Genomic DNA, 113,310 nt, shown 5'->3' with positions numbered 1-113,310 from the left:
CCCAGATGGCCGAGGGCGCCTTCATCTTCGCGATGGCCAACCCGAACCCGGAGATCCACCCGGACGTCGCCCGCAAGTACGCGTCCGTGGTCGCCACGGGGCGCAGCGACTACCCGAACCAGATCAACAACGTCCTCGCGTTCCCCGGCGTCTTCGCGGGCGCGCTCCAGGTGCGTGCGACGGACATCACGGAGGGCATGAAGCTCGCCGCGGCCAACGCGTTGGCCGCGGTCGTCGCGGACGAGCTCTCCGCGGACCGGGTCATCCCCTCGCCCTTCGACGAGAGGGTGGCCCCGGCGGTCACCGCCGCCGTCGCCAAGGCGGCCCGCACCGAGGGCGTCGCCCGCCGCTAGTCCCCTCCGGGGCACCCCGAGTGCAAGCCCGCACCCGGGGTGCCCCGCCCCCTGCCGGAGCAGGCCTTTGCTTCTCCCTGCCACCCCAATGTGCTTGGGAAGTCTGCGCTTCTCCCTCCGCCCCTCTGCGCTTGGGAAGTCTGCGCAAGGCGCAGGGTTGGCAAGCGCAGCCCCCCACGCCGGGTGCTCCGGTAAATGAGCCGGGTTCGGGTTGCCCCGGGCTGTGCTTCGCGGGGCGCGCCCGCGTCGGGGCTGGGCGCGCAGTTCCCCGCGCCCCTTCACGGGCAAGCCCAGAAGTCTTGAACCGGTCGCGCCCCGCGGCGGAGTCGCGTGTCAGGGAGTTTGGGGTCAGCGGAGGCCCAGGACCAGGCCGTCTGTGGGGGAGCACCAGACCGTCGTGGACTCGGCGAAGCCGACCTCGCGCATGGTGGCGGCATGCCAAGAGGGCGGCTGGAACTCCTCGTCGTTGTGGTCGTTGGCCACGACGGCAGGGTTGCCGAAGAGGGCGAACCGCTCCTCGACCACGTCCCGCAGCGCCGGCTCCCCCGCGAGCGCGGTCCACCACGAGCCCCAGTCCAGCTCGCCCTCCCGCCGCACCCGTTCCTGACGGGCCCTCTCGAAGGCCCGCACGGCGGCATGGACGCGCGGGGCCGACTCGTCCGGCATGTGGTCCGCGTTCATGAAGACGCCGCCCTCGCGCACGAGGCCCGCGACCTGCCCGTAGAGACCGCGCAGCGGCTCGGTGAGCATCCAGTGCAGCGCGGTCGCGGTGAGGACCGCGTCGAACGGGCCGCCCGGAAGCGGAAGCGCGTCGCTCCACGCCGGATCGCTCAGGTCCGCGCTGACGAACTCCGCCCGCGCGTCCCCCGCGAAGTGCCCGCGCGCCAGCGCGAGCAGCGCGGGGTCACGGTCGACGCCGACGGTCCGCGCCTTCGGCAGCCGACGCAGGACGCGGTCCGAGATACTGCCCGTACCGCAGGCGAGATCCAGCACCCTTGGCTCGGGGCCCACCAGCGCCTCGACCATGTCGAGCATCACCCGGAAGCGCTCCTCCCTGTCGGGGAGGTACCACTCCTGCTGCCGGTCCCAACTGTCCTGCCAGGCCTGCCAGTCCACCGTGGGCGCACCCATGACCGCACCTCCGCGTATACGTAATACCCTCGAAGCGATTCATCTGTTACCAAGGTACCGACGACTGCGACCCTAGACCGCCGCCGTAAGGATCACAAGTGGAACTCAACTATTACTCGGAGCTGGCCGTACGCCTCGTGAACACCGAGCGTCCCGAGCGCGGCGAGGACTCGCTCACCTCGGTCGAGGCGGTCCGCGAGATGTGCGGCCCCGACTCCATGACGGCGCGGCGCGCGACGGAGGCGGACGTGACGCGCCTGCGCGCCGTACGGACGCGGCTGCGCGCCGTCTTCACGGCGGCGGCGGAGGGCGACGAGGTGCGCGCGGTCGATCTGCTCAATTCGCTGCTGATGGAGTTCCCGACCAGCCCGCAGATCTCCGGGCACGAGTATCTGGACGGCGAGGGGCGCCCGCGCTGGCACATGCATCTGGCCGAGCACCCGGCCAACGCCACGGCGGGATACGCGGCGACGGCCTGCATGGGCCTCGCCTTCCACCTCACCGACCTCGGCGTGGACCGGCTCGGCGTCTGCCAGGCCGACCCGTGCCGGAACGCCTATCTCGACACGTCGACGAATCGTTCCCGCCGCTACTGCTCCGACCGCTGCGCCACCCGTGCCAACGTCGCGGCCTACCGCGCGCGCAAGCGCCGGAAGAGCGAGCTGGAGAGCGAGGACGGCGCGGCCCCGGCGGGCCGCGGGCGGACGGGGCCGACGAGCGGCCGTACCGCGCCCGCCGTCCAGCGCGCCACGGAGGACACCGACGCGTGAACCCCGCGCGGGGAGCGCAGCCTCAGCCACGCCCGCGCGACCATCAGTTCGTCGGGAACGGTGCCGAACTCCCGGCTGTCGTTCCGCACCCGCGGATTGTCGCCCCGCACCCACCAGCCGCCCTCGCGGCGCTCGACCGCGCGCTTGACGATGAGCAGGTCGTGCTGGAAGGGGTGTCTGAGCAGCACGATGTCCCCGGGGCGCACCCCCGCGCCGTACGCGACCACGAGTTGGTCCCCCGGACGGAGCGTCGGCTCCATCGACGGGTTGTAGACCTCCGCCAGTCCGATCCGCTTCAGCAGCCCGCCGATGCCCTGCCCGGTCCGGTTCCGGCTGTGCTCACGCGTCCGCTCCGGCATCTCTTCCGCCTCCGGTCCTCCAGGACCGTGCCTCGGTCCGTTGCTCCAGCAGGTCCAGCCTGACACTGGACTTTTGTCCTAAGCCCGTGGGGGCACACGCGAAAAGGCTTCCCACACGGAGTAATCTCGCACGTGAGAAGACGATCACGAGGAAGGACGGCTTTATGCTCTCCCGCCTGTTCGCCCCCAAGGTGCAGGTCAGCGCCCACTGCGACCTGCCCTGTGGTGTGTACGACCCGGCCCAGGCCCGTATCGAGGCCGAGTCCGTCAAGGCCATTCAGGAGAAGTACCAGGCCAACGAGGACCCGCACTTCCGGACGCGCGCCACCGTCATCAAGGAAGAGCGGGCCGAGATGGCCAAGCACCACATCTCCGTGCTGTGGAGCGACTACTTCAAGCCCCCGCACTTCGAGAAGTACCCGGAGCTGCACCAGTTGGTGAACGACACCCTGAAGGCGCTCAGCGCCGCCAAGGGCTCGACCGACCCGGCCACCGGGCAGAAGGCGCTGGACTACATCGCCCAGGTCGACAAGATCTTCTGGGAGACCAAGAAGGGCTGATGCCCGGTCTTCCGACCGCACCCGGTCCGCGGGGCGCCGAGCACGGCGTTCCTGACGGGCCGGGTGCGTTTTCCTTTCCGGCGGCGCGGATTGGCGGATCGGGGGGGGGGGATCGGGGGTCACGCCTCGCCGCGGGCGAGCGCGCTCCAGCCGTGCTCCAGCAGGTCGAAGGCCCGGGTGACGGCCTCGCGGGGATTCTCCTGACCGACGGCCACGCGCGGGGCCCCCAGGGCGAAGTGGGCCAGGGCCGTGCAGGCGGAGTCGTCCGCGGCGAGGCCGCTCTCCTCGGCGATGACCCGGGCCAGCTCGGCCGTATGACGCAGCCACATGTTCTGGGCGTAGTCGCGCAGCGCGGGTGTACCGGCCACGAGCCCGGCGAACGCGGCGAAGTCGGCGTCGCCCTCCGCACCGCCCCCTCCCGCCATCCGCAGGGTCAGGGCGTGCTCCCGCAGCGCGGCGGGAATGGACTGCCCCTCCTCCCGCTCGCGGACGGCGGCGAGCAGACGCTCCCCCTGGTCGGCCTCCTCGTCGAAGACCAGGGCCTCCTTGACCCGGAAGTGCTTGAACAGCGTGGTGGTCGAGACGTCGGCGGCGTCGGCGATCTCGCGGATGCCCACCTCGTCGTACCCCCGCTCCAGGAAGAGGCGCAGCGCGGCATCGGCGATGGCCTGGCGGGTGGCCGCCTTCTTCCGCTCGCGGCGCCCCATGGGCGCGGGACTGGTCATGATCACATCCTAGCCCCCATGGTTGAACTGAGCAAAAAGTTGTGTCGTTGCACTTTTTTAGTCGTTGTGTTTTTGTGGGCTCCATGAACACCGTCAAGAGCCCCGACGCGCCCCGCGTCGCCGTCATCGGCGCGGGCCCCGGCGGGCTGACCTGCGCCCGCATCCTGCAGCGGCACGGCATAGCCGTCACCGTCCACGAGCGCGACCCCGGCCCGGACGCGCGCGACCAGGGCGGCACCCTCGACCTGCACGCCGACAACGGCCAGATCGCCCTGCGCGAGGCGGGCCTCCTGGAGGAGTTCTTCCGGCTCTCCCGCCCCGAGGGGCAGGAGATGCGCCAGCTGGACCCGTCCGGCGCGACGCTCTTCCACCACCTTCCCGAGGAGGACGAGCGGTTCAGCCCGGAGATCGACCGGGGAGTGCTGCGCGGCCTCCTGCTCGACTCCCTGCGGCCGGGGACCGTGCACTGGGGCCGCGCCCTGCGGTCCCTCGACGGCCCCGCCGGGGAATCCGCCGGAGGACCGCGGAAGCTCCGCTTCGCCGACGGCAGCACCGCCGAGGCCGACCTCGTCGTCGGGGCCGACGGCGCCTGGTCCCGGGTCCGTTCCGCCCTCTCCCCCGCCGTCCCCGCGTACAGCGGCGTCAGCTTCCTGGAGGCCTGGTTCCACGACGTCGGGACCCGGCACCCCGAGATCGCCGGGCTCGTCGGGCAGGGCAGCGCCGCTGCGGCCGACGGCGAGCGGGGCCTCTTCGCCCAGCGCAACGGCGGCGACCACATCCGCGTCTACCTCATCCAGCGCGTCCCGGCCGACTGGATCACCGCGGCGGGCCTGGCCCCCGGGGACACCGACGGCGTCCGCGCCCTCCTCCTGGAGCGCTACCGCGACTGGTCGCCCCGCCTGCGCCGGATGATCGCCGACAACGACGGCCCCTACGTGAACCGCCCGATCTTCGCCCTGCCCGTCCCGCACACCTGGGAGCACGACCCCGCCGTCACCCTGCTCGGCGACGCCGCCCACCTCATGCCCCCGCTCGGCGTCGGCGTCAACCTCGCCATGGTGGACGCCTGCGAACTCGCCCTCGCCGTCCGGGACCACGCCACCGTCGAGGACGCCGTCCGCGCCTACGAGAAGACGATGCTGCCCCGCTCGGCGGAGACGGCCCGGCTCCTGGACGGCGCCGCGGAACAGCTCCTCTCCACCGAACTGCCCGACTTCGCCACCGAGGACAGCCCCTCAGCTCGCCGGGGGTGAGGACGGGGGGCCGCTCAAGACCGCCTCCCGAACTCCCTTGCGGAGGCCGCGTAATTGAGTAATTTGACTTACATGACTACACGCAGCGAGGAAGAGAAGGAGCTGCGCGGCTGGCTGGCCGGGCGGTTACCGGAGGATCTGTACGAGGGAACGCCGGAGGTGACCGTGGACCGCGAGGAGATCACGGTCGTCGGCGCCATCCCCGAGCCCGCACTCGAAGCGGACGCCCCCGAGGCGGAGCGCACCGCGGCCCAGGAGGGCCGCATCGCCGAATTCCGGGAGCGCACGCGCGGGGAGCGGATGCGGGTCGCCGCCGAGACCGAGCGGCGCTACGGGCGCAAGGTGTCCTGGGGAGCCGAATGCGGCGGCGCCCACGCGCTGTTCACCCATGTCGCGGCCCCCGTCATGACGCGGCTGCGCCAGCCGCAGCGCCAGGTGCTGGACACGCTCATCGCGGGCGGCGTGGCCCGCAGCCGCAGCGAGGCCCTGGCCTGGTGCGTCCGCCTCGTCGAGCGGCACACGGACGACTGGCTGACCGAACTGCGCGACTCGCTGGCCCACGTGGAACGCGTACGGGCACAGGGCCCCGACGCCTCATGACGCCCCCGCCGTCCACGCACATGTGACCGAGCCCGGGCCGTGTCCGGCGGATCAGGGCTGGGCAGGGGCTGCCCCGTGACCTGCCTTGCAGGCTGCGGCCGTCGTCGTGGCTTGTCGCGCAGTTCCCCGCGCCCCTGAGGCCTCAGGGGCGCGGGGAACTGCGCGCGCAACCACCCACCACCCGCGGTCTGCGAGGGACAGGCAGGGGCAGCCCCTGCCCAGCCCTGAGACGGGGGGCACGGCTAGCGCGCGGTGAGCCGCCAGAGGGAGGTGACCTCGCGGGAGCGGGCCGCGTGCAGCGGGTCGTCGGCGTCCGAGGCACGCCCGTGCCGGGGCCGGACGTCCTCGCGACCAGCGACCCGCAGCCCCGCGTCCGCGATCCAGCCGAGCAGCTCCTCGCGGCCGCGCAGCCCGAGGTGTTCGGCCAGGTCGGAGAGGATCAGCCAGCCCTCGCCGCCGGGGGCGAGGCGGGGGGCGAGCCCGGCGAGGAAGCCGCGGAGCATCCGGCTGCCGGGGTCGTAGACGGCGTGTTCGAGGGGCGAGGCGGGCTTGGCGGGCAGCCAGGGCGGGTTGCAGACGACGAGCGCGGCGGGCCCCTCCCCCAGGGGCGGGAAGAGGTCGGCCCGTACGACCTCGACCGCGTCGGCGACCTCCAGCCGCCGCACGTTCTCCGCCGCGCAAGCCAGCGCCCGCGGGTCCTGGTCGGTGGCGACGATCCGCCCGACCCCGCGCCGGGCCAGCACGGCGCTGAGCACGCCCGTGCCCGTACCGATGTCGAAGGCGGGGCCGCCGGGGGACGGCAGCGGCGTACGGGCGACGAGGTCGACGTACTCGCCGCGTACCGGCGAGAAGACGCCGTAGGAGGGGTGGATCCGGTCGCCGTCGAGCGCCGGGACCGGCACACCCTTGCGGTGCCACTCGTGGGCGCCGATGACGCCCTGGAGTTCGCGGAGCGAGACGAGGGAGGCGCCGGGCGCTTCCGCCGCCGGGCCGTACGCCTCGGCGCACGCCCCGTCGACGCCGGGCGCGCGGCGCAGCGGCACGGCGTACCCCTCGGGCCCGGCGTCCAGCGGCACCAGCAGCATGCCGAGCACCCGGGAGCGCCGGGAGCGGGCCTGCCTGTAGAGGTGGAAGCTCTCCAGCGGCGTCGCCCCCGGCTTCGGCGGCTTGCGGTCCACGCGCCGGGCCATCGCGGCGAGCAGCTGCCGGGCCCCGTGGAAGTCGCCGCGCCACAGCAGCGCGGTGCCCTCGCACGCCTGCTTGTACGCGGCGTCGGCGGTCGTACGGTCGTCGGCCACGGCCACCCGGCGCGGCGCCTTCGCCCCGCTCTCGGATCGCCACCGCGCCTCGCGCTCCGCGCCGTCCTCGACCCACTGGACCCCGCCGGCTGTCTCGTTCACCTCTCGATCTTAGGGCGGGCCCCCGCGCCGGTGCGGACCGCGCCCATGCTGGCCGCGACGACGAGGGCGATGGCGGCGAGCTGGAGCGGGCCCAGGTTCTGGCCGAGGACGACGAAGCCCGCCGCGGTCGCCGCGACCGGCATCAGGCTCATCAGCACCGCGAACGTCGCGGCGGGCAGCCGGCGCAGCGCGAAGAGCTCCAGGGTGTACGGCAGCCCGGAGGAGAGCACCGCCACGGCGGCCCCCAGCCCCAGCACGACCGGGTCCAGCAGCGCCGAGCCCGCGCTCACCACGCCCAGCGGCGCGCTGACGACGGCGGCGACGCCCATCGCGAGGGCCAGCCCGTCGGCCTTGGGGAAGCGGGCGCCGGTACGGGCGTTGAAGACTATGTACGCGGTCCAGGTCGCCCCTGCCGCGAGCGCGAAGGCGCAGCCCGCGACGTTGAGGTTCTCGAAGTCGCTGGCGCCGAGGAGGTAGACGCCGCCCAGCGCCAGCACGGCCCACAGCAGGCTGAGGAGGCGGCGCGAGGTGACGACGGAGAAGATGAGCGGGCCGAGCAGTTCGAGGGTGACGGTCGCGCCGAGCGGGATCCGGTCGATGGCCTGGTAGAAGAGGCTGTTCATGGTGCCGAGCGCGATCCCGAGCCCGGCGACGGCCGCCCAGTCCTTACGGGCGTAGCCGCGGATCCGGGGGCGGCACACGGCGAGCATCAGCACCGCCGAGAAGATCAGCCGCAGCGCCACCACGCCCAGCGCGCCCGCGCGCGGGAAGATCAGCGCCGCCAGCGCCGAGCCGAACTGGAGCGACATCGCGCTCCCGATGACCATCCCGACGGCGCCGGTACGGGCCCGGCGCACGGCGCCCGTACCGGAGGGGGCGGCGGGGGTTCCGGGCTCGGCCGGGGCAGTCCCGGCGACGGGGTCGGCAACGGGCTCGGCAGCGCTCATACCCGCCACGCTAGGCGCGCGGCGCCGCCACGTGAAATGCCGTTTTCCCTGTGGGTATGCTCCGGACGCATGACCGCGGAGCTGCGCCACCTGAGGGCTTTCCTGGCCATCGCCGAGGAGGGCAGCGTCACGCGTGCCGCGGCCCGGCTCCGGATCAGTCAGCCCGCGCTCTCACGCACCCTGCGCCAGCTCGAACAGCATCTGGGCGTGCGCCTCGCCGACCGTTCCACGCACCATCTGGAGCTGACGCCCGAGGGCCGCGTCTTCCGCGACCGGGCCAGGGCCGCGGTCGCCGCCGTCGACGAGGCGCTCGACCCGGCCGGGCCGCGCGTCTGGCCGCTGCGCCTGGGCCACCCCTGGTCCGCGCTCGGCCGCTCCACCACTCCCCTGCTGCGCCGCTGGCGCGAGGAGCACCCGGACACGCCGCTGGAGCTGCGCCGGGTGGACGACCGTACGGCGGGGCTGCTGCGCGGCGAGGTGGACGTGGCGCTGCTCCGCGGCGAGCTGCCGCCCGAGGTCGCGACCGGCGAGCTGCGCTGCCGGTGGCTGCTGGACGAGCCGCGCATCGCCGCGCTCCCGGCGGACAGCGAACTGGCCGTCCGCGAGGGCCCGGTGACCCTCGCCGAGCTGGCCCGCCACCCGATCGTGATCAACACGGTCTCGGGGCTCACCTCGCTCTCCCTGTGGCCCGAGGAGATCCGGCCCGACCCGGCCTCGACCGTACGGGTCGCGAACACCGACGACTGGCTGTTCGCGATCGCGGCGGGCGGCGCGGTGGGTGCCTCGGTCGCCTCGACGGCCGACATGCACGTCCACCCGGGCGTCGTCTACCGCCCGCTGGCGGACGCCGCCGACGCCGCCGTCCATCTGCTGTGGCGCGCGGCCCCCGGCCACCCGCTCATCCCCGACCTCGTGCGCACGGCACGCCAGGTGCTGAGTGCCCCGGGAACGGACTGATCACGGCATACGTTGACGGCGGACAGGGGCACACGCCCCGTTCCGCACCGTCAGCACCGGGAGGCAGGACCATGGCAGGGTTTCTCGACCGCGCCAAGGAGCAGGCACAGCAGGCGCTGTCCCAAGGCAAGGAGAAGGTGGAGGACGTCCAGGCCCAGCGCGCGGGGAACGACCTCCTGAAGAAGCTCGGCGCGGCGTACTACGCGGAGCAGCGCGGCAGCGGCTCCCCCCAGGACGTCCAGCAGGCACTCGCGGCCCTGGAGCAGCACATCGCCCAGCACGGCGACGGCTTCCTCCGCAGCTGACCCACAAGCCCCTGAAGGGACACCCCGCCAGGGGCGCCCCGTCAGGGGCCCCGCCAGGGGCGCGGGGAACTGCGCGCCCGGCCACAGCGACGGCCGCACCCGGCACAGCACGCCAAGGGGCACCCCGTGCGCCGCGCATTTCACCGAGCCCGGCGCCGGGGCACCCAGGGAGAGGGCCCGGCCCCTGAAAGAGGGGCCGGGCCCTTGCCCGGTCAGCCGAAGCGCAAGCGATGGAGCATCAGCAGCGCCGCCGCCGTATTGGCGGCAGGGACTTCGCCGCGAGCGACAAGGTCCGGCGTCTCCTTCAGCGGCACCCACTCGCGCTTGTCGGACTCGAAGTCGTCCTGGGGATGCCCGAGGTACGTCGCGTCCTGCGCCCAGTAGATGTGGTGCCGGGCGTCCGTCAGCCCGTTCGCGGGCTCGACGGTCATCAGATGCTCCAGGGGCCCGGGACGGTACCCGGTCTCCTCCTCCATCTCGCGGGCCGCCGCGGCGGCGAGCTCCTCGCCGTCCTCGACCACACCGGCCGCGATCTCCCACCCCCAGCTGTCGGTGATGAAGCGGTGCCGCCACAGCAGCAGCACCTCGTTGCGCTCGTTGACGGCCGTGGCCATCGCCACGGGCCGGAGCCGGATCAGATAGTGATCGAGATGTCTCCCGTTCGGTAGCTCTACATCCGCCAGATTCACCCGAAGCCACTGGTTTTCGTACACAGTGTGTTCACCCAGGTTCTTCCATTGCACGTATGTGCCCCCTTCCTGACGGAGGTTGGGCACATCCCAGCATGTTGTGCGCTCCCACTGACAGAGGCACTCCGGGGACCCGAACGAGCCCCGGCGCTGCTCCGGCTCAGAGGGGAACGCTCAGGGCGTCCTCGATGAGCCTCGCCGCCTCGGCCGCCGGAGTCCCGGGATGCTGGGCCAGGCGGTGCTTGACCCTGCGCATCCGGCCCCGCAGCCGCTGCGACTCGATCCCCTGCGCCGTACCGACCATTTCGGCGGCCGTCGCCGCCGCGCGCTCGGCCTCTCCGCTGTGCAGCTCGACGTCGGTGAGGGTCGCCAGCCGGTTGACCCGGCCCCGGACGTGCGCCGGCGCACGGGCCGCCTCGCGCGCGTACCGTCCGGCCTCCTCCACCTCTCCCAGGAGCAGCAGCGCCTCGGCCAACCGGACCTCGACCAGGCCCGGCTGGACGTAGTTGGTCTCCTCGGGCTCCTCCTCGGGGCGGATACGGCCGGAGTACGACTCGGCACGCCGCATGCAGACGTACGCGCCGCGCCGGTCACCGATCCTGGCGTACGCCTTCGCCTGCATCGCGTACAGATCCGTGGCGAGCGCGGGGCTCGCGTGCGGGCCCGCGGTGCGCAGGACCGCCTCGGCGCAGGCGATCGCGTGCCTGCTGTCGCCCAGGAAGAGCGCCTGGTTGACGAGGAGCGCGACCACGTAGCCCCCGAAGACCAGGTCGCCCGACGCCTTGCCGAGGCGCAGGGCCTGGTGGAAGTAGCGCTGGGCGAGCCCCTGCGCGTCCGTGTCGTACGCGCAGATGCCGCTGACGGCGGCCAGCGCGCCGGCGGCGCGGAAGAGTTCGCGCCCGGTGCCGTCGTCGTACCCACCGCGCAGCAGCGGCGCGACCTCCCCGGTGAGGAAGCCGACGACGCGGGGGCGCGTCGCGACGCCTCCCGCGTTCCGGTACAGGTGCTCGTAGTGGCCGCGCGCCGCGTGCAGCACCGCGACGTCGGCCTGCTCCACGCGTCTCTCCCCGGCGCGCGAGACGTCGAGGTCCCGCGGCGGGTTCTCCCACTCCCACACGGGCGCGACGGCGGCGGCGCCCGTGAGGAGCGAGGGGCCGGGCCAGTCGTCGTGCACCTGGTCCGAACGCCAGAGGGAGGCGGCACGCTCCACGAAGCGGCCGAGCCCGCCGTCGTCCTGGCGCGGACCCGTCGCGGCCGCGCCAGGACGCACGGCCGGAGCGGCCATGCCGATGTCGTCGAGGGTGAGGGTGCGGGTCAGCCGCCCGCCGAGGATCTCGCAGATCAACTCGGGCACCCGGCCGCGCGGACGCTGTCCCTTGAGCCAGCGCGCGACGGCCGTGTGATCGTAACGCAGGGTGATTCCTGCTTCGTTTCCTAATCGATTGATTCGTGCCGCGAGACCGGAGCGGGACATTCCCGCCTGGTCAAGCAGCGCGTCCAGTTGACTGTTGGGCTCCATGCCGCCCTCCGGTCGTCCGTCGTGTTGTTTCGCAGAGTAACGGACCTGGTTTCACACGGGGTGTGAATGCACCACGTAGGCGTGCGCTCGGCACATGCTCCCGTCGAGGTTCCGTATGCGCTTGCCTAGGGGGTGGCGCGTACGGATCGCCACGTACGGCACTCGAAGAGACACGCAGAGAGAGGACAACCCGTGAACGACCCCATCCAACTCCGGCTCGGTGACCGCCATGTGTCCCGCTGACCTCACAGGCGCACAGGCGCACCACCGCACCCGGTCCCGCAACCGTCCCGCCAACCACACGCTGCGTGCCCTCCTGGAGGAGACCGAGTGGACGCAGGCAGCGTTCGCGCACGCCATTACTCGTGTCGGCGCCGAGGTCGGCATACATCTCCGGTACGACAGGACCTCAGTCGCGCACTGGTTACGCGGCAGCCGCCCCGATCCCCGCGTGCAGCGCCTCATCGCCGAGGCCCTCTCGCGGCGGCTCGGCCGCCCGGTCACGGTCGCCGAGCTGGGCATGCGTCCCGCGCGTACGACCGCGGGGCAGCGCGACCGGCGCGGCGAGCGCCCCCACAGGACGCCGCGCGGCGCCCCCTCGGACGACGAGGGGGCGGAGGGCGGCGAACCGTCCGGGCGCCGCGCGCCCGTCCACCCCGCCGACCGCCTCACGGCGCTCACGGCGCCCGTCGTCCCCGCGCCCCGCGCCGACTCCCCTCCCCCGGCGCCCTACCGGCTGCGGCTCCTCAGCGAGCCCGCGCAGCAGCCCCGTCCGGCCCGGTCCCCCCTCCCCAGCCGGGCCGGACGCGGGCGGGGCCAGCCCGCGGCGACCGGCGTCCCGGGGGTCCGTCCGCCGGGCGCGGGCGAGGTCGCCTCGGTCCACGAGCACGCGCGCTTCTTCGCCATCCAGGCGGACCGGCACGGCGGCGGCCACATCCGCACCTCGCTCGCCGCGTATCTCGCGAGCCTCGTGAGGACGTTGCGCACCGGCGGCGACAGCGCCCACCACCGCGGCATGCTGGCGGGCGCCGCGCGGCTGAGCTACCTGCTCGCGCGGGTCTACGCGGACGAGGGGCGGCACGGCCTGGCCCAGCGCGCGTTCCTCACCGCGGCCGAACTCGCGGCGGAGGCCGACGACCCGGAGGGCGTCGCGCTCGCGCGACGGGCGCTCAGCTCCCAGGCGCACCAGCTCGGACATCCGCGCGAGAGCCTCGCGCTGGCGGAGGCGGCGTGCGGCGCGGCGCCCGCGGGCGCCGACCCCTCGGCGCGCGCGTTCCTCTACGCGGGGCTCGCGGTGGCCCGCGCCGCCGGGGGCGACAGGGGGCAGGCGATGGACGCGCTGCGCCGGGCCGAGCACCAGCTCGCCCGCGCCCCCGCGGACCTGACGACGGGGCCGCGCAGCCCGGGCGGCGAGCCGGTCGGCTCGTACCAGGACGCGGCGCTGCTCTACCAGTCGAGCCAGGTACGCGCGGCTCTCGGCGACCGCAGCGGCGCCATCGGCGACCTTCGCTCCTCGCTGCGTTCCCGTCCCGCGGCCGAGCGCCGCTCCCGCGCGCTGTGCCAGGCCGAACTGGCCGAACTGCTGCTCGCCGTCGGGCGCCTGGAGGAGGCGTGCGGCTCGTGGAAGGGCTTTCTGGAGGACTGCGCGCTGGTGCGCTCCGGGCGCGTCCGCGAGGCCCGCGGGCGCATGCCGGTGCTGCTGCGCCCGTACGCCCGGGAGAGGTGCGTGCAGTCACTGCTCGCACACACGAACCCCCTGGCGGGCGGCGGGCGATTCGACTAAAACCGCCCCCAAGCAGGGTAAGTAAGCACCCTGCGCCGCGGAGGAACTCCGCACGCGACAGCGCGACAGCGCGACAACGGACACCACACGATACGGGGGACGAGGATGGCCACTCCCATCACCGCGACCGCCTTCGTCGCTGCTCTCAAGAAGGAGGGCGTGCGCGTCGAAGAGGTCCGCGACTGGCGGAACCACAACCGCAACCACAAGGGCCCCTGGGGCCCGGTGCACGGCGTGATGATCCACCACACCGTGACCAGCGGCTCCCAGGAGACCGTCGACCTGATCTACGACGGCCGGTCCGACCTGCCCGGGCCCCTCTCGCACGGCTGCGTCACCAAGGACGGCACGGTGCACCTGACGGGCCACGGCCGCGCCAACCACGCCGGGCTCGGGGACGACGACGTGCTGCGCGCCGTCATCGCCGAGCGCGGGCTGCCCACGCCGAACGAGCAGAACACGGACGGCAACCGGGCCTTCTACGGCTTCGAGTGCGAGAACCTCGGCGACGGCAAGGACCCCTGGCCCGAGGAGCAGCTCGACGCGATCGAGCGCGCCGCGGCGGCCCTGTGCCGTCACCACGGCTGGGGCGCGCGCTCGGTCATCGGCCACCTGGAGTGGACGAACCAGAAGTCGGACCCGCGCGGCTTCTCCATGGACGCGATGCGCGAGCGCATCGCGGACCGGCTCAAGTGACCGGCTGAAGCGACCGGTCGGGCGAGGACGGGATGGCGGACGGGGGAGCGCCCGGCCGGGCAGGTGGCCCCGGCCGGGCGCGGCCCGTGCGGCGCCGCGCACAATGGCGGGATGCTCCCGACGTACGACGCGCTCGCCGCGCGCCTCCCGTCCCCGCTCGAAGAGGCGGCGGACGCGCGCTTCGCGCGCCGGGGCGTGCGGCTGCTGCTGAAGCGGGACGACCTGATCCACCCCGATCTGGTCGAGAACAAGCCCACTGGCGTTAACACGGGCTGACGTGGGGGAACGCAACTCTGCGCCTGCCCGTTGAGACGGACAGGGGTGAACTTGAGTGACCGGCGCGACCGATCCCGCCAAGCTCTGCGATCTGTACCTACGTCGCAGCACGCTTCAGGACGACAAATCAACGCTCAAGGCACATGAGAAAGATCTACGCGAACGAGCCAAGCGTGATGGCCTGACAGTCCGAAAGGTCTGGAAGGAAGAGCTGTCCGCCTTCAAATCCGGCGTGGTCCGGGACGAGTTCGATAAGGCGATTGCCGCTGTCATCGCTGGCGAAGTTCGGCATCTCTTGGTCTGGAAGCTGAGCCGCCTTAGCCGTAGAGGCATGGGACAGGTCGGCCTAGTCCTCGACCAATTCGAGGAAAAGGGCGCCCGGCTCATCTCGCACATGGACGGGTTGGACAGCAGTGTTCCGCAGCATCGGGGGCTCTTCGCATGGCTTGCCGAACAGGCACGCTCGGAGTCCTTCAACACCTCCATGCACACGCGCGCCACGAAAGCGGAGAAGAAGCTCAAAGGCGCGTGGCCTGGCGGGCAACCTCCCTTCGGTCTGCGGGTCCGTCGGGGACGGAAGTCAACCGAGCATCACCCGAAGGAATACGAGCCTTCGCGGTTGATCGCTGACCTCCTGCTAGCGGGAAAGTCCGCCGAGAAGATCGCCGACGAGATGAATACTCGCGGCTGGCGAACAAGGCGCGGGGGCCTGTGGCGCTCCTCCTCGATCACACAGCTTGCCCATTCCCCGGCGTGGGCGGGCCTGATGCCCGTTCACGAGCGGTACACGGACAGCAAGGGGCGCGAGCGGTGGAGGAGCACAGACGAACCGCTGCGAGGCCCTGACGGCGAATACGTGCGCGTCGGCAAGAGCGTGATCACTGTGGGTGAACGGGTGCGCATCCTCGCTCAGCTCCGCTCCCGCACGTCCAACTCACTGGCCAGCGGTCGGCGCGGGAAGCCTGCCGCTCAGTCCCTCCTCTCCGGCTTCCTCAAGTGCGGCAGATGCCTGGGGCCGATGACCAAGGGAGGCAAGCAGTACCGCTGCTATCGGCGCGTCAATCTCGGCAAATCCGCATGCCAAGGAATGTCCGTGCAAGTAGTGGACATGGACCGGGTGATAGAGATCGCGTTCATCAAGCAGGTCAAGAGCCTTCCCCACAAGAAGGAAGTGTTCCAGGAACTTGCGGCGCGATGGCAGGCATACGAGGAACCGGAAAATCAGGCTCGTCGGGCGGAGTTGACGGCGTCGCTCGATGACGCCACTTCGCGCCGTAAGTCGCTGGAAAATGCCCGCTACGTGAAGGGGCAGTTCTCGGACGCAGACGGCGAGCAGCGCTACGACGAATTGCATTCGAGCGTCACGAAACAAATCAGCGATCTCAAATCGCAGATCGCGGAGATTACTTCCGTGACAGAATTCCTCGCCACGAGGGATTACGAGGATCTACGAAATGCGTGGCTTGACGCAGACCAGGAAAAGGCGCGTGAACTCCTCGGCGTCGTCATGAAGTCGGTCACGCTGCTGCCGCCGCCCAGCACGGGGCCGCGCACCCTTCACGAAGTGCTCACCCGGTCGTGCTTCCACTGGCACGGAGAGAAGCGCCAACCGCTCAAAGTCGATGGGCGCCGCACCGCAGACACAACTTGGCCGTTCGAATATCTGCCGGAGAAGTGGACCAAGGCGGCATAGCCCAAGTTCCTGATCCCGCAGACGAAAAGCGCGGGCGGTGCTGCGAGGCTTTGGACAGTAGCTGCCATGGGGCGAGAGATCAGGGGGCCATACGCTAGCCGCGAATCGGGCTGGCTCCTGGCCTGCCCGCAATAGCCCGATCCGGCCCCCTGGTCTTCGAGGCTCGCCCCATGGGAGCTGTCTAAAGCCTCGCAGTGCCGACCGCCCCGGCCAGAGCGTCAGGAAGGGTTCACATGGCGCCGCTGCCGGGAGCCGCGAGAGGCGGCGGCGGGGGCGGTGGCTCCTTCACGATCATGGGCCCTGCAAACGCGTCCGGGCGGCGTGCCGCCCGGACCGGACCGGCCGTCAGGCCGCATGCCGGGCCGGAGCGGCAGGAGCCGCCCGGACGGCGCGCCGCAGGCGCGCCCTTGAGTAAGTGAAGAAGAGTTACACCGATCGCTCCGCCGTCCCGTCTCGCATCGCTGCGCCCCGGCTAGCGCGCAACCGTGTGCACCCGCCTGGCGCTCTAACTCCGGGGCTGTCGGCTCTGCGTCCGGCCTTAGACGGCTTCCGCCCGGGGCGGCCGATTGAAGCGCATCAGGGCTCGACGGCTGGTGTCGGGCGTCTCGTAGGTCAGAGTCCAGGGGCCGCTATCGACCGTGGACGACTTGTCGAACCCCACCCACTTGCCCTCTGCCCGGCGCCCTGTCGGGTCTACAAGCAACTGCACCGCCCCGTGATAGACGGCGCCCTTGTAGTACCCCTCGGCCGCCGTGCGCTCCGTCCATGTCCCCGTGAGAGCGGGTCCGTCCCTCGTGAGGTCCAGGAAGATCGGAGAGTCGTTGGACCCCGGCAGGCTCTCGCAGTGCAGCCGGTTCCCGATCTCACGCACGACGACGTAGTGATGCCGGGAGATCTCTCCCCGCCTCGTGCTGATGTAGCTGTACTGGCTTCGCCATACGCCGGAGAGTTCACCCGTGTTCCCCGGCTGCTGGCCGCCGAGGACCTGTACGGACATCCCAAGGGCCTGCGCGATCGGCCCGAGCCAGTCACGCGGGGTCCTGGTGCCCTTCTCGTATCTGTAGATCTCTTGCCGTCCTAGAGCATCGGGGCCGACGCCTGCGACGCGGCACGCTTCGGTTGCCAATCGCGCCTGAGACCAACCGAGTTGTTCTCGCCGCTCTCGAATGCGCTCCCCGATAGTCATAGCGTCCATTGTGGCCTACAGCGGGCCTACAAAGGGGACGACAGTCGGCCGCTTCTGCCCCATTGATCAGCGGCGGAGCCTCGACACATGGCGACGACAAAGGAAACGAAGGTACGGCACCGCTTCCGCCTGCTCCCCTGGTGCACACCGGAAGGGAAGCCCTGCTATCTCGACTCGGACAGCAACAGCGGCCCCCTGGCGGAGTTGGCGGACTCGCTTGAGGCCACTCAACTCGACAACGCAACCGAGGTGCTCGAACGCACATGTGAGCTGCTCGCGACAGAAGGCGTCTCAGAGAGGGAAGTACGTTTCACGACCCAGCGCCTTTCCGAGTGCCTGCGCGACGTCCTACGCATCGTGAAGAGCCGTGAAGGCATGCGTGAGGACGAGTTGGACCAGGAGGACGACGAAGAGGGTCCCAAGTTCCCCGCTGAAGCGTTCGGCTAGATCGTCCGCAGCCAGCCCCGGCCATGTCACCCCCCGCATGGCCGGGGCTTCTGCGTCTCCTGTTGCTGCTGGTCAGAGGGGGGCTAGACAGGCACGGGAGGTCGAGTAGGCTGCCGAGTCAAGAACTGGCATACACCAGTGGGCCTGTCCTCGGTCGAGAACAAGCCCACTGGCGTTAACACGGGCTGACGTGGGGGAACGCAACTCTGCGCCTGCCCGTTGAGACGGACAGGGGTGAACTTGAGTGACCGGCGCGACCGATCCCGCCAAGCTCTGCGATCTGTACCTACGTCGCAGCACGCTTCAGGACGACAAATCAACGCTCAAGGCACATGAGAAAGATCTACGCGAACGAGCCAAGCGTGATGGCCTGACAGTCCGAAAGGTCTGGAAGGAAGAGCTGTCCGCCTTCAAATCCGGCGTGGTCCGGGACGAGTTCGATAAGGCGATTGCCGCTGTCATCGCTGGCGAAGTTCGGCATCTCTTGGTCTGGAAGCTGAGCCGCCTTAGCCGTAGAGGCATGGGACAGGTCGGCCTAGTCCTCGACCAATTCGAGGAAAAGGGCGCCCGGCTCATCTCGCACATGGACGGGTTGGACAGCAGTGTTCCGCAGCATCGGGGGCTCTTCGCATGGCTTGCCGAACAGGCACGCTCGGAGTCCTTCAACACCTCCATGCACACGCGCGCCACGAAAGCGGAGAAGAAGCTCAAAGGCGCGTGGCCTGGCGGGCAACCTCCCTTCGGTCTGCGGGTCCGTCGGGGACGGAAGTCAACCGAGCATCACCCGAAGGAATACGAGCCTTCGCGGTTGATCGCTGACCTCCTGCTAGCGGGAAAGTCCGCCGAGAAGATCGCCGACGAGATGAATACTCGCGGCTGGCGAACAAGGCGCGGGGGCCTGTGGCGCTCCTCCTCGATCACACAGCTTGCCCATTCCCCGGCGTGGGCGGGCCTGATGCCCGTTCACGAGCGGTACACGGACAGCAAGGGGCGCGAGCGGTGGAGGAGCACAGACGAACCGCTGCGAGGCCCTGACGGCGAATACGTGCGCGTCGGCAAGAGCGTGATCACTGTGGGTGAACGGGTGCGCATCCTCGCTCAGCTCCGCTCCCGCACGTCCAACTCACTGGCCAGCGGTCGGCGCGGGAAGCCTGCCGCTCAGTCCCTCCTCTCCGGCTTCCTCAAGTGCGGCAGATGCCTGGGGCCGATGACCAAGGGAGGCAAGCAGTACCGCTGCTATCGGCGCGTCAATCTCGGCAAATCCGCATGCCAAGGAATGTCCGTGCAAGTAGTGGACATGGACCGGGTGATAGAGATCGCGTTCATCAAGCAGGTCAAGAGCCTTCCCCACAAGAAGGAAGTGTTCCAGGAACTTGCGGCGCGATGGCAGGCATACGAGGAACCGGAAAATCAGGCTCGTCGGGCGGAGTTGACGGCGTCGCTCGATGACGCCACTTCGCGCCGTAAGTCGCTGGAAAATGCCCGCTACGTGAAGGGGCAGTTCTCGGACGCAGACGGCGAGCAGCGCTACGACGAATTGCATTCGAGCGTCACGAAACAAATCAGCGATCTCAAATCGCAGATCGCGGAGATTACTTCCGTGACAGAATTCCTCGCCACGAGGGATTACGAGGATCTACGAAATGCGTGGCTTGACGCAGACCAGGAAAAGGCGCGTGAACTCCTCGGCGTCGTCATGAAGTCGGTCACGCTGCTGCCGCCGCCCAGCACGGGGCCGCGCACCCTTCACGAAGTGCTCACCCGGTCGTGCTTCCACTGGCACGGAGAGAAGCGCCAACCGCTCAAAGTCGATGGGCGCCGCACCGCAGACACAACTTGGCCGTTCGAATATCTGCCGGAGAAGTGGACCAAGGCGGCATAGCCCAAGTTCCTGATCCCGCAGACGAAAAGCGCGGGCGGTGCTGCGAGGCTTTGGACAGTAGCTGCCATGGGGCGAGAGATCAGGGGGCCATACGCTAGCCGCGAATCGGGCTGGCTCCTGGCCTGCCCGCAATAGCCCGATCCGGCCCCCTGGTCTTCGAGGCTCGCCCCATGGGAGCTGTCTAAAGCCTCGCAGTGCCGACCGCCCCGGCCAGAGCGTCAGGAAGGGTTCACATGGCGCCGCTGCCGGGAGCCGCGAGAGGCGGCGGCGGGGGCGGTGGCTCCTTCACGATCATGGGCCCTGCAAACGCGTCCGGGCGGCGTGCCGCCCGGACCGGACCGGCCGTCAGGCCGCATGCCGGGCCGGAGCGGCAGGAGCCGCCCGGACGGCGCGCCGCAGGCGCGCCCTTGAGTAAGTGAAGAAGAGTTACACCGATCGCTCCGCCGTCCCGTCTCGCATCGCTGCGCCCCGGCTAGCGCGCAACCGTGTGCACCCGCCTGGCGCTCTAACTCCGGGGCTGTCGGCTCTGCGTCCGGCCTTAGACGGCTTCCGCCCGGGGCGGCCGATTGAAGCGCATCAGGGCTCGACGGCTGGTGTCGGGCGTCTCGTAGGTCAGAGTCCAGGGGCCGCTATCGACCGTGGACGACTTGTCGAACCCCACCCACTTGCCCTCTGCCCGGCGCCCTGTCGGGTCTACAAGCAACTGCACCGCCCCGTGATAGACGGCGCCCTTGTAGTACCCCTCGGCCGCCGTGCGCTCCGTCCATGTCCCCGTGAGAGCGGGTCCGTCCCTCGTGAGGTCCAGGAAGATCGGAGAGTCGTTGGACCCCGGCAGGCTCTCGCAGTGCAGCCGGTTCCCGATCTCACGCACGACGACGTAGTGATGCCGGGAGATCTCTCCCCGCCTCGTGCTGATGTAGCTGTACTGGCTTCGCCATACGCCGGAGAGTTCACCCGTGTTCCCCGGCTGCTGGCCGCCGAGGACCTGTACGGACATCCCAAGGGCCTGCGCGATCGGCCCGAGCCAGTCACGCGGGGTCCTGGTGCCCTTCTCGTATCTGTAGATCTCTTGCCGTCCTAGAGCATCGGGGCCGACGCCTGCGACGCGGCACGCTTCGGTTGCCAATCGCGCCTGAGACCAACCGAGTTGTTCTCGCCGCTCTCGAATGCGCTCCCCGATAGTCATAGCGTCCATTGTGGCCTACAGCGGGCCTACAAAGGGGACGACAGTCGGCCGCTTCTGCCCCATTGATCAGCGGCGGAGCCTCGACACATGGCGACGACAAAGGAAACGAAGGTACGGCACCGCTTCCGCCTGCTCCCCTGGTGCACACCGGAAGGGAAGCCCTGCTATCTCGACTCGGACAGCAACAGCGGCCCCCTGGCGGAGTTGGCGGACTCGCTTGAGGCCACTCAACTCGACAACGCAACCGAGGTGCTCGAACGCACATGTGAGCTGCTCGCGACAGAAGGCGTCTCAGAGAGGGAAGTACGTTTCACGACCCAGCGCCTTTCCGAGTGCCTGCGCGACGTCCTACGCATCGTGAAGAGCCGTGAAGGCATGCGTGAGGACGAGTTGGACCAGGAGGACGACGAAGAGGGTCCCAAGTTCCCCGCTGAAGCGTTCGGCTAGATCGTCCGCAGCCAGCCCCGGCCATGTCACCCCCCGCATGGCCGGGGCTTCTGCGTCTCCTGTTGCTGCTGGTCAGAGGGGGGCTAGACAGGCACGGGAGGTCGAGTAGGCTGCCGAGTCAAGAACTGGCATACACCAGTGGGCCTGTCCTCGGTCGGCAACAAGTGGCGCAAACTCGCCCCTGTCCTCCGCGAGGCCGCCGCCTCGGGCCGCACCACGCTGCTGACCTTCGGCGGCGCGTACTCGAACCATCTGCGCGCCACGGCCGCGGCCGGACGCCTGCTGGGACTGCGCACGATCGGGGTCGTACGGGGCGAGGAGCTGGCGGACCGGGAGCTGAATCCGTCGCTCGCGCGGTGCGCGGCCGACGGCATGCGCCTGCACTTCGTCACGCGCGCCGACTACCGCCGCCGCTCCGACCCCGCGTGGCGGGAGGAGCTGCGGGAGCGGTTCGGCCCCTGCCTCCTCGTCCCCGAGGGCGGCAGCGACGCGGCGGCCGTACGGCACTGCGTCCAGCTGGGCCGCGAGCTGCGCGGGCTGACGGACGTGGCGGCGGTCGCCTGCGGCACGGGCGGCACCTTCGCGGGCATGGCGGCGGGTCTTTCCCCAGGTCAGCGGGGCCTCGGCATTCCCGTGCTGAAGGGCGGCTTCCTGACCGGGGAGGTGCGGCGGCTGCAGCGCGAGGCGTTCGGCGAGGTGCGCGGCGACTGGTCGCTGGACGACCGCTTCCACCGCGGGGGATACGCGCGCACGGACCCGGAGCTGGAGGAGTTCGCGGCGGACTTCGCCCGCCGCCACGGCCTGCCGCCGCTCGACCGCGTCTACGTGGCGAAGCTGCTGCACGGCCTCACGTTCCTCGTCTCCGAGGGCGCGTTCGCGCGGGGCAGCACGGTGACCGCCGTCATCACGGGCTAGCCGACCCCCCGAAGGTGTTACATAAAGTGACGAAATTGACTACTCTCTGCCGTCATCAACTTCCGGGCCCCCTCGCGCCATTGACAGAGAGTTACGATCTTGGCCGCGCTCCCCCGCCTCAGGATCGGCTTTCGGCCCTTGTGCGATTCCGCACCGCACGGGGCCATGAACGGTTCAGGAGGCGGGTATCGAACAGACACGACCCGCCCGGCGGACCCCGGATTCCCCGCGGACACCCGGCCGTCAGCCCGGAAATCACCAACAGAGCGTAATCGCCAAGGATTTGAGGCCTCCGACCCCTAGCCACGTACAGTACCCATATGTTTACTATGGGTGACACTCACGGGATGAGGCGGCATAGATCCATGCGTGCGGCATCGTGACACGGATCGCGATAGCGTCGCTGGCGAAACGAACCAACAGCCGCTTCGGCCCACGACAGGCCCAACCGGCTCGTGTCACCTTGGAGGTGAGGGTGTCCCAGATCGCAGGCGAGCCCGCGGCGCAGGACTTCGTGGAGGTCCGGCTGCCGGCGGCGGGTGCCTATCTGTCGGTGCTGCGGACGGCCACCGCCGGTCTCGCGGCCCGCTTGGACTTCACCCTCGACGAGATCGAGGATCTGCGGATCGCCGTGGACGAGGCGTGCGCGATCCTGCTCCAGCAGGCTGTCCCCGGCTCCGTGCTCAGTTGTCTCTTCAAGCTCGTGGGCGACTCGCTCCGCGTGACCGTCTCGGCACCGACGACCGACGGCCGCGCGCCCGAGCGCGACACGTTCGCCTGGACGGTGCTCTCGGCCCTGGCGGGAGAGGTGGATTCGACGGTGTCCGACGACCGTACGGTCAGCATCAGCCTGCACAAGAAGCGCGGTGCGGGCCCCGGAGCGTCGTGACCGAGCACGAGGCGCGGGAGATGTGGGCAGGCCGCCGGAGCGCGGTCTCCCCGGGCATCCCTGAGCAGCAGGCCCGGCCGCACCCGGCCGACCCCACCAGTCAGCGACCGGAGCAGGCAGAGCGGGCGGACGCGATGGACCAGCAGCAGGAGATCCACGGGCAGGGCGGCGGCGCTCCCGGCAACCGCGGCGGGCAGTTCGACCCCCACGACCGCAGCGGCGCGCGGGCGCTCTTCATCGAGCTGCGCAAGCTGCCCGACGGCTCGACCGAGCGCGCCGAGCTGCGCAACCACCTGGTGCGGATGCACCTGCCGCTCGTGGAGCACCTGGCCCGCCGCTTCCGCAACCGCGGCGAGCCGCTGGACGACCTCACCCAGGTCGCGACGATCGGCCTGATCAAGTCCGTCGACCGCTTCGACCCCGAGCGCGGGGTGGAGTTCTCGACGTACGCGACGCCGACGGTCGTCGGGGAGATCAAGCGGCACTTCCGCGACAAGGGCTGGGCGGTGCGCGTCCCGCGCCGTCTGCAGGAGCTGCGGCTGTCGCTGACGTCGGCCACGGCGGAGCTGTCCCAGCAGCACGGCCGGGCCCCGACCGTGCACGAGTTGGCACAGCGGCTGTCGATCTCCGAGGAGGAGGTCCTGGAGGGTCTGGAGTCGGCGAACGCGTACAGCACGCTCTCGCTCGACGTCCCGGACACCGACGACGAGTCCCCGGCCGTCGCCGACACCCTCGGCGCGGAGGACGACGCGCTGGAGGGCGTCGAGTACCGCGAGTCCCTCAAGCCGCTGCTGGAGGAGCTGCCGCCGCGCGAGAAGAAGATCCTGCTGCTGCGCTTCTTCGGCAACATGACGCAGTCGCAGATCGCCCAGGAGGTCGGCATCTCCCAGATGCACGTCTCCCGGCTGCTGGCCAGAACCCTGGCCCAGCTCCGCGACCGCCTGCTCGTCGAGGAGTGACAGCGGGCCCGTGACCGTGACCGGCCCCCGGGGTCACTCCCGGGGGCCGATCCCCAGCGCCTCGGTCGCGGTCGGGTTGATCAGGCAGGCGAGGACGCCCAGCGCGGCGAGGGCGAGGACGACCGCGAGCAGCACGTAGAACGCCCCGTTCTGCGCGAACTGCCAGGCGACGGGCAGGGCGAGGAGCTGCACGATCATCGAGGGCCCGCGGCTCCACCTGCGGCACAGCCACAGCCCGCGCGCGGCGGCCAGCGGCAGCGCCGCGAGCGCGAGCACGGTCACGGCCAGCGTGACCGCCTGCGTCATGTCGTCCGGCGTGTCCGTGGCCAGCTTCACCAGCGAGACGACCCCGAAGGCCGCCACCACTGCTCCCTCGACCCCGGTCACCAGCGCCGCGGCGGTGATCCGGCGCGGTCTGGACGTCTCCCTCGCGGTACTCACAGGGGAAGCCTAGCCCCGGGCCTGTGCCACCGTACGGCCCGGTAGGTACCCTCACCCCATGCGTGCGCTCCTCGTGGTCAACCCGGCGGCAACCACCACCAGTGCGCGGACCCGTGACGTGCTCACGCACGCGCTCGCCAGCGACCTCAAGCTGGAGGTCGCCACCACGGAGTACCGCGGTCATGCCCGCGATCTCGCGCGCCGCGCCGCGGAGAGCGGCGAGACCGAGATCGTCATCGCCCTCGGCGGCGACGGCACGGTCAACGAGGTGGTGAACGGGCTGCTGCACGAGGGCCCGGCCCCGGAGTCCCTCCCCCGGCTCGCGGTCGTCCCCGGCGGCTCGACCAACGTCTTCGCACGCGCCCTCGGGCTGCCCAACGACGTCGTGGAGGCCACCGGCGCCCTGCTGGACGCGCTGGCGACCGGCAGCGAGCGCACGGTGGGCCTCGGCCTGGCGAACGGCGTGCCGGGTACGGACGACGCCACCGTCCCCTCCCGCTGGTTCACCTTCGCCGCGGGCTTCGGCTTCGACGCGGGCGTCGTGGGCCGGGTCGAGCAGCAGCGGGAGCGGGGCAAGCGTTCGACGCACGCGCTGTACGTACGACAGGTGGTCCGGCAGTTCCTCGGCGAGCAGCACCGCAGCAGGGGGACGATCACACTGAGTCGCCCCGGCGAGGAGCCGGTCGAAGATCTGGTCCTCTCCATAATCTGCAACACCGCGCCCTGGTCGTTCCTGGGCAACAAGCCCCTGTACGCGGCGCCCGAGGCGTCCTTCGACACCGCCCTCGACGTGCTGGGACTCTCCCGGATGACCCCCGCCGCCGTCAGTCGCTACGGCACCCAGCTGCTCGCCTCGTCGCCCGAGAAGGGGCCGCGCGGCAAGCACGCGGTCACCCTGCACGACCTGACGGACTTCACCTTGCAATCGCAGGTCCCACTGCCGTTTCAGATGGACGGTGACCACCTGGGGCTGCGTACAAGCGTGAACTTCACAGGCGTTCGCCGTGCACTGCGTGTGATTGTGTAAGCGGAAGGGCCTAAAGTCCTTCTACTCGAACGTTTAGACCAGGATCCACCCACTGGAATGACGGCTGTGAGCTAGTCGACACCAAGGATTCCAAAAAAACTTTCCTGAAGGGGTTGTATCCGTCGCCGAGGTTTGCGAGTCTCTTCATGGCGATCGGGACGGCCGCTCATCAGGCCCCCTTGAGAGTCCGAATCCTCCTCTAAGTTGTTCAGTGGGACCCGTCACAGTCATGGGCTCCCCCTTCCCCTGCGGATGGATTCGTGAAAGCGTTCACATTCACAAGCAACGAGCCCACACACGAGGAGAGGTAGCAGCCATGGACTGGCGTCACCACGCCGTTTGCCGCGAGGAAGACCCCGAGCTGTTCTTCCCCATCGGCAACACCGGTCCCGCGCTGCTGCAGATCGAGGAAGCCAAGGCCGTCTGCCGCCGCTGCCCCGTCATGGAGCAGTGCCTGCAGTGGGCCCTGGAGTCCGGTCAGGACTCCGGTGTCTGGGGTGGCCTCAGCGAGGACGAGCGCCGCGCGATGAAGCGCCGCGCCGCCCGCAACCGGGCGCGGAACAACGCCGCGACCGCCTGAGCGACGCTGACGCCCAGCCCCCTGTCACCTAGCTGCCCCCCGAGCCGCAGCGCGCAGTGACCCTGGCGGAGCCCCGGCCCGTGACGAGATGTCGTCCACGGGACCGGGGCTCAGCGCTGTTCGCGCCCTTCCCGCTCGCGCTTCTCCGTCTCCACCGGGAGGTCGAAGAGCACGCGCGTGCCGCCCCCGGGCGCGGGCCGCATGTCGAAGCTCCCGCCCAACTCGCCCTCCACCAGCGTCCGTACGATCTGGAGGCCGAGGTTGCCCGCGCTGTGCGGGTCGAAGCCCTCGGGCAGGCCGCGGCCGTTGTCCTGGACCGTGACGAGCAGCCGGGCCTCCTCGTGGCCCGAGCCCCCGCCCCGTACCGCGTGCACCTCGACCGCGCCCTGCTCGTCCGCGCCGAAGCCGTGCTCCATCGCGTTCTGCAGGACCTCGGTGAGCACCATCGAGAGCGGGGTGGCGATCTCGGCGCCGAGGATGCCGAAGCGGCCGGTGCGCCGGCCCGTGACGCGGCCCGGGGAGATCTCCGCGACCATCGCGAGGACGCGGTCGGCGATCTCGTCGAACTCCACGCGCTCGTCCAGGTTCTGGGAGAGCGTCTCGTGCACGATCGCGATCGAGCCGACCCTGCGCACCGCCTCGTTCAGCGCGTCCTTGCCCCGGTCGGAGTCCATCCGGCGGGCCTGGAGGCGGAGCAGCGCGGCGACCGTCTGGAGGTTGTTCTTCACCCGGTGGTGGATCTCCCGGATGGTGGCGTCCTTGGTGATCAGCTCGCGCTCACGGCGCCGCACCTCGGTGATGTCGCGCAGCAGGATCAGCGAACCGATGCGCGTGCCCTTGGGCTTGAGGGGGATCGCGCGCAACTGGACGACGCAGTCGTTCGCCTCGACCTCCGCGCCGCGCGGGGCCCAGCCGCTGGCGAGCTTGACCATGGCCTCGTCCACCGGGCCCTTGGAGGGGGAGAGCTCTGCGGTCGCCTCCCCCAGGTGCAGCCCGACGAGGTCGGTGGCGAGGCCGAGGCGGTGGTAGGCGGAGAGGGCGTTGGGGCTGGCGTACTGCACGACGCCCTCGGCGTCGAGCCGGATCAGGCCGTCGCCGACGCGCGGGACGTGGTCCATGTCGACCTGGTGCCCGTAGAACGGGAAGGAGCCCGCGGCGATCATCTGTGCGAGGTCCGAGGCGCTCTGGAGATAGGTCAGCTCCAGGCGGCTGGGCGTGCGGACGGTCAGCAGGTTGGTGTTGCGCGCGATGACGCCCAGCACCCTGCCCTCGCGCCGGACGGGGATCGACTCGACCCGTACGGGCACCTCCTCGCGCCACTCCGGGTCGCCCTCGCGCACGATGCGGCCCTCGTCGAGCGCGGCGTCGAGCAGCGGGCGGCGGCCACGCGGGACCAGGTGGCCGACCATGTCGTCCTGGTGCGAGGTGGGCCCGGTGTTGGGGCGCATCTGCGCGACGGAGACATAGCGCGTCCCGTCCAGGGTGGGGACCCACAGGACGAGGTCGGCGAAGGAGAGGTCGGCCAGCAGTTGCCACTCGGAGACGAGCAGATGCAGCCACTCCAGGTCGGTGTCCGACAGGGCGGTGTGCTGGCGTACGAGGTCGTTCATGGAGGGCACGGAGCGAGCCTACCGGCCGATTTCCGGGGCCTTCGACCGCTCCTTCGAGTACTGTCGCGCAAGGCGTAGACAGGAACCTGTGGTCTAGTCCACAATTCCTGGGACATGCTTCTGGCCTCCCCGCACAGGAGGCCGGAACGAGGCTCACGGCGCTCTCTGCCCTGACTGCGCCGGGGTCTTGAAGCTCCGGGCCGCAGCGCCGGGCGGGTTGAGGGTCCCGTCCCGGTACTGCGGCCCGTAGTGCTTCCCCGTAGTGCTTCCAGGGCTCTCCGCCGGAGCTCTCAGGCGTGCTGGATGGCCTCGTCGGCCGTCACCGGGAACGTCGTCTTCGTGTCCCCCAGCAGCAGCGCCCGGTAGGTCGCCGTCGCGGCCTCCTCCAGGTTCATCGCGCGGCGGAAGGCCATGCCGATGTCCTCCCCCAGCGCCGAGCAGCCGTGGTGGGCCATCAGCACGCAGTTGTGCTCCCTGGCCTGCTCGGCGGCGGTGTCGGCCAGCGCGTCGGAGCCGTTGGGGTGGAAGACGGTGCGGCCGACGGAGCGGACGTAGACCGCGTGGTCGAGGGTGAGCAGCCGGATCTCGTGGCCGAGCGCGTCGACGAGGACGGCGTGCTGGGGGTGGATGTGGACGATCGCGTTCACGTCGTCGCGCACGCGGTACGTGCGCTGGTGCAGCTTCCACTCGCTGGACGGCTTCGGGCTCCCGCCGACGGTCTCGCCGTCGAGGTTCATCACGGTGAAGTCCTCGGGCGTGAGCCGGTCCAGCCAGGTGCCGGAGCCGGTGACCACGTACTCGCGGGAGCCGGGCAGCCGCGCGGAGAGGTTGCCGCCGCTGGCCAGGACGAAGCCGCGCTCCACGGCCGTACGCCCGACGTCGATGAGCTGCTCTATCAGCCCGTCCGTCGTCTCAGGGTGCTTCATCAGTCACTCTCTTTCTCGTCCTGGAGCAGTGCCCGCGCCGTCTCGACGTCGGTCACCGCCATGTTCACGAGGCCGTGGCGGAGGGCCGCCCGGAGGGCGCCCACCTTCTGGGGGCCGAAGGAGATCCCCACCCGCTGCGGGATGGCGGTCAGTTCGGTGAGGGCGAGGCCGACGACGCGCTCGTCGACCTCGCCGGTGACGGAGGCGCCGTCGGGGCCGAAGAAGCGGCCCGAGATGTCGCCGACGGCGCCCGCCCCGTCCAGCTCGGCCCGCTCGTGCTCGCTGAGCCGGTCGAGCAGGAGCCCGGAGCTGCCGGTCATGCCGCCGACTCCGGCCACCAGCAGGTCGGCCTCGGCCGCCCGGCGCAGCGTCTCGCGGACCCCGGGGTCGGCGCGCAGGGCCCGGCCCATCTCGGGGGACGAAGCGAGGATCGGCGCGGGCAGGTGGTACGTCTCGGCCTCGAAGGAGGCGCCGAGCCGGAGGACCAGCTCGTGCGGGCTGATGCCCCGCGAGACCCCGCCCCAGCTCCCCGCCAGCGGAACGAAGCCGAGCCCGGGGACGGGCGCCGACCGGACGTGCGGGAGGGTGGCCGCGACCGCCGAGGAGAGGCCCACCGCGACCGTGGAGGCCCGCGGGACCAGCGCCGCGAGGGCCTCGGCCCCGGCGAGGCCCACCGCGTCGTACGTACGGTCCGCGTCGGCGAAGCTGGGGGCGACCCAGACCTGCTCCAGGCCGAACCTGGCGGCCAGCGCCGCCTCCAGGTCGCCGAACGGGGTGCTGGGGCTGTGGATGCGGATCTCGACGATCCCCGAGCGGCGGGCCTCAGCCAGCAGCCGGGTCACCTTCACGCGCGAGAGCCCCAGCAGCGCGCCGATCTCGTGGTGCGTCATCCCGTGCTGGTAGTGCAGCCGGGCGACCCTCCCCTGCAGCTCCTTGGCCTCCATGGGATGAACTTCCGTTCTCACTCGCGAGCATTCGTTCACCCATCATGCCTTCCTCGTCCTCCGGAGGACAAGCGTCGCCCTCGTCGCGTGCGCCGTCCCGCAGCAGCAGCGTGAGCCCGATGCCCGCCGCGTAGACCGCCGCGAGCAGCCACATCAGGCCGCCGACGCCGAGCGGGCCGAGGAAGACCCGGGCGAGGACGGGTCCGGCCGCGTTGCTCAGGCCCGCGCCGAGGTTGAGGATCGCGACGGCCGCGGCCTTCTGGCTGGGCGCGAGGAGCGGCACGATCGCGCTGAGCGGGACGTACGCCGCCATCGCGAGGCCGAGGACGATGGCGACGGCCATGGTCGCGGCGAAGTTCGGGCCGAGCCACTCGGGCACGTAGTACATGGCGAGCACGGCGATCACGCAGCCCACGCCGCCGATCCAGGCGACGACGTTGATCTGGCCGATCCGGTCGCCGAGGTAGCCGGAGAGGACGTTGCCGATGATGTTGGCGAAGAGCATCGTGCCCCAGATCGTCTGCCACTGGGGCAGCGAGAAGCCCACGTCGTGGACCATGTGCGAGGCGACGAAGACCGGGAACGCGTAGAAGCAGAGCGTGTTGATGATCCGGACCACGCCGCCGACGCCGACCTTGGGGTGCGTCTTCAGGACAGTGAGCCCCTTGACCACCTGGCGCAGATTGGACGCGGCGCCCGCGCCCTCTCCCCCGCCGCCGCTGCGGGCGCGGACCAGGAAGAAGAGGATGAGCCCGCCCGCGAGGATGAAGGCCAGCGAGATCCAGAGGGTGACCAGCTCGCCGACGACGGGGATGACGGCACCGGCGAAGTACGAGCTGACGACGCCGAGCCCGGCGGTGCTCGCGAACCAGTACCAGCCGACCGCGCGGCCGATGACCTCCTTGGGCGTGGCCATGGTGACCCAGACGAGGAAGCCGTAGGCGAAGAACGGGTAGCCGAGGCCGCGGATGCCGTAACTGACCAGCATGACCGCGTAGTTGCCCGCCATCACGCCCAGCGCCAGGAAGATCACCTCGAAGCCGGCCCAGATCGCGAAGCCGAGGGTCATCACCCGTCGCGGGCCCCACGCCTCGGCGAGCGCGCCCGCCAGCCAGGCGGCGACGGCCACCACGATGCCGCAGACGCTGACCAGCGTCGCGACGTCGGAGGCGGCGAAGCCGCGGGACTCCAGATAGGGCGCGAGGAAGCCCAGCTCGACGCCGTCGCCGACCATGAACAGCAGCAGCGCCAGATAGCCCCAGGCCAGGGGGCGCACGATCCCCTGGCGGGCGAGCCATACGGACATCGACGGCATGAGGGCACTCTCCTTTGAGTCCGGCCACACCTCGCAGATGAACCATTGTTCGGGCGGGTGCACTTTGGGCCGCCAAGAGTCGGCCCGGCCCGCGCGGCTGTCAAGAGTTGACCCTCGATCTCCACCGACCTACATTGCGAACGTTCGCACAGAGTTGTGCACCATTGTTCAGTCGGAGAGTGTCATGACGCCACCTGAGAGCGCGCTGATCGGGATCGACGCGGGTACCACCGCGGTGAAGACCACGGTGCTGACCGGCGAAGGGCGTGAGCTGGCCACCGCCCGCACCTCCGTCGAGGTCGGCCACCCGGAGCGCGGCCACGCCGAGCAGTCCATGGACGAGGTCTGGCACGCGGTCGTACGCACCGTCACGGGTGCCCTGGAGCAGGCACGGCAGGCCGGGCCCCTCACCGTGCGGGCGATCGGGCTCACCGGGCAGGGCGACGGCGCCTGGCTGCTCGACGAGGACCACCGGCCGGTCGGCCCGGCGGTGCTCTGGCTGGACAACCGCGCCACGGAGCGCGTACGGGCGTGGGAGGCCGACGGACGCGCCGCCGACGTCCGTGCCGTGACCGGCTCCTCGGTCTTCCCCGGCGCCCTGCCCCCGCTGCTGGAGGAGCTCGCCGAGACCCGCCCCGAGCTGCTGGAACGCGCCCGCCACCAGGCCAACTGCAAGGACTGGATCCGGCTGCGGCTGACCGGCGTGCTGGAGACCGACGCCACGGAGGCGTCCCGCACCTACCTCGACATCCGCACCGGGCGCTACGCGGACGGGCTGATCGACCGGCTGGGCCACCGGCGCTTCGCCCGCCTGCTGCCGCCCGTCGTGCCCGCCGACGCGCACCGCCCGCTGACCGCCGAAGCCGCGGCCCTGCTCGGGCTGGACGCCGGGATCCCCGTGGCCACCGGGATGATGGACACCGCCACGGCGGGCGCCGGGACCGGCGCGGTCTCCCCCGGCGAGGCGTACGCGATCATCGGCACCACCGCCTTCCTCGGCGTGACCCGCGCGAGCGCCGCCGAGCTGACGACCCCCGTCGGCATCACCCTCGCCACCGGCTTCGACGGCCAGGTCCTGGAGTGCCTCGCGCCGATGTCGGGCTCGCCGAACCTCACCTGGGCCCGCGACGCGCTGCTGTCCGGCGTCCCCGACGAGGGCGGCTGGGACGCGGTCGAGGCCGAGGCCCGTGCCGTGCCCGCCGGCTCCGGCGGCGTGCTCTACCTGCCGTACGGCGCGGAGGCGGGCGAGCGCGCCCCGTTCAGCGACGTCCACGCCTCCGCCGCCTGGCTGGGGCTCTCCAACGGGACGACCAGGGGCCAGCTCCTGCGCGCCGTCTACGAGGGGATCGCGCTCGGCCTGCGCGAGTGCCGGGACGCGCTGCGGCACACCGGCCCCCTGCGGGTCTGCGGCGGCGCGGCCGCCAGCGACCTGCTCTGCCAGATCCTCGCCGACGTCACCGGCGGCGCCGTCGAACGCCCGCTCGCCCAGGAGGTCGGCACCCGGGGCGCCGCCGCGCTCGCGCTCGCCGCGCTCGCAGGTTCCGGCGACCTCCCCGCCGCCTCCGCCGCGCTGCTCGGCGACGCCGACGTCTTCACCCCCGACCCCGCCGCCACGGCCCTCCACGACGCGCAGTACGCGACGTTCACGGCCGTACGGGACGCGCTGCGCCCCGGCTGGCCCGCCCTGCGGGAGCTGCGCCGCCTGGCGTGACCGTGCCCGCGCCCGTGCCCGTGACCGTACGAGAGAAGAGGAATCCTCCCCCATGACCGCACCGACCCCCGTCCCCGAACGCCCCCGCGTGCTGGTGACCGCCGCCTTCGACGGCGCCGTCGCGAAGGAGCTGGAGCGGGACTTCGAGGTGACCGTGACGTCGCCGTCCACGAGTGGCCGTTCGCTGGCCGAGGTGGAAGACGCGCTCGCCCTCGCCTCCGCCGACGCCGTCGTCTGCGAGCTCGACCGGCTCGACGGCGCGGCCCTCGCCGCCGCGCCCGGACTCCGCTTCGCGGTCTCGTGCCGCGCCGCGCCCGTCAACATCGACCTCGACGCCTGCACCGCGCGCGGCATCCCGGTCGCGACGACCCCGGGCCGCAACGCCGACGTCACCGCCGACCTGGCCTTCACCCTGCTGCTCTCCACGCTGCGCAACACCTCGCGCGCCGAGGCGTGGATGCGGGAGGGCAACTGGACGGAGGACGACGTCTTCGCCCCGTACCGGCTCTTCCGGGGGCGCGGGCTGAACGGGCTCACGCTCGGCATCCTCGGCGGCGGCGCCGTCGGGCGCCGCGTGCTCGCGCGGGCGCGGGCCTTCGGGATGCGGGTGGTGGTGTACGACCCGTATCTGGCGCCCGGCGCGTTCGGGGACGAGGCGCGCGTGGTGGAGCTGGACGAGTTGCTGGCGGCGGCGGACGTGGTGTCCGTGCATGTGCCGCTCGCGGAGTCGACGATCGGGCTGATCGGGGAGCGGGAGCTCGCCCGTATGCGGCCGGGCGCCTACCTGGTCAACGCGGGGCGCGCCGCCGTCGTCGAGGAGGGCCCGCTCATCGCCTCGCTGCGTTCCGGGCATCTCGCCGGTGCGGGGCTCGACGTCTTCTGGGCGGAGCCGCCGCGTCCCGACCACCCGCTCTTCTCGCTGCCGAACGTGACGATGACCCCTCATATCGGGGGTGCGTCCGATGACGTGATCGCCGTGCACTCTCGGCTGGCCGCCGAGGCGCTCCGCGCCTGGAGTGCCGGGGAACGCCCTGCCGCTGTCGCGAACCCTGGTGTCTACGCGGACCGTTGACGGTGCGCCGAGCAGAGAGTGCCCCTTGCGGTGCTTCGCGGGGCGCGGGTGCGTCGTGGTCGCTCGCGCAGTTCCCCGCGCCCCTGAAGCCGCCCTTCGGGCGTGCTTCGGGGATGCCTGCTGCCGGGCTCGCGCCCCCGAAGCCCGCCCCTCCGGGGCGGGCTTCGGGGCGGCGGCGTTAGCGGGTCTCTGTCACCTTTGCCAGGGAGCGGGGGGCGTCCGGGTCCTGGCCTCGGGCGATGGTGACCTCGTAGGCCAGCATCTGGAGGGGCATGATCTCGACGATGGGCTGGAGCTCCTCCGCCAGGCCCTCGGTGGGGAGGGCGAAGCCCGCCGAGGCGTGGTCCACCTGGTTCTGGGCGCCGATGACGACGAGGTCGGCGCCGCGGTCGCGGAGGCGGTCCAGGACGGGCTGGAGGGCCTCGCCGCCCTTGCCCTCGGTGACGACGGCGATGACCGGCGAGATGTTGTCGACCATGGCCAGCGGGCCGTGCAGCAGGTCGGCGCCCGAGTAGGAGAGGGCCGGGATGTAGCTCGTCTCCATGAGCTTGAGCGCGGCCTCCTTCGCGGTCGGGTAGCCGTAGCCGCGCGAGGTGAGGACCATGCGCTCGGCGAAGCGGTAGCGGGCGGCGAGCTGCTTGACCTCGTCCCTGCGGGCCAGGACCGACTCGGCGATCTCGGGGAGGGCCTTGGCGGCGTCCGCGCCGTTGCCCCCGCGCAGGCCCTCGACGAAGAGGTAGAGGGCGAGCAGCTCGGCCGTGTACGTCTTGGTGGCGGGCAGGGCCTTCTCGGGCCCGGCGAGGACGTCGATGTGGAACTCGCTGACCTCGGCCAGCGGCGAGTCCGCGTTGTTGGTGACGGCGAGCGTGATCGCGCCCGCCTCGCGGGCCGCCTTGGTGGAGGCCACCAGGTCGGGGCTGCCGCCTGACTGGCTGATGGTGATCACCAGGCAGTCGGTGAGGTCCGGCTTCGCGTCGTACGCCGTGGTGGTCGACATGGAGGTCAGGCCGCACGGCTTGCCGAGCAGGATCTCCAGCAGGTACTTCGCGTAGAGCGCGGCGTTGTCGGAGGTGCCGCGCGCCGTGAGGAGGACGAAGCGCGGGTTCTTCGCGGCGATCCGCTCGGCGACCTCGCGGATTCCGGCCGCCCCCTCGTCGAGGATGCGCCGCAGCACCGCGGGCTGCTCGGCCATCTCACCCGCCATGATCTGGCCGGGAACGTGCGTCGTGGACGACGGGGCGGACATGCTTGGTGCCTCCATGGAGCTGGGCGGGGTGTCGACATCGATCCTACGATCCCCCTGGAGAGAGGGCACTTTCCGTCCGATCTCTGGTCATTCCCCGGCGATGATCTCGGCCGCCGCGCGCCCGCAGACGCGCGCCGCGCCGTACGTGGCCAGGTGCAGCGCGCCCCGGGGCTCCGCCTGGGGCAGACCCATCTCGACGACGACCGTGTCCGGACGAGCGGCCACCAGGGTGTCCAGGGCCGCGCTCATCCAGGCGTGCCGGTGCGCGTCGCGGACGACGGCGACGACGCGGCGGCCGTCGGCGGCCCGCAGCACCTCGGCGCCCAGGTCGCGGCCCGCGGCCGCTCCCCCGTCGCCGTCCACCGCGTGGACGGAGCCGTCGTAGGCCGCTGTGGCGGTGCCGGGGAGCATCCGCCGCAGCTCGGCGCCGAGCCCCCAGGGCGTCTCGTCGCCGACCGCGATGTTGGCGACGGGGGTGAAGGCGGCGACGTACACCGGCCCGTCGGGGCGCTTGTACGTGTCGAGGCCTGTGGCGCGCAGCGCGCGGCGGGCCGCCTCCATGCCGATCCCGGGGTCGGGGGCGAGCGCGGGGACCGCCGCGTTGGCGGCCCCCGCGCCGCGTGCCCATTCCGCGAGGGAACGGACCCGTGCTGCGGCGTCGGCGAGCCGCTCCTCCTTCAGCTCGCCGTCGCGCACGGCCCTCACCAGCGCGTCGCGCAGCCGCAGCACGGTGTCTTCTCCGGAGAGGCCGCCACCGACGCAGATCGCGTCGGCCCCGGCGGCGACGGCCAGGACGCAGCCGCGCTCCAGGCCGTAGGTGGCGGAGATGGCCCGCATCTCCATCCCGTCGGTGACGATCAGCCCGTCGTGGCCGAGGCCGCCCTCGCTCTCCGGGGCGCGCAGCAGCCCGGTGAGCGCGGCCGGGCTGACGGTGCCCGGGTACGTGGGGTCGAGCGCGGGCAGCAGGATGTGCCCGCTCATCACGCCCTTGGTGCCCGCGGCGACCGCGGCCCGGAACGGCACCAGCTCGCGCGCCCTGAGCGTGTCGAGGTCGGCCTCGACGCGCGGCACCACGTGGTGCGAGTCCACGGCCGTGTCGCCGTGCCCGGGGAAGTGCTTGACGCAGGTCGCGACCCCGGCCGACTGCATCCCGTCGACGTACGCCACCGTGTGCCGGGCCACCAGCTCGGGGTCGCCGCCGAAGGAGCGCACGCCGATGACGGGGTTGTCCGGGTTGGAGTTGACGTCCGCCGAGGGCGCCCAGTTGAGGTTGACCCCGGCGGCGGCCAGGCGGCGGCCCAGCTCGTGGGCGACGCCCCGGGTGAGCCGGGGGTCGTCGACGGCGCCGAGCGCCGCGTTGCCGGGGAACGAGGACCCCGTACGCGCCTCCAGGCGGGTGACGTCGCCACCCTCCTCGTCGATCGCCACCAGCACATCGGGGCTGACCTCGCGCAGCTGCGCGGTGAGCGTGGCCAGTTGCTCCGCCGAGTCGATGTTGCGGCTGAACAGGCCGACCGAGGCGAGACCGTCGCCGAGGTGCCGCAGCAGCCAGGCGGGCGCCGCCGTTCCCGTGAAGCCCGGCTGGAGGACGGCCAGCGCGTCGCGGGTGAGGGTGTCGGTGCGGCGAACAGAGGATGTGGTCATCTGGCGCGTGTCCCTTCGGGGTGAGCCGGGATCAGCCCTTGACCGCACCGGAGGTGAGGCCACTGACCGCCTTGCGCTGCAGGTAGAGGAAGAGCAGCAGGATCGGGATGGCGAAGAGCGAGGCCGCCGCCATGGTGGCGCCCCAGTCGTCGCCGAACGCGGTCTGGAACTTCGACAGCCACAGGGGCAGCGTCTGCGCCTCCGCGTCCTTGTTGAGGATGAGCACCATCGGGAATTCGTTCCAGGCCGTGATGAATCCGAAGAGCGAGGTCGCCATCAGACCGGGCGCCAGCAGCGGGAAGATGACCTTCACGAACGCCTGCGTACGGGTGCAGCCGTCGACCATCGCGGACTCCTCCAGGTCCTTGGGGACGGCCGCGACGTAGTTGCGCAGGGTGATCACCGTCAGCGGCAGCACCATGACCGTGTAGAAGAGGGTCAGCGGGAGCAGGCTGTTCAGCATGTCCGCGTCGCGCACGATCATGTAGATCGCGATGACCATGACCTCCCAGGGCGCCATCTGCGCGATCATGAAGACCAGGATCACGCCCTTGCGGCCCTTGAAGCGCATCCGCGCGAGCGCGAAGGACGCGAACAGCGCGAGCAGCAGGGAGAGTCCGACGGCCACCACGGTGACGGTGACCGAGTTCCGTACGAGCGTCCAGAAGTGCTCGGCGTTCACGGCCGTCTTGAAGTGCTCGAAGGTCGGCGACGTCGGGAACCAGACGGGGTCCTCGCTGATGATGTCGCCGTTCTTCTTGAACGCCGTGTTGAACATCCAGTACACGGGGAACACGAAGCCGGCGAAGAGCACGAGCGCCGTGGCGTTGGGCCAGATCTTGCCGAGGAGTGACTTCCTCATCGGGTCTCCCCCTCTTCGTCGGCGTCTTCCTGCCGCAGCACGATGCGCAGGTAGTACGCCATCAGAGCGAGCAGGATCAGGATGGTGAGCATGGAGATGGCCGCGCCGGCCCCGTAGTGCTGGTTGCCGACGCCCTCGACGAAGGCGTAGACGGGCAGGGTCTCGGTGAGCCGGTCCGGGCCGCCCTCGTTGACCGCGAAGACGTGCGGGAACGCCTTGAAGATCCAGATCACTTCGAGGAACGTCGCGACGAGCAGGAAGGGCTTGAGGAACGGGAACGTCACGTGCTTGAAGCTCTTCCACGCGCCCGCGCCGTCGAGCGCCGCGGCCTCGTACAGCTCGCGCGAGATGGTCGTCGTCGCGGCGTAGAGGTTGATCGCGACGAACGGTATGGAGGTCCAGGTGAGCAGCAGCCCGATGACGAAGAACGTCGAGAACTGGCTGCCGGTCCAGTTGTAGTCGGCCATCCCCTCGAAGCCGAGCTTGGCCAGCACCCAGTTGACGACGCCGAAGCGCTGCGCGAACAGCCACTGGTAGACGGTGGTCGCGGCGATGATGGGCATCGCCCAGGCGAGCACCAGCCCGATCGAGAGCAGCAGCCGCATCTTGGAGCCGAGGCGGGCGAGCAGCAGGCCGACCAGGGTGCCGCCGACCATGATGGCGACGACGTTGACGGCCGTGAAGATCATCGACCGGAGCACGACGCGCCAGAACTGCTCGTTCGTCAGCGTGTCGGTGTAGTTCGACACCCCGTTCCACTCGGTGACGTGCTGGATCAGCTGCGTCATGTTGAGGTTCTGGAACGAGAGGATGCCGTTCTGCACCAGCGGATAGCCGAGGAAAATGGCGGTGGCCGCGAGAGCGGGCAGCATCAGGAGGTACGGCAGTCCCGCCCTGGGCGGCTTCTCGGGACGTACCTCGGAGGGCGCGAGCTCGCTCCCCGTCGGCTTGAACGGCACCTTGTCCTCCGGCGGCGCCTTACCGGTGTGAACAGACATCCAGACCTACGCTCCAACTCACAAAAGGGTTGCCTCTGTTGCCTCGACCGCCCCGGTCGCGGGCGGACGGCGCGGCCGAGGGAGGGGCGCCACGAGGGGCCCCTCCACCGGCCGTCGGCCACGGACTCAGCGCCGTGTCACTGCTTCTGGCTGAGCCTCTTGTTCATCTCGCCCTCGACGCCCTTGGCCGCCTCGGCGTGCGACTTCCCCTTGAGCACGGACGTCATATAGGTCTTGATCGGGTTCGGCGGGTTCTCCACCGCGCCCCACTCGGGGATGAGCGGCGTCAGGCCGCCGTCCTTGACCGCGGGCGCCGCGGCCTCGGCCGCCGGGTTGCCCTTGAGGTTGGACTGGAGCGAGTCCTTGTTCGGGATGACGCCGCCCTCCTTGGCCATGGCGCCCTCGAACTTGTCGGACATCGCGAGCTTCAGGAACTCCTTGGCCAGCTCCTGCTTCTCGCTCCCCGCCGCGACGGCGAGGTTGGAGCCGCCGAGGAAGACGCCCTCGGGCTTGTCGGCCGACTCACCCGGGATGGTGAAGTAGCCGATGTCCTTCTCGATCTTCTTGTTGGCGTCGATGGCCGTCGCCGCCTCCCAGCTCAGACCGATGAACGCGCCGGTCTTGCCCTTGGCGAAGACCTCGGCCTGCTGCGGGGTGGCCTCGTCCTTGTCCTTGGGGGCCTTGGAGTAGGAGGCGTACTTCTCGTACGTCTTCATGGCCTCGCCGACCTTGGGGTCGCCGAGGTTGGAGACCCACTTGCCGCCCTTCTTCTTCACGAGCTGCGCGTCGTTGGCGATGAGCAGGCCGTCGAAGAAGTACCAGTTCTGGCCGGGCATGTAGATCGGCTCGGCGTCGGTCTTCTTCTCGATCTTGTCGAGCGCCTCGAAGAACTCGTCACGGGTCTTGGGCGTGCCCTTGATCCCCGCCTCGGCCCAGATCTTCTTGTTGTAGATGACCGTCCGGTTGACGGCGAACCACGGCGCGGCGTACTGCTTGCCGTCGAAGACCGCGGACTTGTTGATGGAGGGGGTCCAGTCCTTGCCCACGCCCTTCTTCAGGTCGCTCAGGTCGGCGAGTCCGCCGGTCTTGGCGTAGGCGGGGGTCTGGGTGTTGCCGACCTCGATGACGTCCGGCGGGTCGGACTCGGAGAGGGCAGTGGTGATCTTCTGCTGGATGCCGTTCCACTGCTGGACTTCGAGCTTGAGCTTGGCCCCCGTCTTCTTTTCGAAGGCCTTCTTAATGTCCTTCTCCCATTTCTTGGGAGTGGACCCGTCCATCGCCCACAGGGTGAGAGTCTGGCCCTTCCAGTCGTCGGGGCCCGACCCCTTGTCGTCGCCGTCGGACCCACAGGCCGCGACGTTCACCACCAGTACCGCGACACCAGCCGCGGCTATGAGTCCACGTTTCACAGCATCCTCCCCTGCACACTGGAAGTGGTCTTTAATGGTTTAGACCAGTGTGCAGAGCTTGGCCTAGACCTTTAGGGGTGTCAACGGTGTATAAAGCTCGCTGTCGCTTCCGTTATCGGAACGACATCTGAGCTGGGAAGCGCGCCCGGGCCCGGCCCGTGCCACGATGTGAGCCGCTACGTACACGGAGGAAGCCGGTGACGGCAGCACGACACGAGTCGGGAAGGCGTGCCATGAGTTCGGACGGGGGCGCGGTCGCGCCAGCGGCGACGTCAGCCACGGCGGCGGAACCGGACGGGAGCCGCCCCTCGGGGGGCAACGGATCGGGCGCCCGCACCGCACGCGTGCCCAAGTACTACCGGCTGAAGCGGCACTTGCTGGAGATGACGGAGACGCTGCCCCCGGGCACCCCCGTCCCCCCGGAGCGCACCCTCGCCAGCGAGTTCGACACCTCCCGTACGACCGTCCGCCAGGCCCTCCAGGAACTCGTCGTCGAGGGACGGCTGGAGCGGATCCAGGGCAAGGGCACCTTCGTCGCCAAGCCCAAGGTCTCCCAGGCCCTCCAACTCACCTCGTACACCGAGGACATGAGGGCCCAGGGCCTCGAACCCACCTCGCAGCTCCTGGACATCGGCTACGTCACGGCCGACGACCGGCTCGCGGGCCTGCTCGACATCCCCGCGGGCGGACGCGTCCTGCGCATCGAGCGCCTCCGGCTGGCCAGCGGCGAGCCGATGGCCATAGAGACCACCCACCTCTCCCAGAAGCGCTTCCCGGCCCTGCGCCGCAGCCTGGTCAAGTACACCTCGCTCTACACCGCGCTGGCCGAGGTCTACGACGTCCATCTCGCCCAGGCCGAGGAGACCATCGAGACCTCGCTGGCCACCCCGCGCGAGGCCGGGCTGCTCGGCACCGACGTCGGGCTGCCGATGCTGATGCTCTCCCGGCACTCGCGCGACACGCAGGGTGAGCCGGTCGAGTGGGTCCGTTCGGTCTACCGCGGCGACCGCTACAAGTTCGTGGCCAACCTCCAGCGCCCGGCGCCCGACCAGGGCTGACCCCCTCGTCGGGGCGTTATCGCTCCGTGTCCTAACTGCCGTCAGCCACGGTGTGGCGCGGACCAACGCGCTGTTCTACGGTCCTTGCGTCGTGCAATGTTCACTGGGCCCGCAGTGGACGCTGGGGGACGAGGAGGACACTCGCGTGCGTAACGCCAGCCCGAAATCCATCGCCATCTGGTCAGCTGTCGCGCTCGTCGGCGCGGCCGGATGGGCCGTACTCGCCCTGGCGCGCGGCGAGGAGGTGTCGGCCGCCTGGATGGTCGCGGCGGCACTCGGCTCGTACGCCATCGGGTACCGCTTCTACGCGCGCTTCATCGTGACCCGCGTACTGAAGGTCGACAAGACCCGCGCCACCCCGGCCGAACGGCTCGACAACGGGATCGACTTCCACCCCACCGACCGGCGCGTGCTGCTCGGTCACCACTTCGCCGCCATCGCGGGCGCAGGGCCGCTCGTCGGGCCCGTACTGGCCGCCCAGATGGGCTATCTGCCGGGGACCATCTGGATCATCGTCGGCGTGATCTTCGCGGGCGCCGTCCAGGACATGGTCACGCTCTTCTTCTCGATGCGGCGCGACGGCAAGTCGCTGGGCCAGATGGCCCGCGAGGAGATCGGCCCGGTGGGCGGCGCCGCCGCGCTGCTGGCCGTCCTCGCGATCATGATCATCCTGCTGGCGGTGCTGGCGCTGGTCGTCGTCAACGCGCTGGCGGAGTCGCCCTGGGGCACGTTCTCCATCGGGATGACCATCCCGATCGCCCTCTTCATGGGCTTCTACCTGCGCGTCCTGCGCCCCGGCCGGGTCACCGAGGTCTCCGTCATCGGCATCGCGCTGCTGCTGCTCGCGCTGGTCTCCGGGCGCTGGGTGGCCGAGTCCTCCTGGGCCGAGGCCTTCACGCTCGCGCCGAGCACGCTGGTCATCTGGCTGCTGGTCTACAGCTTCGTCGCCTCGATCCTGCCCGTGTGGATGCTGCTGGCCCCGCGCGACTACCTCTCCACCTTCATGAAGATCGGCACCATCGGGCTGCTCGCCCTCGGCGTCATCTTCACGCTGCCGACGATGAAGATGGAGGGCGTCACGGACTTCGCCGGAGGCGGGGACGGCCCCGTCTTCGCCGGCTCGCTCTTCCCGTTCGTCTTCATCACCATCGCCTGCGGCGCGCTCTCCGGCTTCCACGCCCTCATCTCCTCGGGCACCACCCCGAAGATGATGCAGAAGGAGACCCAGGTCCGCATGATCGGCTACGGCTCCATGCTGATGGAGTCCTTCGTGGCGATCATGGCGATGGTCGCGGCCAGCATCATCGACCCCGGCCTCTACTTCGCGATGAACGCCCCGGCGGGCGTGATCGGCGACAACGTGCAGGCCGCGAGCGAGGCCGTGAAGGGCCTCGGATACACCATCACCCCCGACCAGTTGGCCGCCGCCGCCAAGGCCGTCGAGGAACAGTCGCTGCTCTCCCGTACGGGCGGCGCGCCCACGCTCGCGATCGGCGTCTCCGAGATCTTCTCCAAGGTGATCGGCGGCGCCGGGATGAAGGCGTTCTGGTACCACTTCGCGATCATGTTCGAGGCGCTCTTCATCCTGACGGCGCTGGACGCGGGTACGCGCGTGGGCCGGTTCATGCTCCAGGACATGCTGGGCAACGTCTACAAGCCGTTCCGCCGCGTCAGCTGGTGGCCCGGCCTGCTGGCCTCCAGCGCCGTGATCGTCGCCCTCTGGGGCTACTTCCTGTGGGTCGGCGTCCACGAGCCGCTCGGCGGGATCAACCAGCTCTTCCCGCTCTTCGGCATCGCCAACCAGCTCCTCGCCGCCGTAGCGCTGGCCGTCTGCACCACGCTCCTGGTCAAGTCCGGCCGCCTCAAGTGGGCCTGGGTCACGGCCGTTCCGCTCGCCTGGGACGCGGTCGTCACGCTCACCGCCAGCTGGCAGAAGGTCTTCTCCAGCGACCCGAAGGTCGGCTTCTTCGAGCAGCGCTCCGTCTACCAGGAGGCCATCGACGCGGGCAAGGTCCTTCCCCCGGCGAAGAACATGGACGACATGCACACCGTCGTCACCAACTCCACGGTGGACGGCGTCCTCTCCGCGCTCTTCGCGGTCCTCGTCATCGTGGTGCTGCTGGACGCCGGGCGCACCTGCTTCCGGGCGATCCGCAACCCGGGCACCGCGACGCTGACGGAGGTTCCGCACCAGGAATCCAAGATCGTCGCCCCGGCGGGGCTGATCCCCACGAAGGAGGAGAAGGCGGAGCTTGCCGCCGCCGGCACGTCCTCGTCCTCGTCCTCGTCCAGTGAGGAGGTCCGATGAACCCTCTCCTGAGGGCGGGGCGCTGGATCCGCTGGTACGTCCGCGAGTTCACGGACGAGAGCGCGTACGAGCGGTACGTGGCGCACGTCCGCCGGCACTCGGGGCCCTCGGCCCCGGTGCCGACCCGCCGCGACTTCGAGCGCCGCCGCACGGACGCCCGCGAGGCGGACCCCAGAGACGGCTACCGCTGCTGCTAACCCACCCCAGCCAAGCAGAGGGCACCCCCTGCTCCTCCCTCCACTGAGCTTGGGAAGTCCGCGCTTCTCCCTCCACCCCACAGCGCTTGGGAGTCCTGCGCTTCTCCCTCCGCCCCGCTGCGCTTGGCAGGCCTGCGCTTCTCCCTCCACTCCACTGCGCTCGGGAGCTCTGCGCTTCTCCCTCCGCCCCTCTGAGCTTGGGGCTGCGCCCCTGCCGGGGCGAGCCCCGCTTCTCCCTCCGCTGTGCTTGGGAAGTCTGCGCAAGGCGCAGGGTTGGCAAGCGCAGCCCCCCCACGCCGGGTACCCCGCGCACAAGAGCCGCGCCCGGGGTGCCCCGGGCTGTGCTTCGCGGGCCGCGCCCGCGTCGTGGCTTGTCGCGCAGTTCCCCGCGCCCCTTAGGGAGAAGGGGCAAGCCCAAAAGTCTTGGACCGGTCGCGCCCCGCGGCGGAGCCGCAAAACAAACACAGCCCCGCGCCCCTGAGGGAGAAGGGGCAAGCCCCGAGGTGTTGTGACCGGGCGCGCACCCGCGGCGGAGCCGCACATCAAACACAGCCCCGTGCCCCCGAAGGGGCAAGCCCCGAAGTCCTGCACCGGGCACCCCGGCACGCTCGGCCGGGAAAATTGCGGTGCTCTCTGTCAGAGGGGGCGGACATCATGGGCGGTATGGACTTTACGGTGAGGGCCGCGTACGCGGAGGAGTTCGGGGCAGTCGGGGAGCTGACCGGAGAGGTGTATCTCCGGGACGGGCTGCTGGACTTCGGGGAGTCGGACGGGTATCTGCGGACACTCCGGGACGCCGCGACCCGCGCGGCACAGGCAGAGCTCCTGGTAGCCGCCGACCAGAACGGCACACTCCTCGGCACAGTGACATACGTAGGCGACGGCGGCCCGTACGCGGAGCTGGCCGGCGAGAGCGAGGCCGAGTTCCGGATGCTCGCGGTCGACGGCGCCGCCCGCAGCCGAGGGGTCGGGGAGGCGCTCGTGAGAGCGTGCGTGGACCGTACGAGGGAGCGCGGCCGCACGGGCATAGTCATCTGCAGCCAGCCCCACATGCACGCCGCCCACCGCCTCTACACCCGGCTCGGATTCCACCGCGCGCCCGCCCGCGACTGGAACCCGATCGAGGGCGTCGACATCACGCTCCAGGCGTTCACGCTGGCTCTGTAGGGCCTTGTAGGGCCCTGCAAGGCCCTGCGGCGCGCCACCGCACTGTAAACCATCTCTTGACCCTCGACACAACATCTAGGGGCGCCTCCACCACGCACCCCAACATGTATGCTCGACCGAGCCGTTCGCCGCAGGGGAATCCGGTGTGACTCCGGAGCTGTCCCGCAGCGGTGTGCGCCGTGCTGCCTGTACGGCGCGAGCCCGAATGCCTGCCGGGCGGCATCGACGAACGTCCGGGTCTCGTGGAGTGGACCGGGGGCGGCGCCGTGGAATGCCATGCCCGTGAGGGCGCTGTTCGGCATGCCCGCGCGCCGGCGTCCCGTGCCCGCCCTCGGCCCCTGAGCGAGGGAGAGCAGAGCAGTGACCATCGCACCATCAGCTCCGTCAGTGCCGTCGGCGACGGCACCAGGACTCACGGCACCGGGACTCACGGCACCCGGAACGGAACCCGAAGCTCCGGACGACGCGCCCGCCGCCGCGCTCCTGCGCACCCTCACCGACCTCACCGCGGACCTCACCGCCGTCGCCCCCGGCAGGATCGCCGCCGCGGCCCTGCGGGGACGCCGTCGGGACTCGTCCGAGGCCGAGCTGCGGGAGCTCGCCACCGAGGCGGCGGCCGGGCTGATCGGTGAGGAGCCCGAGCACTCCCGGCTCGCGGCGCGCCTGCTCACCCTCGCGATCCGCGAGGAGGCGGCCTCCCAGGGCGCCACCTCGTTCTCCGCCTCCGTCGCCGTCGGCCACGCGCAGGGGCTGATCGCGGACGCCACGGCGGCCTTCGTCCGTACGCACGCCGCGCGGCTCGACGCGCTCGTCGAGGAGGCCCTCGCCGAGGGCGCCGACGACCGCTTCGGCTACTTCGGGCTGCGCACCGTGCACTCCCGCTACCTGCTCCGGCACCCGACGACGCGTCAGGTGATCGAGACGCCGCAGCACTTCCTGCTCCGCGTGGCCTGCGGTCTGGCCGACGGCGACTCCGAGCGCGCCGCGGACGAGATCGTGGACGAGGTCGCGGCGCTCTACGGGCTCACCAGTTCGCTCTCCTACCTGCCCTCCTCCCCCACCCTCTTCAACTCCGGCACCCGCCACCCCCAGATGTCGTCCTGCTATCTGCTCGACTCCCCCCGGGACGAGCTGGACTCGATCTACGAGCGGTACCACCAGGTCGCCCGCCTCTCGAAGCACGCGGGCGGCATCGGCCTCTCGTACGCGCGGATCCGCGCGCGGGGCTCGCTGATCCGGGGGACGAACGGGCACTCGAACGGCATCGTGCCGTTCCTCAAGACCCTGGACGCCTCGGTCGCCGCCGTGAACCAGGGTGGGCGCCGCAAGGGCGCCGCCGCCGTCTATCTGGAGACGTGGCACGCGGACATCGAGGAGTTCCTGGAGCTGCGCGACAACACCGGCGAGGACGCCCGCCGCACCCACAACCTCAATCTGGCGCACTGGATCCCCGACGAGTTCATGCGCCGCGTCGAGACCGACGCCGACTGGTCGCTCTTCTCGCCCGCGGACGCGCCCGAGCTGGTCGACCTGTGGGGCGAGGAGTTCGACGCCGCGTACCGCAGGGCCGAGGCCGAGGGGCGCGCGCTGCGGACCGTGCCCGCGCGGCAGCTCTACGGCGCGATGATGCGCACCCTCGCGCAGACCGGCAACGGCTGGATGACGTTCAAGGACACCTCCAACCGGACCGCCAACCAGACGGCGGAGCCGGGCCGTACCGTCCACTCCTCGAACCTGTGCACGGAGATCCTGGAGGTCACCGACGACGGCGAGACCGCCGTGTGCAACCTCGGGTCCGTCAACCTCGCCGCCCACCTGGGCGAGGGCGGGGACGGCCGCGAGATGGACTGGGAGCGCCTCGACGCGACCGTCCGCACCGCCGTGACGTTCCTCGACCGCGTGGTGGACATCAACTACTACCCGACCCCGCAGGCCGAGGGCTCCAACTCCCGCTGGCGGCCGGTCGGCCTGGGCGTGATGGGCCTCCAGGACGTCTTCTTCCGGCTGGGCCTGCCCTTCGACTCCGCGGAGGCCCGCGCGCTCTCCACCCGTATCGCCGAGCGGATCATGCTCGCGGCGTACGAGGCGTCCGCCGGGCTGGCCGAGCGGAACGGCCCGCTCCCGGCCTGGTCCGCGACCCGTACGGCGCGCGGCGTGCTGCACCCGGACCACTACCCGAACGCCGAGCCGCGCTGGGCGGACCGCTGGGCGGCGCTGCGCGCCCGTGTCGCGCGCACCGGGATGCGCAATTCGCTGCTGCTCGCCATCGCGCCGACCGCGACCATCGCCTCGATCGCGGGTGTCTACGAGTGCATCGAGCCGCAGGTCTCCAACCTGTTCAAGCGCGAGACGCTCAGCGGCGAGTTCCTCCAGGTCAACACCTACCTGGTGGAGGAGCTGAAGCGGCACGGCCTGTGGGACGACCGCGCCCGCGAGGCGCTGCGCGAGTCCAACGGCTCGGTCCAGGACCTGGGCTGGGTGCCCGCCGACGTCCAGGCGCTGTACCGCACGGCGTGGGAGATCCCGCAGCGCGCCCTCATCGACATGGCCGCCGACCGCACCCCGTACCTCGACCAGAGCCAGTCGCTGAACCTGTTCATGGCCTCCCCCACCATCGGGAAGCTCAGCTCGATGTACGCGTACGCCTGGAAGCGCGGCATCAAGACCACGTACTACCTGCGGTCGCGCCCCGCGACCCGCATCGCGCAGGCGGCGAGCTCGCTCCCCGCGCAGCAGGCGACGAGCGAGGAAGCGCTCGCCTGTTCCCTGGAAAACCCCGAGTCCTGCGAGGCCTGCCAGTGATGAGTGACCACAAGAACCTGCTCGACCCGGGCTTCGAGCTGACCCTGCGCCCCATGCGCTACCCGCACTTCTACGACCGCTACCGGGACGCGATCAAGAACACCTGGACCGTCGAGGAGGTCGATCTCCACTCCGACGTCGCGGACCTCGCCAAGCTCACCCCGGGCGAGCAGCACATGATCAGCCGTCTGGTGGCCTTCTTCGCCACGGGTGACTCGATCGTGGCGAACAACCTGGTGCTCACCCTCTACAAGCACATCAACTCCCCCGAGGCGCGGCTGTACCTGTCGCGGCAGCTCTTCGAGGAGGCCGTGCACGTCCAGTTCTATCTGACGCTGCTGGACACGTATCTGCCCGACCACGACGACCGCGTCGAGGCGTTCGCGGCCGTCGAGAACATCCCGTCCATCCGCGAGAAGGCGCAGTTCTGCTTCAAGTGGATGGACTCGGTGGAGAAGCTGGACCAGCTGGAGTCGCAGGCGGACCGCCGCCGCTTCCTCCTCAACCTGATCTGCTTCGCGGCGTGCATCGAGGGGCTGTTCTTCTACGGCGCCTTCGCGTACGTCTACTGGTTCCGCTCGCGCGGCCTGCTGCACGGGCTCGCGACCGGCACCAACTGGGTGTTCCGCGACGAGTCCATGCACATGTCCTTCGCCTTCGACGTGGTGGACACGGTCCGCCAGGAGGAGCCCGAGCTCTTCGACGCGGAGCTGGAGAAGCAGGTCACGGCGATGCTGGAGGAGGCCGTCGAGGCGGAGCTCCAGTTCGCGCGCGACCTGTGCGGGGAGGGGCTGCCGGGCATGAACACGGACTCCATGCGGGAGTACCTGGAGGCCGTCGCCGACCAGCGGCTGGCCCGCCTCGGCTTCCCCGTCCGCTACGGCTCCACGAACCCCTTCTCGTTCATGGAGCTGCAGAACGTCCAGGAGCTGACCAACTTCTTCGAGCGCCGCCCCTCGGCGTACCAGGTGGCGGTCGAGGGCTCGGTCAGCTTCGACGACGACTTCTGAGGCACCCGGGCGCCGGGGACGCCGTCAGTCGTTCGGCACGACCTCGTACCTCGGCTCGTTCTCCTCCATCTGGCGGAGCACGTCCTTTCGCTCGCGCTTGGAGAGCCGGTCGATGTAGAGGTACCCGTACAGGTGGTCGGTCTCGTGCTGGAGGCACCGCGCGAAGTAGCCGGTGCCCCGCACGACGACCGGCTTGCCCTCGGCATCCTGGCCCCGCACGACCGCCTGGTCGGGGCGGGCCAGCGGCGCGTAGGCGCCCGGGACGGAGAGGCAGCCCTCGCTGCCGTCGTCCAGGACCCGGTCCTCGGCGGCCAGTTGGTCGAGCACCGGGTTGCAGACGACGCCGACGTGCCGGACGCCCTCGTCGTCCATGCAGTCGTAGACGAAGACCTTCAGGTCGACGCCGATCTGGTTCGCCGCGAGGCCGACGCCCTCCGCCGCGCGCTGGCTGGCGAACATGTCGTCGACGAGCTTCGCCAGCTCGTCGTCGAAGGCCGTGACGTCCTTGCACTCGCGGTGCAGCACGGGATTGCCGACGACCGTGATGGGGCGGGCCGTGCCCCGCGCGCGGTACGCCTCCTCGCGGGCCTCGGCGTCCGTCACGTCGTCGATGAACTCGCCGTCCACCGGCCCGGTCCCGGAACCGGTTCCCTGCTGCTGCGCCATGCCCTCGTACGCCTTCCCTGCCATACCCACAAGCCGACTCTTCGGCCTACAGGGTACGGGGCGTCGGAAGGGGCCTCAGCAGACCTCCTCCAGATCCCGCCACTCACGGGTGTCAGGGCTGTCCGCGACCCAGCCGTCCAGCAGGCCCCGGACCAGGCCCGCGGGCGCGGCGAGCCCGCACTCCCGCTCGGGCACCCACAGCTCCCCCGGGCCGCCCGGCGTCATATGGCCCAGCGGTCCCGGCTGGCCTGGCGAGCTGTGGTCGTGCGGGTCCAGATGGACGCTGCCGTCGCCCTCGTCGGCGGGCATGGCGCTCTCCGAGCAGGCCCGGCAGAGCAGCCGGACGGAGGACGACCAGTCCTCGGCGGCGAAGCCCGCGTCGGCCGCGAGCCGCTCCAGCGCGTCCCTGTCGCTCTCCGTGGCCGCCTCCAGCAGCACCACCCAGGTGGGGACGGGTGAGGGCGCCCACAGCTCGATCTCGTCGAAGACGGGGTACGAGGGTCCGGCGGCGGTGGTCCGCTCCCCGTGCGGGACGCCGTCGTGCAGCACGACCTCGCCCCAGCGCCGCCCGGAGGACGGCAGCGGGATGCTCTGGACCTCCATCCGTGCCGGATCGATCCTCCGGCCCCAGACGACCTCGGCCTCGCCCTCCGGGGAGAGCCGTACGGCGGCGCTGCCCAGCTGCATCCCGGCGGGCTCCCCCGCGGCGGCGGCCGTCTGGGCCTGTCCGGGCACGCGCAGCCCGTACGCCTGCCAGGCGCGGCGGGCCAGCGGCCAGTCCTGGAGGGCCGTGGCCGCGATGCCCACGTTCCACCAGTCGGGCGCCCCCGTCTCCCGGTCGAGCAGGGCGACGGCGCGCAGACCGGCCGCGCGCGCCTGCTCCCAGTCGTGCCGGAACTTGTGGAGCAGCGCGAGGTTGAACCAGGACTCCGAGAGCCACGGCTCCAGATCGGCGGCACGGGTGAGCAGGGCTCCGGCGTCCTCGTACCGCCCGTCGCCGATAAGCGTGAACGCGCGGTCCGTCGCCTGCCGCCAAGAAGCGGAGGGACGGTGCCGCACCTTGCCGAAGATCCTCACTGATTCCGCCGTTTCCGCCTGACTTCCCGCCTGTCGTCGCGCTCCCGCGCTCTAGGTGCGCCTGCGTAGCCTGCGTGCCTTCGCGCGGTGTTACGCGTTTTCCGCGGTTCCCCTCTTCGCATCCAACCATGCCCGCTCGGGTGCCCGCTCATTACCCGTGCGTCAGGCTTCCCCGCCCCGCGTCACCACGCGCGCCAGCGCCTCCACCACACGCGGTTCGTAGTCACACGCCGTGGCCATGCGCAACCGCTCCAGCGCGTACGGCGCACGGGCCGCCGGGCGTTCGCCCTCGTCATCCCTGCCCGCGCAGAGGTCCTCGTAGGCGTTCACCGCACGGATGACACGCGCGGTGACGGGCTGGTCCCGGTACGGATCCGCCTGCCGTTCGACCACCAGGGCGACCTCGGGGGCCACGCCCGTCTGCCGTACGACCGCGCCGCCCAGCAGCGCGATACGGCGCTGCTCCTCGGGTTCCAGGGGCTCGGTGGCCCCGCCGCGCACGGGGTCGACGAGGGAGAGCTGCCCGATGTCGTGCATGAGGGCCGCGTACTCCAGCACGGTGAGTTCGGGCTCGCGCAGCCCGAGCTCACGGCCGACGGCACGGCTGAGGACGGCCACGCGGCGCGCGTGCCCGTGCCGGGTGTATCCGGCGACCTCCGTCGCCCGTGCGAGGGAGGCGATGGTCTGCCGGTAGGTCGCCCGTACGGACGCGTAGCGGCGGAAGGAGAACTGGGTGAGCAGCAGCGGCACGCAGAAGACCGGCAGCGCCCACAGCCCCGCCACCGCGACGGCGAGCGCGATCACAGCGCCCGTCGCCGCGATGGCCGGAACGATGCCGAGCCGCCCCGCCAACTCGTCGCGCAGCAGCGGCCCGAAGGGCCAGCCGGTACGCCCGGCCGCGAGCAGCGCGGTGAGCACGGCGTCGCAGAGCCCGGTCAGCAGGGTGATGGCGAGCAGGCACAGCGCGTACCCGGGCCCGCGGCCGAGCGCCTCGCCCAGGACGCCGCTGTTGTAGAGGGGTTGGAAGCAGGCGGCGGCGAAGCCGACGCCGAGCACGCCCCGCACGGTGTCGTCGAGCGGGGGCGCCGTGCCGCGCGCGACGTGCGGGACGAGGCCGCACAGCGAGGCGACGGCGGTGACGGCGACGACCTGGAGGACCCCGTGCGTGGTGGGCTCGCCCCCGGCCTCGCCCAGCAGCGCGTAGCCGAGCGCCCCGGCGATGCCGAGCGGGCCGACGGTGCGCGTACCGCCGTCGGTGTCGGGGAAGCGGACGCGCGCGAACTCGCCCACGGCGATGACGAGTCCGAAGGCGAGCGCGTTGCCGGGCTCGGCCGGGCCCCGCCACAGGGTGGAGCAGAGCGCGGCGGCGGTGAGCACGGCGGCGGCCAGGTGCAGCAGCGCGACGAGCCGCGTCACCGCACGGACTCCTGCGCCGCGCCCGCTGCCTCAGCGCCCCGCGCACGCGCGATTCCGCCGCCGTCCCGCCCCGCCGGGAGGTCCGCCGTGACGGCCGCGTGCCAGCCCGTACGGCGCAGCGCGCGGCCGAGGGCGCGGACCATCGCGGGGTCGAACTGGGTTCCGGCGCACCGCTCCAGCTCCTCCAGCGCCACGCGCACCGGGCGGGCCTTGCGGTAGCTGCGGGTGGAGGTCATGGCGTCGAAGGCGTCGGCCACGGCGACCACGCGTGCGAACTCCGGGATCTCGCCGCCGGAGAGCCCGTACGGATAGCCGCTGCCGTCCATCCGTTCGTGGTGGTGGAGGATCGCCGAGCGCGCCTCGCCCAGGAAGCCGATGCCGCGCACCATCTCGTGCCCGTACTCGGGATGCAGCTCGATCACGCGGCGCTCCTCGGGGGTGAGGGGGCCGTCCTTGCGCAACAGCCGGGTGGGGACGCCGAGTTTGCCGACGTCGTGCAGGATGCCCGCGAAGCGGAGCACCTCGGTCCTGGAGTCGTCCATGCCGAGTTCGCGGGCGATGAGGACGGAGGCGCGGCCCACGCGCTCGCTGTGGCCGCGCGTGTAGCGGTCCTTGATGTCGACGGCCTGCACGAGCGCGCGGATGGTGGCCTGGTGTGCGCCGCGCTCGCGGTGGTACTGGGCGAACACCCAGCAGCAGATGTACATCGGCAGCAGCACGAAGAGCGCCGCCACGGGCCCGTACGGGCTGCGCCACAGCACGGCCATCATCAGCCCGGCCAGCCCGTGCGCCAGATGCGGCCCGGCGGCGCGCGTGAACTGGCCCCGCCAGGCGGTGCGCGGCGCGCAGCCCTCGGCGGCGACGAGGATCCAGCCGTCGAGCGCGGTGCGCACGGCGCACAGGGCGAGCGCGGCGGCGAGCGCGGGCACCAGCGCGTACGGGAAGTCGGCCTCGGCGGCGCCCCTGTTGAGCAGCTCGTGCGTCCACCCGGCGGCGTACGCGGCGAGGGCGAGCTGTCCGGCGTGCCAGATCCGCCGGGCAGCCGCGTGGTGCTCCCGCACGCGGCCGACGAGAGCGCCGGGCACGCCGGTGAGCGCGGCGGCCTCGGGCGGCAGCAGCACGACGGCGGTGAGGAGGACGGGGAAGAACGCGCCCACGTTCCCCGGCACGCGGTGGCCGAGGAGCGGGCAGCGCGGAAGATACTCGCAGAAGGCGTAGAGCGCGGCGAGGGGCAGCAGCACGGCCCACTCGGTCTCCCGGAACCGCTCCAGCGCGGGCGCCACGCAGGCCGCGCCCGCCAGTGCCGCGCCCGCGACGGTGGCGCGGGCCGCGCGCGGCAGCCCCGCTCTCCTGGCACGCATGGTGAGCCTCCTCCCCCTGATCCCGCGGATGCGCTGGGATGGGGAGGATAGGGCGGCCAGGGCGCACGGGGGCGCCCGCACGAGGCGTTCCCCCGTACGGGACGCTGTCAGCTCACACGAAGGAGTGACAGCGGCCGGAACCGCTCGCGCGCGAGCGGCCCGGCGTGATCGGTGCCGGGCCCCGGCATGATCGGTGCTGGGCCGGGCCGGGCGGCGTCAGGCCCCGGAGGCCTCGGGCTCGGACGCCTGGGGCGCGCTCTGCGCGTGCCTGGCACTCTTCGCGCCCTTGGTGCCCGCCGGGTCGGACGACTCGGCCGACGGCTCGCCCGCCTGGCCCGCGCGGATCACGTCGATCCGGCTCATCACCTTGGCCCGCAGGTCCGTGGGCACGTCGTCCTGCCCGCAGCACCGCTTGACGAGCTTCTTGACCTCCTGCTCCAGCCCGTACTTCTCGAAGCACGGGGAGCATTCGTCGAAGTGCTCCTGGAACTTCTCGCAGTCGCTGTCGGGCATCTCGCGGTCGAGATACTCATAGAGGTGGTCCAGGACCTCAGAGCAGTCCGTCTCGTGCGGCTCTCCGCAACTCATGAGCCCGAGCCTTTCCGGTCGTGCGACCCGTCCGATACCGCACCTGCCGGGACGAGCCCGCGGTCACGCGCGTAGCCCTCCAGCATGTCGCGCAACTGGCGCCGTCCACGGTGCAGACGGGACATCACTGTGCCGATGGGTGTCCCCATGATGTCCGCGATCTCCTTGTACGCAAAGCCCTCGACATCCGCCAGATAGACGGCGATGCGGAACTCCTCGGGGATCGCCTGGAGCGCTTCCTTGACGTCGGAGTCGGGCAGGTGGTCGAGAGCCTGGGCCTCGGCCGAGCGCAGACCGGTCGACATGTGCGACTCGGCGCGCGCGAGCTGCCAGTCCTCGATCTCCTCGGCGGCGCTGCGCTGGGGCTCGCGCTGCTTCTTGCGGTAGGAGTTGATGAACGTGTTCGTGAGGATGCGGTACAGCCACGCCTTGAGGTTGGTGCCCTCGCGGAACTGGTGGAAGGAGGCATACGCCTTCGCGTAGGTCTCCTGGACCAGGTCCTCGGCGTCTGCCGGATTGCGCGTCATACGCAGCGCGGCCGAGTACATCTGGTCGAGGAAGGTGAGCGCGTCGCGCTCGAAGCGCGCACTGCGCTGCGCCTCGGTCTCCGTCCTCTCCGCAGTCTCAGCCGTCTGGGCGTCGTGCTGGGCACTTCCGCCGCCGTCGGTCCCGGTGACCGGACCCACCTCCTCCAGAGTCGTGGCGAGCCCGTACGAAGACTCGCTCGAATCGGAGAATAGACGACGATCCACCTCGCCCGCCGCTCGAATCTTCGAGCCTCCGGCCAGCGCCAGCGTGGCCCAGTCCAGGTCAACGGCCTGCGGGCGCTCGGGGCAAGCGACAGAACCCATACGGGCGGCTCCCTCTCCTCGTGACGTGAAGTGCTGCTGCACACGCGTGTCCGTACGTCCCGTGCAACCGCACCACCCCGCGGATCATTCCCGGCGGAGCCGAGGGAGTCGCCGGAGCCACTCGTCCACGGATCCGGTGATCACGGCCAGCGCCTCCTCCTGGCCGAGCTCCGCCTTCTTGGGCACCGCGAAGCCGTGGTCCCCGTACGGCACCTCGACGATCTCGGTCCCGGCAGGGAACTCCTCGGGGCGCCCGAACGGGTCCCGTCCGCCCTGCACCACCAGCACCGGCAGCCCCGCCCCCGTCAGCTCGTCGGCGCGGGACTTCTCCGGCTTGCCCGGCGGGTGCAGCGGGAAGGAGAGCGCGAGCACGGCGCGGGCGCCGAGCTCCGCGCCCGTACGGCAGACGACGCGCGCCCCCGCACTGCGCCCGCCCGCGACGACGGGGAGCCCCGGCTTCTCCAGCACGGGCCACAGGCCCCGCCAGCCCACGTCGAGGGTCTTGGGCGCCGGGGCCACCTTCTTGCCCGCGACCCGCCAGGGCTGCTCCACCAGCGCGACGGTCACCCCGCGCGCGGGCAGCGCCTCCGCGAGCGCCCGCAGGTCGCGCGCCTCGATCCCGCCGCCCGCGCCGTGCCCGAGGGCGAGCACGGTGTGCGCGTCCCGGGCGGGGTGCCAGGTGATACGGGCGGTTCCGGCGTCCGTCTCCACGGTCTCCGCAGTCACACTCATGCGCCGCATCCTGCCTCACGGCACCTCAGAAGAGCGTCTCCTCCTCCGGCGCCGCCAGCTCCTTGACCAGCTCGGCACCGTTGTTGCGCACGTTGCTGACGTCCGTGGAGACGGGGAAGGCGCGCATCAGGCCCTCCGGCGGCGGCGCCAGCAGTTCGCGCACCTCGCCCGCGTCCGTACGGGACGGGTCCAGCCAGGCGTCCCAGCGGTCCGGCGTGAGCATCAGCGGCATCCGGGGGTGGATGTCGGCGAGGGAGCCGGGGCCGCCCTCGGCGATCTCCGCGGCGTTGGCGAGCGGGGCCGTCTCGGCCTCCGTCGTCACCACCGTGCACGTCGCCCACCAGGCGAGCGGATGGTCGTCCGGCAGCGTCTTGTCCCGCCAGAACTCGTACAGCCCGGCCATGGCGAACACCGAACCGTCCGCCGGAGTCACGAAGTACGGCTGCTTACGGGGCCGCTTCTTCTTGCCCTCCTGCTCCAGCTTCAGCTCGCCCGTGGCGGTGACCCACTCGTAGTAGCCGTCGGCGGGCAGCAGGCAGCGGCGGGCGGCGAAGGGGCGGCGGTAGGCGGGCTTCTCGTGCACCGTCTCCGCGCGGGCGTTGATCATCTTCACGCCCAGGTCCGGATTCTTGGCCCAGCCCGGCACGAGCCCCCACTTGAGCACCCGGAGCTGCCGCACCGGGCGGGGGTCGTCGGACCCCTTCACGGGGCGGTCGAGCACGGCGTAGACCTGCTTCGTCGGCGCCACGTTCCAGTCGGGGGCCAGAGTCTCCTCCGGATCCCACTTCTCTATCTCGAAGAGCCCGGCCAGATCCTCGGGCGCCCGGCTCGCTGCATACCTCCCACACATGGATGCAAGACTGCCACGGCGCGCACGAGCGCCGCCGTCCGTTGGAGTGGGAAATACGGGGAGGGCCAGGGGAAGATGGGCAACACGAGCATCGCGGACGTCTGGGACAGTGTCTTCGCGACACAGCCGGACCCCGAGCAGTGGCTGGTGATCGCCGCGGGGGTGGTGGCTCTGCTGGCCGTGCTGCCGCACGGCGTGTGGCGGCTGTCGCGGAACGCGGTGACGATCGCGCACGAGGGCGGGCACGGCCTCGTGGCGCTGCTCTCCGGGCGGCAGCTGGACGGCATCAGGCTGCACTCGGACACCTCGGGGCTGACCGTCTCGCGCGGCAAGCCGACCGGGATAGGCATGGTCCTCACCGCCGCCGCCGGATACACGGCGCCCTCGCTGCTCGGCCTGGGCGGCGCCTGGCTGCTGGCCGCGAACCACATCACCATGCTCCTGTGGGGCGCCACCGCGCTGCTGGTCGCCATGCTGGTGATGATCCGCAACGCGTACGGGGTGGTGACCGTCTTCGTCGCGGGCGGCGCCTTCCTGCTCGTCTCCTGGCTGACCGACCCGGAGGTGCAGGCGGCCTTCGCGTACGGCGTGGTCTGGTTCCTGCTGCTGGGCGGGGTCCGTCCCGTCTTCGAGCTCCAGGGGAAGCGGCGCAGGGGCGGCGCCCCGGACTCGGACGCCGACCAGCTCTCCCGGCTCACCCAGATCCCCGCCGCCTTCTGGCTGCTGCTCTTCCATCTGGTCTCGCTCGCCTCGCTGCTCGCCGGGGGCCGCTGGCTGCTGTCGCTGTAGGGGGCCCCAGGGCACCCGGCGCTCTACCAGGAGCATGTTTCACCAGCATTTCTCCACATCTGGTCGGGAATCGGCGTCACCCCCACCGACTAAAGTGAGGGTCATGACCGACCAGACCGACCACCCCGCCGTTCCCGAACCGCTCTGGGCCGCGCCTACCGTGACGGGTCCGGTCGACGCGACCGTCACCGTCCCCGGCTCGAAGTCGGTCACCAACCGCGCGCTCGTCCTGGCCGCCCTCTCCTCGGAGCCCGGCTGGCTGCGCCGCCCGCTGCGCTCCCGCGACACCCAGCTGATGGCCGAGGGCCTGCGCACGATGGGCGTGCAGATCGAGGAGACGGTCTCGTCGACCACCTCGGCGCCCCGCCCGGACGGGTCGGCACCGGGCGCCGCGGTCGCGGGCGAGGCGTGGCGCGTCATCCCCACCACGCTGCACGGCCCGGCGACGGTGGACGTGGGGAACGCGGGCACGGTCATGCGCTTCCTCCCGCCCGTGGCCGCCCTCGCCGACGGCCCCGTCCGCTTCGACGGCGACCCGCGGTCGTACGAGCGCCCGTTGCACGGCGTGATCGACGGGCTCCGCGCGCTCGGCGCCCGTATCGACGACGGCAAGCGGGGCGCGCTCCCGATGACCGTGCACGGCAGCGGTTCGCTCACGGGCGGCCCGGTCGAGATCGACGCCTCGTCCTCCAGCCAGTTCGTCAGCGCGCTGCTGCTGTCCGGGCCGAGGTTCAACCAGGGCGTCGAGGTCCGGCACACGGGGCGTGCGCTGCCGTCGATGCCGCACATCCGGATGACGATCGACATGCTGCGCGCGGCGGGCGCGCAGGTGGACGCGCCGGAGGACGGCGGCGAGCGCAATGTCTGGCGGGTCACCCCGGGCGCCCTCCTCGGCCGCGATCTGACGATCGAGCCGGACCTGTCGAACGCGCAGCCGTTCCTGGCCGCCGCGCTGATCACCGGCGGCCGCGTCACGATCCCGGACTGGCCGGAGCACACCACCCAGCCCGGCGACGCGCTGCGCGAGATCTTCTCCGCGATGGGCGGTTCGTACGAGCGGGACGAGCGCGGCCTGACGTTCACCGGCGGCGGCCGGGTGCACGGGATCGACGTGGACCTGGGCGACGTCGGGGAGCTGACGCCCGGCATCGCCGCCGTCGCCGCGCTCGCGGACGGCGAGTCGGTGCTGCGCGGCGTCGCCCACCTGCGGCTGCACGAGACGGACAGGCTGGCGGCGCTGGCCAAGGAGATCAACGGGCTCGGGGGCGATGTCGCCGAGACCGAGGACGGCCTGCGCATCCGCCCGCGCCCGCTGCACGGCGGCGTCTTCCGTACGTACGACGACCACCGCCTCGCCACGGCCGGGGCCCTGCTGGGCCTCGCGGTCGAGGGAGTCCAGGTGGAGAACATCGCGACGACGGGGAAGACGCTGCCCGACTTCCCGGCCCTGTGGGACGGCATGCTGGGGGCCACACCCGTCGGAGAGAGAGCCTGAGAGGGCTCCCGCGATGCGCCGCTACGGCAAGCACACCGACGAGGACGACATCCGCGTACGCCCCTCGCGCCGGGGCACACGCCCCCGCACCCACACCCGCCCCAAGCACGAGGACGCGGCCGGGGGCCTGGTGCTCACCGTCGACAGGGGCCGCCTGACCGTCCTGGTCGAGGGCCGCACGGTCACCGCGATGAAGGCCCGCGAGCTGGGCCGCAAGGGCGTGGTGGTGGGCGACAGGGTCGCCGTGGTCGGTGACCTGTCGGGCGCGAAGGACACCCTGGCGCGGGTCGTACGGGTCGAGGAGCGCGCCTCCGTGCTGCGCAGGACGGCCGACGACAACGACCCGTACGAGCGGATCATCGTCGCCAACGCCGACCAGCTCGCGATCGTCACCGCGCTCGCCGACCCCGAGCCCCGGCCCCGGCTGATCGACCGCTGCCTGGTCGCCGCGTTCGACGCCGGGCTCGAACCGCTCCTCGTCCTCACCAAGGCCGACCTCGCCCCGGCCGGGCCGATGCTGGAGACCTACGCGCCGCTGGGACTGCGGTACGCGGTGACCGAGCGGGACCGGCTGGCCGCCGAGGGGCCGCCCGAGGAGCTGCGCGCGATGCTGCGCGGACAGACCACGGTCTTCGTCGGCCACAGCGGCGTCGGCAAGACCACGCTGGTCAACTCCCTGGTGGAGCGCCAGCGCGCGACGGGAGACGTCAACGCGGTCACGGGGCGCGGCCGTCACACGACGACGGCGGCGCTCTCCCTCCCGCTGCCCGGGGACGACGGCGAGGACGACGGCTGGGTGATCGACACACCGGGCGTACGTTCGTTCGGACTCAACCACATCCAACTCTCGCGCGTCATCCACGCGTTCCCCGATCTCGAACCGGGGACGGAGGAGTGCCCTCGGGCGTGCAGTCACAACGAGCCGGGGTGCGCGCTCGACGCGTGGGTGGCGGAGGGCCATGCCGACCCGGCCCGACTCCACTCGCTGCGACGGCTGCTGGAAACGCGGGAACGACGCGAAGGGGATTGATCGCCTCCGGTCGACATCCCCAGGCATACTGTCCTTCTCCGGGCCAAGCACACCCCAAGCCCGACCCAAGCCCGGCCCAACGCACTGCCAAGGAACGCACTGCCAAGAGGAGCAACGGGAGGACGGCTGTATGGCGTGGTTGCTGGTCATCGTCGCGGGGCTGCTGGAGACGGGCTTCGCCGTCTGCCTGAAGCTCTCGCACGGCTTCACCAGGCTGTGGCCGACCGTCGCCTTCTGCGTCTTCGCGCTGGGCAGCTTCGGCCTGCTGACCCTCGCGCTGCGCCGCCTGGACGTCGGTCCCGCGTACGCGGTGTGGACGGGCATCGGCGCGGCCGGTACGGCGATCTACGGCATGATCTTCCTCGGCGACGTGGTCTCCACGCTCAAGCTGGTCTCGATCTCGCTCGTCATCGTGGGCGTCATCGGCCTCCAGCTCTCCGGCAGCGCGCACTGACGGGACCGTACGGGCGAGGCGCTCACGGGGCGCTCTCCAGCAGCGCGCGCACGACCTCGTCGACCCGCCCGCAGGTCTCGTCGTCCGGGTCCCCCGACTCCGCGACGACGTAGGAGAGCGCGATCCGTAACCCCGCCTCGTACGCCCGTTCCAGCACCGGCTGCCCGCCCGCCTCGCCCGGCGAACCGAGGCCGGAGACGGCCCGGTTGCGCAGCGCGACGGCGAGCGCTCCCGGCTCCCCCGGCAGCACGCCGGCCGGCGCGTGCCGCGCGGGCGCCGGTAACGGCATACGGGCGCCCCAGCACCCCGTCAGCGCCGCGTAGACGATCGGCTCGTCGCGCGCCGTGCGCAGCATCCACGCCGCCGCCGCGGCGCAGGAGGCGGCGGGATCGGCGCCCTTGCGGTCGGACTCGGCGACGGCGCGCGCCGCGCCGTCCAGGAAGTCCTCGACCAGGCGGCTCACCAGAGCGGCGCCGAGGCCCTCCTTGCTGCCGAACTCGTTGTAGAGCGTCTGCCGGGACACGCCGGCGGCGGCGGCCACATCGACCATCCGCACCCCGGTCCACGGCTGCGCCCTGACCGCCGCGTGGGCGGCCTCCAGCAACGTCTCGCGTGCAGTAGGCATCGTCGCCTCCCCAGCCCGAAGCCCGACGGCCAGCGTGCGCCACAGAATTGACGCGCCGCCAGGAGGTGTCAATACGCCGCGCACACGCATGGCCGCTGGCCGGGGATTTCCCCGGTCGATACTGTTCGGAACATGCCCGACTACCACGATGATCTGCGTCTCGCCCATGTGCTGGCCGACGCCGCCGACGCCGCGACCATGGAACGGTTCAAGGCGCTCGACCTGAAGGTCGAGACCAAACCGGACATGACGCCGGTGAGCGAGGCCGACAAGGCGGCCGAGGAGCTGATCCGTACCTCGCTCCAGCGCACCCGCCCCCGGGACGCGGTGCTCGGCGAGGAGTTCGGCACCGAGGGCCACGGCCCCCGCCGCTGGGTCATCGACCCGATCGACGGCACCAAGAACTATGTGCGCGGCGTGCCCGTCTGGGCCACGCTGATCGCGCTCACGGAGACCGGCGAGGGCGGCGACCACCCGGTCGTCGGCGTCGTCTCGGCGCCCGCGCTCAACCGCCGCTGGTGGGCGGCGAAGGGCAGCGGCGCCTTCACGGGCCGCAGCCTCACCAAGGCCAGCAGGATCGAGGTCTCCCGGGTCTCGGACGTACCGGACGCGTCGTTCGCGTACTCCTCGCTGCACGGCTGGGAGGAGCGCGGGATGATGGACGGCTTCCTGAACCTCGCCCGGGACTGCTGGCGCACCCGGGGATACGGCGACTTCTGGCCGTACATGATGGTCGCCGAGGGCTCGGTCGACATGTGCGCCGAACCGGAGCTGTCGCTGTGGGACATGGCGGCGAACGCGATCATCGTCGAGGAGGCGGGCGGCACCTTCTCCGGGCTCGACGGCCGCCCGGGGCCGCACAGCGGGAACGCGGCCGCGTCGAACGGGCTGCTCCACGACCGGCTTCTGAGCTATCTCACCGCTTAGGGCGGTTTGGACCCCGCGCCCCTTGTTGTGGCCACAGTCGCGTGTGAGCATGAGAATCCGACCGCTTGTGACCTTGTGAATTGCTTCTCGAAGGGGAAGCGGTTCCTCCAAGGAGGTGGCACGTCCATGCCGTCCATGCCCGGTCACGTCCACGACGCGATGAGCACCGTGGTCCTCACCATCGGCCCCGCACACACCCTCCGCCAGGCCGCGCAGCTGATGTCGGCGCGCCGGGTCGGCGCCGCGGTCGTCCTCGATCCGGACACCAGCGGCGTGGGGATCCTCACCGAACGCGACATCCTCAACTCACTGGGCGCGGGCCAGGACCCGGACCTGGAGCGCGCCGACGACCACACCACCACGGACGTGGTCTTCGCGACCCCGTCCTGGTCCCTCGACAAGGCCGCGCAGGCCATGACGCGCGGGGGCTTCCGGCACCTGATCGTCCTGGACGAGCGGGAGCCGGTCGGGGTGGTCTCGGTGCGCGACATCGTCCGGAGCTGGTCGGCCCCGGACGTGCCGGACGAGCCGGAGGGACCGGAGCCCAGTGGCGTCCGGCCCCTCCGGGTGGGTTCGGCGAGCTAGCCGGTCGTCAGCCGCGGAGGGCCTGGACCGCGGCGTCCAGCCGCTTGCCGAAGTCGTCGTCCGCCTTGCGGAAGTTCTCGACGGCGCGCTGGGCTATGTCGTCGCGCGAGACGCCCGCGATGTTGCCCGCGAGATTGTCGACGAGGCGCTGCTTCTCGTCCTCCGACATGAGGCGGTAGAGGTTGCCCGCCTGGACGAAGTCGTCGTCCTCCGCGTGGGACGGGGCCTCGTGGTCGCCCGTGACGCCGCTGACGGCGGTGGGCTCCCAGAGCGGGCGGCCGGTCTGGGCCGGGCCGCCGAAGCTGTTCGGCTCGTAGTTCTTCGCGCCGCCGTGACGGCCGTCGTACATCACGCCGTCACGGCCGTACGAACGGGCCTGGGCCGCCTTCGGCTCGTTGACCGGGAGCAGGTCGGCGTTGATGCCCACCCGGTAGCGGTGCGCGTCGCCGTAGGCGAACAGGCGGCCCTGGAGCATCTTGTCGGGCGAGGGGCCGATGCCGGGCACGAAGTGGTGCGGGGAGAAGACCGACTGCTCGACCTCCGCGAAGATGTTCCGCGGGTTGCGGTTCAGCTCCAGCTTGCCGAACTCGATCGGCGGGTAGTCCTCGTGCGGCCAGACCTTGGTCAGGTCGAACGGGTTGAACCGGTAGGTCGCCGCGTCCTTCGCGGGCATCACCTGCACCTGCACGGTCCAGCTCGGGAAGTCGCCGCGCTCGATGGACTCGCGCAGGTCCCGCTGGTGGCTGTCGGGGTCCTTGCCCGCCAGCTCGTCGGCCTCGGCCGCCGTCAGGTTCTTGATGCCCTGGTCGGTCTTGAAGTGGTACTTCACCCAGAAGATCTCGCCCTGCTCATTGGTCCACTGGAAGGTGTGCGAGCCGAAGCCGTCCATGTGGCGGTACGAGGCGGGGATGCCGCGGTCACCGAAGAGCCAGGTCACCTGGTGCGTGGACTCGGGCGAGAGGCCCCAGAAGTCCCACACGTTGTCCGCTTCCTGGGAACCCGTGTACGGGTCGCGCTTCTGGGTGTGGATGAAGTCGGGGAACTTGATGGCGTCCTTGATGAAGAACACCGGGGTGTTGTTCCCCACCAGGTCGTAGTTGCCCTCTTCGGTGTAGAACTTCAGCGAGAAGCCGCGGGGGTCGCGCACCGCGTCGGCCGCGCCGAGATTGCCCGCCACCGTCGAGAAGCGGAGGAAGACCTCGGTCTCCTTGCCGATCTCGGAGAGGAACTTCGCGCGGGTGTACGGGGTGACGTCACCGGTCACCGTGAACTTTCCGTACGCCCCCGCGCCCCGCGCGTGGACGATGCGCTCCGGGATCCGCTCGCGGTTGAAGTGCGCGAGCTTCTCCAACAGGAGCTGGTCCTGGATGAGCCCGGGACCGCCGACACCCGCGGTCTGGCTGTTCTGGTTGTCCGCGACCGGAGCACCGGCTTCCGTCGTCATGGGTCCGGCGGTCTCGTCCTGCACGGTCACGTGCGCCTCCTGTGCCTCAGTCCTGTCCTTGTCCAACGCCGGTACCGATCCTACATTGGACATTGTCCAAGTCAAGATGAAGCCGAAACCCGTACGGGTTCTTCCCATGGACATGGCGCTGCTAGTCTGGACACATGAGTGACCTGCTGGAGCGGCTCCGTGATCGCGGCTGGCGGCTCACCGCGCAGCGGCGAGTCGTCGCCGAGGTGCTCGACGGCGACCACGTGCACTACACGGCGGACGAAGTCCACGCACGCGCGGCCGACCGCCTCCCCGAGATCGCCCGCGCGACCGTCTACAACACCTTGAGCGAGCTCGTCTCCCTCGGCGAGGTCCTCGAGGTGAGCACCGACGGCCGCGCGAAGCGGTACGACCCGAACGCGCGCCACACCCATCAGCACCTCGTCTGCTCGAAGTGCGGCACCATCCGGGACGTCCACCCGCAGGGCGACCCCATAGCCGCCCTCCCGGAAGCCGAGCGGTACGGCTTCTCGGTCGTGGACGCCACGGTCACCTACCGGGGCACCTGCCCGGGCTGCGCCTCTCCCTGAGCGCCGCCCCTCTTCTCACTCCCTCTTCCACGGAGGCCCGCACCCCACCCGGGGCGCGGGCCTCCGCACGTATGCGCCGGCGTAGGCACGCGTGCGAGCACGTGCGTTGCGGCACGACCCTTGCCGCTATCTGACGACCCGTCATATCGTCGCTGGACGGATCCACTTCCCCCACTCCACGACGGGGAGTCACCATGCCGAAAATCCGCATCCAGGGCCTCACCCGCTCCTTCGGGCGCGGCGCCGGCCAGATCGCCGCTCTGGGGCCCGTCGAACTGAACGTCGGGACGGGCGAGTTCGTCTGCGTCGTCGGTCCCTCCGGCTGCGGCAAGTCGACCCTCCTCCGCATCGCCGCGGGCCTCCTGCGCCCCTCCGAGGGCGAGCTGGAACTGCGTACCGACGCACGCCATCCGGCCGCCATGATCTTCCAGGACTACGGCATCTACGACTGGAAGACCGTCCTCGCCAACGTCCGTTTCGGCCTCGACATCCAGCGCGTCCCCCGCAAGGAGGCCGACGAGCGGGCCCGTTCCTGGCTGACCCGGATGGGACTGGCCGAGTTCTCCGGCGCGTACCCCGCCACGCTCTCCGGCGGCATGCGGCAGCGCGTCGCCATCGCCCGCGCGCTCGCCGTGGAGCCCGAGATCCTGCTCATGGACGAGCCGTTCGCGGCGCTCGACGCGCAGCTCCGCACCCTCCTCCAGGACGAACTGCTCACCCTCACCCAGTCGTCCAGCACCACGACCCTCTTCATCACCCACAGCCTGGAGGAGGCCCTCGTGCTCGGGGACCGGGTGCTGGTGATGTCCGCCAGGCCGGGCCGGATCATCGCCGAGCGCCGCCCTCCCTTCGGCCGCCCGCGCACCGGGGACGTCCGCTCCGATCCCCGCTTCACCACGCTCAAGGACGAGCTGTGGGAACTGCTGCGCGACGAGGTGCGGCAGGAGACGGGCCAGGAGGTGGCCGCCCCGTGAGCACCCTGGAACGCCCCCGTGCGGGCGAGGGCCGCGTGATCCGCCGCCCCGGTCCCCAGGAGGCCCGCCCCGCCGCCGCGCACCGGCGCCGCCGCGCGCTGGAGCTGTCGCTCGCGGTAGCCGTCCCCGTCGTGCTCGTCCTGCTGTGGCAGCTCGCCGCGACCCAGCAGTGGATCGACGAACGCGTCTACCCCGCGCCCACCTCGATCCTCTCCGACGGCTGGGACCGTGCCGTCGAGGGGGAGCTGTGGCCGGACGTGTGGGCGACACTCAAGCGCGTCCTGGCGGGCTACGCCATCGGCACGGTCTCCGGATACCTGCTCGGCCTCCTGATGGGCGCCCTGCCGCTCGTACGGGCCGCGCTGGAGCCGACCATGGACGCGCTGTACGTGGTGCCGAAGCTCGCGCTGCTGCCGATCTTCCTGAACATGTTCGGGCTCGGTGAGGGGCCGCAGATCGCGCTCGTCGCCGCCACGGTCTTCTTCTTCGTATGGATCTCGACCATGGCCGCCGTGCTGGCCGTTCCCGAGGGGCACCGCGACGCGGGCCGGGTCTTCGGCGCGGGCGCCTGGCAGATGTTCCGGCACGTGCTGCTGCCCGCCTCGCTCCCGGCCGTACTGGTCGGCGCCCGTATCGCCGCCGGGGTGGCGGTGCTGGTGATCGTCGCCTCCGAGTCCATCGCCGCCTCGGACGGGCTCGGACATCTCATCTTCGACTCCCGCGCGCTCTTCCAGAACGACGTGATGTTCGTGGGCATCGTCTGCGTCGCCGTCCTCGGCGTCGTCTTCTCCGAACTCGTACGGATCGCCGGACGGTTCCTCACCCCCTGGGCGCCACGCGACCGGGGACGCGGCCAGTCCTGAACGGCGGTTCCGAACGGAGGTCCCTTTGCGCACCCTCAGAACGGCACTCACCCTGACCGCCCTCGCCACCCTCACCGCCCTCGCGCTCACCGGCTGCTCCGCGGAGCGGGGCGGCGCCCTGAACACCGAGCCCCGCGACATCGACCCCGTGGCAGGTTGCGGCAAGAACGCCTGGAGCGACCCGGCGAAGCTCGGCCGGGACCGCGCGCCCGCCCGCTGCGACAAGGGCGCGCCCGCGCCGGAGAAGCTCAAGAAGAAGCGCAAGCTGACCATCGCGACGGGAACGCTCAGTGCCGAATACGTCGCTCCGCTTCAGATCGCCCTGGAGAAGGGCGAGTTCGCGAAGGAAGGACTGGACGTCGACCTGAAGGTCCTGCCGACCCCGGAGGCGCTGCCGCTGCTCGCCAAGGGCGAGGTCGACGCCCTCTGGGCAGCGCCCGAGGCCGCCGTCATCAACGGCATCAACAGCGGCTTCGACATCCGCTGGGTCGCGGGCAACTTCTCCCCCGCCCCCACCTCCAAGAGCGGCCTGTGGGTCAAGCTCGGCAAGGGGGAGAGCGCGAAGTCCGCCGAGCTGAAGGACCGCAAGGTCGGCACGATGATCGGCAAGGGCTCCGTGATCTCGTACCCGCTGGACAAGGTCATCGCCCAGCACGGCGCCACCATGGACGCGATGTCCTTCCAGCAGCTGGGCTCGGCCGATGTGCTCACCGCGCTGACCAGCGGCGGCGTGGACGCGGCCTGGCTGCTGGACCCGGTCTGGCGCAAGGTCGACGGGAACGGCCGGTACGCCTTCCTGGGCGGCCAGCCCGTCGGCGAGCCCCTGGGCGGCGCGCTGTTCGGCCCCAACCTGCTGAGCGACGACGTCGACGCCGGGGTCGCGCTGCTACGGGCGTACATCCGCACGATCAACACGCACTTCGCGGGCGACTACAAGAAGGACCCCGCCTTCGTCCGCGACCTGGCGAAGGCCCTCAAGCAGGACCCCACGGTCATCACCTCGGTTCCCTCGCTTCGTATGGACTGGGAGATACGGAAGGGAACGACCGACCGCCTGCAGAAGGCGTACAGCGACGCGGGCGTCACCGAAGGTGACAGGCTGCCCGAGGAGCGCCTGGTGGACCGCAAGCTGTACGCGGAAGCGGTCGGCCACAAGCCCTGACCGCCCCGGCTCGCACAAAAAGGAAGGCCCGGATCCGAAGATCCGGGCCTTCTCACAGTAGCGGGGACAGGATTTGAACCTGCGACCTCTGGGTTATGAGCCCAGCGAGCTACCGAGCTGCTCCACCCCGCGTCGTTGTGATGTCTTAACTCTAACCCCACCCCGACGACCAGCGCAAATCACGAGCCCCACGGCCTCCCGAGGCCCCGTACGACCCGGGCACGGCACGGCACGGTCGGCACGGCGGTCGGCACCGGCACGGCACGGTCGGCACCGGCACGGCACGGGCCCGGTCCGGGAGCCGGAGCCCCCGGGCCGGGCCCTACGCCGTCAGCTCGGCCCGCAGCGCGTCCCGCAGCTTGGCCGCGCGCTCGGCGACCTCGGCCGGGCCGAGCTCGACCGCGCGGGCGCACCAGAACTGTCCCTCGGACAGCTCGCCGCGACGCGCGTTGATCAACGCCAGCCGCAGCGCCGCCCGGCCGTGCCCGGCCTCCGCCGCGCGCGTCCACCACAGCGCCGCTTCCGGCTCGCTGCCCTCGCGGGCCAGCAGCAGTCCGAGGTTGAACGCCCCGTTCGGGCTGCCCGCCTCGGCCGCCGCGCGGTACCAGCGGGCCGCGTCGACGACCTCGCCGCGCGCTGCCGCGCACATGCCCAGCCGGACCTGCGCGCGCCGGTGGCCCCGCTCGGCCGCCCGCTCGTACCACTCCTCGTACTCGGGCCGCGCCGCGCCGTCCGCGCCGAGACCGCCCGTGCGGTGACCGCCCGTACGGTGCCCGCCCGTGCTGTCGGCGCCGGGGTCGTCGGTGCCGCCCCTGCGGCGGGAGACCCGCTCCAGGAGCGCGGCCAGCCGGAAGGCACCCTCGACGCTGCCGCCACCGGCGGCGCACCGCAGATGGCGCTCGGCGGCGTGCAGCTCGCCCTCGCGGAGCAGCGCGATGCCCACCTGGAGCGCGGCCTCGGCGTGCCCGGAGGACGCCGCGCGCTCGTACCACCGGCGGGCCGTGCGCTCGTCGCTCCGGCCCGCGTGCAGGATGCCGAGGTTGAAGGCGGCGTCGACGCTGCCCGCCTCGGCGGCCTTCGAGAACCACGGCTCCGCGCCGTCCCCGTCCCCTCTCTGGAGGAGCAGGACGGCCAGCGCGTTCGCCGCCTCACGGTGCCCGGCGTAGGCCGCGCGGCGGTACCACTGCTCGGCCTGCGCGGTGCGCCCCTGGGCCGCGCAGAGCAGCCCGAGGTTGAACGCGCCGTTGTCGCAGCCCGCTTCGAGCGCCACGCGGTACCAGCGCTCGGCGGCCTGGCGCTCGCCACGGTCGGCGTGGAGGGCACCCAGCGCGTTCGCCGCGTTCCCGTCGCCGTTCTCCGCGGCGCGGCGCCACCAGACGGCCGCGCTCTCCTCGTCGCCCGCGTCGCGCAGCAGGAAGCCCAGCGCGCAGGCGGCGCGCGCCTCGCCGTCCTTGGCGGACGTCAGGTACCAGCGCCCGGCCTCCTTCAGCTCGCCGCGGCGCTCCAGGATCGCCCCGAGCCGGAGCGCGGCCCTGCGGTGACCGCGCGCGGCGGCCTGCCGGAACCACTGCTCGGCCTCGCGCTCGGCGCCCTTGGCCGACACCGACGCGCGCCCCCCGGCACCGCCGCCCTCGGCCTCGCCCGCCTCCTCCTCGGCGCGCCCGGACACGAGCTGGCCGACGCGGTACGCCGCCTCCCTGTGCCCGCACTCGGCCGCGGCGCGGAACCACTCCTCGGCGCCGGTCTCCCCCCGGTGCTCCAGCAGGTCCGCGAGCGCGTACGCGCCGAGCGCGTGACCGGACTCGGCGGACTGGCGCAGCCAGTAGTGCGCCGCGGGCTCGTCGCCGCGCTCCCTGTGGTGCCGGCCGAGCGCGTGCGCGGCGGCGGCGGAGCCCGCCACGGCCGCGGTGCGCCACCAGCTGGCGGCCTCCTCCGGGTATCCCCGCTGGTGCAGGAGAACGCCCAGGTTGTTGGCCGCGGCGCGGTCACCGGCCGCGGTGGCGGCGCGCAGCAGCGGCTCCGCGCCGTCCAGGTCGCCCCGGCGCAGCAGTTGGGCACCGAGGACACTGGACGTCGCTGCGGTGTCTGTCTTCTCAGCGTGCTCAGTGTTCTTCTCGGTGTCTTCCTTCTCGGTCAGGCCCCACCCCGTCCTTCCGGGACCGGGAAGCCTTGCCTTGTCCCCCATAAGCTCCATCGTCGCACCACCTGCAACCCGCGTACACCTGGTATACCGCAGCCAGTGAGGTCACTTCAGCGGTTTGTCGACTTCCCGACAGAGAGATACCTCAAACGCGAATCCTCAGGGTCCCCCCGCACAAGCGAAGGGCCCGGAGTCTGTTGACTCCGGGCCCTTCGTCTTTCGTAGCGGGGACAGGATTTGAACCTGCGACCTCTGGGTTATGAGCCCAGCGAGCTACCGAGCTGCTCCACCCCGCGCCGTTGTGTTCACAACTCTACACCACTCGCAGGGGTGAGTCGGACCAGGGCGGGCGGGCCCCGCCAGGATGATCTCCCGGCGGGACCGCCCAGGGGGACTAGTTCTTCGGGTCCCCTCCCTTGTCTCCCTTGCCGCCGCCCTTGCCCGCGGCGGCGTCCTTCTCCTCCGCCTTGGCGGCGTCCTTCAGGGCGTCCTCAAGCTGCTTCTGCTGCTTGCCGTACTCTTCCCAGTCGCCCTTCTCCAGGGCCTTCTGGCCCGCGTCGTAGGAGTCCTGGGCGTCCTTCAGGGCCTCCTGGACCTCACCGGAGGGTGGCTGGTCCTGGTCTCCGCCGCCCGGTCCTGTGTCGTCATCGCCCTCGTCGGTTCTGCCCTCGGTGTCGAAGACCTTGTCCAACGCCTTGTCGAGGGTGTCCTCGAAGGCGATCTGTTCGCCGTAGGTGACCAGGACCTTGCGCATACGGGGGTAGTTGGTCCCGGCACCGCGGACGTAGACCGGTTCGACGTAGAGCAGTCCGCCCTCCAGCGGAACGGTCAGCAGGTTGCCGTACTCGACCTCGGAGTCACCGCGTTTCAGAAGGTTGATCTTCTCCGCGATGTCCGTGTCCGAGTTGAACTTGCTCTGCACCTGCTGTGGACCCGAGACCGTGGTGTTCGGTGGCAGTCTCAGGATTCTGATCTTGCCGTAGTCCTTGCTTCTCGCGTCGGCGTCGGTGGCCATGAAGGCGCCCAGCGTCTCGCGTTTGTTCGGGTTGAAGGTCGTCGTCAGCGAGAACTGCTGCTTCTGCTGATCCGGCATCTTCATGCTCAGGTAGTACGGCGGGACCGCGTTGCCCTTGTGCGTCGGGTCGTCCGGGATCTGCCAGCGCTCCGAACCGCTGTAGAACTGGGACGGCGACGTCACGTGGTACGTCTGGAGCAGGTCGCGCTGCACCTTGAACAGGTCCTGCGGGTACCGCAGGTGGTCCATCAGGTCGTCGCTGATCGCGCTCTTCGGCTTCACCGTGTCCGGGAAGGCCTTCATCCACGTCTTCAGCACCGGGTCCTTGGTGTCCCACTGGTACATGTCGACGTCGCCGGAGTAGGCGTCCACGGTCGCCTTGACCGAGTTGCGGATGTAGTTGACCCGGTTCTGCTGCGCCACGACCGCGCGCTGCCCGTCGGTCAGCGAGTCCGCCGTGGTGTCGCCCAGGGTCGTCCGCGACGAGTACGGGTACCCGTTCGTGGTCGTGTAGGCGTCGACGATCCACTTGATGCGTCCGTTGACCACCGCCGGGTACGGGTCGCCGTCGATCGTCAGCCAGGGGGCCACCGATTCGACGCGCTCCTTGGGCGTGCGGTTGTAGAGGATCCGCGAGCCCTCACCGATCGCCCCGGAGTAGAGGATCTGCGGCTCGTTGAAGTTCACGGCGTAGGCGGCACGGTTTATCGGGTTGGAGAGGTTGACCCCGCTCTTGCCCTTGTACGTGTACGTCTTCTCGCCCTCGTCGTCCGCGTAGTCCAGCTCCTTCTGGGGACCACCGACGATGGAGTACTGGGTCGTCTTCTCGCCGTAGTAGACCCGGCCCTCGTACTCACCCTTGTCGCCCTTGGGCGGCAGGTCCTTCTCCGTGAAGGCGGGAGCGCCGTCCTTGTCGACGGTCGTGCCCTTGGCCGCGACCATGCCGTAGCCGTGGGTGTACTTGAAGTGCTCGTTGATCCAGTTCTTCTCCGGGATGCCGTTGGTGTTGATCTCCCGGAGGCCCACGACGGTGTCCTGGTCCTTGCCGTTCTTCTTGTAACGGTCCACGTCGAGCGTCGCGGGGAACTGGTAGTACCCACGCACCTGCTGCTTCTGCTGGAACGTCGGCGAGACGACGTTCGGGTCCAGCAGACGCATGCTCGCGGTGGTGTCGGCGGCGTCGCGCAGCTTCTCGTTGCTCGCCTTGCTGGTGCCCGAGTAGTCACGCACGCTCGAGTCATCGATGTCGTACGCCTTGCGCGTCGCCTCGATGTTCTTCTTGATGTACGGCGCTTCCTTGGCCTGCTCGTTCGGCTGGACCTGGAACTTCTGGACGATCGCCGGGTAGAGCCCGCCGATGAGGATCGCCGAGAGCACCATCAGGCCGAAGCCGATGACCGGGAGCTGCCAGGTGCGGCGCCAGATGGTCGCGAAGAAGAGCAGCGCGCAGATGATCGCGATGATGAAGAGGATCGTCTTCGCGGGCAGGTACGCGTTCGCGTCGACGTATTTCAGGCCCGTCCAGTTGTCCGTCGCCTTGAAGTCGCCGGACTTCACCGCCAGCCCGTACCTGTCCAGCCAGTACGCGACGGCCTTGAGCGCGACGAAGACGCCCAGCAGCACCGACAGGTGGCCCGTCGCCTGCCCGGTCGCGCGGGCGCCCGGGGTGGTGATGCGCAGCCCGCCGTACAGGTAGTGCACGAGAGCCGCGGCGATCAGCGACAGCACCGCGGCGGCGAAGCCGAAGCTCAGCAGGAAGCGGTAGAAGGGCAGGTCGAACGCGTAGAACGAGACGTCCTTGTGGAACTGCGGGTCCTTGGTGCCGAACGAGACCCCGTTCACCCACATCAGCCAGGTGCGCCACTGGCCTGCCGCGGAGGCTCCGGAGATCAGCCCGACGAGCGCGGTGATGCCGAGCAGCACCCACTTCTTGTACGGGGCGAGACCCATGCGATACCGGTCGAGGCTCTGCTGCTCCAGCGACATCGCGCTGAGCGGCGGACGCAGCCGGTGTGCCAGCCAGATGTTGAACCCGACGGCCGCGGCCATCAGCAGCCCGAACACGGCAAACAGACCGATCTTGGTCCACAGGGTCTTGGTGAAGACCGAGCTGTAGTCGACCGAGCGATACCACAGCCAGTCGGTCCAGAACCCGGCGAACATGACAAAGAGCATCGCCAGAACGGCCAGCACGCCCGCTGTCATCAGCAGCGTCCGCGCACGCCGGGAAGGCCGGCCCACTCTGATACGTGGTCCGGAGGGGCCTCCTGAGCCCCGATCCGGCATCTGGAAAGCCAAGGTGCGCACCTCGAAGATTCGCAGTGGATGTAACTCTGACAAGCAGGTGAAGCTGGTTCGGCGGGACCCCGCATCGTAGGGCCCACTTAAGCAACTTACTCAAGCTTTACTCAGTTCCCGTTTCCGGGGTCGGAGGCGGCACGATATGCGCATGAACAACCTCCCCAATGACGGCACACCGCTCGCCTCCAGTCCACTGACCCGCGCGGTGCTCGAAATCGACGAGTACGCCTCCGGCCTGGGCTGGGACCAGCCCGCGCGTCTCTTCGCCCTGGTCGACACCGCCAAGCTGCGCGTCCAGGAGCCCGCACTCGCGGGTCAGCTCGGTCTGGACGAGAAGGAAGAGAAGGGGGAGAACGGCGCAGCCGCGGCCTCCCTCACCCCTGTGGAGCAGGAGGAGCTGCCCGCCGGCGTGCCCCTGGACGAGTTCCTGGCGACCATCGGATGGCCCGACGCCGTAACGGGCTGCGCGATGACCGTGGAGCGCCTGATGCTGCCCCCGTCCGCCGAGTCGGCCGTCCCCGAGGGCTTGGACGAGGAGGGGCTCGCCGCATGGGTCGCCGAGCACCCGGAGCGCCAGGAGGTCCGTATGACCGTGGCGGTGCTGCGCGACGGGGCGCGGGAGTCGGCCGTACGGCTGCGCGAGAAGGACGCCGCGACAGAGGTACTGACCGGTTCCGAACTGGTGCCGGGCCTCGCCGACGCGCTGGCGGCGACGTTCGAGGGATAGACGGTCCGAAGGGCCGGGTGCCCGGCGCGTCGATCCGGCGCGTCAGTCCGCCTTGCAGGTCGGAAGCGTGTCCGTGTGCCCGGTCCTTATCTTCTGCAGCGCGTCCATGGCGTCGTCCATGGTGGCCGTCTTCACCAGGGTCAGTCCGTCGGGCTTGTCCTTGGCCGCCGTCGGGCAGTTGCCCTTGGGCGTGAGGAAGAACTCCGCGCCCTGGGCACGCGCGGCGACGGTCTTCATCTGGATGCCGCCGATCTCGCCGACCTTGCCCTTGTCGTCGATCGTGCCGGTGCCCGCGACGAACTTGCCGCCCGTGAGGTCGGCCTTGGTGAGCTTGTCGACGATGCCGAGCGCGAACATCAGCCCCGCGCTGGGGCCGCCGACGTCGGCCAGCTTGATGTCGATCTTGAACGGGAAGGTGTGTCCGGCCACGGGCTGGATGCCGACGATGGCCCTGCCGTCCTCCGGAGCCTTCCTGGTCGTCACCGTGACGTCGCGCTGGTCGGCGGGGGAGAACTTCTTCCGCGCCTCCTTGGCCTTCGCCGCCTTGGCGGCCGGGATGACCGTGAAGGTGACCTTCTCGCCCGGCTCGCGCTTGGTGACCAGATCGCCGACCCGCGTCGGGTCCTTCTCGACCTTCTTGCCGTCCACGGCGGTGACGACGTCGCCCGCGTGCAGCTTGCCCTGCGCCGGGCTGCCCTTCTCGACGGAGCCGACGATCGTGTACGACCTGAAGGGGACGTCGAGCTCGCGGAGCGCCGCGACCTTGGCGCTCTCCTGAGAGGCGCTGAACTCCTCCGCGTTCTCCTGGTCGACCTCCTTGGCCGACTTGTCGTCCGGATAGAGCGTCCCGTGGGGGACGACCAGGCTGTCGTGCCGCATCCAGCCCCAGGCGGCCTCGATCAGGTTCATCCGGTAGTCGGCGCCGGTGACACGGACGGTCGTCATGTTGAGGTGGCCCGAGGTCTTGTACTGCTGAGGGCCCTTGCCGATGTCGAGCACCGGCTCACCGTCGTGCGTGCCCAGCGTGTTCACCGTCGGGCCGGGGGACATCTCCGCGTACGGCACCTTGATGAGCACACCGGCGCAGAGCAGCGCTATGAGCATCAGGGTGGAGGCGAGCATGGTCGCGGTGCGGCGTGGCATGGCACGACAGTACGGGACCGGTCCGTCAGTCGGCCGCCCGGGCCGGTCCGTCCGGGGCGTAGTGCGCACCGACCCGCTCACGCACGTCCGTACCGGTCTCGTGGACGTCCGTACCGGCGGTCTCACGCGCGCCCGTGTCGGCGCTGGAGCGCTCCATGGCCGCACGGAACCGCTCGTAGCCCGCGACCCCGGCGGCGTCAGGGGTGGTCGTGCGGCGGCGGTTGGCCCAGCTTCCCCAGACGCTCGCGACGAGAGCCGCGGCAACCGGAATCAGCAGCCAGGTGAGAGCCGCCATCGAGACCTCCCGACCCCTCGTGTGTGCCCCCGGCCGTTGAGCCCGAAATCCGGCCGATGAGCAGATTAACCGTCGGAGACACAACGGTCCGACCCGGGGCCGGGTTACGCAACCGGAATCCCCCGGACCACACTGGCCAGTTGAGTCGCACCCGTAGCGGTTCCGGTAAGGGCGTTCTCCCGGCGTCCGTCAGACGCCGACCCACTCCTCGGTCCCGTCCCCGAAGGTCTGGTGCTTCCAGATGGGGACCTCGTGCTTCAGGTCGTCGATGAGCCTGCGGCAGGCCGCGAACGCCTCCGCGCGGTGCGGGCAGGAGACGGCCACCACGACGGCCAGGTCGCCCACCTCCAGGTCGCCGACCCGGTGGACGGCGGCGAGGGCGCGCACCGGATGGTCGGCGACGACCTTCTCCGCGACGCGGCGCAGCTCGGCCTCGGCGGAGGGGTGCGAGGAGTAGCCCAGACGGGCGACGTCGGCGCCCCCGTCGTGGTCGCGGACCGTCCCGACGAAGAGCGCGGTGCCGCCCGCCGCGTGGTCGCCCACGGCCGCGAAGACCTCGTCGACCGACAGGGGCGTCTCGCGGATCTCCAGCAGCCTGACCGGGTCCTCGGCGCCCTTCTCCCCGGGATGGTCGGGGCGCCCGGCTGCGTCGTACGTCTGTGCCATGCCGGTCATGCTGCCGTACGGGACCGCAAACCGGAACCTTTCACCGGCCCGCTCACAGACCGCGCCGCTTGCGCGCCCTGCGGACGAGCGCGGCCGTGCCCAGCAGCGCCACGGTCGCACCGGCGGCACCCGCGGCCGTGGCCGCCTCGGTGCGCCCCAGACGGCGCCCCGCGACCGTACGGCGCCCGGCGACCTCTTCCAGGAGCGCCGCGAGGACCTCCTCGTTGGTCCACTGAGGACGCCAGCCCGCGTCGTGCAGCTTGCTGCCGCTGACGACCCAGGGATACATCGTGTACGCCAGATCGCCCGCCGGAGAGGGCGTCAGCCCCAGCCGGTGCAGCCGGGAGGCGGCACCCAGGGCGACGCTGGACGGCAGCTCCATGCGCCGGATGCCCGTCAGCTCCTCGACCTCCTCCTGCTCCAGCCATCCGTCGCACCCCACGGCCAGGTCGCCCTCGGCCTTCTCCAGCGCCGCGTACTCCAGGGCGCTGACCAGGTCGTCGACGTGGCAGAACTGCCAGCAGGGGCGCGAGTCCGCGACGACCAGGAGGCGCGGCGACTCGAAGTGCCGGGTCAGCGCGGTGTCCGTACCGGCGCCGACGAGGACGGCGGGGCGGACGACGGTGACGTTCAGCCCGGGGTGGGCGCGGGGCGCGCGGCGGGCGAGCCGCTCGATCTCCAGCAGGTCGCCGACACCGGTCGCGTCGGCCGTCGCGCGCAGCTCGGCGTCCTCGGAGAGGGGCACGTCGTTGTCCTGGAGCGCCCCGTAGACCATCGCGGAGGTGCACAGGACCACGCGGCGCACCCCGGCCGCCGCGGCGGCGGTGAGCACGGTCTGGGTGCCGCGCACGTTGTAGGCGGTACGGGCGGCCGGATCGGTGCCCAGATCGAGGTCGAGGGCGAGATGGACGACGACGTCCACCGGGTCGCCCTCGCCGCGCAGCCGGTCGGCGATGGCGGGGTCCCGCACGTCCAGCGTGTGCCACTGGGCCTCGCTGACGTCTCCCCTGCGCTCGTCCAGCGCGATGACCTGCTTGATCTCGTCCGAGGCCGCGAGCCGCTCCGTGAGCAGCGCGCCGACCCCCGAGGCAGCGCCAGTGACGGCGACGGTTGGGGTTCGCGCTGCGCGAACGTGGGTCTCGGAGGAACTCACCGGGCGTCTCCAGTGGTTGTTTCTGGTACGAGGTGCGCAGGCTCCATCCTGCCTGACAGGTGTCTAGGCTGGAGGCAGAGCCCACCAGATCGCATCCAGGACAGCCAGATCGTTCAGAATCTCCACCCGACCGTCCACGAGACAGAGCCGAGGAAACCCGTGAGTGACACCCCATTCGGATTCGGCGTACCTCCCGAGGAGCCCGAGGACGGGGACGAGGGCAAGAAGAAGCAGGGCGGTGGCCAGCCCGACCCCTTCGGGTTCGGCGGACTGCCGGGCTCCGGCTCCGGCGGCGCCGGTGACAACCCGCTGGCGGCGATGTTCGGCTCGCTCGGCGGCGGCCAGGGCGGCTTCGACCCGAGCGACCTGGGAGCCGCCTTCCAGAAGCTGGGCCAGATGCTCTCTTACGAGGGCGGCCCGGTGAACTGGGACATGGCCAAGGACATCGCCCGCCAGACGGTCGCCGCCGGGGCGCAGGACGGCTCCAAGGACGCGTCGGTCGGCCCCCAGGAGCGGGCCGCCGTCGAGGAGGCCGTGCGCCTGGCCGACCTGTGGCTGGACGGCGTGACCTCGCTGCCCTCCGGCTCCGCCGCCGCGGTGGCGTGGAGCCGCGCGGAGTGGATCGAGGAGACGCTGCCGGTCTGGAAGGACCTGGTCGACCCCGTCGCCGAGCGGGTCGGCGCGGCCATGGGCGGCGTGCTGCCCGAGGAGATGCAGGCCATGGCGGGCCCGCTGCTCGGGATGATGCGCTCCATGGGCGGCGCCATGTTCGGCACCCAGATCGGGCAGGCCCTGGGCGTGCTCGCGGGCGAGGTCGTCGGTTCGACGGACATCGGACTGCCCCTGGGCCCGTCCGGCAAGGCGGCCCTGCTGCCGAACAACATGGAGCAGTTCGGCAAGGGCCTGGGCGTGCCCCTGGAGGAGGTCCGGCTCTACCTGGCGCTGCGCGAGGCGGCCCACCAGCGGCTGTTCGCGCACGTGCCGTGGCTGCGCTCGCACCTCTTCGGCGCGGTCGAGGGCTACGCGCGCGGGATCAAGGTCGACACCTCCAAGCTGGAGGACGTCGTCGGCCAGCTCGACCCGCAGCACCCGGAGGAGCTCCAGGAAGCGCTCCAGCAGGGCATGTTCCAGCCCGAGGACACCCCGGAGCAGAAGGCGGCACTGGCCCGGCTGGAGACCGCCCTCGCCCTGGTCGAGGGCTGGGTCGACGCGGTGGTCCACGCCGCCGCCGAGCCGCACCTGCCGTCCGCCTCGGCCCTGCGTGAGACCCTCCGGCGGCGCCGCGCGACGGGCGGCCCCGCGGAGCAGACCTTCGCGACGCTGATCGGCCTGGAGCTGCGTCCGCGCAGGCTGCGGGACGCCGCCCGGCTGTGGGCGTCCCTGGCGGACGCGCGCGGCGCCGAGGGCCGCGACGGCCTGTGGGCCCACCCGGACATGCTGCCGACCGCCGCCGACCTGGACGACCCGGACGGCTTCGTGCACGGCGGCGAGCAGCTGGACTTCTCCGAGCTGGACAAGATGCTGGGCGACGCGGCGGCGGGGGGCACGGATTCCGGCTCCGGCCCGGGTTCCGGCTCGGGCTCCGGCTCCGGCTCCGGCTCTGAGCAGGGCCCGAAGTTCGAGAAGGGCACGGAGAACAGGACGGACGCGGACAAGGGCCAGGACGGCGAGGGCGACGAGAAGAAGTGAGTCCAGCCGGAACGAGCCTTCATGAGGACGCGGCGCTGGTCCTGAAGGAGTGGCAGGCCCACGACACCGATCAGGACCGGCTCCGGCTGGACTACCTCGACCATCTCGCCACGCACCCGGACGGCATGTGGAAGGCGTGCGCGGACGGACACGTCACCGCGAGCGCCCTGGTCATCGACCCGTCACGCGGAAAGGTGCTGCTGACGCTGCACCGGAAGCTCGGCATGTGGCTCCAGATGGGCGGGCACTGCGAGCCGGGCGACGCGACCCTCGCGGACGCGGCGCTGCGCGAGGCGACCGAGGAGTCCGGCATCACGGGCCTGCGCCTCCTGCCGGGCGGTCCCGTACGGCTGGACCGTCACCGCACGCCGTGCGCCTGGCACCTGGACGTCCAGTACGCGGCGCTGGCTCCCGAGGGTGCGACGGAGACGATCAGCGACGAGTCCCTGGACCTTCGCTGGGTCGGCCACGACGCGGTGGGCGAGGTCGCCGACGAGTCGGTCGTCCGCCTCACTCGCCGGACCTGGGAACTGCTGGACCGGCACCGCTGACGCGGCGCGGCCCCGCGAAGGAGTTCCCGCTCCCGCCGTCGGTCCCGTCCTCGGCCTCCTCGGCACCGTCCTCGGCCCCGGTCTCGTCCTCGCCGGAGCAGTCTCCGGCGTCGGGGCAGTCGGCCGTACCGGGGAAGTCGGCGGCGCCCGGGAAGTCGGCCGCGCCGGGGCCGTCGTGCGGACCGGTGGCGCCGTTCGCGCCGGAGCCGTTCCCCTCGTCGGGACCGCCGCTCCTGACGGGCAGATGCGGCAGCCGTTCGGCCGCCACGACGCCCTCCAGGAAGCCCCGCGCCCGTTCGGTACGGGGGTAGACGTCCAGGAGCCGCCAGAAGCGCGGGCCGTGGCCCGGGACGAGCAGATGCGCCAGCTCGTGCAGGAGCACGTAGTCCACGACGTACTCGGGCATGCCCTGGAGTCGGTGGGACAGGCGGATGCTGCCCTCGGCGGGGGTGCAGGACCCCCAGCGGGTGTTCTGGTTGGTGACCCAGCGGACGGACGCCGGGCGGGCACGGCCGCCGAGATACTGCTCGGACAGGTGCGCGGCCCGCTCCGCGAGCTCGCGGTCGCCCAGCATGCGCCTGCTCTCCTGGGCCGCGAGCTTGTTCAGCATCACGTTCACCCAGCGGGCCTCTTCGTCCGCCGACATCCGCGCCGGGATCAGCACGATGGTGCGGTCGCCCTCGCGATAGGCGGACACCGTCCGCCGGCGGCGCGCACTGCGGCGCACCTCGACCGCGCTCTGGCTGGTGCTGTTCAGCGGGTCGGCAGGCACGCCCCGACGTTACCCGTTGCCGACCGGGGAAGTCCCGCCCCCGGCTCGTTCGCCGGGGAATCACCACCGGAGGGCACGGCTTGTATGACTAATTCCCCACCCTGTGGATAACTCACGGCGAGGGCCGGACGGATTGCCGGAAGCTGTCGGCAGTGATCCCGATCGATGCCCGGGAGGGGCACGGGACGGGCACAGGACCGAGTGGCACAGGGGCAGGGGGAAGACGTGCATCCGATGATCAAGCCCGCGCTGCGGCGCGGCTGGCGCGACAGGCAGACGGTGCAGTACGGGGTGACGCCCGCGCACGCGGTGGTCCTCGGCCCGATGAGCGACACCACGGCCGCCTTCATGGAGCTGATGGACGGCACGCGCAGCCTCGACCAGCTCCGCGGGGAGGCGAGCAGGCTGGGCCTGGGGCCGGAGATCCCGGAGAGACTCACGCGACGGCTCGCGCAGGCGGGCGTGCTCGACGACGCCACGGCGGACCGGGCGGCGGCAGCGAGCGTCGGCGACCGGCTGCGGCCCGATCTGGCCTCGCTCGCCGCCGTGCACCGCGAGCCGGGCGGCGGCCTGCGCAGGCTCACCGCGCGGCGCGCGACCCGGGTGCGGGTGCGGGGCGCCGGACGGGTGGGCGCGATGGTCGCCGCCACGCTCTCGGCGGCGGGAGTGGGCCAGGTCGATGTCACGGACGGGGGCGAGGTCGCCCCGTGGGACACCGCGCCGGGCGGCATCCCGGCGGAGTGCAGGGGCAAGCGGCGCGAGACCGCGGCGAGGGGCGTGGTCCACCGGGCCCGCGCCTGGCGGGGCAGGGCGGACGGAGAGGTGGCCCTGACCGTGATCGCCCCGCGCGACGGGCTGGACGCCTATGCCCCCGACCTGGAGGCGTCCGAGCACTTCGTCCAGGCGGGGACCCCGCATCTGTACGGCGGAGTGGTCGAGGGCACGGGCGTGGTGGGCCCGCTGGTGCTGCCGGGGTCGACGCCGTGTGCGGGCTGCGCGTTGCGGGGCCGGGCGGAGCGCGAGCCGAGCTGGCCGCTGCTGGTGGGCCAGTGGCGCACGGCGAGCAGGCGGAGGTCGGGCGTCCCGGCCTGCGACCTCGCGCTGGCGACGATGGTCGCGGGGGCCACCGCGTCGTACGCGCTGAGCTTTCTCGACGGGGACGGCAGCTGCGCCGCGGGGTACCGGCTGCGGTTCTCGCTGCCCCATCTGATGCCGGGGACGGAGCAGTTCACCCCGCATCCGGAGTGCCCGTGCGGTGCCGCTTCGGTGAGCGAGGCACCCGCGCCCTCCGCGAATCATCGAGCACACGCCACAATGACCGAGTAGCCCCCGTCTTCGGTGCTGTCGCCGGTTGAGCTGTCTGGGAGTTGGAGGGACGCATGACTGATCTTCCCCGCAAGGCGGTTACGCGCACGGCCAAGCTGGCCGCACTGCCGCTCGGCTTCGCGGGCCGTTCCGCATGGGGGCTGGGGAAGCGCCTGGGCGGCTATTCGGCGGACCTGGTGGGCCATGAGCTCCAACAGCGCACGGCGGAGCAGCTCTTCAAGGTGCTCGGCGAGCTGAAGGGGGGCGCGATGAAGTTCGGGCAGGCGCTCTCCGTCTTCGAGTCCGCGCTGCCCGACGAGATGGCCGGTCCCTACCGGGCCACCCTGACCAAGCTCCAGGAGGCCGCGCCCCCGCTCCCGGTGCGCACGGTGCACGCGGTGCTGGCCGAGCGGCTCGGCCCGGAGTGGCGGGACCTGTTCGAGGAGTTCGACGACCGGCCCGCGGCGGCCGCCTCCATCGGCCAGGTCCACCGCGCGGTCTGGCACGACGGGCGGGACGTCGCGGTCAAGGTGCAGTATCCGGGCGCGGGCGAGGCCCTGATCTCCGACCTGGCCCAGCTGAGCAGGTTCGCCCGCCTGCTGGGCCCGCTGATCCCCGGCATGGACATCAAGCCCCTCATCGCCGAGATGCACGACCGCGTCACCGAGGAGCTGGACTATGCCCTGGAGGCGCAGGCCCAGCGGACCTACGCGGAGAGGTATGAGGGCAGCCCCGACGTCCTCGTCCCCGACGTGGTGCACCAGGCCGACGAGGTGCTGGTCACGGAGTGGATGGACGGCACGCCGCTGGCCGAGGTCATAGCGGAGGGCACCCAGGAGGAGCGCGACAGGGCGGGGCAGCTGCTGACCCGCTTCCTCTTCTCCGGCACGGTGCGCACGGGCCTGCTCCACGCCGATCCCCACCCGGGCAATTTCCGCCTGGTCACGGACGGGCACGAGGACCCGGAGTGCTGGCGCCTGGGCGTCATGGACTTCGGCACGGTGGACCGGCTGCCCGACGGGCTGCCGCCGATCATCGGCAGGGCCCTGAGGATGACGCTCGACGGTGAGGCGGACTCCGTCTATGAGCTGCTGTGCGAGGAGGGTTTCGTCAAGGAGTCCATCGATCTGGAGCCGGAGAGCGTCCGGGAGTATCTGCTTCCGATCATCGAGCCCGCCGATGTCGAGGAGTTCGCCTTCAGCCGGGAGTGGATGCGCAAGCAGGCGGCGCGGATAGCCGACCCCCGCTCCCCCGCCCACCAGCTCGGCAAGCAGCTCAATCTGCCGCCCGCGTATCTGCTGATCCACCGGGTGACGTTGAGCACATTCGGGGTTCTCTGCCAGCTCGGGGCCTCGGTGCGGATGCGGGAGGAGCTGGAGACCTGGCTCCCGGGCTTCGCCCTCGACGAGGCGGAGCTGACGTCGGAAGAGATCGAGCCCCCGCAGGAGCATTCGGCCTGACGCCGGAGCGCAACCGGCCCTGACACCGGAGACGGGCCGAGCGCAGGAGACGGGCCGAGCACGGGCAACGGCCCTGCCGCGAGGAGCGGTCCGATACCGGAAACGGCGAGGGGCCGGGGCTGTGGGCCCCGGCCCCTCGGACCAGTCGCTGTCGGCCATCCTCGCCGGCAGTCACTGCTGGCAGTCACCACGAGCAGTCACTGTCGGCTGTTGCCGCGGTCGGTCACTGCATCACGGCCATGGCGAGCGCGCGGCGGGCGCGCAGGGTGGCCCGCTCGGCGCGGCGCTGGAGACGGCGGGCGGCCGCCACGCGCAGCGCCTTCCGTTCGGACTCGGCCTCGTGCAGCCGTTGCTGCAGATGGGCTCGCGCCAGGGTTTCTGGCAAGAGTTGCATGTCTCGGTTCCTGTTCTGACGCATGGTCGTCGCGTCGGATGCCGCGTGTGCGGAAGTGTCGAGTGTGGGTGTCATCGTCTGGACCTGCTTCGGAAGGTGGCGCGTCCATGGGTCGCGCGCCGACGGGTTGTCGATCGTTCCGGCCGCCGGGCGGGCGGCCGTCCCTTGCGGGTGCGGGCTCATGCCGACACCGGGTTCTTGCGGGGACGGCCACGCGGCCGCTTGCGCGGTACGACCACGCCCTGAACAAAGAGCTCGCCGCCCCAGACACCCCAGGGCTCACGACGGTCCTTCGCCCCGGCGAGGCAGGCCTCGCGCAGGGGGCAGGTCTGGCAGAGGGACTTCGCGTACTCGACGTCGGCCGGGGACTCCGCGAAGAAGACCTCCGGGTCGTACGAACGGCAGGGAACGTCGACGCCGAGGCGCTCGATGGCGTCGTCGAGCTGGGTGAGGGTGGTGAGCGGGGCGGTCAAGGAGTCCTCCGTGGTGGCATCGGGCGGCAGAGAAGGCGCGGGGCGCAGCGTCTGGGTGTGCGTCTCGGAGTGCACTGTCGGTTCTTCCTCGTCTGTCGGTGTCTGTTGTCTTGTCGGTCCGGCTGGTGGCCGGTCGGGGCAAACAGAAGGGCCGCGGATCCCGGTGTGGGTTCCGCGGCCCTGGAAGGTGCCGACCTGATCTCGCCGATCAGGCTGGATCTCTCCAGGGTTCGAGCCCACGGAAGGCCCACATCGTGTGGCGCTGCGTCTTCTGGCGTCCTTCGCCGGCACCCGTGGCCGCGGAGGCAAAGGCATAGGTGGAGACCTGTGCCCGCGCTGCTGCTACCGCGAGTGCCTTGATCGGTCGCTCATTGCCGCCGAGGTTGGCGCCGGACACACCGGTGCCACGGAGGCTGGCGCCGGGCAGGCAGGCGGAAATGACCGAGTGATCGGTCATTTTGATCTTCGTGATGATTGCGCTCACTGGTCTCCGCCTCCTCTCGGCGTCTCAGGGGACCGGCCGGGGCCGGTCCTGGGATGTTCAGAACTTAGTACAGCATGGAAGTGGGTGAAGCGAAAAGGCCCGCCCTCTCCATGTTCCGGAAGGCTATGAGGCTCCGGACGGCGGGCGCAAACTATTTTTCTCAGGTCTCTGTCACAGCTTCGCGACCGAGCTCCTCCCCCGCGCACAAGGCGAGGACATCTGCCCCGAAACGCTCCAGTTTGCGGCTTCCCACGCCGGAGATGCGGGCCAGCGCCGCGTCGTCCCCCGGCACGTTCTCCGCGATGGCGAGCAGGGTCTTGTCGGTGAAGACGCAGTACGGAGGCTGCCCGAGCTGCTTGGCCTGCTCTGCGCGCCAGTCGCGGAGCCGCTCGAACAGCGCCTCGTCCAGGTCCGAGGGGCAGTCCTCGCAGCGCATCAGCTTCAGCTCGCCCGGATCGGTCATCGTGCGGCCGCAGACCCTGCACCGCGCGGGGCCCCTGGGCCTGCGCGCACGCGGCCTGGCGGGACCGCGGTCGATGCCGCCGCCACCGCCCCGCGCCCGGGCCGCCGCACCCGCGGAGCCGGGCCTCAGCCCGTCCAGGAAACGGCTCGGACGGCGGCCCGCGCGGCCGCCCGGCGAGCGGGCGAGGGCCCAGGAGAGCGTGAGGGTGCGCCGGGCGCGGGTGACGCCGACGTAGAGCAGGCGGCGCTCCTCCTCGATCTGCTCGTCCGTCTTCGCGTAGGTGATAGGCATCACACCCTCGGTGAGGCCGACGAGGAAGACGGCGTCCCACTCCAGGCCCTTCGCCGAGTGGAGGGAGGCGAGGGTGACGCCCTCGACGGTGGGGGCGTGCTGGGCGTTGGCCCGCTCGTCCAGCTCGGCGACGAGGTCCCGCAGGGTCGCCTCGCCGCGTGCGGCGGCGAAGTCGCCCGCGAGGCGGACCAGCGCGGCGAGGGACTCCCAGCGGTCGCGGACGGCCCCCGAGCCCGCCGGGGGCTCCGGGGTCCAGCCCTTGGTCGCGAGGACGGCACGGACCTGGGAGGGCAGGTCCACGGCGTCGTCGAGCAGCGAGTCGTTCCCCCCGGCGCGGGCCGCGCCGCGCAGGGCCACCCCGGCCTCGCGGACCTCGGGACGCTCGAAGAAGCGCTCGGCGCCGCGCAGCTGGTAGGGCACCCCGGCGTCGGCGAGGGCCTGCTCGTACACCTCCGACTGGGCGTTGATGCGGTAGAGCACGGCGATCTCTCCGGCGGAGACGCCCGAGTCGATCAGCTCGCGGATGCGGCGGGCGGTGCCCTCGGCCTCGGCGGGCTCGTCGGCATACTCCGCATAGGCCGGTTCGGGGCCCGGGTCGCGCTGGGAGACGAGCTCCAGGCGGTGCTCGGCGGCGCGGCCGCGGGCCTGGGACAGCAGCCCGTTCGCCAGGTGGACGACCTGGGGCGTCGAGCGGTAGTCCCGCACGAGCTTGACGACGGTGGCCTCGGGGTGGCGGGTGCGGAAGTTGAGCAGATGGTCGGGGGTGGCCCCGGTGAACGAATAGATCGTCTGGCTGGCGTCGCCCACCACGCAGAGGCTCTCGCGGTCGCCGAGCCACAGCTCCAGCAGGCGCTGCTGGAGGGGGCTGACGTCCTGGTACTCGTCGACGACGAAGTGCTGGTACTGCCCGCGGACCGTGTCGGCGATGTCGGGGCGGTCCTGGAGCACGCCGACGGTCAGCAGCAGCACGTCCTCGAAGTCGATCACCGAGCGCTCGCGCTTCATCTGCTCGTACAGCCCGTAGATCCTGCTGATCTCGGCGGGGTCGCGGGGGGCGTCGCGGGAGGACTTCGCCACGGCGGCCGGATAGTCCTCGGGCACGGTCTGGGTGACCTTGGCCCACTCGATCTCGCCGGTGACGTCCCGCAGCTCGTTCCTGTCGAGGCGGACGCGGCAGCGCGCCGCGGCCTCGGCGACGACCTGGACCTTCCGCTCCAGGAGCTGGGGCAGCTCGCCGCCGACCACGCGGGGCCAGAAGAACTGGAGCTGGCGCAGCGCCGCGGAGTGGAACGTCCTGGCCTGGACGCCCGTGGCGCCGAGCTGGCGGAGCCTGCCGCGCATCTCCCCCGCGGCGCGGTTGGTGAACGTGACGGCCAGCACACTCGCGGGCGGGAGGATGCCCGCCCGGACCCCGTAGGCAATCCGGTGCGTGATCGCTCTCGTCTTGCCGGTGCCCGCGCCCGCCAGCACGCACACCGGTCCGTGCAGGGCGGTCGCCACCTCGCGCTGCTCGGGGTCGAGGCCTTCGAGCACGGCGTCGGCCGAGTCGGGAACCCGGGGGAAGAGAGTGGAGTCCGTTGCTGCTGTCACCCCGCCATGCTGCCAGTTCGCCCGGGACGGCCGAGTACGTTGTCCACAGCCGGTCCGGGATAGTCGTATCAATGCCCCTGGGGCCGGGGAGGACCGGTCGGCGCGTGGCGGGAATGGTGCGCCGCTGACGCGCGTTCTCCTGGAGCACTCACCGAGCATGAAGGAGCAGGAGACAGATGGCGGGCACTGTGACGATGTACAGCACCACGTGGTGCGGCTACTGCCGCCGCCTGAAGGGCCAGATGGACCGCGAGGGCATCGCGTACACGGAGATCAACATCGAGCACGACCCCGAGTCGGCGGACTTCGTGGAGAAGGCGAACGGTGGCAACCAGACTGTCCCCACCGTCCTCTTCGAGGACGGCTCCACGCTGACCAACCCCTCCCTGGCGCAGGTCAAGGAGAAGGTCGGCGTCAGCGCGTAACCCAGTCAGCGCTCGACTCAGACGCGCCGGGGCGTCGGAAGCGGCTCCCCGTACCAGCGCTCGACCAGACGGGCCGCGATCGAGATGCCCGCGGGAGGCAGCACCTCCCCGGTCTCGAACGCGGCCCGCAGGTCGTCGCGCGAGAACCAGCGGGCTTCCTCGATCTCGTCCCCGTCGACCTGGATCTCGGGTGAGGTCGCCCGCGCCATGAAGCCGAGCATCAGGCTGGAGGGGAACGGCCAGGGCTGGCTCGCGACGTACTCGACGGGCCCGACGGCGACGCCCGCCTCCTCGGCGACCTCGCGGCGGACGGCGGCCTCCAGGGACTCCCCCGGCTCCACGAAGCCGGCGAGCGTCGAGAAGCGCCCCTCGGGCCAGTGGACCTGGCGGCCCAGGAGCGCGCGGTCCTGGTCGTCGGTGACGAGCATGATCACGGCCGGGTCGGTCCGCGGGTAGTGCTCGGCGCCGCAGGCGGGGCAGCGGCGGATGTGCCCGGCGGCGGCGATGACCGTACGTTCGCCGCAGCGGGAGCAGAAGCGGTGGGTGCGCTGCCAGTTCTCCAGGCCGATGGCGTGCACCATCAGCTCGCTGTCGCGCTCGGAGAGCAGTACGCCCGCCTCGCGCAGGCCCGCCGCGCGCGCGATGTCGTCCATGCGCCCGGGCAGCGAGTCCTTCTGGAGCGCGAAGTAGCGCACGCCGTCCTCGTCGATGCCCAGGAAGTAGCGGTGGGCCTCGGTGAACGGGGCGTCGAAGGAGGGCATCATCACCAGCTCGGTGGTGCCGTCCTCCTTGTCCTCGATCATCGCCTGCCCGCCGGAGACCACGAAGACGCGCGTCGTCGGGTGGCTCCACGCCGCCGCGAGCCACGCCTCGTCCAGCCGGTGGTGGGAGGCGCGGTCGATACCGCCGGTGCTGGTGAGGGTGATGGGACGGTCAGCGGTGGCGCCCGAGTCGCCGGTGGTGCCGGTGGTGCCGGTGGTGCGTTCGGTCGAGGTGGTCACTTCGGCTTCCTACTCCCCCTGTGGTCAGGTGTGTCAGGACTCGGCGTTCTCGGACGGTTCCGCGGGGTTCCAGTGCTCCGCGAGGTCTCCCCACAGATACGCCGCGGTCTCGACGCCCTTGAGCAGCAGGTCCAGTTCGACTTTCTCGTTCGGCGCGTGCCAGCCGTCCGACGGGATCGAGATGCCCAGGAACAGCACGGGCACCCCCAGGACGTCCTGGAGATCGGCGGCGGGCCCGGAGCCGCCCTCCCTGGTGAAACGGATCCGCTCGCCGAAGGCGCGCCCCATGGCGCGGGCGACGGACTGGAGCGCCGGGTGGTCCAGCGGCGTCAGACAGGGGCGGGTGGCGCCCCAGAAGGTGATCTCGTGCCGGATCCCGGCGGGAAGGGAGGCGGCGACCCACTCGCGGACGGACTGCTGGATCTTCTCCGCGTCCTGTCCGGCGACCATGCGGAACGACAGCTTGAGCTGGGCGCTGGACGGCACGATCGTCTTGCCGCCCGGTCCCTGGTAGCCGCCGCCGATGCCGTTCACCTCGGCCGTGGGGCGTGCCCAGATCCGCTCCAGCGTGGTGTGGTCCCGCTCGCCCAGGGCGGCGTGCGAATGGGCCGTACGGAGCCACGCGTCCTCGTCGAAGGGCAGCTCGGCGAGGAGGGCGCGCTCCTCGTCCGTCAGCGCGACCACGCCGTCGTAGAAGCCGGGAAGGGTGACCCGGCGGTCCTCGTCGTGCAGCGAGGCGGCCAGCCGGGCGGCCTCGGTGGCCGGGTTGGGGACGGCGCCGCCGAAGGAGCCGGAGTGGATGTCCTGGTCCGGGCCGTACAGATCGATCTGGCAGTCGGTGAGGCCGCGCATGCCCGTGCAGACCGTCGGGGTCTCCGCCGACCACATGCCCGTGTCGGACACGATCGCCGCGTCGCAGGCGAGCCGGTCGGCGTGCGCCCGTACGAGCGCGGGGAAGTGCGGCGAACCGGACTCCTCCTCACCCTCGATGAGCAGCTTCAGGTTGACGGCGGGCGCGCTGCGGCCCGTGGCGGCCAGGTGCGCGCTCACGCCCAGGGTGTGGAAGAACACCTGCCCCTTGTCGTCGGCGGCGCCGCGCGCGTACAGCTTCCCGTCGCGCTCCTCCGGCTCGAAGGGCTCGGAGTGCCAGCCGTCCTCCCGGGAGGCGGGCTGCACGTCGTGGTGCCCGTAGACCAGCACGGTGGGCGCTTCGGGGTCCCCGGAGGGCCACTCGGCGAAGACGGCGGGCAGGCCGTCCGTCTCCCAGATCTCGGCGACGGGAAAGCCCGTCCCCTTGAGCTTCCCGGCGAGCCATTCCGCACTGCGCCGCACGTCAGGGGCGCGCTCGGGGTCGGCGGACACGGAGGGGATGCGCAGCCATTCCGCAAGGTCCGAGAGGAATCCGGAACGCCGCTCTTCTATGAAGCTCCGGACAACGCTGTCCGGGGCCGCCGGGGTGATGCTCATGCCGTCGAGCCTATCGGGCGGAGAAAACTCCCTCCGCATCCGGCCGCTCGCCCGACAGCAGTCTCTCCAGCTCGGCGCGGTCCGGCAGCGCCTCGGGACGGACCAGCTCGCCGCTGCGTACGTACAGGAACCCGGCGCTCACCGCGCTCAGCGGAACGCCCTCCCGCTCGGCCCACGCCAGCCGGTAGACGGCGAGCTGGAGCGGATCGGCGTCCTGCCCCCGGCCGGTCTTCCAGTCGACGATCTCGTACGTCACGCCCTCCGGCCCCTCCTCCCGGTAGACCGCGTCGATACGGCCGCGGACGATCCGTCCCGCGAGATTCAGCTGGAAGGGCGCTTCGATGCGGTAGGGGGTGCGACGGGCGTACGGGGTGCGCTCGAACGCCTCCTTGAGCGCCGTCAGGTCCCGCTCGTCCGCGATCCGCGGCGGCTCGCTGCCGTCCGCGCCCTCCCCGTCGGCGCCCGGCAGCTCCTCGGGGCCGAGCAGGGGCAGCGTCACCTCCTCGAAGCGGGACTCGACCCAGGCGTGGAACCGCGTGCCCCTGCGGGCGGCCTCGGGGCGCGGCGGGCGGGGCATCGGACGGGCCAGCTCGCGCGCGAAGCCCTCCGGGTCGGCGGCGACGCGCAGCAGCTGCGAGGCCGTCAGCGAGGCGGGCAGCGGGACGTCCCGTACGGTCGCGCGGGAGCGGCGCAGCTCCCCGGCGAGCGCGTCGAGGTCCCGGTCCCAGGCGGCGGCCAACCTGGCCTCCTCAGAGGTGAGCCCGTCGGCCGGACCGTCCTCCTCTAGGGACTCCTCTCGGGCCTCCTCTCGGGCCTCCTCCTGGGCCTCGGCCCCGTCCTCCGAGTCCTCCAAAGAGGCCGGTTCGAGATGGGCGAGCACCCGGGACGCCGCCTCGCGGCGCAGGGCGAAGGCGTCCGGGTCCAGGGGCAGCGGCCAGACGCGCTCCTCCCCGTCCTCCTCCAGCGCGGGGTTCAGCGCGTCCTTGGCGGGCGGCTCCGTCCAGTGCTCGACCTCTCCGTGCGCCGGGTCGGCCTCGCAGTGGGCCCGCAGCGCCTCCAGGAACGCGGAAGGGCCGCGCGGGCGCTTCTGCGAGGGGCCCCACCAGTGGCCCGAGCCGAGCAGCATCGTGCGGGGGCGGGTGAAGGTGACGTAGCCCAGGCGCAACTCCTCGGTGGCCTGGTGGTCGCGCAGGGCCGTGTCGTGATCCTGGAGCCCCTTGGCGCTCCACGCGGGCACCCCGGGCAGGGTCGCCGCGTCGCCCCGCAGCTCCGTGGGGAGCACCTTCGCCTGGGTCAGCCAGCTCTCGCGGGCCTGCTCGCTGGGGAACTGCTTGGCGACCAGTCCTGGGACGGCCACGACGTCCCATTCCAGGCCCTTGGACTTGTGCGCGGTGAGCACCTTCACCGTGTTCTCCCCGCCGGGAAGGGAGCTGTCGAGCCCCTTCTCGTACTGAGCGGCGGTGCGCAGGAAGCCCAGGAAGGCCAGCAGGGTCGCCTCGCCGTCCAGGGAGGCGAACCCGGCGGCGATGTCCAGGAAATTGCCGAGGGTCTCGCGGCGGCGGGCGGCGACGGCGTGCGGGGAGGCGGAGAGCTCGACCTCCAGCCCGGTCACGGACAGGACCCGGTGCAGGACGTCCATCAGCGGGTCGGCCAGTGAGCGGCGCAGCTCGCGCAGCTCGGCGGCGAGCCGCGCGAAGCGCACCCGGGCCTCGGGGGAGAACGGCAGCTCGTCCTCGTACCCGTCGGCGTCCAGGAACGTGTCCAGGGCGTCGGCCAGCGAGCTGATCTCGGCCGGGTCGGCGCCCTCGACGGCGGCGGCCAGCCGTACGTCGGGGTCGTCGTCCAGCTCGCCCCTCTGGTGCCGTACGAGCAGCCTGGCGCGCCGTCCGAGCAGCGCGAGGTCCCGGGGGCCCGTGCGCCAGCGCGGGCCCGTCAGGACGCGGACCAGCGCCGCGTTGGCCGTCGGGTCCTGGAGGACCTCGCAGACGGCGACGAGGTCGGCGATCTCGGGGAGGTGCAGCAGCCCGGAGAGGCCGACGACCTCGACGGGGACGTCCCGCTCGACGAGCGCGCCCTGGATCTCCGCGAAGTCGGCGGCGCCCCGGCACAGCACGGCGATCTCGCCGGGCGGCGTGCCCGTACGGACCAGGTGCGCGAGGGAGTCGGCGAGCCAGGCGATCTCCTCCGCGTGGGTCTCCAGCAGCGCGCAGCGCACCAGCCCCTCGCGCTCGGCCCCGGGGCCCGGGCGGAGCGCCTCGACGCCCTCGTGGCGGGCGCGGAGGGGCTCGGCGAGCCCGTTGGCGAGCTGGAGGAGCCTGCCGCCGCTGCGGCGGTTCTCGCTGAGCGAGAAGCGGCGGGCCGGGGTGCCGTCCGTCGAGGGGAAGTGGCGGGGGAAGTCGTCCAGGTTGGCGACGGAGGCGCCGCGCCATCCGTAGATGGCCTGGCAGGGGTCGCCGACGGCGGTGACGGCGTGGCCCGTGCCCTCGCCGAAGAGCCCGGCGAGCATGACCCGCTGCGCCACGGACGTGTCCTGGTACTCGTCCAGGAGGACGACGGAGAACTGCTCGCGCAGGGCCCGTCCGACCTCCGGGAGGCGGGCCAGCCGGGCCGCCAGGGCGATCTGGTCGCCGAAGTCGATCCGCTCGTGGGCGCGCTTACGAGCGCGGTACTCCTCGACCAGTCCGGTCAGCTCGTCGCGCGCGAGGGCGGCCTGCGGGATCTTGCGCAGCTTGTCGTTGGTGAGCCGGACGCCCTCCAGCTCGTCCAGCAGCCGCGCGGTGTGGGCGCGCAGCTCGCCGGGCTCCGTCAGGTGCTCGGCCAGCTCGCCGTCGAGCGCGAGCAGGTCCTCGACGAGGGCGCTGAACGACTTGGTGAGCGCCTCGAAGGGGCCGGGCGCGGCCCGCAGCACGTTCGCCGCGAGCTGGAAGCGGGTGGCGTCGGCGAGCAGCCGGACGGTGGGTTCGAGGCCGAGGCGCAGCCCGTGCTCGGTCAGCAGCCGCCCCGCGAACGCGTGGTACGTCGAGATCTGCGGCTCCCCCGGCGCGTGGTCGGGGTCCGCCGGGTCGGGGTCCGTCAGGCCCGCGCGGGCCAGCGCCTTGCGCACCCGCTCGGCCAGCTCGCCCGCCGCCTTGTTGGTGAACGTCAGGCCGAGGACCCGCTCGGGCGCGACCTGTCCGGTGCCGACCAGCCAGACCACGCGGGCCGCCATCACCGTCGTCTTGCCGGAGCCCGCGCCCGCCACGATGACCTGCGGGACAGGCGGTGCGGTGATGCAGTCCGTCTGCTCCGGGGTGAACGGGATGCCGAGGAGCTCCTTGAGCTGCTCGGGGTGGGTGAGCTGTGCGGGCACCCGAGAGACGTTAGCCCCCGTCTCTGACAGCGGGGTCCGGGGGAGCCGTTCTCGTCCGGGCGACGGACGGGACGGTCATTCGACGATGTGACGCCCTTCCGGCCGCGCCGAGCAGACGCGCCGGAAGGCGCACTGGGAGCAGTGCTGGCCGGGCGAGGGCGTGAAGCGCTCGTCCAGGACGCGTCCGGCCGCCGTCGCGAGCAGCTCGCCGACCCATTCGCCCTTGTCGCCCTGGGGCGACTCCTCCAGGGGCTCCTGACGCTGGACGACGGGCAGGGTGTCGCCCCCGTCGCGTTTGGGTGCGCCCTGGCGCAGGTGGACCAGCTCCGCGCCCCCCGCCGGGGGACGCCGCCCGCCGAACAGGGAGTCGGCCGCGCCCTCCCGCATGGCCAGCTGGTAGACGGCGAGCTGGGGATGCTCGGTGACCTCGGCGGCGGTGGGACGGGCACGGCCCGTCTTGAAATCGACGACATAGGCGCGTCCCTGGGCGTCGGTCTCGACGCGGTCCATGCTGCCGCGGATACGGACGGTGTGTTCGCCCGCCTCCAGGGTGACGTCGAAGTCGTGCTCGCTGCCCGCCGTCTCACGGCCGTCGCGCTCCATGACGTGCCAGCGCAGGAAGCGCTCCAGGGCGGCGCGCGCGCTCTCCTTCTCCTGGAGCGACTTCCAGGGCGCGTCGAAGGCGAGCCCCTCCCAGACGGAGTCGAGGCGCTCCATGAGGACGGACAGGTCGGCGGGGGTGGTCCCGGAGGCGACCTCGTCGGCCAGGACGTGCACGACGTTGCCGAAGCCCTGGGCCGCCGTCGCGGGCTCGTCGGCCTTGACCTCGCGGCCCAGGAACCACTGGAGCGAGCAGGTGTGCGCGAGCTGCTCCAGCGCGCTGCCGGAGAGCGCCACCGGGCGGTCGGGCTCGCGCAGGGGGACTTCGGAGCGCGTCGGCTCGTACAGGCCCCACCAGCGGTCCGGGTGCGCCGCGGGGACGAGTTCGTGCCCCTCGTCGTCCTGGAGCGCCGCGAGGCGGGCCAGGCGGCGCGCCGCGGCCTCGCGCAGCCCGGGCGAGGCCGCGGGGTCGACCGTCGTGGCCCGGAGCTCGGCGACGAGCGCGGGGACGGACAGGGGGCGCCGCGGCCTGCCGGTCACCGCGCGGGGCTCGACGCCGAGTTCGCTCAGGAAGCGGGAGGGCTGGTCACCGTCCTCGGCCTGCGACTGTACGGCCGTGACGACGAGGCGCTCCCTGGCGCGGGTCGCCGCGACGTAGAAGAGCCTGCGCTCCTCGGCGAGCAGGGCGCCCGGCGGGAGCGGTTCGGCGAGCCCGTCGCGCCCGATGCGGTCGGCCTCCAGCAGGGAGCCGCGGCGCCGCAGGTCCGGCCACAGCCCGTCCTGCACACCCGCGACGACGACGAGCCGCCACTCCAGCCCCTTGGAGCGGTGCGCGGTCATCAGCCGTACGGAGTCGGGCCGTACGGCACGTCCCGCGAGGGTGTCGGCGGCGATGTCCTGGGCCTCCAGCTCCTCCAGGAAGTTGAGGGCGCCCCGTCCTCCGGTGCGCTCCTCCGCGCGCGCCGCCACCTCGAACAGGGCGCACACGGCGTCCAGGTCGCGGTCCGCGTTGCGCCCCGCCGGGCCGCCCCGGCGGGCCGCGCGCTCCAGGCGGCCCGGCCACGGGGTGCCGTCCCAGAGCAGCCACAGGGCCTCCTCCGCCGTGCCGCCCCCGGCGAGCAGCTCGCGGGTCTTGCGCAGCAGGAGGCCGAGGCGCTGCGCGCCGCGCGCGTGGCCTGGCCCGCCCGGGGCCGTGGGGGACGGCTCGTGCGCGACGAGCCGCTCGGGCTGGGCGAGCGCCTCGGCCAGCAGGACGTCGGAGGGGCGGGGCACGGCGGCGCCCGCCGCGCGCTCCTCCTCGCGCAGCGCGCGCCCCAGGCGGCGCAGATCGGCCGCGTCCATGCCGCCCAGCGGCGAGGTGAGGAGCGTCAGCGCGGTCTCGGTGCCGAGGGTGCTCTCCACCCCCTCTGAGGTCTCCTCGCCCTCGGCGGGCTCCCGGACCTCGGCGGTCTCCGCCGCGGTCCTGAGCGCGGTCAGCAGCGGCGCGACGGCGGGCTCGTGGCGGAGCGGGACGTCGTCGCCGTCCACGTCGACGGGGACGCCCGCCGAGGTCAGGGCGCGGCGCGTCGACGGGAGGCTGCGGCCGCCCGCGCGGACCAGCACGGCCATCTCGCTCCAGGGGACGCCCTCTTCGAGATGGGCGCGGCGGAGCAGGTCCGCGACATTGTCCAGCTCGGCGCCCGGCGTCGGGTACGTGCAGACCTCCACCCGTCCGCCGGGCCGGGTCGGCGTGAGGGCACGGTGGGCCCGTACGGCCTCGGCGGGCAGCCGGGTGAGCGGCATACGGCGGGTCAGCTCGCGGGTGGCCGTCAGCAGGCGCGCGCCGGAGCGGCGCCCGGTGCGCAGCACCTCCACGGGCGCGGGGGCGCCCGAGGCGCGCGGGAAGGCGCGCGGGAAGTCGAGGATGCCGTTGACGTCGGCCCCGCGGAACGCGTAGATCGACTGGTCGGGGTCGCCGAAGGCCACCAGGGTGCCGCCGTCGCCCGCGAGGGCCCGCAGCAGGCGCACCTGGGAGGGGTCGGTGTCCTGGTACTCGTCGACGAACACCGCGTCGTACGCCCCGCGCAGCTCCGCCGCGATCCGCTCGTCCTCCGCGAGCAGCACCGCGCGGTGCACGAGTTCGGCGTAGTCGAGCATCCCCTGGGCATCCAGCACGTCCAGGTACTCGGCGAGGAATCCGGCCGCCGCGCCCCAGTCCGGGCGGCCGGTACGGCGGGCGAAGGCGGCCAGCGCGTCGGGCCCCAGGCCCAGTTCCCTGCTGCGGGCGAGCACCGCCCGAACCTCGTCGGCGAAGCCGCGCGTGGTCAGGCAGGCGCGCAGCTCGTCGGGCCAGCGCACTCCGGCGCGCCCCTGCTCCTCCAGGGCGAGCTGCCCTTCGAGCAGCTCGCGGATGTAGAGGTCCTGCTCGGGTCCGGTCAGCAGCCGGACCGGGTCGGCGAACAGGTCGGCCTCCTGGTGCGCCCGCACCAGCCCGTAGCAGTACGAGTGGAAAGTCGTCGCCCTGGGGGCACTCGCGCGGGGAGGCGCGGACAGGCGGGCGGCCATCCGGTCGCGCAGCTCGACGGCGGCCTTGCGGCTGAAGGTGAGCACCAGGATGCGCTCCGGGTCCCCGCCCGCGCGCACCCGTGCGGCGACGGCCTCGACGAGCGTCGTCGTCTTGCCCGTGCCGGGTCCCGCCAGCACGAGGAGAGGCCCCGCGGAATGGTCAACCACGGCGCGTTGAGCTGCGTCCAACGCAGGGAGACGGACCGGCTCCGGGGGAGTGCGCACCAGTCGGTACGCACCCGGTTCCGGGGCCTGCCGCCGCGTGTCGGACGGGATGGAGGAACTCACGTGGATCGCCTAGGGGAGGGTCTGTGCAAGGTGGTACAGACGCTACGCCCGCGAGCACACGAGTCGCAGCGCCTCGCTCCTGTACTCCGTACGGACGGCTCAGCGCATGCGGACGTACGGCATGGCGGAAGCTGGTCTCTGTGAGCTGCCGCAGCGGGGGATCACCCGCCGTCCACGCCCCCGTCCCAGCGGGCCCGGCGCATGTCGACGCGCGGTATGTGCCCGGCGGAGCGGGCGGCCGGACCGGTCGGCTCGCGCAGCGGGGTGCCCTCCGCGTGATACTCCTCCAGGGCGCGCCGCTCCTCCCCCGGCAGCAGCACCCCGTCGGCGCGCACCACGCGCCACCACGGCACCGCGCCCCCGTACAGCGCCATCACCCGGCCGACCTGGCGCGGTCCGCCCTCCTCCAGCCACTCGGCCACGTCGCCGTACGTCATCACGCGGCCGGGCGGGATCCGCTCCGTGACGTCGAGCACACGCTCCGCGTAGTCGGGGAGCTCCCCGGGGTCTGCTGCCATGCGGGCCATGGTGCCCTACGCCACCGACAACGCTCGTCGGTCTCTGTTGTGTATCTCGCGCCCCTCGAATGCCCCCTCGTGCCACCAGGAGCCGCCCCCTCGTGCCACCATCTTCCGGGCGGTGACGAGCGCTGCGCACTCCCGGGGGGCGACTCCCGGACCTTCAGCCGGACAAGCGGGCCAGTCGGGGGAAGCCGGCGGGTGCCGCGGGACGAGCCTCAGTGATACGGGACCAGGACGAGACGACAGACGGGCAGCGGCCGGGTGAACAGCCCCTCCAGGAGGGGGCTCCCGCCGCTGAGGAGCCTGCCGGGAAGAGGAACGTCCTGCGCGAGAAGCACACCCCTGGAGGGGACGAGGACCACAAGGGGCACACGGAGCCGCACGAGGGCCCCGTGGAGCCCCCTGAGAGCGAGCGCTCAGAGCACGCGGAGGGCACGGGGGGCACAGAGCCGACGGAGCCCACCGGGCCCACCGGGCCCGCGGATCCCACGGATCCCACGGATCCCGCGGAGCCCACGGATCCCGCGGAGCCCAGGGAACGCGTCGCGCACGCGGACCGGGTCGAGATCGAGAGCGACGAGCCGTTGCTGTCGGCGCGCGTCCACCGGCCCTCGGACCTGCTGCGGATGGGCCTCGGCCTGCTCGGCATCGTCCTGGTGCTCACCATCGCGAACTTCGCGCACGGCACCACCGCGGGCCTGGAGCAGGACATCGACAAGGGCACCAAGGAGGCGCCCGATCTCCTGATCAGCCTCACCGGGCTGGCGTCGAGCATCGCCGTGCTCCTCGTGCCCGTCGCCTTCGCCATCGAGCGGCTGGTCAAGCGGGACGGGCTGCGGATCGCGGACGGCGTGCTCGCCGCGGTGCTCGCCCACGGCGCCTCGCTCGCCGTGGACCTGTGGGTCGCGCGGGCGGCTCCGGAGTCGATCCGGGACGCGCTGACCAAATCGTTCTCCGAGAGCGACGCCAGTACGCCCATCCACAGCTACCTGGCGCCCGTGATCGCGTACATGACGGCCGTCGGAATGGCGCGCCGTCCGCGCTGGCGGGTGCTGCTGTGGGCCGTACTGCTCCTGAACGCGTTCGCCGTGCTCGTCCCCGGTTACACGACGGCCTTCTCGATCGTCATCACCATCCTGATCGGCTGGACCGTCGCCTACGGCACGCTCTACGCCGTCGGCACCCCGAACGTCAGACCGACCGGGCAGACGCTGCTCGCCGGACTGCGCAGGGTGGGTTTCAAACCGGTGAGCGCACTGAGGGTCGAGGATCCCAGCGAGGCCGACCGGCGCGACCACAACGACCGGGGACGCCGCTACCGCGTCACCCTGGAGGACGGCCCGCCCCTCGACGTCACCGTGGTCGACAGGGAGCAGCAGGCCCAGGGGTTCTTCTACCGGGTGTGGCGCAGGCTGGCCCTGCGCGGCATCACCCAGCGCCGCAGCCTCCAGTCCCTGCGGCAGGCGCTGGAGCAGGAGGCGCTGCTCGCCTACGCGGCCATCTCGGCCGGCGCCAACGCGCCCCGGCTGATCGCCACCTCCGAACTCGGCCCGGACGCCGTGATGCTCGTCTACGAGCACATCGGCGGCCGCAGCCTGGACTCGCTGCCCGACGAGGAGATCACCGACGAACTGCTGCGCACCACCTGGCACCAGGTGAAGGCCCTCCAGTCGCGCCGTATCGCGCACCGTCGTCTCGTCGGTGACGCCCTCCTGGTGGATCGTTCCGGCGCGGTCTACCTGACGGACCTGCGGGGCGGCGAGATCGCCGCCGGTGACCTCGTGCTCCGTATGGACATCGCGCAGCTCCTGACGACCCTGGGGTTGCGGGTCGGCGCGGAGCGGGCGGTGAACTCCGCCGTCGAGGTCATGGGCCCCGACACCATCGCGGACAGCCTGCCGCTGCTCCAGCCGATCGCCCTCAGCCGCAGCACGCGCACCACGCTGCGCCGTCTCGCCAAGGAGCGCGCGCAGCGCGAGCGCGAGGCGGTCATCGAGGCGTCCCGCGCGAACAAGGAGGCGAAGGCCAAGGAGCACAAGGAGGCGGGCGGCGCACCGGGCTCACGCGCCGAGCGCAAGACCCTCCGCGCGGCCAAGCACGCGGAGAAGAAGGCCATAGACGAGGCGCTGGAGGAGGCGCGCGAGGAGGACCTGCTCGCGCAGATCCGCCAGCAGGTGCTGCTGATGCGCCCCCAGGCGCCCATAGAGCCCGCCCGTCTGGAGCGCATCAAGCCGCGCACCCTGGTCAGCTTCATCGCGGGCACCCTGGCCGCGTACTTCCTGCTGACCCAGCTCAGCCAGGTGCCCCTCGACAAGGTCCTCAAGGCGAACTGGGCGTGGGTCGGCGGCGCGGTCGCCTTCTCCTCGCTGACCTACCTGTGCGCCGCGATGTCCCTCCTGGGCTTCGTCCCGGAGAAGGTCTCCTTCTGGCGCACCGTGCAGGCACAGGTGGCGGGCTCCTTCGTGAAGCTGGTGGCCCCCGCCGCCGTCGGCGGGGTCGCGCTCAACGCGCGCTTCCTCCAGCGCTCCGGGGTACGTCCGGGGCACGCGGTGGCGAGCGTCGGCGCCTCGCAGCTCTTCGGGCTGGGCAGCCACATCACCCTGCTGCTCCTGTTCGGCTACATCACCGGCACCGAGCACACGCCCACCCTCTCGCCCTCGCGGACGGTCATCGCGGGCCTTCTGACGGCCGCCGTGCTCGTGCTGATCGTGACGGCCGTACCGGCGCTGCGCCGGTTCGTCTCGGAGCGGGTGCGCTCCCTGTTCGCCGGGGTCGTGCCGCGGATGCTGGACGTGGTGCAGCGTCCGCAGAAGCTGCTGACCGGTGTGCTCGGGATGCTGCTGCTGACGCTGATGTTCGTGATGTGCCTGGACGCGTGCGTACGGGCCTTCGGCTACCAGGCGAGCTACGCCAGCCTCGCGGTCGTCTTCCTCACCGCCAACGCGCTGGGCTCCGCGGCCCCCACCCCCGGCGGTCTGGGCGCGGTCGAGGCGGCCCTCATCGGTGCGCTGATCGCCTTCGGGGTGCCGAAGGAGGTCGCGACTCCCGCGGTGCTGCTGTTCCGGCTGATGACCCTGTGGATCCCGGTGCTGCCGGGCTGGCTGTCCTTCACCCACCTCACCCGCAAGGGCGCGCTGTAGGACCAGCCCGCCCGTGACCGTACGCAGCCACCCGTACGGCCCGTACAGCGCGCCCCGAGGGCCCAGCCGTACGCACGATGGCCTCCCATCTCCTCCTGGGAGGACGACGCCCCATGCCCAGCTCCCTGTCCATACGGTCCGGTGCCGCGCTGGCCGCCGCCCTGGTGCTGGCCGCGACGGCCGCCACGGGGTGCGGCGGAGGTGACGACGGGGGCGGGAGGAGCGGGGCGGGCGAGAGCGCGGACGCGTCCTCCTCGGGCGCCCCCGCCGACTCCGACGACCCTTCCGACGGTGCGGAGCGGGACCCGGGCCCCGGTGCCGACAGGGACGAGGGCGACGGCGGAGAGGGCGACGGCCCCACGCGGCGGCGGACGGCCGACCTTCCGGACGGGCTCACCGGGCAGAAGCTGGACTGGTCGCGCTGCCCGGCGCCCGACGCCGCACAGGGCGACCAGGGCGGCTCCCCCTCCCCCATGCCGGACGGCACGGTGTGGGAGTGCGCCACCCTCAAGGCGCCCGTGGACTACAGCAAGCCGCGCGGCAGGACCCTGGGCGTCGAGATGATCCGTGCCGAACGGCACGAAGGGAAGAAGAAAAGCCCCCGTATCGGTTCGCTGGTCTTCAACTTCGGCGGCCCCGGCGGCTCGGGCGTCGCCAGCCTCCCGGCGTTCGGACAGGACTACGCGGCCCTCCAGCGCGGCTACGACCTGGTCAGCTTCGACCCGCGCGGCGTGGGCCGCAGCGAGGGCGTCCGGTGCGCGAACGGCAAGAAGATGGACGCGTACTTCGCCGCCGACTGGACGCCCGACACGGACGAGGAGGAGAAGCGGCTCTTCCGCCGCCAGGACCGCTTCGCCGAGGCGTGCGGCAAACGGACGGGCAAACTGCTGCGCCATCTGACCACCGCGAACACCGCCCGCGACATGGACCTCATGCGCGAGGTCCTGGGCGACAGGAAGCTGCACTACTTCGGCATCTCCTACGGCACCGAACTGGGCGGCGTCTACGCCCACCTCTTCCCCGAGAAGGTCGGCCGTGCCGTCCTCGACGCGGTCGTCGACCCAACGGCCACACCCGAGCAGGGCGCGCTCAGCCAGGCGGCGGGGTTCCAGCTCGCCCTGGACAACTATCTGTCCCAGTGCGCGAGACAGGGCCCGGACTGCCCCGTGGGCGACGATCCGGAGGAGGCGAAGCGCCGGATCACCGATCTGCTCGCCCAGCTGGACGCGGAGCCGCTGATCACCGACGGGCCGCGCAGGCTGACCGAGTCGCTCGCCGAGGGCGGCATCGCGCAGGCGCTGTACTCCGAGGAGATGTGGGACCTGCTGTCCCAAGGGCTGGACGAGGCGCTCCATGAGGACAACGGGAGCACTCTGCTGCTCCTCTCCGACTCCCTCAACGGACGCAACCCGGACGGCAGTTACAGCACCCTCCAGGCGTCCCTGACGGCCATCAGCTGCGCCGACGCGAAGGAGCGGTACTCGGCGGACGACATCAAGGCCAGGCTGCCCTCGTTCGCGGAGGCGTCAGGCGTCTTCGGGCCGATGTCGGCGTGGGGCATGGCCCAGTGCCACGGCTGGCCCGTCAAGGGCCGCTGGAAGACGCCGGACGTGAGCGCGCCGGGCTCGGCGCCCATCCTGCTCGTCGGCACGACGGGCGACCCGGCAACGCCGTACGCGGGGACGCGGCGGATGAAGGAGGGGCTCGGCTCGGGCGTGGGCGTCGAACTCACGTACCGGGGCGAGGGACACGGCGCCTACGACAGCAACAACAAATGCGTCAGGGCCCGCGTCAACGGCTACCTGCTCAAGGGCAAGGTCCCCGCCGACGGGACGTCCTGCGGCTGACAGCCAGGCTGACAGTCCGGCTGACAGCCCGGCCGTGGACCCACATCCGGTACGTGGGGCCACGGCCCCCTACATGGGCCACGGCCAATACATAGGGTGGCGCTCCAGGACGACGAGCGAGGGGGAGGGCCACCATGGCGCGAGGAAAGTCCACCGCGATACGGCGGGTACGGCGGACGGGGGCGCTGGCTCTCGCCGCCGCCCTCCTCGCCGGCGCCTGCAGCGGGGGCTCGGACGGGGACGGCGACAGCGACGGCGGGGACAAGCCGAAGGACTCCGCGGCCGAGGGCGGCGGGAAGCTCGGCTGGAAGAAGTGCGCGGCGCCCACCGCCGAGCAGTACCAGATGAGGACCGAGCCCAAGAAGATGCCCGACGGCGCGGAATGGCAGTGCGGAAAGCTCAGCGTCCCGCTCGACCACGCGAAGCCGGACGGCGAGAAGATCGACCTCGCCCTGGTGCGCGTACGGGCGAAGGAGAAGGCCGGGAAGGGGCGCCAGGGCTCCCTGGTCTTCAACTTCGGCGGTCCCGGCGCCTCCGGCGTCGCCCTGCTCCCGCTGGCCGCGCAGAAGAGCTACGACAAGCTCCGTGCGGGATACGACCTGGTGAGCTTCGACCCGCGCGGCATCGGCGAGAGCGCCGGAGTGGTCTGCCAGAGCGCCAAGCAGAAGGACGCCGACTTCGCCCTCGACAGCAGCCCCGACGACGCCAAGGAGGAGCAGGCGCTCAAGGCGGCGCAGAAGAGGAGCGTGCGGGCCTGTGAGAAGCGCGCCGGAAAGCTGCTCCCCCATCTGACGACCGAGGACACCGCGCGCGACATGGACCTGCTGCGGGCGGCCCTGGGCGACGAGAAGCTCAGCTACTTCGGCATCTCCTACGGCACCCAGCTCGGCGGCGTCTACGCGCACCTCTTCCCCAAGCGCGTGGGCCGTATGGTCCTCGACGCGCCCATAGACCCGACCCTGGGGACGCGCGAGATGGCGCTGGGGCAGACGAAGGGCTTCGAGCTCGCGCTGGGCAACTACCTCAAGGACTGTGTGAAGTCCGCCACCTGTCCCCTGGGGACGAGCGAGGCGAAGGCGTCGGGGAAGCTGCAGGCGCTGCTGACGAAGATCGACAAGAAGCCGCTGGCCACGCGCGGGGACCGCGTGGTGACCGAGGCGATGGCGACGACGGCGGTCGGCGCCGCGCTGTACTCCAAGGAGACCTGGGCGCCCCTCTCGATGGCGCTCCAGGAGGCGCGGTCAGGGAAGGGCGACACCCTGCTCGCCCTGTCCGACGCCTATACGGGACGCGGCCAGGACGGCAAGTACACGAACATGCAGGAGGGAGGCGCGGCCGTGAACTGCGCCGACCGCAGCGCTCGTACCTCTTATGAGGACGCGAAGAAGGAGACAGGCGCCTTCCGCGACGCCTCCCCCGTCTTCGGCCCCTCGCAGGCGTGGGCGCTGACGTCCTGCGAGGGCTGGCCCGTGCGCGGCAAGAGCGACACGGTCGACGTCCGTACGGACAGCGACGCGCCCGTCGTGGTGGTGGGCAACACCGGCGACCCGGCGACGCCGTACAAGGGCGCGCGGAAGATGACGGACGCGCTGGGCGGCGGGGCCCGGCTGCTCACCTTCAAGGGCGAGGGGCACGGCTCGTACGACACCGGCGACGCGTGCGTCCAGAAGAACGTGAACGGCTATCTGCTGGACGGTGAAGCGCCGAAGGACGGCACCGTCTGTCCGTGACGGTGCCGTCCTTCGGGGACGCGGACGTATGGGGCGAGTGGCGGGGTGGACCGGGTCAGTAGACCGGCTTGTCGGGCTCGATCTGGTTCACCCAGCCGATGACGCCGCCGCCGACGTGGACGGCGTCGGCGAAGCCCGCGTTCTTGAGCACGGCGAGGACTTCCGCGGAGCGGACACCCGTCTTGCAATGCAAGACGATCTTCTTGTCCTGCGGAAGATCCTGGAGGGCCGTGCCCATCAGGAAGTCGTTCTTGGGGATCAGCCGCGCGCCGGGGATCGAGACGATCTCGTACTCGTTCGGCTCGCGGACGTCGATCACGTCGATGCTCTCGCCGTCGTCCATCCACTCCTTGAGCTGCTTGGGAGTGATGGTCGATCCGGCGGCGGCCTCCTGGGCCTCCTCGGAGACGACGCCGCAGAACGCCTCGTAGTCGATCAGCTCGGTGACCGTGGGGTTCTCGCCGCAGATCGCGCAGTCGGGGTCCTTGCGGACCTTCACCTGGCGGTAGGTCATCTCCAGCGCGTCGTAGATCATCAGGCGGCCGACGAGGGGCTCGCCGATGCCCGCGAGAAGCTTGATCGCCTCGTTGACCTGGATGGAGCCGACCGAGGCGCAGAGCACGCCCAGGACGCCGCCCTCGGCGCAGCTCGGCACCATGCCGGGCGGCGGGGGCTCGGGGTAGAGGCAGCGGTAGCAGGGGCCGTGCTCGCTCCAGAAGACGGACGCCTGCCCGTCGAAGCGGTAGATCGAACCCCACACGTACGGCTTGTTCAGCAGCACGCACGCGTCGTTGACCAGGTAACGGGTGGCGAAGTTGTCCGTGCCGTCCACGATCAGGTCGTACTCGGCGAAGATCTCCATCACGTTCGAGGAGTCGAGGCGCTCCTCGTGGATGTTGACCTTCGTGTACGGATTGATCCCGAGGACCGTGTCCTTCGCCGACTCGGCCTTGGGGCGGCCGATGTCCGCCTGGCTGTGGATGATCTGCCGCTGCAGGTTCGACTCGTCGACCTCGTCGAACTCCACGATGCCGAGCGTGCCCACGCCCGCCGCCGCGAGATACATCAGTGCGGGCGAGCCCAGCCCGCCCGCGCCCACGGCGAGCACCTTGGCGTTCTTGAGCCGCTTCTGCCCGTCCATCCCGACATCCGGGATGATCAGGTGGCGCGAGTACCTGCGGACCTCGTCGACGGTGAGCTCACTGGCTGGCTCGACCAGGGGTGGCAGTGACACGGAGACTCCGTTGGTCGGTGGGACGTACGGGGAACCGCCCGCACGAGGGCGGGTATTCCTCTCGTAACACTGCCACGCCCTATCTCATTCCGAGACACCAGGTCCGATGCGCGAGACGATGTCGTCCCAGTACCCGGGCAGGGTCTCCCAGGGGTCCTGACCTCCCCTCGCCGTCCTGTCGGTGAAGCAGACCGTGCCCGCGCCCTGCCAGCGCGCGATGCGCAGCGCCTCCTCCAGGTGCGTGCGCGGCAGCCCGTGGACCAGATGGCAGAACCGCTCCGGCGGAAGGTCGGCCGTCCACTCCGCGGCCTGGGACCAGCGGTAGTCGGACCAGCTCCCGGCGAACGTCACGAGCTGGTCGGCGCACTCCGCGTACCCGGGGTGCGGATACGTTCCGTGCTCCAGGACGACATGGCCGCCGCCCGCTCCCCCGCCGCACAGGGCCCGCACGGTCGTCGCCGTACGACTGGCCTCCATGAGCCGTTCGGAGACGGCGGGACAGCGCGCCATGTAGAAGCCGTCGACGCCGTACCAGTCGAGGAAACGGTGCGCGTCGGAGACGAGTTCACCGAACGGCCGCGAGCCGTACCGCATGTCGAGATGGCCGAGCACCGCGACCCCGGACTGGCGCAGCGCCGCGGCGGCGGGCGCGCAGTACGGGTCGGGGCGCGCCCCGGGTCCCGCGTTCACGTTGAGCACCGCCCACTGGAGCGGTCCGCCGGTGCCCGTGGGGCCGGGCAGCGCGCCCAGCCCTGGACGGGACAGCTCGGCCCACTCCATGGGCGCCACCATGGGATGCGCGCAGCCCGGCACGGCCAGGCCGAGCCCTTCGCCCCGCCCGTCCGCCGCCTGCCGCGCACGTCCGGGTCTGATCAGATACGGCATGCCGCCTCCATCCAGATGTCGGCCAGGGACTCCTCCAGACCGATACGGGGACGCCAGCCCAGCCGGTCACGCGCCGTACGGACGTCGGCCTGCTGCCAGCTCCCGCAGCCGTCCGGATACGGATAGGCCGACGGCTGGGGTGCGCTCCCCTGGTGCGGTCCCGGCTGCCCTGGATGCCCTGGATGCCCCGGACCACCGGGGTGCGCCGGACCGCCGGGCCCGCCCAGGTGGCCAGGACCGCCCTGGTGGCCGGGCCCGCCCGCGTGCCCCGGACCGCCCGCGTGCGCGGGCCCGCCGACGGCGTGCGCCGCGGCCCCCGCGCCCACCGCGTGCGCGGAGGGCGGTCCGCCCGCGGGCGACGGCACCACGACGCCGGGCCCCGCCGTCACGCCCGCCGGGCCGTCGGCGGATCCCGGAGCGCCGGGCGCGACACCGTGCTCGTGGACCGCGCCCGTGTACCCGGCGACGCGCGCCAGCAGCGAGGCCACGTCGCGCAGCCGCACCGCGCGGCCCGTGCCGATGTTGACGATGCCCTGCGCGGCGGAGAGCGAGGCGGCGTGCACAGCGCGCGCGATGTCCCGTACGTCCACGAAGTCCCGCTGGACCCCGAGCCCGTTCAGCCGCAGCTCGCTGTCCCCCTGCTGCATGGTGCGCCGCATCGCCTCGGCGAGCCGCCCGAGCGGCGAACCGGCCGGAGTGCCGGGCCCGATGGGCGAGAACACGCGCAGCACCACGGCGTCCAGCCCGGAGGCGGTGACCAGCTCGGTGCCGGCCAGCTTGCTCACGCCGTACGGGCCGCCGGGGCGCGGCACGGCGTCCTCGCCGGTGGACGAACCGGCCTGCGAGGGCCCGTACTCGGCGGCGCAGCCCAGGTGGACGAGGCGCGCCCCGCAGCCGCTGCGGCGCAGCGACTCGCACACGGTGGCGGTCGCCACGACGTTGTGCCGGATCAGCTCCCGTCCGCCGCCGCGCGTGGCGCCCGCGCAGTTGATGACGACGCCGGGATGGACCGCGTCGAGGAAGCGGGTCAGGGCGCCGGGGCTGCCCGTGGACAGGTCGAAGCGGACGTCCGCCTCGTCACTCCTGCCGAGCGCCGTGAGCTGCACGGCGGGGTCGGCCAGGAGCCTGTCGGCGACGAACCTGCCGAGGTAACCGGAGGCTCCCAGAAGCAGCACTCTCATCGCACGTCCTCCCGCGGTCCGCACACGGCGGTGCACGGCGGTGTCAACTGGTCGGTGGTCATCGGGTCTTGCTCCTTCTCGGTGTTGCACGGTCGCGTACGGGCGTCCCGCGCGGGGCGCCGTACGGAGGGCGGGGCGGCGATCATGCGGGCTCCGCCGCCCTGTGGTGTGCGGAGGCGCCGGTCAGTGCGTGGGCGGCGTACGCCAGCAGACCGAGCGCCGCGCAGGCGCAGGCCGTGACGGTGACGGCGTACGGGCCGCAGGCGGCGACGGCGGTCTCCACGGGACGGCCCAGCACGCCGAGCCCCGGCAGCCGGGCGGCGAGCACGGCCGTGAGGGCGAGGGCCTCACCGGCGCAGGCGGCGCCGAGCCCGGCCGAGGCGGCGGGCCCGAAGCCGTGCGCGGTCAGCAGCAGCGCCGCGAACAGCAGGACGCCCAGGGCCATCGAGACACCCAGCGGTCCGGCGAGGTCCGGCTGCGGGACGGCGTCCGCCGGGAGGGTGTCCGCCGGGAGGGCGCGCGCGGCATCGGCCCGCGCGCCCACGTACGCGTACGCGGTACCGGCGAGGGCGTGCGCCGCGCCCTGCACGGCCAGCAGCGCCACGGCGAAGAGCGCGACGACCCCGGCCAGCAACGGGCGTACCCCGGCGGCGAACTCCTCCAGGCTGACGCTGACCGCGAGCCTGCGCCGCGCCCGTGCGGAGAACCAGCGGGCGCACCAGACGGCGGGCGCGACGCCGAGCGCGAGCGCCAGCGCCGTGCCGGGCGCCCCCGGCATCTCCCGTACGCCCGAGGTCAGCAGCGCGTGACCCAGATCCCCTACGTCGGGGCCGCCCGCCAGGACGTTCGCCAGCAACCGGTCGCCGTGGAGCGCGAATCCGGCCAGCCAGCAGATCCAGAGCGCCGTGCCGCGCGGCAGGGGAACGGCGCGCAGCGCGTACCGCGCGCCCATCAGCACCACGACCGCCCCCACGAGCGCCACCGTCAGCCGCGCGAACGGGGGCACGGCGGGCACCAGCGCGAGCGCGCCGAGCACCAGCGCGCACAGCGCGCCGGGCAGCAGCGGCAGCGCCGCCCGGCCGGACGGCACGCCGCGCCGGTGCGGAACGGCCGCGGAGGCCGCAGGGGGCGCGGCGGCACCGGACGGTGCGCCCAGGTCACCCGCCTCTCCCGCCTCACCCACGCCGCCCGCGCCACCCACGCCGCTCTCCAGCCGGGAGCGCGCGTCGGCGCGGGGCACGCGGGCGTACAGCTCCTCCGCGAGCGAGAAGACGTCCCGGTGCTTGAAGCGCGCGGCCGTACGGTCGGTGACGCCGTGGGCCTCCAGCCCTGCGGCGATCTCCAGGGGGTCGACGGCGTGCTCGCACAGCTCACGGTGCTGGTGCATCAGCCCGCGTACGGGATCGGCTGGGGCGTTCATCCGGCCTCGCCCTCCCCCGCGTCCGCCCCCACGCCCACCGGCGCGCTCCCGGCAGCGCCGTCCGCGCTCCCCGCCCTGTCGGTCCCGTCGGCCCCGTCCGTCCCGTCGGTCCTCCCGGCCCCACCGGTCCCGGCCGGTGCGTCGGCCCCCGCCGCCCAGCTCGGCGTCGAGGGCGCCAGGGCGCCGGAGGCGGTGCGGCGTACGGCCGGGACGGCCCAGCGGCCCGGGAGATGCGCCTCGGCGGGGCGCGCGAAGGGGTGGGGCGCCCCGTCCGTCCCGGCCCCCTCGGCCTCACTCCCCGCCGCGCCCCGTACCGGGCAGTGCGACATCAGCTCCAGGTAGATGCCACGGAATGCCTCGATGTTCTGCTCGACGGTGAACAGCTCCAGCGCGCGCGACCGCGCCGCGGCGCCCAGCCGGGCGCCGCGCGCCGGGTCCCGCAGCAGGTCGGCGCAGGCGTCGGCCAGCGCGCGGGGGTTGCGCGGCGGGACGACGAGCCCCGTGCCGCCGATCACCTCGCACACGGCGCCGACGTCCGTCGAGACCGTCGCGCGGCCGCAGAACATCGCCTCCACCAGCGAGACCGGGAAGCCCTCGACCACGCTCGACAGGACCACGACACCGCCCGCCGCGTAGGCGTCGGCGAGGGTCGGGAGGCCGGGGCCGCCCAACTCCTCGAAGGCGACGGGGCATTCACCGATCGAACGCGCGTCCGCCGCCTCGTCGGGGAAGAGCTGCGCGGCCAGCGCCCGGCAGCGCGCCGCGTACTCGGCGTCCTCCGCCTCGCCCCGCGCGACGACGCGCAGCCGCGCGCCGGGGACCATGTCGCGGACCTGAGCGAAGGCGTGCAGCAGCGCGATCAGGTCCTTCGCGGGCTCCACGCCCCCGACCCACACCAGGGTCGGAGCACGCCCCCCCGCGCCCCTCGTGCTGCCCGCGCCCGCGCCGCCCGCGTCCGGCCGCGGGGTGCGGACGGCGGCCCGCTCGCCGACCTCGGCGAACGGGGACGCGTCCATGCCCGGATAGACGGTGCGCAGCTTCCCGGGGCGCGCGCCGCAGCGTTCCTGCCAGCGCCGCGCGTGGGTGTTGCCCGGAGTGATCAACTGCGCCCGCGCGTACGCCTCCCGCGCGAGCCGCCCCTGGAACGAGGCCAGCATGGCGCGCACGGGGGCGCCCGCCGCCACGGGGGCCACGGCGCCCGCGGCGCTCGCGAGATAGTGCTCGCGCAGCCGTACGCCGTACTCGGTGATCAGCAGGGGCGTGCCGAACGCGCGCTGGGCGAGCAGCCCCGGCAGCGCGGCCAGACCGCCGCCCACCGCGTGGCACAGGTCGGCGGCGGAGAGGCCGGGGTCGCCGCCCCGCTCGCCGTACCAGTCGAGGGAGAGGGGGCGCAGGGCGCGCTCCAGGCGCTCGGTGACCGCCAGCAGGTCGGAGACCTGCGCGGACTGGACCGCGCGGAGCGCGCCGGGTGCGCGGCAGGCCGACTCCAGGACGCGGACGGCCTGTTCGGAGCGGAGCGCGGGCGAGAGTCCGCCGCGCTCGGACGCGAGTTCGGCCAGCCCGTACAGACCTGCGGCGAAACGGTCCGCCTGCTCGGTGGTGCGCCCTTCGCGCGCGCCGGGCCACGCGCCCTCGGCCCCTTCAGCGCTCCCGGAACCCTCCGCGGCACTCCCCGGAGGCTCCTCCGTCTCGGCCGCGCAGACCGTCTCGGCCAGGTCCCTGAAGTGCTCGGCGAACCGGCGCCGTTCGCGACGCCCGTACGAGAGCGGGGCGGCGCCCGTCGTGGGGTCCCCGCCTGCCGGACCGTTCCCCCACAGGGGCGCGGTGCGCACCCGTGCGACGTTGCGCGGGAGTTCGCACCAGCCCGCCTCCTCCTGGCGTGCGCCGCGGCTGAGCGCGTAGACGTCGAACTCGTGACCGTCGAGACCGCGCAGCAGGCGGTCGCACCACACCACCGATTCACCCCGCGCGTAGGGGTAACCACCCTCCGTAAGCAGTGCGACGCGCACGCACGCACCCCCGATCGTTTCTCCGTGTGCGGGCCACCAGCCGTACGCGGCCCGGTGGCGTGACGCGGAAGACGGTATGCGCGCGCCCCACCCACGCGATGGACGGTTGTCCATCGCGCCACCGGAAGGGGTGAACACCCGTGACTTTCCCGGGCGTCAGGCGTTGAGGGCCCCGCGGCGGGGGCGGGGAGCGGTTACGAGCGGGGATGCGGCCAGGCGTTCGGACGGCACGTCGCGCCGTCCGTCGTCAGATACTTGGTCTGCTGCATCATGACGGGCGCGACCGCGCCGTCCTTCGGGCAGCCGACATGGCCGTGCCCGAGCCGGTGCCCGACCTCGTGGTTGATGAGCATCTGGCGGTAGCTGTGCATGTGGTCGTCGCCGAACGTCTTCGCGCCGCGCGCCCACCGATAGGCGTTGATCATGACGCGCTCGGTGGCGGCGGAGTCGCAGGAGACCTTCTCCTGGCTGGTGTCCAGCCCCGACTTCGCGCACCACACGTCGGTCGTCTTCGGGCTGGCCAGGGTGATCACGAAGTCCGCGTCGCCCTTGGACACCCGCTCGAAGCTGCGCTCACCGCCCTGCGCCCAGCTGCGCTTGTCGTTGAGCGTCTTGTGCACCGCCTCGGCGAACAGCTCCCCGTCCAGCGGGAGCCCCTTCTCGACGTCCACGCGGTAACGCAGCACCTTCTTGCCGCGGGGGCCCTTCTCATGGCCGCCGACGGTCGCGAACGTGCCCTTCCCCTTGAAGTCCGCCGCCAGCGGGAAGGGCTTGGCCATCTTGTCGTCGTACGACTCCCTGGACTCGCCCGGCGTCGCCGAGCGTCCAGCGCGCTCGTCCCGGCTGTCCGTGTGCGAACCGTCCGACGCCGGGTCGGCCTTGTCCGCGCGCTGCCCGGCCTTCACGCCGGACTCCGCGCCGTCGTCCTTGCGGTGCTCGCCCGTGGCGACCTGTCCGGCGATGATGAACGCCAGCACGGTGGTCACGGCCGCCGCCGCGATCCCGGTGTACGCCTTTCCCTTGCTGCCCTTCTCTTCCGGGGGCGCGATGGGCGCGAGCGGGGCGTACGGCTCGTCCAGCGGGGGCTCCCCCGGACCGCCGCGCCGCGCGCCGCGCCCGGAGCCCGCTCCCGCGCCGACTCCCTGCGTCCCGGGGCGCGGCCGGGGCTCCCCGGGCGCGCGCCGCTGCCCGGGCAGCACGGGCGCACCCGTGCCCATACCCGCACCCGGACCCGCGCCCGGCCCCGGAGCCACGCCGCTTCCGGCGGTCCCGGCGGCCCCGGGCGCCCCTACGGCGCCCATGGCCCCGGTGGCGCCCGCGCCACCCGTCACTCCGGGCGCCCCCCGCATGCCTCGACCGCCACGGCGGGCGCCCGGCGCACCCGGAGCCCCCGGAGCACCCGCCGCGAAGACGTCGTCCTCGAAAGCGTCCAGATAGTCCTGCCGCGGCCCCCCGGCAGCCCGTCGCGCGCCCAGCCCCGAGGCACCGGGCACGGGCCCGCCGCCGGGACGCCCGTACGGGCGCTGCCCGCGTCCCGCCCCGGGCGGGGGCGGCGCGTAGCCCCGCCCGGTCTCGGGCTGTTCGGGGTGTCCGGACGGCGACTCGGTGACCCTGGGCACGCCGCCGGGCGGCGTCGGCCCGCCGTACACGGGCGAGCCGTGCGCGGGCGTGACGGGGCCCGGCCCGCCCGCCGGGCGCTGTCCTCCTGGTCCTACGCGCGGCACCCCGCCGGGCGGCGTGACGGCGGCACGCGGCACGCCGTGCGCGGGTGTGCCGTAACCGGCCTGCCCGTAGGGCACGTTCTGCCCGCCGGGACCGGGCGATCCCCCCGGTCCCCCCGGTGCGTACGGATCGCCCTGCTGGCCCGGTGCGGGCCTCCGTCGCGGACGCCCCTGCGCGCGCGGCGCGGCACCCTGGGACGCCGCGGGTATCGCGGACGTCTCCTCGGGGCCGGGCTTGCCTCTGCGGCTATGGCGTCCCACTAGTCACCTTTCCGGGTTGCCGGAGTTGCCGAAGTTGCCGGAGTCGCCCCCGCAGCGTCGCGGCCATCCTGCCGCTCCGTCAACCGAGCGGAATCCTGTACGAGTTCACGCACGGCCGGTGCGACGACCTCCGGGTACTCCATCATGGCGACGTGCCCTGCGTTCGGCAGAGCGAGCATCCGGGAGTCGCGGAACGCGGAGGCCGCGCGGCGGGCCATCCGGAACGAGACCAGTTGGTCCCGTCCGCCGTACACGAGCAGCGTGGGCGCGAGGACGCGCTCGGCCTGCCGCCACAGCGCGTGCTGCCCGCCGAGCGTGTACGCGTCGACGAGGCCGCGGGCCGAGCGGGTCATGACGTCCCAGAAGTACGGCAGCGTGAGCCTGCGCTCGTACTCCTCCACCGCGAGCGCGAAGTCACCGGGCGTGACGCGGCCCGGGTCGCCGTAACAGAGCGAGAGCATGTCGGAGGTGCGCCGCTCCGGCGGCCAGTCCTTGGTCAGCCGGGCGAACAGCCGCGCCACGCCGGGCACGGCGACCAGCACCGTCGGGATCGTGCCGCGCTGCGGGGGGATCTCCGGCAGCGCCGGGGAGATCAGGGTGAGCGTGCGCACCAGGTCGGGGCGGACGGCCGCGACGCGCGTCGAGACGGAGCCGCCCAGCGAGTTGCCGATCAGGTGCACGGGCCCGCGGCCGTCGGCGTCGAGATAGCGGATGACCGCCCTGGCGTGCCCGGAGATCGAGTAGTCGCCGCTGTCGGGCGGCGGGGAGTCGCCGAAACCGGGCAGGTCGACGGCCTCACCGTCCAGGTCACCGGCGAGCTCGCGCATCAGCGCCGACCAGTTCTGCGAGGAGCCGCCCAGCCCGTGCACGTACAGCGCCGGAGGGCGCGCGTCCCCTTCCCTCACGGCCCCTTCCCCCGCGGCCCCTTCTTCTACGGCCGGGTCCCGGCGCAGTCCGCGCACGGCCAGGGTGAGTCCGGGCAGCGGCACCGTCCGCAGCGTCTCCCCTTCGCCGACCCTCGAACCGGACAGCGGAGCCATGGAACGGGATGTCACGGTGGGGCGGATTCCCGGCTGCTCGGTGGACGACATGGGGCAATGTTACGAGACGATCACATGCCCCCACGCGTGTTCACCCTCACAAGGGGAAACACACAACCCCGGCGCCCTCCCGCGGCTCCGCACGCACGCGGTGTGCGCCGTACGACAGTGGCTTCTACGCTCGAATGAAGGGCGCCGCCCTGGAAAGGGGAGCTGACATGCCTCCTGTGGACCCGACGGACCCCGAGACCTTCGAGGACGTGTACGAGGACGAGCCCGAGGAACCGGCCGGGTTCGAGACCCCGGAGGAGGACGCGGCGGAACAGCAGAAGGACCTGCTCCAGCACCGCGACTCACCGATGACCGACCGGGGTCTGGACGAGGTGGATCCCGCGGACGCGGCGGAACAGGCACGGGTGGTGGAGGAAAACGAGGACGAGTACCGATAAAGCCCCCACCGCGGGCCCCGTCCGCGTCCCGGCCAGTGAAATTCTCGGCTCACACCGCGCGCGCTCCTGTTACCCAAAAGTACGATGGCGACGCAGCGCAGTTCGCGCTCAGAACAACAGGGAGGCGGCGTGACAGCCATCGAGCAGACCGAAGCAGCGCGCCCGCGTGGCACGCGTCTGCCCCGCCGGGCCCGACGCAATCAACTGCTGGGCGCAGCTCAGGAGGTCTTCGTCGCGCAGGGCTACCACGCGGCGGCGATGGATGACATCGCCGACCGTGCCGGCGTCAGCAAGCCCGTGCTCTACCAGCACTTCCCGGGCAAGCTCGACCTCTACCTCGCCCTGCTGGACCAGCACTGCGAGGCGCTGCTCCAGGCGGTGCGCGCGGCGCTGGCCTCGACGTCCGACAACAAGCAGCGTGTCGCGGCGACCATGGACGCGTATTTCGGCTTCGTCGAGGACGAGGGCGGTGCCTTCCGCCTGGTCTTCGAGTCGGACCTCACCAACGAGCCGGCCGTGCGCGAGCGCGTCGACAAGGTGAGCCTGGACTGCGCCGAAGCCG

At 71.9% G+C, this 113,310-nt stretch carries 97 protein-coding genes, 2 tRNA genes, 5 pseudogenes and 1 riboswitch (2 of these 105 running past the window's edge); of the genes and pseudogenes, 47 read left to right on the top strand and 57 right to left on the bottom strand.

Going from position 1 to position 113,310, the window contains the following annotated elements:
* Positions 1–353 carry the 3' portion of an NADP-dependent malic enzyme gene (locus tag ACGF3A_RS04865; protein ID WP_393725784.1) on the top strand. Its footprint begins 844 nt before the window's first position, so 353 of the gene's 1,197 nt are visible here — the last part of the coding sequence; the start codon falls outside the window, past its left edge; its stop codon occupies positions 351–353.
* Between the two features lie 348 nt (positions 354–701).
* Here ACGF3A_RS04865 and ACGF3A_RS04860 read toward each other — a convergent pair whose 3' ends face one another.
* Positions 702–1,484, bottom strand: coding sequence for a class I SAM-dependent methyltransferase (locus ACGF3A_RS04860; RefSeq protein WP_393725782.1), 783 nt, complete (start codon positions 1,482–1,484; stop codon positions 702–704).
* Positions 1,485–1,582: 98 nt separating this feature from the next.
* On the opposite strand from ACGF3A_RS04860, the gene ACGF3A_RS04855 reads away from it, so the two are divergent.
* Entirely contained in the window at positions 1,583–2,254 is a 672-nt protein-coding gene (locus ACGF3A_RS04855; protein WP_393725780.1) for a CGNR zinc finger domain-containing protein, read from the top strand.
* Between the two features lie 92 nt (positions 2,255–2,346).
* Here the strand turns inward: ACGF3A_RS04855 and ACGF3A_RS04850 are convergent.
* Positions 2,347–2,514 (bottom strand): annotated as a pseudogene (locus tag ACGF3A_RS04850) (nickel-type superoxide dismutase maturation protease); the annotation flags it as partial.
* A 263-nt stretch (positions 2,515–2,777) separates the two neighbouring features.
* Between ACGF3A_RS04850 and sodN the strand changes: the two are divergent.
* Entirely contained in the window at positions 2,778–3,173 is a 396-nt protein-coding gene (gene sodN / locus ACGF3A_RS04845; RefSeq protein ID WP_393725778.1) for a superoxide dismutase, Ni, read from the top strand.
* A gap of 119 nt (positions 3,174–3,292) precedes the next feature.
* Here sodN and ACGF3A_RS04840 read toward each other — a convergent pair whose 3' ends face one another.
* Positions 3,293–3,898: a TetR/AcrR family transcriptional regulator gene (locus ACGF3A_RS04840; protein WP_393725776.1), complete on the bottom strand. Its 606-nt coding sequence runs from the start codon at positions 3,896–3,898 to the stop codon at positions 3,293–3,295.
* An 83-nt stretch (positions 3,899–3,981) separates the two neighbouring features.
* Between ACGF3A_RS04840 and ACGF3A_RS04835 the strand changes: the two genes are divergently transcribed.
* Together ACGF3A_RS04835 and ACGF3A_RS04830 are read left to right on the top strand one after the other, a co-directional pair.
* Entirely contained in the window at positions 3,982–5,151 is a 1,170-nt protein-coding gene (locus tag ACGF3A_RS04835) for an FAD-dependent oxidoreductase (RefSeq protein ID WP_393725774.1), read from the top strand.
* 72 nt (positions 5,152–5,223) lie between these two features.
* On the top strand, positions 5,224–5,751 hold the full coding sequence (locus ACGF3A_RS04830) for a hypothetical protein (RefSeq protein ID WP_393725772.1): 528 nt from the start codon (positions 5,224–5,226) through the stop codon (positions 5,749–5,751).
* A gap of 242 nt (positions 5,752–5,993) precedes the next feature.
* Here the strand turns inward: ACGF3A_RS04830 and ACGF3A_RS04825 are convergent, their stop codons facing one another.
* Positions 5,994–7,151: a methyltransferase gene (locus ACGF3A_RS04825; protein WP_393725770.1), complete on the bottom strand. Its 1,158-nt coding sequence runs from the start codon at positions 7,149–7,151 to the stop codon at positions 5,994–5,996.
* Positions 7,148–8,098: a DMT family transporter gene (locus tag ACGF3A_RS04820; RefSeq protein ID WP_393725768.1), complete on the bottom strand. Its 951-nt coding sequence runs from the start codon at positions 8,096–8,098 to the stop codon at positions 7,148–7,150. Before ACGF3A_RS04820 ends, ACGF3A_RS04825 begins: the two co-directional genes overlap by 4 nt.
* A gap of 69 nt (positions 8,099–8,167) precedes the next feature.
* On the opposite strand from ACGF3A_RS04820, the gene ACGF3A_RS04815 reads away from it, so the two are divergent.
* Positions 8,168–9,055: a LysR family transcriptional regulator gene (locus ACGF3A_RS04815; RefSeq protein ID WP_393725766.1), complete on the top strand. Its 888-nt coding sequence runs from the start codon at positions 8,168–8,170 to the stop codon at positions 9,053–9,055.
* A 71-nt stretch (positions 9,056–9,126) separates the two neighbouring features.
* Positions 9,127–9,360 (top strand): hypothetical protein, encoded by a 234-nt coding sequence (locus tag ACGF3A_RS04810; protein ID WP_393725764.1) that lies wholly within the window; start codon positions 9,127–9,129, stop codon positions 9,358–9,360.
* A gap of 212 nt (positions 9,361–9,572) precedes the next feature.
* On the opposite strand, the gene ACGF3A_RS04805 is transcribed toward ACGF3A_RS04810, so the two are convergent.
* The 3 genes from ACGF3A_RS04805 to ACGF3A_RS04795 all read right to left on the bottom strand — a co-directional run bounded on the left by ACGF3A_RS04805 (position 9,573) and on the right by ACGF3A_RS04795 (position 13,317).
* Positions 9,573–10,103 (bottom strand): NUDIX domain-containing protein, encoded by a 531-nt coding sequence (locus tag ACGF3A_RS04805; RefSeq protein ID WP_393725762.1) that lies wholly within the window; start codon positions 10,101–10,103, stop codon positions 9,573–9,575.
* A gap of 106 nt (positions 10,104–10,209) precedes the next feature.
* A complete protein-coding gene (locus tag ACGF3A_RS04800) occupies positions 10,210–11,568 on the bottom strand; it encodes a transcriptional regulator (protein WP_393725760.1) in 1,359 nt (452 codons plus the stop codon).
* A gap of 1,446 nt (positions 11,569–13,014) precedes the next feature.
* Complete coding sequence (locus ACGF3A_RS04795) at positions 13,015–13,317, bottom strand: hypothetical protein (RefSeq protein WP_393727151.1); 303 nt, start codon at positions 13,315–13,317, stop codon at positions 13,015–13,017.
* Between the two features lie 139 nt (positions 13,318–13,456).
* Here ACGF3A_RS04795 and ACGF3A_RS04790 point away from each other — a divergent pair, with 139 nt between their 5' ends.
* From ACGF3A_RS04790 to ACGF3A_RS04780, 3 genes and pseudogenes are all read left to right on the top strand, one after another.
* The gene (locus tag ACGF3A_RS04790; RefSeq protein WP_393725758.1) at positions 13,457–14,047 is read left to right on the top strand and encodes an N-acetylmuramoyl-L-alanine amidase; all 591 of its coding nucleotides are present in this window, start codon (positions 13,457–13,459) and stop codon (positions 14,045–14,047) included.
* A gap of 111 nt (positions 14,048–14,158) precedes the next feature.
* Positions 14,159–14,299, top strand: a pseudogene (locus ACGF3A_RS04785) (1-aminocyclopropane-1-carboxylate deaminase); the annotation flags it as partial.
* 79 nt (positions 14,300–14,378) lie between these two features.
* Positions 14,379–16,016 carry a recombinase family protein gene (locus tag ACGF3A_RS04780; RefSeq protein WP_393725756.1) on the top strand — a complete coding sequence of 546 codons (1,638 nt, stop codon included), beginning with the start codon at positions 14,379–14,381 and terminating at the stop codon, positions 16,014–16,016.
* Between the two features lie 538 nt (positions 16,017–16,554).
* Here the strand turns inward: ACGF3A_RS04780 and ACGF3A_RS04775 are convergent.
* A complete protein-coding gene (locus ACGF3A_RS04775; RefSeq protein WP_393727149.1) occupies positions 16,555–17,013 on the bottom strand; it encodes a DNA-binding protein in 459 nt (152 codons plus the stop codon).
* Positions 17,014–17,016: 3 nt separating this feature from the next.
* Positions 17,017–17,202: pseudogene (locus tag ACGF3A_RS04770) on the bottom strand (helix-turn-helix transcriptional regulator); the annotation flags it as partial.
* Positions 17,203–17,289: 87 nt separating this feature from the next.
* Here ACGF3A_RS04770 and ACGF3A_RS04765 point away from each other — a divergent pair.
* Both ACGF3A_RS04765 and ACGF3A_RS04760 read left to right on the top strand, forming a co-directional pair.
* Positions 17,290–17,649, top strand: coding sequence for a hypothetical protein (locus ACGF3A_RS04765; RefSeq protein WP_393725754.1), 360 nt, complete (start codon positions 17,290–17,292; stop codon positions 17,647–17,649).
* 244 nt (positions 17,650–17,893) lie between these two features.
* A complete protein-coding gene (locus tag ACGF3A_RS04760) occupies positions 17,894–19,531 on the top strand; it encodes a recombinase family protein (RefSeq protein ID WP_393725756.1) in 1,638 nt (545 codons plus the stop codon).
* A 538-nt stretch (positions 19,532–20,069) separates the two neighbouring features.
* Here the strand turns inward: ACGF3A_RS04760 and ACGF3A_RS04755 are convergent.
* Positions 20,070–20,528 (bottom strand): DNA-binding protein, encoded by a 459-nt coding sequence (locus ACGF3A_RS04755; RefSeq protein ID WP_393727149.1) that lies wholly within the window; start codon positions 20,526–20,528, stop codon positions 20,070–20,072.
* A gap of 3 nt (positions 20,529–20,531) precedes the next feature.
* A pseudogene (locus ACGF3A_RS04750) lies at positions 20,532–20,717 on the bottom strand (helix-turn-helix transcriptional regulator); the annotation flags it as partial.
* Between the two features lie 87 nt (positions 20,718–20,804).
* Between ACGF3A_RS04750 and ACGF3A_RS04745 the strand changes: the two are divergent.
* The 4 genes from ACGF3A_RS04745 (at position 20,805) to ACGF3A_RS04730 (ending at position 23,927) form a co-directional block, all read left to right on the top strand.
* Entirely contained in the window at positions 20,805–21,164 is a 360-nt protein-coding gene (locus ACGF3A_RS04745) for a hypothetical protein (protein WP_393725754.1), read from the top strand.
* 138 nt (positions 21,165–21,302) lie between these two features.
* Complete coding sequence (locus ACGF3A_RS04740) at positions 21,303–22,079, top strand: 1-aminocyclopropane-1-carboxylate deaminase/D-cysteine desulfhydrase (protein WP_393725752.1); 777 nt, start codon at positions 21,303–21,305, stop codon at positions 22,077–22,079.
* Between the two features lie 475 nt (positions 22,080–22,554).
* Positions 22,555–22,968 (top strand): anti-sigma regulatory factor, encoded by a 414-nt coding sequence (locus ACGF3A_RS04735; RefSeq protein ID WP_393725750.1) that lies wholly within the window; start codon positions 22,555–22,557, stop codon positions 22,966–22,968.
* A gap of 20 nt (positions 22,969–22,988) precedes the next feature.
* A complete protein-coding gene (locus ACGF3A_RS04730) occupies positions 22,989–23,927 on the top strand; it encodes an RNA polymerase sigma factor SigF (RefSeq protein ID WP_393727147.1) in 939 nt (312 codons plus the stop codon).
* A gap of 33 nt (positions 23,928–23,960) precedes the next feature.
* Here the strand turns inward: ACGF3A_RS04730 and ACGF3A_RS04725 are convergent, their stop codons facing one another.
* Positions 23,961–24,368, bottom strand: a complete 408-nt coding sequence (locus ACGF3A_RS04725) for a hypothetical protein (RefSeq protein ID WP_393725748.1) — start codon at positions 24,366–24,368, stop codon at positions 23,961–23,963.
* Between the two features lie 58 nt (positions 24,369–24,426).
* Here ACGF3A_RS04725 and ACGF3A_RS04720 point away from each other — a divergent pair, with 58 nt between their 5' ends.
* Complete coding sequence (locus tag ACGF3A_RS04720; protein ID WP_393725746.1) at positions 24,427–25,395, top strand: diacylglycerol/lipid kinase family protein; 969 nt, start codon at positions 24,427–24,429, stop codon at positions 25,393–25,395.
* Between the two features lie 316 nt (positions 25,396–25,711).
* The gene (locus tag ACGF3A_RS04715) at positions 25,712–25,975 is read left to right on the top strand and encodes a WhiB family transcriptional regulator (protein WP_016469673.1); all 264 of its coding nucleotides are present in this window, start codon (positions 25,712–25,714) and stop codon (positions 25,973–25,975) included.
* 110 nt (positions 25,976–26,085) lie between these two features.
* Here the strand turns inward: ACGF3A_RS04715 and ACGF3A_RS04710 are convergent, their stop codons facing one another.
* The 4 genes from ACGF3A_RS04710 to ACGF3A_RS04695 all read right to left on the bottom strand — a co-directional run bounded on the left by ACGF3A_RS04710 (position 26,086) and on the right by ACGF3A_RS04695 (position 30,770).
* Positions 26,086–27,585, bottom strand: a complete 1,500-nt coding sequence (locus ACGF3A_RS04710) for a histidine kinase N-terminal domain-containing protein (RefSeq protein ID WP_393727145.1) — start codon at positions 27,583–27,585, stop codon at positions 26,086–26,088.
* 290 nt (positions 27,586–27,875) lie between these two features.
* Positions 27,876–28,511 (bottom strand): class II aldolase/adducin family protein, encoded by a 636-nt coding sequence (locus tag ACGF3A_RS04705; RefSeq protein ID WP_393725743.1) that lies wholly within the window; start codon positions 28,509–28,511, stop codon positions 27,876–27,878.
* Positions 28,511–29,401: a sugar-binding transcriptional regulator gene (locus ACGF3A_RS04700; protein WP_393725741.1), complete on the bottom strand. Its 891-nt coding sequence runs from the start codon at positions 29,399–29,401 to the stop codon at positions 28,511–28,513. The genes ACGF3A_RS04705 and ACGF3A_RS04700 overlap by 1 nt, the downstream gene beginning before the upstream one ends.
* Entirely contained in the window at positions 29,334–30,770 is a 1,437-nt protein-coding gene (locus ACGF3A_RS04695; protein WP_393725739.1) for an MFS transporter, read from the bottom strand. The genes ACGF3A_RS04700 and ACGF3A_RS04695 overlap by 68 nt, the downstream gene beginning before the upstream one ends.
* A 184-nt stretch (positions 30,771–30,954) precedes the next feature.
* Here ACGF3A_RS04695 and ACGF3A_RS04690 point away from each other — a divergent pair, with 184 nt between their 5' ends.
* Both ACGF3A_RS04690 and ACGF3A_RS04685 read left to right on the top strand, forming a co-directional pair.
* Complete coding sequence (locus ACGF3A_RS04690) at positions 30,955–32,481, top strand: FGGY family carbohydrate kinase (protein ID WP_393725737.1); 1,527 nt, start codon at positions 30,955–30,957, stop codon at positions 32,479–32,481.
* A 52-nt stretch (positions 32,482–32,533) separates the two neighbouring features.
* Positions 32,534–33,553, top strand: coding sequence for an NAD(P)-dependent oxidoreductase (locus tag ACGF3A_RS04685; RefSeq protein ID WP_393725735.1), 1,020 nt, complete (start codon positions 32,534–32,536; stop codon positions 33,551–33,553).
* 178 nt (positions 33,554–33,731) lie between these two features.
* Here the strand turns inward: ACGF3A_RS04685 and ACGF3A_RS04680 are convergent, their stop codons facing one another.
* The 5 genes from ACGF3A_RS04680 to ACGF3A_RS04660 form a co-directional block, all read right to left on the bottom strand.
* Complete coding sequence (locus ACGF3A_RS04680; protein ID WP_393725733.1) at positions 33,732–34,799, bottom strand: SIS domain-containing protein; 1,068 nt, start codon at positions 34,797–34,799, stop codon at positions 33,732–33,734.
* Positions 34,800–34,886: 87 nt separating this feature from the next.
* A complete protein-coding gene (locus ACGF3A_RS04675; protein WP_393725731.1) occupies positions 34,887–36,443 on the bottom strand; it encodes a glycoside hydrolase family 3 protein in 1,557 nt (518 codons plus the stop codon).
* A 31-nt stretch (positions 36,444–36,474) separates the two neighbouring features.
* Positions 36,475–37,305, bottom strand: coding sequence for a carbohydrate ABC transporter permease (locus ACGF3A_RS04670; protein ID WP_393725729.1), 831 nt, complete (start codon positions 37,303–37,305; stop codon positions 36,475–36,477).
* Positions 37,302–38,303, bottom strand: coding sequence for a carbohydrate ABC transporter permease (locus tag ACGF3A_RS04665; RefSeq protein WP_393725727.1), 1,002 nt, complete (start codon positions 38,301–38,303; stop codon positions 37,302–37,304). The genes ACGF3A_RS04670 and ACGF3A_RS04665 overlap by 4 nt, the downstream gene beginning before the upstream one ends.
* Before the next feature lie 137 nt (positions 38,304–38,440).
* Positions 38,441–39,712: an extracellular solute-binding protein gene (locus ACGF3A_RS04660; RefSeq protein WP_393725725.1), complete on the bottom strand. Its 1,272-nt coding sequence runs from the start codon at positions 39,710–39,712 to the stop codon at positions 38,441–38,443.
* 233 nt (positions 39,713–39,945) lie between these two features.
* Between ACGF3A_RS04660 and ACGF3A_RS04655 the strand changes: the two genes are divergently transcribed.
* The 6 genes from ACGF3A_RS04655 to ACGF3A_RS04630 all read left to right on the top strand — a co-directional run bounded on the left by ACGF3A_RS04655 (position 39,946) and on the right by ACGF3A_RS04630 (position 48,254).
* Entirely contained in the window at positions 39,946–40,770 is an 825-nt protein-coding gene (locus ACGF3A_RS04655; protein ID WP_393725723.1) for a GntR family transcriptional regulator, read from the top strand.
* Between the two features lie 145 nt (positions 40,771–40,915).
* Positions 40,916–43,078 carry a carbon starvation CstA family protein gene (locus tag ACGF3A_RS04650; protein WP_393725721.1) on the top strand — a complete coding sequence of 721 codons (2,163 nt, stop codon included), beginning with the start codon at positions 40,916–40,918 and terminating at the stop codon, positions 43,076–43,078.
* Positions 43,075–43,275: a YbdD/YjiX family protein gene (locus tag ACGF3A_RS04645; protein WP_393725719.1), complete on the top strand. Its 201-nt coding sequence runs from the start codon at positions 43,075–43,077 to the stop codon at positions 43,273–43,275. Before ACGF3A_RS04650 ends, ACGF3A_RS04645 begins: the two co-directional genes overlap by 4 nt.
* Before the next feature lie 663 nt (positions 43,276–43,938).
* Positions 43,939–44,442, top strand: coding sequence for a GNAT family N-acetyltransferase (locus ACGF3A_RS04640; protein ID WP_393725717.1), 504 nt, complete (start codon positions 43,939–43,941; stop codon positions 44,440–44,442).
* A gap of 96 nt (positions 44,443–44,538) precedes the next feature.
* Positions 44,539–44,674, top strand: a riboswitch (cobalamin riboswitch).
* 128 nt (positions 44,675–44,802) lie between these two features.
* Complete coding sequence (locus ACGF3A_RS04635; RefSeq protein WP_393725715.1) at positions 44,803–47,244, top strand: ribonucleoside-diphosphate reductase subunit alpha; 2,442 nt, start codon at positions 44,803–44,805, stop codon at positions 47,242–47,244.
* A complete protein-coding gene (locus ACGF3A_RS04630) occupies positions 47,244–48,254 on the top strand; it encodes a ribonucleotide-diphosphate reductase subunit beta (protein WP_393725713.1) in 1,011 nt (336 codons plus the stop codon). Before ACGF3A_RS04635 ends, ACGF3A_RS04630 begins: the two co-directional genes overlap by 1 nt.
* Before the next feature lie 24 nt (positions 48,255–48,278).
* Here the strand turns inward: ACGF3A_RS04630 and def are convergent, their stop codons facing one another.
* The 8 genes from def to ACGF3A_RS04590 form a co-directional block, all read right to left on the bottom strand.
* Complete coding sequence (gene def, locus ACGF3A_RS04625) at positions 48,279–48,920, bottom strand: peptide deformylase (protein ID WP_393727143.1); 642 nt, start codon at positions 48,918–48,920, stop codon at positions 48,279–48,281.
* Between the two features lie 75 nt (positions 48,921–48,995).
* On the bottom strand, positions 48,996–49,997 hold the full coding sequence (locus ACGF3A_RS04620) for a tetratricopeptide repeat protein (protein ID WP_393725711.1): 1,002 nt from the start codon (positions 49,995–49,997) through the stop codon (positions 48,996–48,998).
* 162 nt (positions 49,998–50,159) lie between these two features.
* Complete coding sequence (locus tag ACGF3A_RS04615; RefSeq protein WP_393725710.1) at positions 50,160–51,413, bottom strand: HD-GYP domain-containing protein; 1,254 nt, start codon at positions 51,411–51,413, stop codon at positions 50,160–50,162.
* Positions 51,410–52,774, bottom strand: coding sequence for an HD-GYP domain-containing protein (locus tag ACGF3A_RS04610; RefSeq protein ID WP_393725708.1), 1,365 nt, complete (start codon positions 52,772–52,774; stop codon positions 51,410–51,412). The genes ACGF3A_RS04615 and ACGF3A_RS04610 overlap by 4 nt, the downstream gene beginning before the upstream one ends.
* Positions 52,775–52,990: 216 nt before the next feature.
* Positions 52,991–53,362 (bottom strand): mycothiol system anti-sigma-R factor, encoded by a 372-nt coding sequence (gene rsrA / locus ACGF3A_RS04605; RefSeq protein ID WP_393725706.1) that lies wholly within the window; start codon positions 53,360–53,362, stop codon positions 52,991–52,993.
* The gene (locus ACGF3A_RS04600; protein ID WP_393727141.1) at positions 53,359–54,048 is read right to left on the bottom strand and encodes a sigma-70 family RNA polymerase sigma factor; all 690 of its coding nucleotides are present in this window, start codon (positions 54,046–54,048) and stop codon (positions 53,359–53,361) included. The genes rsrA and ACGF3A_RS04600 overlap by 4 nt, the downstream gene beginning before the upstream one ends.
* Before the next feature lie 249 nt (positions 54,049–54,297).
* Complete coding sequence (locus ACGF3A_RS04595) at positions 54,298–54,945, bottom strand: alpha/beta family hydrolase (protein ID WP_393725704.1); 648 nt, start codon at positions 54,943–54,945, stop codon at positions 54,298–54,300.
* A gap of 25 nt (positions 54,946–54,970) precedes the next feature.
* Positions 54,971–55,795, bottom strand: a complete 825-nt coding sequence (locus tag ACGF3A_RS04590) for an SOS response-associated peptidase (protein WP_393725702.1) — start codon at positions 55,793–55,795, stop codon at positions 54,971–54,973.
* Positions 55,796–55,870: 75 nt separating this feature from the next.
* On the opposite strand from ACGF3A_RS04590, the gene ACGF3A_RS04585 reads away from it, so the two are divergent.
* From ACGF3A_RS04585 to ACGF3A_RS04570, 4 genes are all read left to right on the top strand, one after another.
* Positions 55,871–56,584, top strand: a complete 714-nt coding sequence (locus ACGF3A_RS04585) for a M50 family metallopeptidase (RefSeq protein WP_393725700.1) — start codon at positions 55,871–55,873, stop codon at positions 56,582–56,584.
* 103 nt (positions 56,585–56,687) lie between these two features.
* A complete protein-coding gene (gene aroA, locus ACGF3A_RS04580; RefSeq protein WP_393725698.1) occupies positions 56,688–58,079 on the top strand; it encodes a 3-phosphoshikimate 1-carboxyvinyltransferase in 1,392 nt (463 codons plus the stop codon).
* A 13-nt stretch (positions 58,080–58,092) separates the two neighbouring features.
* Positions 58,093–59,109, top strand: a complete 1,017-nt coding sequence (gene rsgA / locus ACGF3A_RS04575; protein WP_393725696.1) for a ribosome small subunit-dependent GTPase A — start codon at positions 58,093–58,095, stop codon at positions 59,107–59,109.
* Positions 59,110–59,239: 130 nt separating this feature from the next.
* Complete coding sequence (locus ACGF3A_RS04570) at positions 59,240–59,563, top strand: DMT family transporter (RefSeq protein WP_393725695.1); 324 nt, start codon at positions 59,240–59,242, stop codon at positions 59,561–59,563.
* Positions 59,564–59,585: 22 nt separating this feature from the next.
* Here the strand turns inward: ACGF3A_RS04570 and ACGF3A_RS04565 are convergent, their stop codons facing one another.
* Complete coding sequence (locus ACGF3A_RS04565) at positions 59,586–60,188, bottom strand: TetR/AcrR family transcriptional regulator (protein WP_393725693.1); 603 nt, start codon at positions 60,186–60,188, stop codon at positions 59,586–59,588.
* A 132-nt stretch (positions 60,189–60,320) separates the two neighbouring features.
* Between ACGF3A_RS04565 and hisN the strand changes: the two genes are divergently transcribed.
* A complete protein-coding gene (hisN, locus tag ACGF3A_RS04560; protein WP_393725691.1) occupies positions 60,321–61,115 on the top strand; it encodes a histidinol-phosphatase in 795 nt (264 codons plus the stop codon).
* 135 nt (positions 61,116–61,250) lie between these two features.
* Positions 61,251–61,700, top strand: a complete 450-nt coding sequence (locus tag ACGF3A_RS04555; RefSeq protein WP_393727139.1) for a cyclic nucleotide-binding/CBS domain-containing protein — start codon at positions 61,251–61,253, stop codon at positions 61,698–61,700.
* A gap of 7 nt (positions 61,701–61,707) precedes the next feature.
* On the opposite strand, the gene ACGF3A_RS04550 is transcribed toward ACGF3A_RS04555, so the two are convergent.
* Positions 61,708–63,174, bottom strand: a complete 1,467-nt coding sequence (locus ACGF3A_RS04550) for a catalase (protein WP_393725689.1) — start codon at positions 63,172–63,174, stop codon at positions 61,708–61,710.
* 134 nt (positions 63,175–63,308) lie between these two features.
* Here ACGF3A_RS04550 and ACGF3A_RS04545 point away from each other — a divergent pair, with 134 nt between their 5' ends.
* The 4 genes from ACGF3A_RS04545 to ACGF3A_RS04530 all read left to right on the top strand — a co-directional run bounded on the left by ACGF3A_RS04545 (position 63,309) and on the right by ACGF3A_RS04530 (position 66,724).
* Positions 63,309–63,725 carry a Fur family transcriptional regulator gene (locus tag ACGF3A_RS04545; RefSeq protein WP_393725687.1) on the top strand — a complete coding sequence of 139 codons (417 nt, stop codon included), beginning with the start codon at positions 63,309–63,311 and terminating at the stop codon, positions 63,723–63,725.
* 194 nt (positions 63,726–63,919) lie between these two features.
* Positions 63,920–64,699: an ABC transporter ATP-binding protein gene (locus ACGF3A_RS04540; RefSeq protein WP_393725685.1), complete on the top strand. Its 780-nt coding sequence runs from the start codon at positions 63,920–63,922 to the stop codon at positions 64,697–64,699.
* Positions 64,696–65,562: an ABC transporter permease gene (locus ACGF3A_RS04535; protein ID WP_393725683.1), complete on the top strand. Its 867-nt coding sequence runs from the start codon at positions 64,696–64,698 to the stop codon at positions 65,560–65,562. The genes ACGF3A_RS04540 and ACGF3A_RS04535 overlap by 4 nt, the downstream gene beginning before the upstream one ends.
* A 25-nt stretch (positions 65,563–65,587) precedes the next feature.
* Entirely contained in the window at positions 65,588–66,724 is a 1,137-nt protein-coding gene (locus ACGF3A_RS04530; protein WP_393725681.1) for an ABC transporter substrate-binding protein, read from the top strand.
* A 58-nt stretch (positions 66,725–66,782) separates the two neighbouring features.
* Here ACGF3A_RS04530 and ACGF3A_RS04525 read toward each other — a convergent pair.
* The 4 genes from ACGF3A_RS04525 to ACGF3A_RS04510 all read right to left on the bottom strand — a co-directional run bounded on the left by ACGF3A_RS04525 (position 66,783) and on the right by ACGF3A_RS04510 (position 72,186).
* Positions 66,783–66,856: transfer RNA gene (locus ACGF3A_RS04525), tRNA-Met, on the bottom strand.
* 190 nt (positions 66,857–67,046) lie between these two features.
* Entirely contained in the window at positions 67,047–68,909 is a 1,863-nt protein-coding gene (locus tag ACGF3A_RS04520; protein ID WP_393725679.1) for a tetratricopeptide repeat protein, read from the bottom strand.
* Between the two features lie 177 nt (positions 68,910–69,086).
* Positions 69,087–69,160 (bottom strand) — tRNA-Met (locus ACGF3A_RS04515).
* A 98-nt stretch (positions 69,161–69,258) separates the two neighbouring features.
* Positions 69,259–72,186 (bottom strand): UPF0182 family protein, encoded by a 2,928-nt coding sequence (locus tag ACGF3A_RS04510; protein WP_393725677.1) that lies wholly within the window; start codon positions 72,184–72,186, stop codon positions 69,259–69,261.
* A gap of 142 nt (positions 72,187–72,328) precedes the next feature.
* On the opposite strand from ACGF3A_RS04510, the gene ACGF3A_RS04505 reads away from it, so the two are divergent.
* Entirely contained in the window at positions 72,329–72,907 is a 579-nt protein-coding gene (locus ACGF3A_RS04505; protein WP_393725675.1) for a PPA1309 family protein, read from the top strand.
* Between the two features lie 42 nt (positions 72,908–72,949).
* Here the strand turns inward: ACGF3A_RS04505 and ACGF3A_RS04500 are convergent, their stop codons facing one another.
* From ACGF3A_RS04500 to ACGF3A_RS04485, 4 genes are all read right to left on the bottom strand, one after another.
* Complete coding sequence (locus ACGF3A_RS04500; protein WP_393725674.1) at positions 72,950–74,050, bottom strand: PDZ domain-containing protein; 1,101 nt, start codon at positions 74,048–74,050, stop codon at positions 72,950–72,952.
* Between the two features lie 25 nt (positions 74,051–74,075).
* Positions 74,076–74,345, bottom strand: a complete 270-nt coding sequence (locus ACGF3A_RS04495; protein WP_393725672.1) for a hypothetical protein — start codon at positions 74,343–74,345, stop codon at positions 74,076–74,078.
* Between the two features lie 189 nt (positions 74,346–74,534).
* Positions 74,535–75,011 carry a molybdenum cofactor biosynthesis protein MoaE gene (locus ACGF3A_RS04490; RefSeq protein ID WP_393725670.1) on the bottom strand — a complete coding sequence of 159 codons (477 nt, stop codon included), beginning with the start codon at positions 75,009–75,011 and terminating at the stop codon, positions 74,535–74,537.
* A 52-nt stretch (positions 75,012–75,063) separates the two neighbouring features.
* The gene (locus ACGF3A_RS04485) at positions 75,064–76,164 is read right to left on the bottom strand and encodes an SDR family oxidoreductase (protein WP_393725668.1); all 1,101 of its coding nucleotides are present in this window, start codon (positions 76,162–76,164) and stop codon (positions 75,064–75,066) included.
* A 159-nt stretch (positions 76,165–76,323) separates the two neighbouring features.
* Here ACGF3A_RS04485 and ACGF3A_RS04480 point away from each other — a divergent pair, with 159 nt between their 5' ends.
* Positions 76,324–77,853 (top strand): zinc-dependent metalloprotease, encoded by a 1,530-nt coding sequence (locus tag ACGF3A_RS04480; protein ID WP_393725666.1) that lies wholly within the window; start codon positions 76,324–76,326, stop codon positions 77,851–77,853.
* On the top strand, positions 77,850–78,404 hold the full coding sequence (locus ACGF3A_RS04475) for an NUDIX hydrolase (RefSeq protein WP_393725664.1): 555 nt from the start codon (positions 77,850–77,852) through the stop codon (positions 78,402–78,404). Before ACGF3A_RS04480 ends, ACGF3A_RS04475 begins: the two co-directional genes overlap by 4 nt.
* Before the next feature lie 238 nt (positions 78,405–78,642).
* Here ACGF3A_RS04475 and ACGF3A_RS04470 read toward each other — a convergent pair.
* Positions 78,643–79,176, bottom strand: a pseudogene (locus tag ACGF3A_RS04470) (M48 family metallopeptidase); the annotation flags it as partial.
* A gap of 234 nt (positions 79,177–79,410) precedes the next feature.
* On the opposite strand from ACGF3A_RS04470, the gene ACGF3A_RS04465 reads away from it, so the two are divergent.
* Both ACGF3A_RS04465 and ACGF3A_RS04460 read left to right on the top strand, forming a co-directional pair.
* Entirely contained in the window at positions 79,411–80,502 is a 1,092-nt protein-coding gene (locus ACGF3A_RS04465) for a ThiF family adenylyltransferase (protein WP_393727137.1), read from the top strand.
* Between the two features lie 53 nt (positions 80,503–80,555).
* Complete coding sequence (locus tag ACGF3A_RS04460; RefSeq protein ID WP_393725662.1) at positions 80,556–81,941, top strand: ABC1 kinase family protein; 1,386 nt, start codon at positions 80,556–80,558, stop codon at positions 81,939–81,941.
* Positions 81,942–82,164: 223 nt separating this feature from the next.
* Here the strand turns inward: ACGF3A_RS04460 and ACGF3A_RS04455 are convergent, their stop codons facing one another.
* The 4 genes from ACGF3A_RS04455 to ACGF3A_RS04440 all read right to left on the bottom strand — a co-directional run bounded on the left by ACGF3A_RS04455 (position 82,165) and on the right by ACGF3A_RS04440 (position 85,579).
* The gene (locus ACGF3A_RS04455; protein ID WP_393725661.1) at positions 82,165–82,518 is read right to left on the bottom strand and encodes a hypothetical protein; all 354 of its coding nucleotides are present in this window, start codon (positions 82,516–82,518) and stop codon (positions 82,165–82,167) included.
* Positions 82,515–82,883 carry a WhiB family transcriptional regulator gene (locus ACGF3A_RS04450; RefSeq protein WP_393725659.1) on the bottom strand — a complete coding sequence of 123 codons (369 nt, stop codon included), beginning with the start codon at positions 82,881–82,883 and terminating at the stop codon, positions 82,515–82,517. The genes ACGF3A_RS04455 and ACGF3A_RS04450 overlap by 4 nt, the downstream gene beginning before the upstream one ends.
* 133 nt (positions 82,884–83,016) lie before the next feature.
* Complete coding sequence (locus ACGF3A_RS04445; protein WP_393725658.1) at positions 83,017–83,292, bottom strand: hypothetical protein; 276 nt, start codon at positions 83,290–83,292, stop codon at positions 83,017–83,019.
* A gap of 160 nt (positions 83,293–83,452) precedes the next feature.
* Entirely contained in the window at positions 83,453–85,579 is a 2,127-nt protein-coding gene (locus ACGF3A_RS04440; protein ID WP_393727135.1) for an ATP-dependent DNA helicase UvrD2, read from the bottom strand.
* A gap of 233 nt (positions 85,580–85,812) precedes the next feature.
* On the opposite strand from ACGF3A_RS04440, the gene ACGF3A_RS04435 reads away from it, so the two are divergent.
* Positions 85,813–86,061 (top strand): mycoredoxin, encoded by a 249-nt coding sequence (locus ACGF3A_RS04435; protein ID WP_393725656.1) that lies wholly within the window; start codon positions 85,813–85,815, stop codon positions 86,059–86,061.
* A gap of 17 nt (positions 86,062–86,078) precedes the next feature.
* Here the strand turns inward: ACGF3A_RS04435 and nudC are convergent, their stop codons facing one another.
* The 5 genes from nudC to ACGF3A_RS04410 all read right to left on the bottom strand — a co-directional run bounded on the left by nudC (position 86,079) and on the right by ACGF3A_RS04410 (position 95,828).
* Positions 86,079–87,062 carry an NAD(+) diphosphatase gene (nudC, locus tag ACGF3A_RS04430; RefSeq protein ID WP_393725654.1) on the bottom strand — a complete coding sequence of 328 codons (984 nt, stop codon included), beginning with the start codon at positions 87,060–87,062 and terminating at the stop codon, positions 86,079–86,081.
* 33 nt (positions 87,063–87,095) lie between these two features.
* On the bottom strand, positions 87,096–88,529 hold the full coding sequence (locus tag ACGF3A_RS04425; RefSeq protein WP_393725652.1) for a dipeptidase: 1,434 nt from the start codon (positions 88,527–88,529) through the stop codon (positions 87,096–87,098).
* Between the two features lie 10 nt (positions 88,530–88,539).
* A complete protein-coding gene (locus tag ACGF3A_RS04420) occupies positions 88,540–91,878 on the bottom strand; it encodes a UvrD-helicase domain-containing protein (protein WP_393725650.1) in 3,339 nt (1,112 codons plus the stop codon).
* A gap of 75 nt (positions 91,879–91,953) precedes the next feature.
* Positions 91,954–95,316 (bottom strand): ATP-dependent helicase, encoded by a 3,363-nt coding sequence (locus ACGF3A_RS04415; protein ID WP_393727133.1) that lies wholly within the window; start codon positions 95,314–95,316, stop codon positions 91,954–91,956.
* A 155-nt stretch (positions 95,317–95,471) separates the two neighbouring features.
* Entirely contained in the window at positions 95,472–95,828 is a 357-nt protein-coding gene (locus tag ACGF3A_RS04410; RefSeq protein WP_393725648.1) for an MGMT family protein, read from the bottom strand.
* A 221-nt stretch (positions 95,829–96,049) separates the two neighbouring features.
* Here ACGF3A_RS04410 and ACGF3A_RS04405 point away from each other — a divergent pair, with 221 nt between their 5' ends.
* From ACGF3A_RS04405 to ACGF3A_RS04395, 3 genes are all read left to right on the top strand, one after another.
* The gene (locus tag ACGF3A_RS04405) at positions 96,050–98,971 is read left to right on the top strand and encodes a flippase-like domain-containing protein (protein WP_393725646.1); all 2,922 of its coding nucleotides are present in this window, start codon (positions 96,050–96,052) and stop codon (positions 98,969–98,971) included.
* Positions 98,972–99,084: 113 nt separating this feature from the next.
* The gene (locus tag ACGF3A_RS04400; RefSeq protein WP_393725644.1) at positions 99,085–100,818 is read left to right on the top strand and encodes an alpha/beta hydrolase; all 1,734 of its coding nucleotides are present in this window, start codon (positions 99,085–99,087) and stop codon (positions 100,816–100,818) included.
* A 134-nt stretch (positions 100,819–100,952) separates the two neighbouring features.
* A complete protein-coding gene (locus tag ACGF3A_RS04395; RefSeq protein ID WP_393725642.1) occupies positions 100,953–102,548 on the top strand; it encodes an alpha/beta hydrolase in 1,596 nt (531 codons plus the stop codon).
* Between the two features lie 55 nt (positions 102,549–102,603).
* Here the strand turns inward: ACGF3A_RS04395 and moeZ are convergent, their stop codons facing one another.
* From moeZ to ACGF3A_RS04360, 7 genes are all read right to left on the bottom strand, one after another.
* Positions 102,604–103,782 carry an adenylyltransferase/sulfurtransferase MoeZ gene (gene moeZ, locus ACGF3A_RS04390; RefSeq protein ID WP_393725640.1) on the bottom strand — a complete coding sequence of 393 codons (1,179 nt, stop codon included), beginning with the start codon at positions 103,780–103,782 and terminating at the stop codon, positions 102,604–102,606.
* Positions 103,783–103,866: 84 nt separating this feature from the next.
* A complete protein-coding gene (locus ACGF3A_RS04385) occupies positions 103,867–104,667 on the bottom strand; it encodes a spherulation-specific family 4 protein (RefSeq protein ID WP_393725638.1) in 801 nt (266 codons plus the stop codon).
* A complete protein-coding gene (locus ACGF3A_RS04380; RefSeq protein ID WP_393725636.1) occupies positions 104,655–105,848 on the bottom strand; it encodes an NAD-dependent epimerase/dehydratase family protein in 1,194 nt (397 codons plus the stop codon). Before ACGF3A_RS04380 ends, ACGF3A_RS04385 begins: the two co-directional genes overlap by 13 nt.
* Before the next feature lie 142 nt (positions 105,849–105,990).
* On the bottom strand, positions 105,991–107,268 hold the full coding sequence (locus ACGF3A_RS04375; protein ID WP_393725634.1) for a hypothetical protein: 1,278 nt from the start codon (positions 107,266–107,268) through the stop codon (positions 105,991–105,993).
* The gene (locus ACGF3A_RS04370) at positions 107,265–109,277 is read right to left on the bottom strand and encodes a DUF3492 domain-containing protein (RefSeq protein ID WP_393725632.1); all 2,013 of its coding nucleotides are present in this window, start codon (positions 109,275–109,277) and stop codon (positions 107,265–107,267) included. The genes ACGF3A_RS04375 and ACGF3A_RS04370 overlap by 4 nt, the downstream gene beginning before the upstream one ends.
* Before the next feature lie 194 nt (positions 109,278–109,471).
* Positions 109,472–111,076, bottom strand: a complete 1,605-nt coding sequence (locus tag ACGF3A_RS04365) for a DUF3152 domain-containing protein (RefSeq protein WP_393725630.1) — start codon at positions 111,074–111,076, stop codon at positions 109,472–109,474.
* A 182-nt stretch (positions 111,077–111,258) separates the two neighbouring features.
* Positions 111,259–112,350 carry an alpha/beta fold hydrolase gene (locus ACGF3A_RS04360; RefSeq protein ID WP_393725628.1) on the bottom strand — a complete coding sequence of 364 codons (1,092 nt, stop codon included), beginning with the start codon at positions 112,348–112,350 and terminating at the stop codon, positions 111,259–111,261.
* Between the two features lie 167 nt (positions 112,351–112,517).
* Between ACGF3A_RS04360 and ACGF3A_RS04355 the strand changes: the two genes are divergently transcribed.
* Positions 112,518–112,748 carry a hypothetical protein gene (locus ACGF3A_RS04355; protein ID WP_393725626.1) on the top strand — a complete coding sequence of 77 codons (231 nt, stop codon included), beginning with the start codon at positions 112,518–112,520 and terminating at the stop codon, positions 112,746–112,748.
* 129 nt (positions 112,749–112,877) lie between these two features.
* Positions 112,878–113,310: the 5' portion of a TetR/AcrR family transcriptional regulator gene (locus tag ACGF3A_RS04350; protein WP_393725625.1), read on the top strand. The gene runs 194 nt beyond the window's last position; 433 of the gene's 627 nt are visible here — the first part of the coding sequence; its start codon is at positions 112,878–112,880; its stop codon lies beyond the right edge, outside the window.

It is taken from the genome of Streptomyces sp. NPDC048172 (assembly GCF_043202595.1).
Lineage (GTDB): Bacteria > Actinomycetota > Actinomycetes > Streptomycetales > Streptomycetaceae > Streptomyces.
This window is presented reverse-complemented; position numbering and strand designations above follow the sequence as displayed.

Bases quoted from the DNA above. Each gene is read 5' to 3' on its own strand.
- ACGF3A_RS04860 (WP_393725782.1), bottom strand. From the start codon at position 1,484: ATGGGTGCGCCCACGGTGGACTGGCAGGCCTGGCAGGACAGTTGGGAC.
- sodN (WP_393725778.1), top strand. From the start codon at position 2,778: ATGCTCTCCCGCCTGTTCGCCCCCAAGGTGCAGGTCAGCGCCCACTGC.
- ACGF3A_RS04840 (WP_393725776.1), bottom strand. From the start codon at position 3,898: ATGACCAGTCCCGCGCCCATGGGGCGCCGCGAGCGGAAGAAGGCGGCC.
- ACGF3A_RS04835 (WP_393725774.1), top strand. From the start codon at position 3,982: ATGAACACCGTCAAGAGCCCCGACGCGCCCCGCGTCGCCGTCATCGGC.
- ACGF3A_RS04830 (WP_393725772.1), top strand. From the start codon at position 5,224: ATGACTACACGCAGCGAGGAAGAGAAGGAGCTGCGCGGCTGGCTGGCC.
- ACGF3A_RS04820 (WP_393725768.1), bottom strand. From the start codon at position 8,098: ATGAGCGCTGCCGAGCCCGTTGCCGACCCCGTCGCCGGGACTGCCCCG.
- ACGF3A_RS04815 (WP_393725766.1), top strand. From the start codon at position 8,168: ATGACCGCGGAGCTGCGCCACCTGAGGGCTTTCCTGGCCATCGCCGAG.
- ACGF3A_RS04810 (WP_393725764.1), top strand. From the start codon at position 9,127: ATGGCAGGGTTTCTCGACCGCGCCAAGGAGCAGGCACAGCAGGCGCTG.
- ACGF3A_RS04800 (WP_393725760.1), bottom strand. From the start codon at position 11,568: ATGGAGCCCAACAGTCAACTGGACGCGCTGCTTGACCAGGCGGGAATG.
- ACGF3A_RS04790 (WP_393725758.1), top strand. From the start codon at position 13,457: ATGGCCACTCCCATCACCGCGACCGCCTTCGTCGCTGCTCTCAAGAAG.
- ACGF3A_RS04775 (WP_393727149.1), bottom strand. From the start codon at position 17,013: ATGTCCGTACAGGTCCTCGGCGGCCAGCAGCCGGGGAACACGGGTGAA.
- ACGF3A_RS04765 (WP_393725754.1), top strand. From the start codon at position 17,290: ATGGCGACGACAAAGGAAACGAAGGTACGGCACCGCTTCCGCCTGCTC.
- ACGF3A_RS04755 (WP_393727149.1), bottom strand. From the start codon at position 20,528: ATGTCCGTACAGGTCCTCGGCGGCCAGCAGCCGGGGAACACGGGTGAA.
- ACGF3A_RS04745 (WP_393725754.1), top strand. From the start codon at position 20,805: ATGGCGACGACAAAGGAAACGAAGGTACGGCACCGCTTCCGCCTGCTC.
- ACGF3A_RS04730 (WP_393727147.1), top strand. From the start codon at position 22,989: ATGTGGGCAGGCCGCCGGAGCGCGGTCTCCCCGGGCATCCCTGAGCAG.
- ACGF3A_RS04720 (WP_393725746.1), top strand. From the start codon at position 24,427: ATGCGTGCGCTCCTCGTGGTCAACCCGGCGGCAACCACCACCAGTGCG.
- ACGF3A_RS04715 (WP_016469673.1), top strand. From the start codon at position 25,712: ATGGACTGGCGTCACCACGCCGTTTGCCGCGAGGAAGACCCCGAGCTG.
- ACGF3A_RS04710 (WP_393727145.1), bottom strand. From the start codon at position 27,585: ATGAACGACCTCGTACGCCAGCACACCGCCCTGTCGGACACCGACCTG.
- ACGF3A_RS04705 (WP_393725743.1), bottom strand. From the start codon at position 28,511: ATGAAGCACCCTGAGACGACGGACGGGCTGATAGAGCAGCTCATCGAC.
- ACGF3A_RS04700 (WP_393725741.1), bottom strand. From the start codon at position 29,401: ATGACGCACCACGAGATCGGCGCGCTGCTGGGGCTCTCGCGCGTGAAG.
- ACGF3A_RS04695 (WP_393725739.1), bottom strand. From the start codon at position 30,770: ATGCCGTCGATGTCCGTATGGCTCGCCCGCCAGGGGATCGTGCGCCCC.
- ACGF3A_RS04690 (WP_393725737.1), top strand. From the start codon at position 30,955: ATGACGCCACCTGAGAGCGCGCTGATCGGGATCGACGCGGGTACCACC.
- ACGF3A_RS04685 (WP_393725735.1), top strand. From the start codon at position 32,534: ATGACCGCACCGACCCCCGTCCCCGAACGCCCCCGCGTGCTGGTGACC.
- ACGF3A_RS04680 (WP_393725733.1), bottom strand. From the start codon at position 34,799: ATGTCCGCCCCGTCGTCCACGACGCACGTTCCCGGCCAGATCATGGCG.
- ACGF3A_RS04675 (WP_393725731.1), bottom strand. From the start codon at position 36,443: ATGACCACATCCTCTGTTCGCCGCACCGACACCCTCACCCGCGACGCG.
- ACGF3A_RS04670 (WP_393725729.1), bottom strand. From the start codon at position 37,305: ATGAGGAAGTCACTCCTCGGCAAGATCTGGCCCAACGCCACGGCGCTC.
- ACGF3A_RS04665 (WP_393725727.1), bottom strand. From the start codon at position 38,303: ATGTCTGTTCACACCGGTAAGGCGCCGCCGGAGGACAAGGTGCCGTTC.
- ACGF3A_RS04655 (WP_393725723.1), top strand. From the start codon at position 39,946: ATGAGTTCGGACGGGGGCGCGGTCGCGCCAGCGGCGACGTCAGCCACG.
- ACGF3A_RS04645 (WP_393725719.1), top strand. From the start codon at position 43,075: ATGAACCCTCTCCTGAGGGCGGGGCGCTGGATCCGCTGGTACGTCCGC.
- ACGF3A_RS04640 (WP_393725717.1), top strand. From the start codon at position 43,939: ATGGACTTTACGGTGAGGGCCGCGTACGCGGAGGAGTTCGGGGCAGTC.
- ACGF3A_RS04630 (WP_393725713.1), top strand. From the start codon at position 47,244: ATGAGTGACCACAAGAACCTGCTCGACCCGGGCTTCGAGCTGACCCTG.
- def (WP_393727143.1), bottom strand. From the start codon at position 48,920: ATGGCGCAGCAGCAGGGAACCGGTTCCGGGACCGGGCCGGTGGACGGC.
- ACGF3A_RS04610 (WP_393725708.1), bottom strand. From the start codon at position 52,774: ATGCGTGCCAGGAGAGCGGGGCTGCCGCGCGCGGCCCGCGCCACCGTC.
- rsrA (WP_393725706.1), bottom strand. From the start codon at position 53,362: ATGAGTTGCGGAGAGCCGCACGAGACGGACTGCTCTGAGGTCCTGGAC.
- ACGF3A_RS04595 (WP_393725704.1), bottom strand. From the start codon at position 54,945: ATGAGTGTGACTGCGGAGACCGTGGAGACGGACGCCGGAACCGCCCGT.
- ACGF3A_RS04590 (WP_393725702.1), bottom strand. From the start codon at position 55,795: ATGTGTGGGAGGTATGCAGCGAGCCGGGCGCCCGAGGATCTGGCCGGG.
- ACGF3A_RS04585 (WP_393725700.1), top strand. From the start codon at position 55,871: ATGGGCAACACGAGCATCGCGGACGTCTGGGACAGTGTCTTCGCGACA.
- aroA (WP_393725698.1), top strand. From the start codon at position 56,688: ATGACCGACCAGACCGACCACCCCGCCGTTCCCGAACCGCTCTGGGCC.
- rsgA (WP_393725696.1), top strand. From the start codon at position 58,093: ATGCGCCGCTACGGCAAGCACACCGACGAGGACGACATCCGCGTACGC.
- ACGF3A_RS04570 (WP_393725695.1), top strand. From the start codon at position 59,240: ATGGCGTGGTTGCTGGTCATCGTCGCGGGGCTGCTGGAGACGGGCTTC.
- ACGF3A_RS04565 (WP_393725693.1), bottom strand. From the start codon at position 60,188: ATGCCTACTGCACGCGAGACGTTGCTGGAGGCCGCCCACGCGGCGGTC.
- hisN (WP_393725691.1), top strand. From the start codon at position 60,321: ATGCCCGACTACCACGATGATCTGCGTCTCGCCCATGTGCTGGCCGAC.
- ACGF3A_RS04555 (WP_393727139.1), top strand. From the start codon at position 61,251: ATGCCCGGTCACGTCCACGACGCGATGAGCACCGTGGTCCTCACCATC.
- ACGF3A_RS04545 (WP_393725687.1), top strand. From the start codon at position 63,309: ATGAGTGACCTGCTGGAGCGGCTCCGTGATCGCGGCTGGCGGCTCACC.
- ACGF3A_RS04540 (WP_393725685.1), top strand. From the start codon at position 63,920: ATGCCGAAAATCCGCATCCAGGGCCTCACCCGCTCCTTCGGGCGCGGC.
- ACGF3A_RS04520 (WP_393725679.1), bottom strand. From the start codon at position 68,909: ATGGGGGACAAGGCAAGGCTTCCCGGTCCCGGAAGGACGGGGTGGGGC.
- ACGF3A_RS04505 (WP_393725675.1), top strand. From the start codon at position 72,329: ATGAACAACCTCCCCAATGACGGCACACCGCTCGCCTCCAGTCCACTG.
- ACGF3A_RS04500 (WP_393725674.1), bottom strand. From the start codon at position 74,050: ATGCCACGCCGCACCGCGACCATGCTCGCCTCCACCCTGATGCTCATA.
- ACGF3A_RS04495 (WP_393725672.1), bottom strand. From the start codon at position 74,345: ATGGCGGCTCTCACCTGGCTGCTGATTCCGGTTGCCGCGGCTCTCGTC.
- ACGF3A_RS04490 (WP_393725670.1), bottom strand. From the start codon at position 75,011: ATGGCACAGACGTACGACGCAGCCGGGCGCCCCGACCATCCCGGGGAG.
- ACGF3A_RS04465 (WP_393727137.1), top strand. From the start codon at position 79,411: ATGATCAAGCCCGCGCTGCGGCGCGGCTGGCGCGACAGGCAGACGGTG.
- ACGF3A_RS04460 (WP_393725662.1), top strand. From the start codon at position 80,556: ATGACTGATCTTCCCCGCAAGGCGGTTACGCGCACGGCCAAGCTGGCC.
- ACGF3A_RS04455 (WP_393725661.1), bottom strand. From the start codon at position 82,518: ATGAGCCCGCACCCGCAAGGGACGGCCGCCCGCCCGGCGGCCGGAACG.
- ACGF3A_RS04435 (WP_393725656.1), top strand. From the start codon at position 85,813: ATGGCGGGCACTGTGACGATGTACAGCACCACGTGGTGCGGCTACTGC.
- ACGF3A_RS04425 (WP_393725652.1), bottom strand. From the start codon at position 88,529: ATGAGCATCACCCCGGCGGCCCCGGACAGCGTTGTCCGGAGCTTCATA.
- ACGF3A_RS04410 (WP_393725648.1), bottom strand. From the start codon at position 95,828: ATGGCAGCAGACCCCGGGGAGCTCCCCGACTACGCGGAGCGTGTGCTC.
- ACGF3A_RS04400 (WP_393725644.1), top strand. From the start codon at position 99,085: ATGCCCAGCTCCCTGTCCATACGGTCCGGTGCCGCGCTGGCCGCCGCC.
- ACGF3A_RS04395 (WP_393725642.1), top strand. From the start codon at position 100,953: ATGGCGCGAGGAAAGTCCACCGCGATACGGCGGGTACGGCGGACGGGG.
- ACGF3A_RS04385 (WP_393725638.1), bottom strand. From the start codon at position 104,667: ATGCCGTATCTGATCAGACCCGGACGTGCGCGGCAGGCGGCGGACGGG.
- ACGF3A_RS04380 (WP_393725636.1), bottom strand. From the start codon at position 105,848: ATGAGAGTGCTGCTTCTGGGAGCCTCCGGTTACCTCGGCAGGTTCGTC.
- ACGF3A_RS04375 (WP_393725634.1), bottom strand. From the start codon at position 107,268: ATGAACGCCCCAGCCGATCCCGTACGCGGGCTGATGCACCAGCACCGT.
- ACGF3A_RS04360 (WP_393725628.1), bottom strand. From the start codon at position 112,350: ATGTCGTCCACCGAGCAGCCGGGAATCCGCCCCACCGTGACATCCCGT.
- ACGF3A_RS04355 (WP_393725626.1), top strand. From the start codon at position 112,518: ATGCCTCCTGTGGACCCGACGGACCCCGAGACCTTCGAGGACGTGTAC.